Raw genomic sequence first — 114,552 nt, forward strand, 5'->3', positions numbered from 1 at the left:
GGGCCGGCGGTGTGGTCACCGCCGGCTCGGCATGCTGGGTCATGCTCATCACCGGGTGCCCTTCGCGGCGAACGAGGCGACCGCGTCGACGTTGGTCTTGTCCACGAAGGCGGGACCGGTCAGCACCGGCTGCTCGCCGCCGCCCATGTAGTTGCCGTTGTTCTTGTAGAGCCACAGCGAGTCGATCGCCAGGTAGCCCTGGAGGTAGGGCTGCTGGTCGACGGCGAACTCGATGGTGCCCTTGTCGATGGCGCTCGTCAGGTCCTTGTTCAGGTCGAAGGTCGCGATCTTGGCCTTGCTGCCCGCGTCGGACTTCGACTGCACCGCCGTCAGCGCGAACGGGGCGCCGAGGGTGACGACGTAGTCGATGGCCTTGTCCTGGCTCAGCTTGGCGGTGATCGTCGACTTCACGGACGGCATGTCGGTGCCGTTGACGTACAGGGTCTCCGTCGCGCCCTTGAACGTGTTCTTCACACCGGCACAGCGCTGGGTCAGGCCGATGTTGCCCTGTTCCTGGATGACGCAGACGGCCTTCTTGGCGCCTTCGGAGTTGAGGCGGTTGCCGAGGGCCTCGCCGGCCACGGTCTCGTCCTGGCCGAAGAACTCCATCAGGCCGAGGTTCTTCCACTCGCTGACACCGGAGTTGAGGCCGACCACGGGTATCTTCGCGGTCTTCGCCTTGGCGACGACGTCCTTGAGGGCGTCCGGCTTGGCGAGGGTGACCGCGATGCCGTCGACCTTCTGGTCGATGGCGTTCTGGATCAGGTTGGCCTGGTTTCCGGCGTTGGGGTCGGCGGAGTACACCAGCTTGACGTTGTCCTTGGCGGCGGCCGCCTCGGCGCCCTTGCGGACGATGTCCCAGAAGGTGTCGCCGGGCGACTGGTGGGTCACCAGGGCGACCGTCATCTGGGGGGTGCTCGCCTTGCCCGCGGAAGCGCCGTCCGCGCTCTCCTCGGACTTCTTGCCACCGGAACTGCTGGAACAGCCCGCCAGGGTCAGGGTCACCACCGCGGCCATGGCCACGACCGGGGCGATTCTGCGCGAGCGGAAGGGAGAAGAGCTGTCCATCTTTCCTGCACCTCACTGTGCGACGGAGAAACACGACGGGGAAATCGGGAAAAGGAGAGGCGATCGGAGGGTTCCGGGGCCCGTTTCTACTCAGATTGGGGCCGTGGGGCCGGGTCCGCGACTGTTCAGGTGTCTCGGACCCGGCCGTGCGCTGCTGGGACCGGATCCAATCCCTTGCCGGGCTCACTGTCAATACTTTGTTAAGACATCATTTCACGCTCAGGTCCGAATGTAAGTACAAACTCTTGACAGTGCGGGTCCCCTGGACCTACACCTGGGGGACGCCAGGCCCCCCACGATCACCGAGGAGCGTCGCACATGGCCGAGCCGGCCCCACCACCGGACCTGATCACCACGGGTTCGTCGGGGTCGATCTCTACCCTTTGCGCCCGGACCTACCCCTCGCACGCGCGCAGGGGCACGTCCGGGGGCCCGCATCAGGCCCCACCGACCCGAGGAGGTGCTCTCATGGCGAAGACCGGCGACCGTTCCCGTGCCGTGCCCGGCTCCGCGCTCGAACCGCTGCATTTCGCCCTGGACCGCACCAGCCCTGTGCCCCTCTACTACCAGCTCGCCCAGCAGTTGGAGGCGGCGATCGAGCAGGGCGCCCTCGCCCCGGGAAACCTTCTGGGCAACGAGATCGACCTGTCGACCCGCCTGGGCCTGTCCCGCCCGACGGTCCGTCAGGCGATCCAGTCCCTGGTCGACAAGGGCCTCCTGGTGCGACGGCGCGGAGTGGGCACGCAGGTCGTGCACAGCCAGGTGAAACGGCCGCTGGAACTGAGCAGCCTCTACGACGACCTGGAGGCGGCCGGACAGGGCCCCACCACGCAGGTCGTGCGCAACGCACACGTGCCGGCGACCGCCGACGTGGCCGCCGCGCTCGGCGTCGCGCAGGGCAGCCAGGTCACCGTCCTCGAGCGGCTGCGCGCCACCCACGGGGAGCCGGTGGCGTTCCTGTGCAACTACCTCCCGCCGGCCCTTCTGGAGCTCGACACGGAGCGTCTGGAGTCGACCGGCCTGTACCGGCTGCTCCGCTCGGCGGGCATCACCCTGCACAGCGCCCGCCAGACCATCGGCGCCCGCTCCGCCACCGGCGAGGAGGCCGCCCTCCTCGCCGAGACGGAGGGGGCGGCCCTGCTGACCATGCAGCGCACGGCGTACGACGACACCGGCCGGCCGGTCGAGTACGGGACGCACATCTACCGCGCGTCCCGGTACGCCTTCGACTTCCGGTTGCTGGTCAGGCCCTGAGGACCTGCCTACCTCGGGGCCATCCGCAGTGCGCCGTCCATGCGGATCGTCTCGCCGTTGAGGTAGTCGTGCTCGACGATCGACAGAGCCAGCTGCGCGTACTCCTCGGGCCGGGCCAGGCGGCGCGGGAAGGGCACGCCCTCGGCGAGCGAGGCACGGAACTCCTCCGACACGGTGGCCAGCATCGGTGTCTCCACGATGCCCGGGGCGATGGTGCACACCCGGATCCCGTACTGCGCGAGGTCGCGGGCGGCGGGCAGGGTCAGTCCGACGACCCCGCCCTTGGAGGACGCGTAGGCGGCCTGGCCGATCTGGCCGTCGTAGGCGGCGATGGAGGCGGTGTTGACGATGACGCCCCGCTGGCCGTTCCCGTCGGCCTCGGTGGCGGCGATGGCCTCCGAGGCGAGCGCGAGCACGTTGAAGGTGCCGATCAGGTTGATCTGGATCACCTTGGCGTACAGGCCGAGGTCGTGGACGCCCCGTTTGCCGAGGATCCGCGCGGACGGGCCGATCCCGGCGCAGTTGACGACCGTGCGCAACGGGACCCCGGAGCCGGCCGCGGCGGCGACGGCGTCGCCGACCTGCTCGGGGTCGGTGACGTCGGCGGGCACATAGGTCACCCCGGGCACCTCGGGCGCCTTGTCGATGCCGTCCTTGAGGTCGAGGGCGAAGACCCGGGCGCCGCGTCCGGCGAGGGCCTTCGCGGTGGCCGCGCCGAGGCCGGACGCACCGCCGGTGACAAGGGCGGCGGTGTTCTCGAGCTGCATCATCACTCCTTGCCGAGGACGGTGAGCACACCGCCCTCGTCGCGGTCCAGCGCACGGGAGATGATCATGCGCTGGATCTGGTTGGTTCCTTCGAAGATCTGCATGACCTTGGCCTCGCGCATGAAGCGCTCCACGGGGAAGTCGCGTGTGTACCCGTATCCCCCGAGGACCTGCACGGCGTCCGTGGTCACCTTCATGGCGTTGTCCGTCGCCACGAGTTTGGCGATCGACGCCTCCCGTGTGAAGGGCAGGCCGAGATCCTTCAACCGGGCGGCGGACAGCGCGGTGGCCCGCGCCGACTCGATCGCGGCGCCCATGTCGGCGAGGACGAAGGCCAGGCCCTGGTGCTCGATGATCGGCTTGCCGAAGGTCTCCCGCTCCCGCGCATAGCGCACCGCGTGGTCCAGGGCGCCCTGGGCGAGGCCGGTGGCGACGGCCGAGATGCCCAGGCGGCCGCAGTCGAGGGAGGCCAGCGCGATCTTCAGCCCCTGGCCTTCCTCCCCGATCCGGCGCTCCGCGGGCACCCGTACGTTCTCCAGCCGCATGGTGGCGGTCGCCGAGCCCGTCAGCCCCATCTTCCGCTCCGGGGGGTCGGCGCTGAGCCCCGGGGCGTCGGCGGGGACCAGGAAGCACGAGATGCCGTGCGCGCGGTCGTCCGAAGTACGGGCCATGACCGTGTAGAAATCGGCGTAACCGCCGTGCGTGGTCCAGGCCTTGGTGCCGTTCAGCACATAGTCCCCGTCGCTCTCGCGGACCGCGCGGGTGAGCATGGCCGCGGGGTCCGAGCCGGCGTGCGGCTCGGACAGGCAGTACGCGCCGAGCAGCTCACCGCCCAGCATGCCGGGCAGCCATCTGCGGCGCTGCTCCGCCGTCCCGAAACGGGCCAGCGGGAAACAGGAGAGAGCGTGCACGGAGATGCCCACGGCGACGCTCGACCAGACCGCGGCGACCTCCTCCAGGACCTGGAGGTAGACCCCGTACGGCTGGTCCGCCCCGCCGTCCTCCTCCGCGAAGGGCAGCCCGAGCAGGCCGCTGCGCCCGAGGGTGCGGAAGACGTCCCGGGGGAACGCCCCGTCCGCCTCCGCGTCGGCGACCCGGGGTGCGAGTTCCTTGGCGGCGAGGGTGCGCGTGAGCTGGATGAGCTCGACGGCTTCCTCGGTCGGCAGGGCGCGGGTGGCAGGCATGGTGACCTCCACGGACTAGTACTGAAAGTGATACTGGAGTGCGTACCAGCGTATCATTCACAGTACGGAAATGGGCAGTGCGGAGCCCCCGGGATCCGGACGCAAGAGCGGGACCCGGCTGGTGGGGAGCGGGTTCAGGACGAAACGGCGTGCACGATCAGCGAGGCGAGCTGCTCGTAGGCCTCCGCGTCGGTCAGTCCCGTGCGCGACTTGAGCTCGCCCTGCTGGATCTGGCGCATGGTCGCGGCGGCGACCTCACCGACGAAGGCGGTGTGCACCTCCCGGAAGGCGCCGTCCGAGACGCCCTCGGCGATCAGCCGGCGCACCCGCTCCGCCGCCATCCGCGTGTTGGCCTCGTAGACCTCGCGGGCGGGCGGGAAGTCCGCCACGTCGTCCAGGAACCGGCGCGAGAGCGGGCGCAGTTGCTCGGCCACGGCGGTCAGGTACACGCGGACGCGGTCCGAGGGGTCGACGGTCTGGGCCACCCGCTTCTCGACGGCCTCGGTCGCCCCGCGGAAGTAGTGCTTGACCGCCTCCACGACCAGGCCCTGCTTGCTGCGGGCGAGCTGGTACAGGGTGGTCTTGGAACAGCGCAGCCGCTCGGCGAGGTCGTCCAGCGTGAGGTCGGAGAACCCCTCCGCCGTCAGCAGCGAGACGAGGCGTTCCAGCAGGTCGGCCTGTCTGGCCGTGCGGCGGGGAGACGGCATGATCTCAGCGTAGCCCCCCGGGTTACTCCCCGGTCACCCCCTGGTCGTCCGAGCGCGGCGGCCGGGGGGATGCACCGGCCCGCTCGAAGTGCGCTCGCGGGCACGGGCTTTGCGAGCAGCGACGCGGGCCCGGGCGCCGGGCCCTCGGGGGCCGTCGATCCCTGAACGCACCGAAGCCGCCTTCCCGAGAACGAGAAAGCGGCTTCCGACCCGCTGTGAAGCTGGTCGGGACGACAGGATTTGAACCTGCGACCCCTTGACCCCCAGTCAAGTGCGCTACCAAGCTGCGCCACGTCCCGGTGCGCTTCGCACGGCATCCGCCATGTGATCGCGCGAACAGCACTTTACCCCACACCGGGGGGTGCGCCGAAGGGGGCGGGGCCCGGACGCGGGACAATCGGCGTATGGACCCTTTGGGCAGCACAGGAGGTACGGGCGGCGGCCGGACCGCGGGCCCCCGGGACCGGGACGGTGAGGGGCGGGCCCGCAACGCCCGGCCGAGGGACGGGCTGGGCCGGCCCCTGCCGTACGGCACGGCCGGTGTGGAACGGCAGCCCGAGGGCGTCGTCCGCACGCCGCGGGAGACCGTCGCCGAGGCACAGGTCCTGCTGGACGCCGGGAAGCCGTTCCACGCGCACGAGGTGTTCGAGGACGCCTGGAAGTCGGGCCCCGAGTCGGAGCGCACCCTGTGGCGCGGGCTCGCGCAGCTCGCGGTGGGTCTGACGCACTCGGCCCGGGGGAACCTCACGGGCGGGGCGCGGCTGCTGCGGCGCGGTGCCGGGGCGGTGCGGGAGTGGGCGGCCGGCGCGGGACAGGACCGGCCGTACGGGATGGATCTCGACGCGCTGGCCCGCTGGGCGGACGACCTGGCGGACACCGTGGAGTCGAGCGGCACCGCCGTGGACGCGCGGACCCGGGCGCCCCGGCTGCGCTGACCCGGCACGCTCACCGTCCGTGGCGTACGGCAGACTCGGGGCGTGCGAAGGATTCATGTCATCGGTATCGGCGCGGGCGACCCCGAGCAGCTCACCCTCCAGGCGGTCCGGGCGCTGCGGAGCACGGACGTGTTCTTCGTCCTGGACAAGGGCGAGGTCAAGAGCGACCTGACGCGGCTGCGCCACGACCTGCTCGACACACATCTGCCGCAGGGCGCCTACCGGGTGGTCGAGGCCCGGGATCCGGAGCGGGACCGCGGGGCCGGCGGTGCGGCCTACTCCCCCGCCGTCGGCGACTGGCGCAGCGCCCGCGCGGAGATCTACGAGCGGCTGATCGCCGGGGAACTCGGCCCGGACGAGACGGGTGCGTTCCTGGTCTGGGGCGACCCGGCGCTGTACGACAGCACGCTGGGCATCCTTCAGGAGGTGCTGGGCCGGGGCGCGGTGGCCTTCGAGTACGACGTCGTCCCCGGGATCAGCAGCGTCTCGGCACTCGTCGCCCGGCACCGCACGGGCCTGAACCGGGTGGCGCGTCCGGTGCAGATCACGACGGGCCGGCGGCTCGCCGAGGGGTTCCCGGAAGGGGTGGACGACGTGGTGGTCATGCTGGACGCCCACCAGGCCTTCCGGGAGTACGCCGACGAGGACGTCGACATCTACTGGGGCGCCTATATCGGGACCCCGGACGAGATCCTCGTGTCCGGTCCGATCGCCGAGGCCGGCCCGCGCATCGAGCGGCTGCGCGCCGAGGCCCGCGAGCGCAAGGGCTGGATCATGGACACCTACCTGCTGCGCCGCAACCCGGGCCGGGAATAGCCCCGGCCGCCCGGCGCCCCGACGGCGATGTGGGGGGGCGGTGGGGCCGGCTAGCGCAGCAGCAGCTGGAGTCCGCCCACCACGGTCGCCGCGATCACCAGCCGTTCGAACAGCCGCTGGTTGATGCGGTGCACCGCCCACTTGCCGAACAGCGCGCCGGGGACGACGAACGCGACGAGCGCGGCGTCCAGGAGCAGCGAGTCGCCGTCGATGAGTCCGAGACCGGCGCTGAACGGCACCTTCGAGACGTTGACGATCAGGAAGAAGAACGCGGAGGTGCCGAGGAAGCCGAGTTTGCGGAAGCCGGCCGAGAGCAGGTACAGCGACATCACCGGGCCGCCGGCGTTGGCGACCATGGTGGTGAAGCCTCCGAGGACGCCGTAGGAGCGGGCCTTGATCCGGCCGGACCGGGTGGCCACGGCGTCGGGTTGGTCGGCCGCGTCGGCCGTGCGCCGCCGCCACACCGTGACGCCCGCCATCAGCAGCAGGATCGCCCCGATCGAGGTGCGGACGATCCCGTCGTCGGCCCACACCAGGAACACCGTCCCGAACACCACACCGGCCGCGACCGCCGGGAACAGCCGCCACAGCGTGGGCCAGTGGGCGTGCCGCCGGTAGGTGAGGACGGCCAGGACGTCGCCGGCGATCAGGATCGGCAGCAGGACGCCCGTGGAGGCGCGGGCGGGCAGGACCGCCGCGAAGATCGCGAGGCTGACCGTGTTGGCCCCGCTGACGGCCGTCTTGGAGAAGCCGACGAGCAGGGCCGCGAGGGCGAGCGCCCCGAACTCCCAGCCGGTGATGTGCCACAGGTTCATCGTGTTCATCGGGGCCCTCTTTCGTGGATACCCCGGCCTTCAGGCCGGGGAGGAGACGAAGCTCCTGCGGAGCGGGGCAGGGGAAGTCGGTTCGCCGCCAGGGCGGACCGGCGTCCACCGCCCACCGGCCGACATCCGTCACTCACAGGGGAGCTGATGGAGTGTGAGATATGGCGGAGCAGGTCAAGCGGGCGTTCAGGTTCCGCTTCTACCCCACGGACGAGCAGGCGGCTGAGCTGTCGCGTACGTTCGGCTGCGTCCGCCTGGTGTACAACAAGGCGCTGGAAGAGCGCACCCGGGCCTGGTACGGCGAGCAGCGCCGCGTCTCCTACGTGCAGTCCTCCGCCGCGCTCACGCAGTGGAAGAAGACCGAGGAACTGGCCTTCCTGACCGAGGTGTCCTCGGTTCCGCTCCAGCAGGCGCTGCGCCATCTTCAGACGGCGTTCGCCAGCTTCTTCGCCAAACGCGCGAAGTATCCGCGCTACAAGTCGCGCAAGAAGTCCCGCGCGTCGGCCGAGTACACCCGCAGCGCCTTCACCTGGCGCGACGGACAGCTCACGCTCGCCAAGATGGCGGAGCCGCTGGACATCCGCTGGTCACGTCCACTGCCCGATAACAGTGAGCCGACCACTGCGACCGTGTCCCGCGACGCGGCGGGACGCTGGTTCGTGTCCCTGCTGTGCGAGGACAGCATCGCCCCGGCCCCCGCCACCACAGCGGCGGTCGGCCTGGACGCCGGGATCACCTCCCTGGTGACCCTGTCCACCGGGGAGAAGATCGCCAACCCCAAGCACGAGCGCCGTGACCGCGCCCGTCTCGCCCGTGTGCAGCGGGAGCTGTCGCGCAAGGCGAAGGGCTCGGCGAACCGGGAGAAAGCCCGGCGTCGCGTCGCCAAGGTCCACGCGCGGATCGCCGACCGGCGCCGCGACTTCCTGCACAAGCTGTCGACTCGTCTCGTCCGTGAGAACCAAACGGTCGTGATCGAGGACCTCACCGTCCGCAACCTGCTGAAGAACGGCAAGATCGCCCGCGCCATCTCCGATGCAGCCTGGACGGACCTGCGCTCCATGCTGGAGTACAAGTGCGCCTGGTACGGGCGCGAACTCGTCGTGATCGACCGCTTCTTCCCCAGCTCCAAGCTGTGCGGAACCTGCGGCACGGTCCGCGGGAAGCTGCCGCTGAACGTCCGCGAGTGGACATGCGACGGCTGCGGCACTGTGCATGACCGCGACGTGAACGCGGCGCGCAATATCCTGGCCGCCGGGCTGGCGGTGTCTGCCTGTGGAGACGGTGTAAGACCTCAACGGGAGTCCTCCCGGACGGGGCGGTCGTCGATGAAGCAGGAACCCCAGCGGGCGACCGCTGGAATCCCCCGCCTTTAGGCGGGGGAGGAAGTCAAGCGGAGACCGATGCTACGCACAGCTATCGCATGGCCAGAAGGGTGTCTCGCCTGATGGCCGTCCCGCCGGTGCACCCGGCGGATCCGGCATCCGGTCTCCCGGTCGGAGACCGGCCTGTGCGCGTGCCCGTGCCTGCCTCTGCCCCGTCCGCCGCGCCCGCAAGGCGGAACGCCTCCCTGGAGGTGACACCCTCCCGGAGGGTGCCGCTCGCCGCCCGGAACGGATCGCCGACACGGCTGTTTGCGGTGGTGCGGCCTGGGCACCCGCGCCCTCATGGAGTGGTTGCGCAGTGCCGCCTGCGTGGGCGAGGACCCTGAGCTGTTCTTCCCCGTGGGCACGACCGGACCCGCCTTGCGGGACGTCTCGGCCGCCAAGCGCGTCTGCGCCCGCTGCACGGTGAGCCCCGAATGCCTGTCCTACGCGCTGGCCATCGGGCAGACCTCGGGCGTGTGGGGCGGGACAGGCGAGGAGGAACGCGCCGAACTGCTCCGCACCACCAGACGCGAAGCGATGAGCACGACGTGACGACCACCGCGCGGCGCACACCGGGCGACACGCACCGGCGCACCGCGACCCCGCGCGGTGAACACGACGCGATGAGAAGGAGCACCGTATGACTGTCGTGAAGAGCCCGCTGCCCGAACCGGCCCGCCAGGTCACCTTCGAGGCGTTGCAGAGCACGCTCGTGGATCTGCTGGGCCTCTCCCTGATCGGGAAGCAGGCGCACTGGAACATCGTCGGTCCCCGGTTCCGCTCGATCCACCTCCAGCTCGACGAGGTGGTCTCGGCGGCCCGCACCTACGCCGACACCGTCGCGGAGCGCGCGGCGGCGCTGGGCCTGCCGCCCGACGGCCGTCCGGAGACCATCGCCTCGGCGTTCACCCTGCCGTCCCCGAAGGACGGCTGGCTGCGTGACGAGGACGTCGTCCAGCTGATCGCGGAGACCCTGGGGGACGCCATCGGACGGCTGCGGGAACGGATCACGGCTACCGAGGAAGCCGACCCGGTCACCCAGGACCTGCTGATCGCGATCACCGCCGACCTGGAGAAGCAGCGGTGGATGTTCGAGGCGGAGAACTGGCCGCGCGAGAGCTGACCGACGCCGGAGAACGACCCGCACGGAGAGAACCGGGAGAACCGGGAGAAAGGGGCCCCGCGATGGCCGACGCCCTCGAACTCGACGCGCTGTGGGAGGACTTCCACCGCGTGGTGAACATGACCTCGCAGGAGCTGGCCGCCTGGCTGCGGGTGCGTGACGCCGACGAGAACGCCGAACCCCTGCCCGAGGAGGCGGGGACGCCGACCGGGCAGCACGTGCTGGCGATACTCCAGAAGCGGCGCACCGACCTGACCGACGACGACGTCCGCGTGATGTACCGGGTCGTGGACACGGTCACCGCACAGGCGGACCTGGAGAACGAGCCAAAGGCCGAGGACACCCGCAGCCGCCACCGCCTGATGACGATCGGCCACGATCCGCTCAAGCCGTAGGCCCCCGCGCGGTCCGCCGACTCAGCCGGTGAGCCGGGAGAGCGCCGCCGACACCAGCGTGCGCACTCCCGGCACCAGCACCGACGGGTCCGGCGCGAACAGTGCGCTGTGGTTCCCCGGCACGGCCGCGAACTTCTCCCGCAGCTCCTCCCCCGGCGCCGCCTCCCACACGGGCGCCGGGGTCGAGGTCACGTACCAGTAGTCGTACGGCACGCCCTCCGGGGCGAGCAGGGAGAAGTCCTCGCTGCCCATCGCCTGGCCGAAGTCGAACACCGTGCCCGCGCCGAAGAGTTCACCGTGGACCGCGGCGATCTCCCCGTCGAGGGCCGCGTCGTTGACGGTGGTCGGGCAGCCCGGGCGGACCGTCACCCCGGGCGGGACCGGGCAGCCCGCCGCGGCGCACTCCCCCTCGACGACCCGCCGGATCGCGGTGAGGACGCGCTCGCGGACCCGGGCGTCCTGGGTACGCACGTTCAGCGCGAGCCGGGCCTCGGCGGGGATGATGTTGGAGTTCGTGCCGGCGTGGAAGCTCCCCACCGTCAGCACCGCCGAGTCGCTCGCCGCGACCTCGCGTGCGACGACGGTCTGAAGCCTGGTCACGATGTACGCGGCCGTCACGACCGGATCGACCGTCGACTCGGGCCGTGAACCGTGGCCTCCCACACCCTGCACGACGACGTCGACGTCGTCCGAGGCCGACAGGGTCAGGCCGGGCGTGTGCGGGTAGAACCCGGCGAGCCCGGGCGCCACGTGCTGGCCGAACAGCACGTCCGGGCGCGGGAACCGGGCGTGGATCCCGTCCGCGACCATCGCCGCCGCCCCGCCCCCTGCCTCCTCCGCGGGCTGCCCCACCACGACGAGCGTCCCGGACCACGTCCCGCGGGCCGCGGCCAGCGCCTCGGCCGCGGCCGCCAGCCAGGTGACGTGCAGATCGTGGCCGCAGGCGTGCATCACCCCGTCGACGGTCGAGGCGTACGGCAGCCCCGTCGCCTCCCGCACGGGCAGCGCGTCCATGTCACCGCGCAGCCACACCACCGGCCCGTCACCGTTGGCGAGCACCCCGACGACGCCGGTGCGGGCCACCCCCTCCGTCACCGCATACCCCGCCGCGCGCAGCCGCAGGGCGAGCTTCGCGGCGGTCCGGTGCTCCTGGAAGGACAGCTCGGGATGGCGGTGCAGGTCCTGGTAGAAACCCTCCAGATCGCCCGGGTCGATTCCCGAGGTGATCTCCCGGGTGAGGCGGGCGACGACGGCCGGTTCGGTCATACCGCGCAGCCTACGAGAGCGGTCCCGGCGGCCGCAGGCGGCGAGGCCGATCGGCCGAGCGGCCGAGGAACCGGCGTGTGGATCCCGGCCGTTCGGCCGAGGCGAGCGAGGGCCGGGGCGGGCGAGGGCCGGGGCCTGATGGCCCGGGCACCGGGCGGTGGTCGGGCGGTGATCGACACCGCCGTCACCGTCTCGCCCCGCTCCGGTGGACTTCCCCGCGGCCGGGGCCGTCCCTGCGGGCGCCCCCCCCGGGACCGTCCCCGGTCAGAGGTCCAGCAGGCGGGCGACGGTGCGCAGGACCCCGTTGTCGTTGTTGGAAGGCGCGAGGTGGCGGGCCCGGCGGAGGACCTCCGGGTGGGCGTTGGCCATGGCGAACGACCAGTCGGCGGCGTCCAGCATCTCCAGGTCGTTGAGGTAGTCGCCGAACACCATGGTCTGCGCGGGCGTGATGCCCAGTTCCCGCTGGAGCGCGCGCAGCGCGGCGCCCTTGTGGGCGGTGCGGTTCATGACGTCGACCCAGTGCTCACCGGAGACGACGACCTGGTGGGTGCGGGCGAAGGGGGCGAGCGCCGGGGCGGTGGTCCGCGCGACGGACCCGAAGTCGAAGAGGGCGACCTTGAGGATGTCGTCGCCGACGGCGGTGACGTCCTCGACGACCCGGTGCCGGACGTAGTACCTGCCCACCTCGGCCAGGAACGCCTCGTCGGCCCGCTCGACGTACGCGGACCGCTTCCCGCAGACGACGGCGCCCAGGTCGACGCCCTCGGAGGCGAGCCCCCGTACGGCCTCGATCACCTGCGCGACCACCGCGGGGTCCAGCGGGTCGGAGCTCAGTTCCTCACCGTCGCGCACCACGTACGTGCCGTTCTCCGCTATGAACGCCATTCCCTCGGCGACCTCGGCGAACTCCGCGGCCAGGGTGGCGTACTGGCGTCCGCTCGCGGGGGTGAACAGCACCCCGCGCTCCCGCAGCCGGGCCAGCGTCTCCCACAGGCCCTCCGGCACCTTCTTGTCGTCGTCGAGGAGCGTGCCGTCCATGTCGGTGACGATCAGCCGGATGTCGAGGGGACCCGCCGCCGGGTCGGACGCGGTCGGACGGGGGGCGTGCGAGTAGGGCATGTCCTGCTTCCTGGTACGGGGGTCACCGGAATTTCACCCTACCGGGGACAGCGGTGATCATCCGGCGGCACAATGGCGGACAGGGCAGGTCCGAGGTCCCGGAGACGGGCGGAACGTGAGAAGGGGCGGTCGCGTGAGCGGGTCCGCACGGCTGGACACCAGCGTGGCGCACAACGCGCGGGTGTGGAACTACTGGATCGGCGGCAAGGACAACTACGAGGTCGACCAGCGGGTCGGCGCGCACGTCGCCGGGATGTTCCCGCTCATCCGGGAGATCGCCCGCGCGGACCGCTGGTTCCTGGGGCAGGCGGTGCGGTTCCTCGCCGAGGAGCGCGGGGTGCGGCAGTTCCTCGACATCGGCACCGGACTGCCGACGGCCGACAACACCCACGAGATCGCGCAGCGCGTCGCGCCCGAGTCCCGGATCGTGTACGTCGACAACGACCCCATCGTGCTGGCGCACGCGCGCACGCTGCTGACCGGCACCGCCGAGGGCGTCACCGACTACATCGACGCCGATGTGCACGACCCGGCCGGGATCCTCGAGCGCGCGGCGGGCACCCTGGACCTCACCCGCCCGGTGGCGGTGATGATGCTGGGCATCCTGAACTTCGTGCTGGACCTCGACGCGGCCCGGGACGTCGTGCGCAAGGTCATGGCCGACGTCCCCGCCGGCAGCTTCCTGGTCCTGACGCACCCCACCCACGACAGCGCGGTGGGCGGCGAGGGCCAGATCCCGGCGATGAAGTTCTGGAACGAGAACGCCACCCCGCCGATCACCGCGCGCGGCGGCGAGGAGATCGCCTCGTTCTTCGAGGGCCTGGAACTGCTGGAGCCGGGCCTGGTGTCCTGTTCGCGCTGGCGCGGCGAGGCCGACTCCCTGGCGGTGGTGCCGCAGTACGGCGCGGTGGCCGTGAAACCCTGACGGACGTACGGCGCACACCGGACGTACCGACCGTGGAGGACGAATGACCACCCTTGCCGATCCCGTCCCCGGTGGGCGTCCCGGCGACGTCGAACGGGCCACCGCGCTCCGCGGCGAACTGTCGGCGACCTCGGTGCACGGGATCGTCCTGTCCTACGTCGACACGGCGGGCGTCGGCCGGGTGAAGGCGATCCCCACGGCCGCCCTGGCCTCGGCGGCGGCCTGGGGCGTCGGGATGTCACCGGTGTTCGACACCTTCCTGGCGAACGACCACATCGTGGCGACCGAGGTGCTCGGCTCCCCGGACGGCGACCTGCGCCTGTACCCGGACCTCGACCGGCTCGTCGTCCTGGCGGGACAGCCCGGCTGGGCCTGGGCCCCGGTCGACCGCGTCACCCAGGACGGCGAACGCCACCCCGGCTGCTCCCGCACCTTTCTGCGCCGTGTCGTCGCGGACGCGGCCCGCGAGCACGGTCTCGCCTTCAGGGCGGGCATCGAGATCGAGTGGTCGGTCGGCCTGGACTCGGCTCCCCGGGGGGAGTTCGTGCCGGCGGCCACGGGACCCGCGTACGGCGCGACCCGGCAGGTCGAGCTGAGCGACTACACCGCCGACCTGCTGGCCGCGTGCGCCGCGCAGGGCGTGGACGTCGACCAGATCCATCCCGAGTACGCGCCCGGCCAGTTCGAGATCTCGGTGGGCGCGCTCGACCCGGTGGCGGCGGCCGACCGCAGCGTCCTGGTCCGCCAGACCATCCGTGCGCTGGCCCGGCGGCACGGCCTGCGGGTGTCCTTCTCCCCCGCCGTCGGCGCGGAAGGCGTCGGCAACGGCGGGCACGTCCACCTCTCCGCCTGGCGGAACGGCACGAACCTGCACGCGGGCGGCGAGCGGCGGTACGGCATGACGGCCGACGCGGAGGCGTTCGCGGCCGGTGTGCTGGCCCGTCTCCCGGCCCTGACGGCGGTGACCGCGCCGAGCCCCGCGAGCTATCTGCGCCTCAAGCCCTCCCAGTGGGCCGGGGTGTTCACCGCCTGGGGCCTGGAGACCCGCGAGTGTGCGGTGCGGCTGGTGCGCGGGACGGCCGGGCGGCGCACGGAACAGGCGAACCTGGAGGTCAAGCCGGTCGACCTGGCCGCCAACCCGTACCTCGCCCTCGGCTGCCTGATCGCCGCCGGACTGCACGGGCTCGCGTCGGGCGCCGTGCTGCCCGAGGAGACGACCGGGGACCCGGCGCGGCTGGGCGCCGGGGAGGCGGGCGCCCGGGGCGTGCGCCGGCTGCCGACCTCGCTGGGCGGGGCCCTCGCCGAGTTCCGCGCGGACGAGGTGCTGCGGGCCGCGCTCGGTCCGGTGCTCGCCGACGCGGTGAGCGCCGTGCGGCAGGGCGAGATCGACGCCGTCGAAGGTCTCGACGACGAGCGGGTGGCCGCGGCCTACCGCTGGAAGTACTGAGATGGCCGGCGGACCGGTCCACGAGGCCCTCGCCGAGCTGGAGTTGGTCGACCACCACTGCCACGGCGTCGTCACCGAGCCACTGGACGGGCCGGGCTTCGAGGCGCTGCTCACCGAGGGCGACCGATGGCCCGGCTTCTCCGCGTTCGACACGCCCGCCGGGGTGGCCGTGCGCCGGCACTGCGCGCCGCTGCTCGACCTGGAGCGGCACGCCCCGCCCGACGTCTATCTGGCCCGGCGCGCCGAACTGGGCCCGCGGGAGGTGAACCGGCGTTTCCTCGGCGTCGCCCGGACCGGCGTCTTCTGCGTCGACACCGGGTTCGCCCCGCAGCGGCTCACCACGCCCGCCGAGCTGGCGGAGGCCGCCGGACCGGCGGTGGCCCACGAGGTCGTCCGGCTGGAGTCCGTCGCGGAGGACGTCGCCGTGCGGGGCGTCGAGGCCGACGGTTACGCCGACGCCTTCCGGGCGGCCGCTCTGGACGAGGTACGGCGGCCGGGAGTGGTGGCGGTCAAGTCGGTGGCCGCCTACCGGACGGGCTTCGGCCTCGACCCGGCCCGCCCCCAGGACGACGAGGTCACCCGGGCCGCCCGGCGCTGGCAGGCGCGCGGCGGACGGCTGGAGGACCCGGTGCTGGTCCGCCACCTGCTGTGGACCGCCGTCGACCTGGGGCTGCCCCTCCAGTTGCACACCGGCTTCGGCGACGACGACATCCGGCTGCACCGGGCGGATCCCAGCCTTCTCACGGACTGGCTGCACCTGACGGCGGGCACGATCCCGGTCCTGCTCCTGCACTGCTGGCCCTACCAGCGCCAGGCCGCCTACCTGGCCGCCGTGTTCGAGCGGGTGTACCTCGACGTAGGGCTCACCCTGCACCATGTGGGCCCCCCGAGAGCACGGGCGGTCCTGGAGGAAGCGCTGGAGATCACACCGTTCCGCAAACTGCTGTACAGCTCCGACGCCTATGGTGTTGCGGAGTTCTACCGGCTCGGTGCGCTGGCGTTCCGCCGGGGCCTGGGGGATCTGCTCCAGGACCGGGTGAACGCCGGCGAACTGGGCCTGCCCGACGCGCTGCGCCTGGCACGCTGGGCCGGAGCGGACAACGCCCGCCGGGTCTACCGGCTTCCCGACGGACACTGAAAGTATGATCAAGCAATGTCTGACTTGACCGAAACCACGCCGGGTTGGCTGAGCTCCGACGAGCTCGAGATGACGCGCGCCCGTATGCCGATCCTGTACGTCGAGGCGGTGCCGGTGCGCGTCGACGACAGCGGCGAAGTCACCAGCGTCGGCCTGCTGCTGCGGATGGGACCGGACGGCAACGTCAACCGGACGCTGGTCTCCGGCCGGGTCCTGCATCACGAGCGGGTCCGGGACGCGCTGCTGCGCCACCTGGAGAAGGACCTCGGCCCGGTGGCACTGCCCCGGGTGCCGACCTCGCTCCAGCCGTTCACGGTGGCCGAGTACTTCCCCACGCAGGGCGTCACCCCCTACCACGACCCCCGTCAGCACGCGGTGTCGCTGGCCTACATCGTGCCGGTGACCGGCGACTGCCGGCCCCGTCAGGACGCCCTGGACCTGGTGTGGTTCAGCCCGCAGGAGGCCGCGTCGCTCGCGGTGCAGAGCGAGATGCCGGGCGGGCACGGGTTCCTGCTGCGGCAGGCCCTCGCCCATGTCGGCCTGTCGGCCTCCTGAGCGTGATACCCGCACAGTCCGGACACCGGGCCCTGGTCGGCGCCGCGCGAGGTCGCCCCTGCACCCTCGTGGTGTGCAGGGGCTGCTGCTGCGGCGACGCCGGCAAACACCCCGGCTACGACCACGACTGGCAGCTGGCGCGGCTGCGGGCGGCCGCGGCCGACTCCGCAGGCGCCTTCGCGGTCCGTACGACGGACTGCCTCGGCCCGTGCGACCAGGCGAACGTGATCGTCGTCCAGCCGTCGGCCGGCGGACGCCGGGCCGGCGGCCGGGCCACCTGGGTCGGCTTCGCCATGGACGACGACTGCACGGACGAGATCCTGGCGTGGGCGGCGGCCGGCGGCCCGGGGGTCGCGCCGCCGCCGGTCACCCTGGAGCTCCAGTTCATCAGCCCGCCGCGGGCGGGACGGGTACGCGGCCGCCGGTGACCAACCACCCTGTTCCGAAAGCTCCTTGGGATCCGCCGATCTCGATGGCGTAGGTTGGCCCGATGGGGGCGACAGCGCAGCGGCAGGACGAGGTACACGAGGTCGGCAAGGGCGGGGCGGTCCGCTCCTCGGTGCTGATGGCGCTGGGCACCATCGTGTCCCGGGCGACCGGGCTGATCCGCCAGGTCCTCCAGGCCGCCGCTCTCGGCACCGGTCTGCTGGCCACCACGTACAACACCGCGAACACCGTCCCGACCAGCCTCTACACCCTGCTGATCGGCGGCGCGCTGAACGCCGTGCTGGTCCCGCAGCTGGTGCGGGCCCGGACCTCCCATCCGGACGGCGGGCGGGCCTACGAGCAGCGGCTCGTCACCCTCGTCGGGTCCGTCCTCGCCGTGGGGACGGCTCTGGCGGTGTGGGCGGCCCCGCAGATCGTCTCGGTGTACATACGCGACACCCCGGACAACCACGAGGCGTACCGGCTCACGGTGGTCTTCGCGCGGTTCCTGCTCCCGCAGATCTTCTTCTACGGCCTGTTCAACATCTACGGTCAGGTCCTCAACGCCCGCGAGCGGTTCGGCGCGATGATGTGGACGCCCGTCCTCAACAACCTGGTGCTGCTGGGCATGTTCGGCGCCTACCTGGGCCTGATGACCGTGCCGACGGAGGTGGCGGACATCACCGCCGCCCAGGTCCGGTTGCTGGGCCTCGGGACGACGGCGGGCATCGCGGTGCAGGCCCTCTCGCTGGTCCCGTTCGCGCGGGCCGCCGGGTTCCGCCTGCGGCCGCGCTTCGACTGGCGCGGCTCGGGCCTGGGCTCCGGTGTGCACGCCGCCAAGTGGACGCTGCTGCTCGTCCTGACGAACCTCGTCTCGCTGACGGTGGTGACCAACTACGCCAACACGGTCGACCAGAAGCTGCCGCAGGCCGGCGCGGGCTACACGGCGTACATGTACGCGCAGACCATCTGGATGCTGCCGCAGTCGGTGGTCACCGTCTCCCTGGTGACCGCGCTGCTGCCGCGCATGAGCCGCGCGGTGGCGGAGGGGCGCATCGCGGACGTGCGCGCGGACCTGTCGCGCGGGCTGCGGGTGAGCGGGGTCGTCATCGTGCCGGCCGCGTTCCTGTTCCTGGCCCTCGGTCCGCGGATCGCCACCGTGCTGTTCGCGCACGGCGCCGCCGACGCGGCCTCGGCGCAACCGCTCGGGCACATGCTCCAGGCGTTCGGCCTCGGCCTGATCCCGTTCTCCGCCCAGTACCTCCTCCTGCGCGGGTTCTACGCCTTCGAGGACACCCGCACGCCGTTTTTCATGGCGGTCTGGATCGCGGCGGTGAACATCGCCCTCGCGACGGCGTGCCACCTGCTGCTGCCCGACCGCTGGGAGGTGACCGGCATGGCCGGGGCGTACGCCCTGTCCTACCTGGCCGGACTGGCCCTCACCGCGCGCCGGCTGCGGGTGAGGACCGGGGGCCGTCTGGACGGCGGCGCGCTGCGGCGCACGTACACCAAGCTGCTGGTGGCGGCGTGCCTCGCCGCTGCCGCGGGACGTGCGGTGGACGCCGTGTGCGCGGCCCGGCTGGGCGGCGGCACCCTGCCGGCCGCGACGGCCCTCGCGGCCGGCTCCGTCACCCTCGTCCTGGTCTATCTCGGCCTGGCCCGGCTGACGAACGTCGACGAACTGCGCGGGCTGCGGGGGCCGCGGCGCCCGTAGGTGCCCCGCCCGCGGCCTCCGTAGGAGCCGCGGGCGCCTCGGCGAGCAGGCGGGCCAGAGCGGCGCGGGCGCGGGCCACGCGTGAGCGGACGGTGCCGACCGGGCAGTCGCTCACCTCGGCGGCCTCCGCGTAGGGCAGGCCCAGCAGCTGGGTCAGCACGAACGCCTCCCGCCGGTCCTCCGGCAGCGCGCCCAGCAGATCCAGCAGGACGACACCGTCGTCGAAGCCGGGCAGTCCGCGCGGCTGGGCCAGTTCGACGGCCCGCTGCCAGTCGTCCTCGTCCGACAGGCGCGGGCGGACGGCGGCGGACCGGAAGCTGTCCATGACCGCCCGGCGCGCGATGGACAACAGCCACGCCCGGGCGGAGGAACGCCCCTCGAACCGGTGCAGGGTGCCCAGGGCCCGCAGGAACGTGTCCTGGGCCAGATCGTCTGCCGCCTGCGGATCCGCGCTCAGATGGGTCACGTAGCGCACCACGTCCGGGCGCAGCGCGCGCACGAACCCCTCGACGGCGGCGGCGTCCCCGGCTTGCGCGGCCAGGGCCAGCTCGGTCGTCGACTCGTCGGCCGGTGCCGCCTTGCCGGCCCGCTTCGGGTGGTCCGCACCGCGCGGCGTCCGGTGCTTCCCGGCTTCGGCGCTCCCTCGGGTTGTGCGGTGCTTGCCGGTCTGGCCGTGCCCTGCGGTCATGACGCCGATCCTGGCAGTGGCACCGCGTCGCGTCATCCGGGACCGGGCATGTCCACAGGTTGTCCGGCCGACTCACAGCCCGGACACGGCAGCGCCCACCGCGCGCGGTCGCGTCGGAGACGCAGGAGGGCACGCTCGGGCAGCCGATCGGCCAGGCCCCGCACATCGGCGAGAAGGTCCGGCATCCGACGATGCGCAGCCGCGGCCGGGACATCGCTGAAACGCCTCTCAGGCGCCCTCAGCCATGTCCGCGCAGTCACATCCCCGATTCGCGACTCCAGGCCGCCGAATCGCGCCGACCGCAGGGTCTACTCACCGCCGGCTTGCTGGTGGGCCTGGGCCGGGGACGCCAGCTCCGCCCTGCTGGTCACCCCCAGTGTGCGGCCTGCTTGCTCGATGAGTCCGGTCACGTCGTGCGGGGTGAGGAGCAGGGCCTGGGCGATCTGGCGGTCGCTGTGGCCTGCGCGCAGGAGTTCGACCAGCCGGTGTTCGGTCAGGGAGAGGCTCGGGGCCGCCGGTGGGGCCGGCTTCGCGCGCACGCCTGCCGTGGCGAGCGCTCCGCGTACTTGGCCACCCAGCAGGACGCTGCCGCAGGTGTCCGCGAGGCGGAGCGCTTGGGTGAGGGCCTGGCGGGCCTCGTCGGTGTCACCGCCGCGCAGGAGGGCGGTGCCAAGGCTGTAGTGGGCGCGGGCCAGTTCCAGTCGGGCGGGGGACCGTTTCAGCACGGCCACGGCGTCGCGCAGGAGGGCCTGCCCGCTGTGTCCGCCACGGATGACGCCCAGACAGCGTGAGGCCATCCCGATCGCTCGCTCGGTGCCCCATCGGTGGGCCAGCTCCAGTTCCTCGGTGGCCAGTTGGAGCGCGTCCGTCCGCTGTCCGAGCGTGAGGTGCAGCAGGGCCGCCCGCGACCGCCAGGGCGCCCCGGCCAGGCTCATGACCTGTGCCCGGTTCTCCTGCGTGCCGTACTCGTGCAGGACGGCCAGGGCGGCGGCCGGGTTGCCCCGCGCCGCGTGCAGGCGGCTGCGGGCGAGGAGCGCCGGGCCCTGCCAGGTCCAGCCCACCCGGTCGAAGTCGGCGTCCGCGGTGAGCACCGCCGTCGCCGAGGTCAGATCGCACCGCTCGATCAGCGACTCCCCCACCTGGGTCGTCATCGACAGCCTGACGCGAGGCTCCAGGCCCTGGTCCGCCGTGGTGGCGGGGTGTCCGAAGTCGGCGGTGAGCGGGAGCTGCCGGCCGCGGCGGGCCTGGACGAGCAGTTGCCAGGTCAGCGCGGACGAGACCATCAGGAACGACCCCCACCGGCCACCCGTGTCGCCGATGCGGTCGAAGCGCGCGACCGCGTCGTCGAGCCGGTCGGTGGCCACGAAGGCCAGCCCGGCGAGGCTCACGAACATGTGGGACGCGTCCGCCGCGACCAGTCCGCCGCGCAGGGCCCGGTCGAGGAGGTCGTTGGCGACCTGGGCGCTGGCCTCCCCGGTGGTGGCCCAGGCGGACAGCGCGGCCAGGACCACGCACTCACCAGGGGTGTCCCCGGTCAGCTTGTGGTCCCGCAGCCGGCGCGCGTGCCGGCGTGCGGCGGGGAGCGTGGACAGCTGGTCGTAGCCGATCAGCAGCATCTGCGCCTGAAGGAACCATGACACCTCACGGGCAAGGCCGATGCCGTCGTCGGTCTGCTCCAGATCGTCCACCGCGCGGGCGAGGACGTCGACGGCGCGCTCGTGCTCATGGCTGAGGAACAGTGCGCTGGCGAGCAAAGAGGCCGCCTCGGCCAGCGCGTACGGGTCGGCCAACGCCGTCGATGCCTGCGTCAGGTGGTGCCTGGCCGCGCCGACGTCGATCTGCATCTCGTCCTTGCCCAGCTCCAGCAGCAGGGGACCGCGCTCTTCGACGGACAGCGGCTCGCGCAGAGCCCGGCGCAGATAGGCGGAGGTGACCTCCGGAGCCCCTCGGCCACGAGTCGCCCGCGCCGCCTCCCGCAGGACGTCCACCCACCAGCTCTCACCGCCCGGTTCGGCCAGCAGCAGATGGGCCGCCACCAGGTCGTCGGCCGCGCCGTCGCTCCGCAGCAGTCCGGCCGCCCGCGCGTGACCGGCGGCCAGTTCGACCGGCCCCAGGACGGCTTCGGCGACGGCGGTGCGGACCAGGGCGTGCCGGAACCGCACCGGCTCGCCCGGCGCCAGCACGCCGATCTGCCGCAGCCTGCCGTTGAGTTCCCGTGCCGTCGGCTCGCCCAGCCCCGCCAGCTCAGCCGCGACGTTCCAGGTGGCGTCGTCCCCCAGCACGACCAGGGCCCGGGCCAGGCGAAGGACCGGCTCCGGCTCGTCGGCCAGCCGTTTGACGACGGTTTCGGCCAGGATGCGGCCCCGGAACTCCGCCACCAGATGGGCCTGGTTGTCGGTGGCGCCGATCTGGTTGTCGGCCAGGGTCCGCAGCAGTTCGTGCAGCAGCAGCGGGTTGCTTCCGGTGGCCGAGGCGCACGCGGCGACGAACCGTGGTTCGCCGGGCCCCAGGCTCGCCCGCACCAGGCGGGTCACACTGTCGATGTCCAGCCCGGGCAGGTCGATCCGCCGACAGTAGGGCTGTGCGGCGATCCGTTCCAGCATCGGCCCGGCCCCGGCACCGTCGTCCGGCCGCCCCGCCAGCACCAGCAGCAGGGGCAGACCCCGCAGCCGCCGCGCCAGGTATTCGAGCCACCGCGCCGACGGTCGGTCCGCCCAGTGCACGTCGTCGACCACCAGGGCGAGCGGCCCCTCGTCGGCGGCATGCACCGTCAGCCAGTACAGGCTGTGCAGGAGGCCCAGCGACGCCTCGGGCGACAGCTCACCGGTCCCCTCCACACTCAGAGCGTGCGACGCCAGCTGCGCCGGACCCGACAGCAGCCGTGCCCGCCCCTCGTCACCGGCTCGGGCCAGCAGGGGCTCGACCAGTTGCCGCAGCACCGCGAAGGCGAAGCCCTGCTCCAGCTCCGCCCCACTCGCGGACACCACCCGGATCTCCCCCGGCTGCTGGACGCCCGCCCACGCGTCAAGCAGCGCGGTCTTCCCCGTCCCCGCGCCCGCCCGCATCAGCACCACGCCGCCCCGGCCCGCCCGTGCCTCGGCGGCCGCACGTTCCAGGACCATCAGCTGGTCCTGGCGGCCGAGCAGGCCGGGCGGCGTCGCGCTGCCGTCGGCGGGAGGGATCGCCTGCCTGCCGGGGCGGCCCGCCGCGAGCAGCGCGGCGGCGTCGGCCTCGCCCAGTCCCAGCGCCGACACCAGCAACTGTGCCGTGCGGCGCTGCGGACGTGCTCGCCGGCCGCGCTCCAGGTCCCGGATGGACCGGGCCGCCATCCCGGCGGCCTCGGCCAGCTCCTCCTGGGTCAGCCCCGCGGCCCGGCGGAAGACCAGCAGCATCTCACCGAACGTCGTCAACTCCCGTGCCCCCCGCACTACTTCGTCTGCCCGAAGCATCCGGGCGAGGACCCCGACGCCTCGCCGTTCAGCGGATGGTACTCACCGGCGATCACCACATACCGGCCGCCCTCCCTTTGACCGTGTACTGGCGAGCAGGAGCACCAGGAAGAACAACCGGACGGATCACCGGAAGAACCGCGCGGGAACCTTCCGGTGCCAAAGCCGGTCCCGTCATCCGCGTCGGCCGGACCGGCAGCGGCGGCACGCCCGGGGACAGGGACTGGGCCGCTCTCGTTGTGCGAAGAGGGAACTTCACCGCGCCGGGAACGACGGCCCTGCCCGTGTTGCCGCCCAGGGCCCTGCCCAACTCTCGTCCCGACAACGGCCTCCGGCGGGCCGGACAGCCTCGTTTCCCGCGGTCGTTGCGGTCGCACAATCGTGAAGGACGCGTCGGCCCGTTTTCCCGTGGCGACCGCCGCCTCCAGTGCTGCCGCTTTGGATCAACTGCGCGTTTCGCACGGCTACTTGCCCACTACGGTGACGCTCGCTGAACCGGCCGGGACACTTTTCGGCTGGCAGCCGGACTCTGGGGGGAACCGTGTCGCAAGGGACAGCCGTCGTATGTCCGACCCCGACGGCGGAAGACCGGTGAGCGTCGGCGGACCGCTGGTCGTGCCGGTTCACCTCGACGCGCTGTGCCTGGCCGGCGATCTCGATGTGCGGGGACCGGACAACGACTTCAGCCGGCTCCCGTACCGCGACCCGGCGACCGGTCTGGACCAGAACGAGGATCTCCCGTACGTCAGCGAGATCATGGTGCGGACCCCCTTCCAGGACGAGGACTTCCGGCTCAGGGCCGGCATCCATCTCCACTGGGCGCTGCCCGACGGCCTGACCCGGATGGTCCAGCGCGAGGACGGCACCACCGCCGTCCCGGCGGTGCCGAACCGCTGGCTGGTGACCCGGAGCAGAGACGGGCGGGTGGAGGAGGAGTGGGTCGTCGAGAGCGACTACCTGTCCGACGACAATCCCGCCGCGGTCCGCTATCCGGTACCCGGCCCGGGCCGGCCGTACCGGCGGCTCGGCCGGAAGCTGCCGCTCGATGTCTGGAGCCGCTCCACCGACCGCTCGCGGTATCTCCCCGAGTTGACCGCGGTCGGCTACGGGGAGCCCACCTTCGCGGCGCAGTACGCCAACTGCCACAGCGTCTTCGGCTTCCACGACCCCGACTATCCGGGCGTCCCGCCGAAGGGCCTGCGCTACGAGGTGCTCGGCTGGTACGACGACCCCGGCCAGGATCCCGCCACCGCGCTGGGTGACGGCTCGGCGGCACCGGACGTGCGCGGCTGGCAGGAAGCGGCCCGGCTCCGGTTCGGCTGGACGGCGCCCTCGGCTGGTCCCGACGCTCCGGCACCGGGCCGGGTGGTCTGCTACGCACGGCTGACCTTCGCGGCCACCGGCATCGAGCCGAGTCCCCTGCTGTCCGACGCGGACGACGAGACCGGCGTCTGCGTCGGGAACACCGCCACCGAGGCGCTCGCCGCGCACCTGGGAAGCGTTCTGCCCACCGAGTCCGCCGACCGGGTGGAGGAACTCCTGGAGGCGCTGGCCTTCGCCGACGAGCTGGAGTCGAAGCCGCTGGACCTCGGCTTCGGCCTGAACGAGTCCCGGCACTCCGCCACCTTCCACGACGTGCCCTCCGGCATCCAGTGGTCCCTGCGGCGGCAGGACGACACCGACGGCGTCACCGCCGAGCACAAGCAGGCACGCGAACAGCTCACCGTGCCCCACGCGTTGAGCGACCTGCTGAACCTCCTGAACACCGCCCAGGCCGACCTGGACCGGGCACGCCATCAACTGACCTCGGTGCGAGAGCAGTTGTTCGCGGACTGGTACAAGTACCAGCTCTGCGCCTATCCGTACGACGCCCTGGTGGACTCGTATCCGGACCAGGACCAGGTGGCGTTCTTCCTCGGGCGCACGATGGGTCTGCTCGACCAGGACTCCGGGAGGGCCGAACTCCTGGCCCAGCGGCTGAGCGACGCGCGCACGGCCGTCGACAGCTCGCTGAAAAATTTCAACGCCGTCGCCGTGGGCGCTCGCAGCACCTTCGTCCTGCACGAGATTCCCGCTCCGTCGTACCAGCTCCCCAATGATCCCGTGGTGCTGCTCACCGGGCAGGCGGCCACTCCCGGTGACCGCCACGGCCAGGACGGGACGCTGCATCCGCAGGGGCTGCTGGAGTGCGCCCTGTCCGCCGAGGGCCAATCGGACCTGGCCACGCCGAAAGCCGTGCGGGCCCTGCGGGCGAGTGCCGTCGCCGCCGTGGCGAAGCTGCCGGTGCCGAACTTCGCGGTCACCGAGTGGACCGGCCCGTCCTGGCATCCCACGGTGCTGGAGTGGGAGGTGGAGTTCTTCCCCGCGACGATCGGCAACAACAACGATCCGCGCGACCGCGCTTACAGCGAGGACTTCGTCACCGGCAACTATGTCCTGCCGCCCCGTGACGTGGAGCTGCAGCCGATCCGGCAGATACCGGACAAGGGCGCCAACGTCTACACCGGTACGACGATCCTGTCGCCGGGCGCCCGGCCGGTGCTGTCCTCCCGGGTGCTGCGCTACCTACAGGGCGCTGTGCTGCCGCTCCACAACGCGTCGGGGCGGCCCGAGGTGACCCGCGAGGCGTTCCTGGCGGACCCCGCCGGCGTGCTCGACTGGTTCGACTCCCACGGGAATGACCAGCGGCTGGCTCTGCTGGTCCGGATCTACCGGCATCTCGCGGAGCACGAGGACAGCAACCTGTCCGCCGCCTTGAACGGGTTCAACGACGCCCTGCTCATGCGCAAGCTCACCCGTCAGCTCCCGATAGCCGATCCGCTTGGCTTCCCCGACCACCAGCGGTTCGCCGCCGACGTGGCGCAGGCGGTGGGCGGGCAGACCCGGCACGCGCCGCAGCCGCTCAGCGGCTTCAACCCGATCCGCGCGGGTGCGCTGCGGGTGCTGCGGCTGCGGATCCTCGACAACTTCGGCACCGCCCAGGACGTGAACGCCGACCGGATCCGGACCACGGCACAGTTGCGGATGCACGAGCAGCCGGACTGGGTGGCGATGCCGCCCCGGCTGGCCCAGCCCGCACGGCTGTCGTTCGAGTGGCTCGACGCGGAGGACGACATCAGGCAGACCAACGGTCTGCCGGACACCTCCCCGATCTGCGGCTGGCTGATCCCCGACCACCTCGACGCCGGTCTCGCCGTGTACGCCGCCGACGGTTCGGCGATCGGCGCACTGCACGCCCTGCCGGACGCCGCCCAGCCGCAGTCCGCCCAGTGGCGGGAGCTGCCCGGGGGCGCTTTCGGCCCGATCGGGGCGATCGCCAACCCTCATCTGCGGGCGGTCGTGCAGCGTCTGCACGACACCGGGCCGGCTGCTCTGGGCACGTTCCTGGAGGATCTGGACGCCACCCTTCAGTACATCGAGCCGGAGGACTACGCCCAGCACCGGGGCCGGGCCGTGCTGATGGGCCGGCCGCTGGCGGTGGTCCGCGCGCGGGTGTCGCTGGAGCTGATGGGCCGGCCGGCCAATCACCAGGACTGGAACGTCTTCCGGCAGGACATGGGCCGCGCCTGCCGGGAGACCGACGACTTCCCGTCGGTCCGCTTCCCGGTCAGGATCGGCGAGCACCAAGTCCTCGACGACGGGGTCCTCGGGTTCTGGCTGGAGGACTCGGCGCAGCGCCTCGGCCCCCTCTGGCACGACGTCCGCTCCCCCGAGGACCCGCTGGTCCAAGCGCTCGACGCGCCGCCGCAGTACCTGACCATGCTGATCGACCCACGGGGCACGGTGCACGCGACGGCGGGGATCCTGCCGACCCGTTCGCTGCGGATCCCGGCCGGGATGTTCCGGGACGCCCTGGAGGGCATGGCCGTCAGTTTCCGCACCGCGCCGGTCCTCACCGACGCGGACCATCTCGCCGTACCCCTGCCGGACGAGCCCGGTTACGCCTGGTCGTGGCAGGAACAGCGGCGGACCGGCCGGTTCGAGCAGGCCGATCCGCCACGGCCCGACGCCCGGTTCCCCGCTCGGGCGACCCTGCGCGAGGGCTGGCTGACGCTGCGTCCGGTGCGCGAACCGCAGAACGACCAAGGAGCACGATGATCACCCTGGAGCTGACGCTCGCCGAGACCAACCTCCTGCTGGAGGCCCTCGGTACCCAGCCGTACGCGCAGGTGTACGAACTGATAGGCAAGATCCACCAGCAGGCGGAGAAGTCCGCCGCGGCCCAGGACGGAGCCGCGGAATGACGGCCAACCTGGTGCTGCACTGGCACCTGGACGCCCTGACCTCGAACAACCAGGTCACGGACAGCTCCGACAACCATCTGGCCGGCACCGTCGCCGGGAAGCCGGGGACACGCCCTGACGACCGGTTCGGCAGCGTACTGGCGTTCGACGGCACCACCGTCCAGGTGACCGGTGCCGAGACACCACTACTGAAACTCGGCGCGTACACGGTCGAGGCATGGGTCAACCCGTCGGCCAAGAGGGCCGCACGGGTGGGCCTCGTGGCGAAGGCGCAGGGCGACTTCGCCGTCGTACTCGACGCGGACGGCACGCTCAGGCACCGGTTCGCCACCACAGGGAAGCCCGGCGACGGGCACGCCACCGCGCCCGGGGCCGTAGCGACGGACTCATGGCACCACGTGGCCTGCGTCAACGACGGGCACACCGCCCGTATCTATGTCGACGGGGTCAAGGCGAGCGAGTACGCGTTCACCGGTGACCGGGCCACCGCCCAGAGCCCGCTGCTGGCCGGCACGGACGGGACGGGCCGGTACACCGGGCTGCTGTCCCACGTACGGATCTACGACAACGCGCTCAGCCAGGCCGAGATCCAGCGGGACATGGCCGACGACGAGGCGTCGCTGGCCGCGTTCGTACGGGCGCATCCGCTGGACTTCGCCCTGCTCGACGTGGACCAGCAGCCGGTGCTGTTCATCGACGACAACCCCGCAGGGCAGCCGATGATCCTGCGGCTGACCAACACCTCCCGGCAGGACATCGAGCTGCGGACCCTGGCGGGCCCGGTGTCGGCCACCGAGCACCACGTCGCGCTGCGGCTGCGCCCGGGCACCATCACGGCCCCGCCCGAACCGGCCGTCGCCGCGTCCGAGTGGACGCTGCTGCGGGCCCCGGACCCGGCGACCGGCGGAACGGTGCTGTATCTGGGGGCGCCCAAGGCCATGGTCATCGGACGGGGCACGTCCTTCGACGTGGCGCTGAAGGGGCTGGCGGCCGACGGGGGCCGCGGGACCCGTGGCACCCGGGTGGAGCTGACGCACCAGCGGATGCGGTACGCGGGTGAGCAGAGCGAACTGACCGGGCAGCGCACCGCGTTCCTCGACATCGTCAACCGGCGGGGCCGCCGTGACATCCCGCTCGCGATCGGGTTCGTCGGCGGAAACCGGGTGCTCAGCGACGGCGTCACACCGAACACCCTGAGTTTCCGCATCGCCAACCGGTCGAGGGACACCTCACTCTCCCTGGCCGGCGCCTCGTTCACGCTCTCGTACGACCTTCAGGAGGCCGGCGAGACCCACGAGTGGGCGCTGACGAGCGCGGGTACGGCGGCCGGCACGACGCTGGACGGCCTGAAGGCCAGCGGGGTCGGTTCCGACTGGACGATCGCCTCGGAGAGACTCGGGCAGCGCGTCGAATGGACGCTGACCCCCCAGTCGGCCACCGCGTTCGGGCCCGACGGGACGCTGGTGGTCAAGCTGTCCCAGGTGATCGCGGTTCCGTCGCTCGGCCTGGCGCCGATCGTCGTCGGCTACCGCAACGTGCCGGGGTACCAGGACGGCTCGGTGACCCTGTTCGCCGAGAAGTCGCCGCTGCTGTACAGCCAGCAGAACACCGGTGTCGGCACCGTCACGCCCGAGGCGAGGCTGCACATCGTCAACGCCAACCAGGACGCGAACGGAAACACCCTCGTCCTCGGTCCCACCAACCAGTCGAACCTGCGGCTCGGTTACCACCAGAACTACAGCTGGGCGCAGTCGCACGGCTCGAAGCCGCTGGCCCTCAACCCGTTCGGCAACAACGTCGGCATCGGCACCACGGCACCGGGCTCCAGGCTCACGGTCAGTGCCGACGCCGAACACCTGCAACTGCGCCGGGAGTCGAACGCGGGCGGCGGCAAGCGGCTCTACCTCGAACTGTTCCAGGAGGGCGGCCCCAGCACGGTCTACCCCTCGCTGCGTTTCCATCACGGCGGCAGTTTCTGGCACCGCGTCGAGGGCAGGCCCGAGGGGCTCATGTTCAAGACCGGCGACCTCAACAGCGACGATTTCTCCGACGTGTTCGTCCAGACCGCCGTGGTGAAGGGCCTGCGCAGCGGGCTGCCCGCGAACACGCCGCTCGTCGCTGACACCGGCAGCGGGCACCTCCAGGTGCGCCGGCAGAACGCGACGGCCGACACCGTCGACGGGAAGGCGCTGTACCTGGAGCTGTTCCAGGACAGCACGAGTCCCATGACCTTCCCGGTGCTGCGTTTCCACCAGCACCAACGCTTCTGGCACCGCATCGAGGCCAGGCAGGAAGGGTTCACGTTCAAGACCGGCGACCTCAACAGCGACGACTTCTCCAACGTGTACGCCAACACCGCGGTCGTGAACAGCCTCCAGATCGGTGGCGTCACCATCGGCGCCGGCGAACTCCAGATCCTGAAGAAACTGGCGGACGGGCACCTGGAGTTCGACCTGCGGAACGTGGTGCACGACGAATACGCCTTCGCCGGCTTCAACTTCATCGGCGACAACCGGCGCGCCATGGCCACCTGGGCCACCAAGGGCGAGCGGGTGACCCAAGGACGCTGGCAGATCTCCTTCCCGGGATGAGGTGACGGATGCCCCCGAGCAAAAAGAAGCGCAAGAGATCCGAGGAACCCGCAGAGGAGGAAATACAGCCGCGAAAGCCTCGCACGAGGCGCGACACGAAGCCCCAACGGGACCAGGACCTGGCGTTGGAGGCGGCGCGGAAAAAAGCGGCGGCCGACGAGTTGGAAGCGAAGCGTCTGAAAGACCTGCGTGATCGTCCTCCCGCCCCGCCCGGCAACCGGGGCGACGGCAGTCTGCACGTCGCCTTCATCAGGGTCGGCCAGGGTGACTGTGCCGTGATGTCGACGCCCAGAGGCACAGTCATCATGTTCGACTGCGGCTCGGACAGCATGGAGGACGAAGCGAAATTCAGATTCCAAAGCAGGGTGAGAAAGGTCCTGACCGGCCCGAAGTTCCTCGGCACGTCGAACAAGGTCGACATCCTGATCCTCACCCATCCCGACACCGACCACTACAACAAGCTCCAGTCGGTGCTGCCGCCGAGTTGCGAAATCGAGAAGTGCTATCACAGCGCTCCTCGGAGCATGTACAGCGCGGATCAGACCAGTGCCTTCCTGGCCAGGACAACGGCCGACAGCGCGGTCCTGGAAGTAGTGGTCAACGACGACCGGAACCCGAAGCGTCCTGTGCCCGGTGAGATCAGCCTCAACGGGATCCCTGTCGCGGCCGCGGTCGAGGATTCGGATCCGGAGAAGAGAATCACCGTCGACCGGCTGGACGGGAAGGGCGGCATCCTCATCGTGGACGAGGAGAACTGCAAGGTGTCGATCGTGGCCGCCGGTGTCCAGCACAACTACCGCAACGACTCCAGTAACGAGACGAACCGGGGCAGCATCGTGACGCTCGTCAAAGCCAACGGCGTGAAGCTGCTGATGTGCGGCGACGCGACGACCAACACCGAACAGTTCCTCATCAACACGGCCGAGGACAGGCTGACGGACTTGACCCTCGTCCAGGCCGGTCACCACGGCAGCATCAACACATCGTCCTCCCAGGATTTCATCGACATGGTGAACCCGATCGCCGTCGTCGCGAGCGCCGGAAAGTTGATTCCCATGCACCATCTGCCGAGCAAGGAAGTGATCACGCGCTACGACGACAAGCTCTCGGCCGAAAAGCGCGCCACGACCGGCAACCATGAGACGTTCTGCTGGGCACCCGCCGCACTCAAGAGCTACGTCGACGACAGCGTCTGGACCGAGCAACAGGTGTACACCACCGGCTCCTACGACACCGTTTACCAGACCTTCCCGGCCGCCACATGACCCCCGACGAGATCAGGAACGCGGTGCAAGAGACCGGCACCGGGATCGATATCGCGGTAGCCGCGCTGACCCACGTCGGCGACCTCTTCACGTCGTTCTTCCCCGAGGGTCATCTCACCCTGTCCCCGGTGACGGCCCGCACGGAAACCGCCGACGGGGTGAGGGTGACGGGCACCGGTGCCTCCGGACCCTTCACCGGCATGGCCCTGGATGTGACCTTCACCGCCGCGCCGGACTCCGTGCGCGTCGTGGTGCGCGCCACCGGTGCCCCCGACTGGACGTTCTCGCAGGCGTTCCCGCCTCTGCGCCACTCGATCTTCGACACCCTGCGGTTCAAGTCGCCGGTACTGGTCCTGGACTCGGCCGCCACCGCCATGACCTTCGGCGGCCTCCTGCTCATCACCACACCGATGGCGCCGCTGGACCTGCTGATGCCGGGAGTCACCCACACCCTCACCGGGGAGATCACCATGGTGGGCGGGCCGGCGGAACTCCCCTTCCCGACGACCGCCGTGCCGAACATCCTGCTGTACGGGCCGGAGGGACGGACGCTCGACCTGGGCCTGTTCGCCCTCTCCCAACTGCGCTACGAGATCACCTCGGACCCCGTCTTCGACTACGACGGCATCGACTGGTCGGCACGGAGTTCGATCACCGTGACCGCGGCCGTACCGGTCACCGTGGCCGGAAAGCGGCATGACGTGCTCATCTTCACGGAGATCGTCGGCTGGGGCGACAGCATGCTGTTCTCGGGGGATTTCCGCGAACTCGGCGGCCTCACCCTCGCGGACGTGGCCGGATTCACCGGCCAGGCCGCCCTGCCGGTCCCCTTCGGCCTCTCCGTCATCAAGCCGGTGCTGCTCACCGACGTCCGGGTGCGGGTCACCCCGGCCACCCTGTCGGTCGACTACGTCAGCCTGAAGCTGGAGATCGAGGAGGAGTGGACGGTCGTCCCGGACCTGATGGATCTTCAGGCGATCGACCTGACCTTCCGGGTCGACCGGCCGTTCTCGTCCCCGCGGGTGTCCGGAGTCCTCTCCGGTCTGTTCGGCATCGGCGAGAACGGCACCCTGGAGATCAGCGCCGATTTCGGTGTCGGCACGCTGGGCGGCGCGCTGCGCGCGGGCGACGGCCCGCTGAGCATGCGTGAGGTCTACACCGACCTCACCGGCGTCGATCCGGCCCCGGTGCCGGACCTGTCCGTGGTCAAGTTCGACCTGGGTCTGACCCTGCCGGACAAGAGTCCCACGGCACCCCGCGAAGCCGCCTACCACGCCTTCCTGGAACTGACCGGTGAATGGCGGCTGGCGGACTCGCTCTCGCTGACCGACGTGATGTTCGCCGTCCAGCACGCGGAGGACAACACCGCCTTCAAAGCGCTGGCGATATTCAGGATCGGCGGGGTCGTCCTCAAGACCTCCGCAGCATACGACCCCGTCCGCCAATGGCAGTTCACCGGCGAGACCGACCCCGGCCAGCAGATCCAGATCGGGAGGCTGTTCCAGGACATCGCCGACCGATTCGGCGCGATCGCCCTGCCCGCGCCGATCGCCCAGCTCGTCATCGAGAACCTCGGCATGGAGGTGTCCACCGGTACCGGACGCCTCTTCCTCACCGGCGAGGCGCTGTTCCCCCTCGACACCGCCGAGGTGGACGTGACGCTCGCGATCGACACCGGGCAGCGGAGCCTCACCGCCGCGCTGGCCGCGACGGTACCGACGGCTCGCGGGCCCTTCAGGCCCCGGTTCGACCTGAGGTTCGCGCAACAGCCGACGGCGAGCTTGTTCACCGCCGCCTACAGCCATGCGGCCGGTGACCCGGTTCCCGCGCTGAAGGACCTGGTCGCAGCCCTGCTGCCGTCCGCCGCCGCCTTCGTCCCGGACGGGCTGACCGTGGACCTGAAGGACGCCTTCCTCGCCGTCGACGGACCGAAGTACCTGTTCGGCGCCGATCTGGCGCTCACGGTCGACCTGTCGCACCTGCCGGTCGTCGGCGACCATCTCGGCGCGGGCGAGATGGGCTTCGATCCGCTCCGGCTGGTCGCGGCCTCCGCCGCCCTGGCCGCGGCCGAGGTCGCCGCCGTCAACGCGATGCTGCCGGACCAGGTGGCCAAGCTCCCCGACGGGGACCTGGCCGCCGGTTTCCTGATCAGCGGCCTGCTGAAGCTCGGCGCCCTGGAAAAGCCCCTGGCTCTGCCGGTGGCGGGGGCGGGCACCCAGCCCACGACACCCACCACACCCGTACCCGACAAGTCGACGCAGAGCGCCGACAGCGCCCTCTGGTACAAGGTGCAGCGGTCCTTCGGGCCGATCCACATCCAGCGGGTGGGCGTGCGGTACGACCATCCGCCCGGCCAGAGCGCCGAACTCGCCGTACTGCTGGACGCCTCGATCTCGGCGGCCGGGCTGACCCTCACCCTGACCGGCCTGGAGGCGGGCGTCGCGCTGTCCGACCCGGCCGCGATGCCGTCCTTCGGGCTGGCGGGACTCGATCTCGCGTACGCCTCGGGGCCGGTGGAGATCGGCGGCTCGTTCCTGAAGAACACCGTCGAGTTCGAGGGCGCGACCTACCCGGCGTACGGCGGGGCGGCGACCATCCGTACCGCCGACTTCTCCATCGGCGCGATCGGGTCCTACCTCCAGCTCCCGCAGGGCCCCTCCCTGTTCGTGTACGCCTTCCTCGACAAGCCGATCGGCGGGCCGGCGTTCTTCTTCGTGCGTGGGCTGGCCGCGGGCTTCGGCTACAACCGCAGGCTGATCCCGCCCGCTGTGGACCGGCTCGCCGAGTTCCCGCTGATCGCCGACGTGGTCGGGGGCAGCTCGCCCGCCACCGACGTGGGCGGGCAGTTGCAGCGGCTGAACGATTCGCTGCCGCCGTCGCCCGGTGACGTATTCCTGATGTTCGGGATCCGGTTCACCTCGTTCGAGATGGTCGACTCCTTCCTGCTCCTGTCGGCCGGCTTCGGTCACCGGTTCGAGCTGAACATGATGGGGTTGTCGACGCTGGTCCTGCCGGCGTCGGACGCGGGCGCGGCGGGCGTCACACCGGTCGCCGAGGTGCAACTGGCGCTGCGCGGCACCTTCGTACCCGACGACGGGTTCTTCTCGATCGCCGCCCAGCTCACCCCGAACTCCTATCTGCTGTCCCGGGACTGCAAGCTGACCGGCGGCTTCGCGTTCAGCACCTGGTTCGCGGGGCCGAACAGCGGTGACTTCGTCCTGAGCGTCGGCGGCTACCACCCGCACTTCACCGTGCCCGCGCACTACCCGGTGGCACCGCGGCTCGGCTTCAACTGGCAGGTGAACTCGCACCTGCAGCTCACCGGCAGCGCCTACTTCGCGCTGACCCCCGCGGCACTGATGGCGGGCGGCAGCCTCAGCGCGACCTGGCACGACGGCTCGCTGCAGGCATGGTTCGACGCGTCGATGGACTTCCTCATCGCGTGGCAGCCGTACCACTACGAGGCGTCCGCGCACATCTCGGTCGGCGCCTCGTACACGTTCTCGTTCTTCGGCAGCCACACCATCAGCGCCCACGTGGGCGCGGACGTGGAGTTCTGGGGCCCGGACTTCGGCGGTCGCGCCCATATCGACCTGAGCATCATCTCGTTCACCATCTCCTTCGGCGCCTCGGGCTCCGCCGCGCCCGCCCCCATGCCGTGGGACAGGTTCCGGGCGACTCTGCTCCCGCCCGCCGAGGAGATCACCACCGTCGCGCTGGGCGGCGGAGCGCTGGCCCCGGGCGGCGGCACCGACCTCGGTGTGGTCGACCCGCACGGCCTGGTGCTGGTCACCGACTCGGTCGTCCCCAGCACGCGCGCGGTGCACGGCCCGGACGGTCAGGACCGGACGCTGCCGACAGGCACCGCCGGTACGGCCTTCGGGGTCAGCCCGATGGGCGTGGCGTCCACGACCGCGACACACCGGATCGAGATCACCAAAGACGGCAAGCCGATGGACGACCTGTTCGCCTTCGAACCCGTCGCCAAGCAACTCCCGTCGGCGCTCTGGGGAAGCGAGTTCGGTGCCTCCCTCAACCGGCCGCAGCTCGTGGGAGAGCTGCTCACCGGCTATACGGTACGACCGCTGCCGCCGACGGAGCCGTCCGTCTCGCCCACCCTCCCCAGCGCCGCGCTGCAGAGCGCGACCCCCCTGTTCACCGAACCGGACGCGATCCGCTGGGCGTCCGCGGAACCGGACCGCGTCCTCGTGCAGGACGCCGCCGCGATCACCGGCGCGCTGCACGACCCCGCCGTGGCGACGGCCCGCGCGTCCCTGATCGACGCGGTGCTCGGCGGCGCTTCGATCGACCTCGCCGGATTCGGCGCCGACCAGTTCCTGGAGGTCCCGCAGGTGGTCACCCATGGCTGACACCATCACGTTCGTCGATCACTCCAAGCCGGTCCTGCCGCCCGGACAGTACGAGATCACCACCACCCAGACGATCACCGAGAGCCCGCAGCCGTTCGCGGCGACCCGCCAGTTCACCGTCAGCGCGGACAGGTTCTCGCTTCCGGCGGCCCGGGTGACGGCGCTCTTCCCGCCGGACGGCAGCCTCGGCGACCATCACAACGTCCTGCCGCACGTCATGCTGGACCGCCCGACACTGCCCTGGGAACGCTCGTCCGGCGTCGAGGGCCCCTGGCTCGCGCTGCTCCTGTTCAGCCAGTCCCAGCGGCCCGAACCGAAGTCCGTCCGGCTCGCCGACCTCGCCGCCGGGCCAGCGTACTTCCCCTCCGGCCCGCTGGAGGCACACCAGTCACCCGAGGACCAGGCAACCGTCATCGACGTCCCCAGAGCCGTGCTGGAGGAGATCCTCCCCTCGGCCGCGGAACTGCCTTACCTGGCACACCTCCGGCGGACCGAGGGGGCCCCGGACGTCGCGGTGGTCCTGGGGAACAGGCTGCCCCCGGCGAACGAGTCGAGCACCGTACACCTGGTGTCGTTGGAAGACCGGTACACCGCCGACGGGTTCGACCTGGGCCCCGCCGAACCCGGCTCGCCCGTACGCCTGGTCAGCCTCGCGTCCTGGCGGTTCGCCTGCGTGGCCGAGAGCCAGAACTTCGCCACCCTCGTCCGCGACCTGGCCCAGCACGGCAGCCCCCTGCGGCTGCCCGACAGCGGTGACGCCGCCGCGGACGACCTGCTGCGCCAAGGCCAGATCCCCGTACGGCACACCCTGCGGCAGGGCGGAACGACAGTGTCGTGGTACCGAGGCCCTCTGACGACGGGCCCGGTGACAGCGGCTCCCCTCCAGGCGACCCGCACCGCGGACCGTCTGCTGCGCTTCCACCCGGACATCGGCATGTTCGAGACCGGTTACGCCGCCGCCTGGGAGCTGGGCAGGCTGCTGGCACTTCAGAGCACCGACTACGCCACCGCTCTGTACGACTGGAAACGCCGCCGCAGCCAGAAACGGCTCCGGACGACCCTGGAACCCACCACGGGCTACCCGCTCGACGTCCCCGACATCGACGACGCGCTCCCCGGCACCGTACGCACCTGGCTGACGGGCCTGGCGGGCCTGTCCGGCGTCCCTCTGATGTACCTCGTCCCCGACGAGCGGCTGCTGCCGGTGGAAAGCATCCGTTTCGTCAGCCTCGACCCGCAATGGGTACGCCATCTCCTGGACGGCGCCTTCAGCATCGGCCGCCTCACCTCGGCGGACGCCGAACTGGACCGGTCGGGCCCGCCGATAGGCATGGCGAAGACGGTGACCGGAGCCCTGATCAGATCCGGCGTCGTGTCGGGCTACCCCGGCCTGGCCGTCGAGGCGTTCGGCGAGGATCAGGAGCTTCCACTGGAGCAGATCAGCATGACCCGCCTGACCCCCGACATCATGCTCTGCCTCTTCGCCGGCACGCTGACCCGCCTCGACGTCCGGCAACGGCCCGAGGCAGTGCACTTCGCGGTGGAACTCCCAGGCGAAGGCCGGTTCGGCAAGTCCCTGCGTGCCTCCGACGGGACCAGTGGCCCGACCCTGGCCCCCCTCCCCCTCGGGCCGGGCGGCCGACTGCCCATCGGCGACCTCGCCGACAGCATCGCCTCGACAATGAAGCGCGGCAGCATCGGCTCCGGCGATTTCGCCCACCAGATGATCGAGACAGCCGAGCGAGTGAGCTTTCTCAGCTCCTGACCGCCCGCGCGCTTCCTCACCCCGCCCCGAGAACGGAACTCCAGCATGGCCACCTTCCACGTCACGGTCGACCACCCGGACCCCGACACCCAGGACATCACCACCACCTATCTGGGCACCGTCGACCAGGCCCACATCGACCGGGTACGCGCCATCGCCGCCCTCCCCGGCTCCGCGCGCCACGTCAAGGAACACCCCCGGCACGAGGGCGCCTTCATGGTCCTGCGCGACGACGGCGACCTGGACGTCTACGAGCCCACCGAACCGGCCACCGGCCCGCTGCCGAAGATCCGCCCCACCCTGATCGACGCGGCGCACCCCACCTCGGGCCCGGCGTACATCGACGGCGTGACCCGGTTCGGCGACCAGCGCATCGGAGGGCCGATGGACACCCCGCTGGAGCCGCCGCGTGCCGTGTGGCACACCACCGAGTCCCCGGCCGGCGGCGACTACTTCACGTCCATCGCCGCCTACCTGATGCGCGCCGGGGTGGAACCGCAGGTGATCTACTGCCCTGTCACGGACCGGCTGGGCCAGTTCGGGCCCTTGAACCTGTCGGCCAGGGCGCTGAAGAACGACGGCACGAAGCGCACGAACCGAATCGGCAAGGTCTGCATCCAGATCGAGGTGCTGGGACGTGCGCAAGCTCCGTGGACGAAGGGGTTCGACCCGAAGGCCAAGCCGAACTTCCAGCGGCTGCTCACCGCAATACGCGCGCACGGCATCCCGGACGTGTGGCCCGTCGGTGCCCCGCCGGCCACCGCGGCCCTCGCGACGGAGCGTCCCAGAACCACCTGGGAGAACAAGGGCGGCCACTACGGGCACTCCCAGATCCCCGGCCAGGACCACTGGGACCCCGGGGCCATAGACACCGGGATCGTGCCGGGCAGCCCCCGCTCCGCCGACGGGGGAGCCTCCCCGGACACCGGATCCGGTACCTACACCGTGCGGGCGGGCGACACCCTGACCTCCATCGCGGCCGCACACCGGACCACCGTGGCTGCTCTGCTGTCCCTCAACGGCATCAAGAACGCCGACGACATCACCGTGGGCCAGAGACTGAGACTGCCGACGACGGGCCCGGCGAATCCGACGGCACCGCTGTACGAGCCGTTTCCCGGGACGGCGTTCTTCCATCCCGGCCGCCGCAGCCCCCTCGTCACCGCCCTCGGCAGACGCCTGGTGGAACTCGGCTTCGGCAAGCACTACACCTCCGGTCCCGGCCCTGCATGGACGGAAGCGGACAGGCTCAACACCGCCGACTTCCAGCGCTCCCGGCCCGGACTCGCGGGCGACGCGGACGGGATCCCGGGCCCCAGGACGTGGGCCGCGCTGAAGATCCCGAAACTCTGAAGCGTGCTCAGCCCGACGCACCGACAGCCGAGAGCTGCGTCACGAGTTGGACCCGGTGCCGCTGTTCCCGGTCGCGACCGCGCAGGCCGCTGCCGAGCGCGGTGCCGTCGAGGAGGATCGTGCCACCGGTAGCCGCTTGCAGTCCGACGATCGCGCGGACCAAGGTGGTCTTGCCGGAGCCCGAAACGCCTACATGCGGGTCTGTACGGTGAGTGGCGCAACTCTCGAGCTGTAAGCGACAAATGAGCGTTTGCGCCTTACTGCCCGCTCCATGGCGCATCTTGACCGGGTCAAAGTGCGCTACAACCCCCGCCGAGCATCCTGGTCCCCAAGTGGTCCCCAGAAATGATCAAGGGCCGGTTTCGGACACCTCCGAAACCGGCCCTGACCTGCGACTCATACGAGTCGGGACGACAGGATTTGAACCTGCGACCCCTTGACCCCCAGTCAAGTGCGCTACCAAGCTGCGCCACGTCCCGTTGCCCGTCTGACCTGGGCTTTCCCCTGGCCGAACACGCATGGAAACCATACCGCACTCGGGTCGATGGTCGCGCACCCCTTTCCCTCGTCCCGGCCGCCGGACAGCGTCAGTCCCCGTGGGTCGACCCCAGCCCCGGGTACGCGTCCAGCAGACGCGGCGGGGCCGCCTGACGCCATGAGTCGGTGAGGATGTCCCGCAGCTCGTCCTCGTCCTCCAGGGCGGCGAGGCGGGCCCGCACCCAGGCGAACTGGGCCTCGTGGTCGGCGATCCAGAACTTCCCCGGCTCGGCGAGCACCAGCTCGTCGCGCTCCTCCTTGGGGCAGCGCACCGCGAGGGAGGTCTCCTCCTCGGGCAGCGTGGCGAACATCTTCCCCGCGACCCGGAAGGTGGGCATGCTCCAGGAGATCTTCTCCGTGGTGTCCGGCAGGGACAGGGCGATACGGCGTACGTCTTCGGCGTCCGGCATGCTCCGCACCGTAGCCCCTGCCACTGACACTCACCCGACGGCGAGCTGCTTGTAGTACAGCGTGGTGGGGCGCAGGACGCCGGCCGGGTCTGCCGCGTAGTCGGGGATGACCCCGGCCCTGGTCCACCCCGCGGAGCGGTAGAGGTGTTCGGCGGAGCTGCCGGTCTCGGTGTCCAGGTGGAGCAGGCTGACGCCGGTCGCGGCGGCGCCCTGCTCCGCGGCGGTCAGCAGGGAGCGGCCGAGGCCCTCGCCGCGGGCGTCCCGGTGGACCAGCAGCTTGACGAGCTCGGCGCGGTGGCGGCTGTTGGGCTTGTCGGGGAAGGCCAGGCCGACGGTGCCGACGACACGGTCCCCGTCCTGGGCCGCCCACACCGCGCGCCGCCCGGCCGCCATCTCGTGCGCCCGCTCCCGCCACCAGGCGACGGCCTGCGCCCGACGCAGCGGGGCGAGGAAGCCGAGCGAGGCGCCGCCGTCCACGGCGTCGATCAGCAGGTCGGCGAAGTGCGCCGCGCGCAGCAGCAGTTGGGGAGCGTCGAGCCGGATCACGGTCACGGCAGCACCACCGCCAGCACGTAACGCACCTCTTCGTCGCCCGCACACCGGAACCGGGTCGGCCCCCACACCCGCAGACGCAGACAGTCCCCGGCCGCGAGATGGTGCCGGGCGCCCTCGGCGGTCACGTCGAGGGCGCCGCAGAGCACCCAGATGTGCTGTTCCAGGCCCGCCACGGGCGGCCGGTCGTAGGCGATGTCGGCGCCCGCCGCGAGCCGCCCCTCGACCAGTTCGCCGCGCAGTGCGGGGTGCGGCGGCGACACCGAGCGCCGGACGAATCCCGAGGCCCGGTCCTCCCAGACGGACTGCTCGTCGGCACGCACCAGCGGAGCGGGGTCCGACTCGACCTCGCTGAGCAGCCGGGACATGGTCCGTCCGTAGACGTGACACAGCCGGTTGAGCAGCGCGGCGGTAGGACTGGTCTCCGCCCGCTCGGCGCGCGAGAGGGTGGACCGGCTCACCCCGCTGCGCTCCGCCAGCTCGCCCAGGGACCAGCCGCGTTCGGCCCGCAGCGCGGCCAGCCGTCCGGCGATCCGTACGTCGACGGGGTCCGGTGCCCCGCCCGACTCCACTCCGCGCTCAGCCTGTCTCATATCCGGGAATCTATCCCGGATATGAGACAGCCCGGTTACGGACGGCTCACACCGGCTCCAGGCCCCGGGACGCCTCAGCCTCGGGCGGCCTCGCCGAGCGCCTCCAGTACGGGCCGGATCAGCGGATGCTCCTCGGCTCCCCGGCGGACGGCCGCGAAGACCCTCCGGGTCGGCGCCACCCCGTCGACGGGCCGTACGACGACGCCCGTGAGATCCATGCCGCGCAGGGCCGAACGCGGGACGAGCGCCACGCCCGCGTCGGCCGAGGCCAGGGCCACGACCGCGCGGAAGTCGTCGGAGGAGTGCTCCAGGCGCGGCTGGAAGCCGGCCGACTCGCAGGCCAGGACGACCACGTCATGGCAGGGGTTGCCCGGATAGGGCCCGATCCACGGGTCCTTGGCCAGCTCGGCGAGAGGGACCTCGGGGGCGTCGGCGAGGCGGTGGGTGACCGGGACGACCGCGTCGAAGGGCTCCGCGTACAGGGGGACGTGCGCGAGTCTCGGGTCGTCGGCGGCCGGGGCCCCGCGGTACTCGACGGCCACGGCGACATCGACCTGCCGGTCGAGCACCATCGGCAGACTCGCGTCGCCCTCGGCGTCCTGGACCCGGATCCGGATCCCGGGGGCGGTGCCGGCGAGCCGGGCCACCGCGGGCGCCACGACCAGCGCGATGCCCGTCGCGAAGGCGGCCACCGTGACCGTACCGGCCGCCCCGGAGCTGTAGGCGGCCAGTTCCGCCTCGGCCCGCTCCAGCTGGGCGAGGACGGCGTTGGTGTGACCGAGCAGGATCTCGCCGGCCGGGGTGAGCCGTACGCCCCTGGCGCTCCGCTCCACCAGCCGGTGGCCCGTCTCCTGCTCCAGGGCCGTCAGCTGCTGGGACACGGCGGACGGCGTGAGGTACAGCGCGGCGGCAGCCGCGGTCACCGTACGGTGGTCGGCCACCGCACGAAGGATGTGGAGCCGCCGCGCTTCGATCATGGATCGATTATCGCAATATGTCCGGGCCGCTCGACCACCGCTTCCCCCGGGGCCACTCGTCGTTCAGGCCGCTTCCAGTTCGGCGCGGGCCGCGATGAAGGCGTCGACGGCGCGGTCGACGTCGGCCGTGGAGTGCGCGGCGGACAGCTGGACGCGGATGCGGGCCCGGTCCTGCGGGACGACCGGGTAGGAGAAGCCGATCACGTACACCCCGCGCTCCAGCAGCAGTTCGGCCATCCGGCCCGCCTTCGCCGCGTCGCCGATCATCACCGGTGCGATGGCGTGGTCGCCGGGCAGGATGTCGAAGCCCTCGTCCGTCATCCGGCGGCGGAACAGGGCGGTGTTCTCGGCGAGCCGCACCCGCAGGTCGTCGGCGGCCTCCAGCAGGTCGAGGACCTTGAGCGAAGCGGCGGCGATGACCGGGGCGAGGGTGTTGGAGAAGAGGTAGGGGCGCGAGCGCTGGCGGAGCAGGGCGACGATCTCCGCGCGGGCGGCCACGTAGCCGCCGGACGCGCCGCCCAGCGCCTTGCCCAGGGTGCCGGTGATGATGTCGACGCGGTCCATCACCCCGTGCAGCTCGGGGGTTCCGCGGCCGCCGGGGCCGACGAAGCCGACGGCGTGCGAGTCGTCGACCATGACCATGGCGTCGTAACGCTCGGCGAGGTCGCAGATCTCGGCGAGGGGCGCCACATAACCGTCCATGGAGAAGACGCCGTCGGTGACGACCAGCCGGCGACGCGCGTCGGAGGCGTCCTTCAACTGCCTTTCCAGATCGGCCAGATCACGGTTGGCGTAGCGGAAGCGGCGGGCCTTGGACAGCCGGATGCCGTCGATGATCGAGGCATGGTTGAGTGCGTCGGAGATCACCGCGTCCTCGGGGCCGAGGAGCGTCTCGAAGACACCTCCGTTGGCGTCGAAGCAGGAGGAGTACAGGATCGTGTCCTCCTGGCCGAGGAAGGCCGACAGACGCGCCTCCAGCTCCTTGTGCACCTCCTGCGTGCCGCAGATGAAGCGCACCGACGCCATGCCGTAGCCCCAGCGGTCGAGGGCCTCGTGGGCGGCGGCCACGACCTCGGGGTGGTCGGCGAGACCGAGGTAGTTGTTGGCGCAGAAGTTGAGGACCTCGCCGGGCCGGCCGCCCGCGGTGACGGAGACCGTCGCGGACTGCGGACTGCCGATGACGCGCTCGGGCTTGTGCAGACCGGCGGCGCGGATCTCGTCGAGGGTGGCGCGCACGTCGTCGCGCACGGAGTCGAACATGGGGAAGCTCCTAAGGAATGCGGTGACTTACGCGGTCCAGTCGAGGATGACCTTGCCGCCGCGGCCGCTCGCCGCGTCGGCGAAGGCCGCCTCGAAGTCGCGGTGACCGTACCGGCCGGTGATCACGGGTGCGAGGTCGAGGCCGCCCTCGAGCAGCACCGACATGGCGTACCAGGTCTCGAACATCTCGCGGCCGTAGATGCCCTTGATCGTGATCATCGAGGTGACGATCCGGGACCAGTCGACGGGGAACTCCTCGGCGGGCAGCCCCAGCATCGCGATCCGGCCGCCGTGCGTCATGTTGGCGATCATGTCGCGCATCGCCTCGGGCCGGCCGGACATCTCCAGACCGATGTCGAAGCCCTCGCGCAGTCCCAGCTCCCGCTGTCCGTCGGCGATGGACGCCTGCGACACGTTCAGCGCGAGGCTCGCACCGATCTTGCGGGCCAGTTCCAGCCGCTCCTCGCTGACGTCGGTGACGACGACGTTGCGGGCTCCGGCGTGCCGGGCGACGGCGGCGGCCATCAGCCCGATCGGTCCGGCGCCGGTGATCAGGACGTCCTCGCCGACGAGCGGGAAGGACAGCGCGGTGTGGACGGCGTTGCCGAACGGGTCGAAGATCGCCGCCACGTCGAGGTCCACCGGCACCCGGTGCACCCACACGTTGGACGCGGGCAGGGCGACGTACTCCGCGAAGGCCCCGTCGCGGCCGACACCGAGCCCGACGGTCGCCCGGCACAGATGACGGCGCCCGGCGAGACAGTTGCGGCACCTGCCGCAGACGAGATGCCCCTCGCCGCTGACCCGGTCCCCGATCCGGATGTCGACGACGTCACGGCCGGTCCCGACGACCTCGCCGACGAACTCGTGCCCGAGCACCAGCGGGGTGCTGATCGTCTGCTGCGCCCAGCCGTCCCAGGCCCGGATGTGCAGATCGGTACCGCAGATCCCGGTGCGCAGCACCTTGATCAGCACGTCGCCGGGCCCGACGGCCGGCTCGGGGACGTCCGCGAGCCACAGCCCGGGCTCCGCCTTCTCCTTGACCAGCGCCTTCACGCTACGGCTCCTGTGGTGAGGGCCCGACCGCGAGCAGCCCGAAGGGCCCCGCGTCCGGGGAGACATGTGGATTCGCCCAGCAATCTGCCGCACTTCACCGGCCGGGTCCATCGAGCTTTTCTTAAGCGCCGCCACAGCTCCGCTTCACACGGGTGGCCCCGCTCGTCCGCACCGGCTTCCCGCACACCACGGTGGGGCGTGTCACCCTGGACCGCAACCCTCGTAAGGCCGGCCGACTGACGTGGAGCCCCTGATGACCACAGCTCGGGACCTGATGCTCGTCGCGATGGACGTGACGCCCGTGCGCCCCCTCGGGCAGGGCGATCTGTCGCTCGCCCTCGCGGGCGCCGAGGTGATCGACCTGGTCGGGTCCGGGGCGGTCGCCCTCGACGGCGATCTCCTCGTGCCCGGTCCGCCGTCGGCGCCGGAGGATCGTCTGCTGGCCGAGGCCGCCTCGTCGCTCGTCCTGACGGCGCCGTACGAGTCGGTCGAGGACTGGCTGTGGCGCCGCGGTCAGGGCCTGGCGGCGGCCTACTCCGCCCGGCTGGAGGCGGACGGGCTGGTCGGCCGCCCGCGCCACCGCCGGCTCCCCTTCCGGTCCGCGGGGATGGAGCCGCTCGACTCACCGGCCCGTCGCGGGGCCACCGAGCGCTGGGAGGCGGACGAGCCGGTCCTCGCCGTGCTGGCCGCCGCCGTCGGTCTGCGCGAGGAGCCGGCCGACGGCTTCCCCGATCTCCCCGGCGACGCGGCCGGGACGGTGCTCGCGGCGGTCGGCGACGCGGTGGCGGAACTCGAGGCCGTACGGCAGCGGCGGTCCATCGAGGACGCGGCCTTCGACAACATCTGGCGGGCTCCCTGACAGGCTGCGCCGGCCCTCATGGCGCGGGGAACCCGTCGGCCTCGCGCCGCTGGAGCCGGCCGGCGAGTTCGGCGGCCGTCGACTTGATGGTCTCCAGGCCGGCCCTGCCCCAGGACCGGGGCATGAGATCGGCGACGCACACCGTGCCCAGCACCATGCCGCCCGTGTCGATCAGCGGGGCGCCCAGGTAGGAGCGGATGCCGTACTCGTCGACGACCGGGTTGCCCGCGAAACGCGGGTAGTCGCTCACGTCCTCCAGCACCAGCGCCTTGCGCCGTACGACGACGTGCGGACAGTAGCCGTAGTCGCGGGGCAGCCGGCGCCCCACCTCGGGCTTGCCGCCGCGGGCGGCCCGGCCGCCCGCCGGTGTGTGCAGCCCGGCGAAGAACTGCCGTTCCTCGTCGAGGAAGTTGACCATGGCGTACGGCGTTCCGGCCACCTCGGCGAGGCGGTCCGCGAAGGCGTCCAGCGCCGGCTCCGGCTGCTCCCCGAGGCCGAGCCGGCGCAGCCGCCGGGCGCGGGCGGGAGCTTCCCGGTCCTCCGGGGTCAGCAGCAGACGTCCGGCCGGGCGCGGCGGCTCGTAGCTCATGGCCGGGCTCCGTCGCTGTGGACGTACGGCATATGCGGCTCCGGGGCGTTGGGTGTGGGGATCACATGTGGGCGCCGCGGCTCGGCTGGGGTGCGGCCGGCGCGTGGGCGATGAGGTGCTTCACGAGGGTCAGCAGGGTCTGGACCCCGGAGGCGGAGATCCGGGCGTCGCAGCGCACGACGGGGACGTCCGGGGAGAGGTCGATGGCGGCGCGCACCTCCTCGGGGTTGTAGCGGTGGGACCCGTCGAACTCGTTGATGGCGATGATGAAGGCCAGTCCGCGTTCCTCGAAGAAGTCGACGGCCGCGAAGCACTCCTCCAGACGGCGGGTGTCGGCGAGGATGACCGCGCCGAGGGCGCCCTCGGAGAGTTCGTCCCACATGAACCAGAACCGCTCCTGGCCGGGCGTGCCGAACAGGTAGAGGACGTGGCTCGGGTCGAGGGTGATACGGCCGAAGTCCATGGCGACCGTCGTCTCGACCTTGTTCTCGATGCCGTCGAGGTTGTCGGTCGCCGCGCTGACCGTGGTGAGCAGCTCCTCCGTGCTGAGCGGCGCGATCTCGCTCACGGCGCCGACGAAGGTCGTCTTGCCGACCCCGAAACCGCCGGCGACCAGGATCTTCAGAGCTGTGGGAAAGGGATCCGAGCCGCCGCCGTCGTAGGCGCCGTGCTCGCCGTGCTCGTCGTACCTGCCGTACTCAGAGCTGTCGTCGTAGTCCATCGAGCACTGCCTCCAGAAGGGCCCGGTCGGTGGGGATGTGGTGGTACTCGGGGGGCTTGGTGGTCAGCGCCCCGCAGTCGAGGAGGTCGGAGAGCAGCACCTTGGTGACCGCTGCCGGCAGCTTCAGATGGGCCGCGATCTCGGCCACCGACACGGGTGCGCGAGTCAGGTGGAGCGCGGTCGCGTGTTCGGGACCGAGGTAGCCGAGGGGGGTCGCCCCGGTGGCCATCACCTGCGACATGAGGTCGAGGGCGACGCTGGGCCTCGTCCGGCCGCCGCTGACCGTGAACGGGCGCACCAGCCGCCCGGCCGCGTCGTCGAGCCAGGGCCCGTCGCCGGCCGCCGCCACGCTCAAGGCCCCATCACCGACGGATCGACGGCGTGCTGCCGGGGCGCGGTCATGAGATACGGCCGGACGCTCTTGACGAGCATCGACATCTCGTAACCCAGCACGGCGGCGTCGGCCTCACGCCCGGCGAGCACCGCGAGACACGCGCCGGAGCCGGCGGTGGTGACGAACAGGAGCGTCGAGTCCAGTTCGACGACGACCTGCCGCACGTCCCCGCCGTCGCCGAACCGGACGCCGGCGCTGCGGCCGAGGGAGTACAGGCCGGAGGCCAGGGCGGCCATGTGGTCGGCGCTGTCGGGGTCGAGGCCGTGGACGGACTTCACGAGGCCGTCGCAGGAGAGCAGCACCGCACTCATGGTGTGCGGTACGCGCTGCACGAGGCCGCTCATCAGCCAGTCGAGATCGGAAACATGGACGGTCGGCGCATCGCTCGCCATGGTGGATCGACTCCTTGGGGTACGAAGGTCTGCGGGAGCGCCGGAGGTGGGGGCGGCAGTGCTCATCCGGCCGGTGCGCTCCCGTCGTGGCGGGGGGTGGATCGGTCGGGACCGGGCAGGTCCAGCCCGTCACGCGTGCCGTACGCGTCGGGCGGCGCGGCGGCGTGCGCGGGGCGTGCCTGCGGTATGCGGGACGGATGCGACGTTCGTACGTCGGTGGGGAGCGGTGTCGGTGGCACGGGCCCGGCCCCGTCCGGACGCTCGACCGAGGCGCCGCCGACGGCACCGTCGCCGTCCGGTGCCCGGTCCCGGTCCGACTCCGGGCGGGCGACCGGGTCCCCGAGCCGGACGCCGAGGGGGGCGTCCGGCGGGAATGCGGCCGGGTCCATGGCGTCGGACTCCAGGTTCTGCTGGGCCTCGGCCAACCCGATGCCCCGCTGGAAGGCGGCCATCAGGTTGGGGTCGTGGCCCGCCGGCTGCTCGGCGTCCTGGCGGGGAGCCGGGCCGCCGCGCAGCTGCGGCACGAGGTGCTCCTGTGCGCGGCGACGAGGCAGTTGGGGCTTGCCCATGGTGCCGCGCACAGCGCCTTGCGTGCCGACGCGCGGGGCGGGTGCGATGCCCGCGTTCCCTTCGACGACGGGCCGGTCGCCGCGCCGGATCCCGGGCACGGCCTCGGCCGGATTGGGCCGTTCCGTACGGGCCCCGCGGACGGGCAGCGGCACCGGCGCACCGGCCCGCGGCGGGATCGGCCCGCCGGGTCCCGCAGGCTCCACGGGGGCGGCGGAGCCGAGGCGCGAGGGCGCGGGTGCGGGTGCGCCCGGCCTCGGCACCTCGGCAGGTCCCGTCAGCGCCCCGCCGGTGTCGGGCCCGGGGTGCGGGGACGCGCCCACGAAGGAGGCCGCGGAGCTGTGCGGGACGCCCTGCGGATGGGGAAGACCCCGGTGCTCCGGGCCGGGCGTGTCCGGGGCCGGGGTGCGGGCCGGGGTCCGGTCCGCACCGGAGACGTCCCACTCTTCCGGCAAGCCGGTCGACGGACCCCGATGCCTGGTGTCCTCCACCAGCCCCGGCACGAACGACTGCCCTGCCCCGTCGGTGCCGTCGGTGCCGTCGGTGCCGTCGGTGCCGTCGACCGGAGAGAACGACCGGCCCGCCCCGTCGGTGCCCCCGAGCGGAGTGAACGGCCGCCCGGCCCCGTCGGTGCCGCCCAGCGCGCGGAACGACCGCCCCGCCCCGTCGCTGCCCCCCACCGGGGACGGGATCGGCGGCCCAGCCGGATGCGCCGGGGCCGGCGGGTGCGTGTGACCCGGTTGCCGGCCCGCGCCCGTGGTGTCCTGCGGGTCGGGCGGCTGTGCGGGACCGGGTGACCGGGTGGTCCCGGACCGCGGAGCGGGTGGCAGGGGTGGCCGTCCCTGCCGGGTGGGGGCGGGGGGCGTGGCGGGTACGAGGGGCAGGCCGCCGCCGTCGGTCTCAGGGCCCCGCGGCGCCGCCCCGAGAACGCCCGGCGCGCAGCCCAGCAGCGCCTGCGGCACGACCAGGACGGCCTGGACACCGCCGTAGATGTTGCCCTGGAGCCGGACCCGGATGCCGTGCCGGCGGGCGAGCTGGGAGACGACGAACAGTCCGATGCGGCCGTCGGCGAGGAGCCGGCCGACGTTGACCTGGTCGGGGTCGGCGAGCAGGGCGTTCATCCTGCTCTGCTCCTCGACGGGCATACCGAGACCACGGTCCTCCACCTCGACGGCCAGCCCGGAGGTGACGAGGTTGGCGCGCAGCAGCACCTGGGTGTGCGGGGCGGAGAACACGGTGGCGTTCTCGACGAGTTCGGCGAGCAGATGGATGACGTCGGCGACGGCGTGCCCGCGCAGTTCGCCGTCGATCGGCGGGACGAGTTTGACCCGCGAGTACTGCTCCACCTCGGCGATGGCGGAGCGGAGCACCTCCGTCATGGAGACCGGGTTGCTCCACTGCCGCCGCGAGACGGCCCCGCCGAGTACGGCGAGGTTCTCGGCGTGGCGGCGGATGCGGGTGGCGAGGTGGTCGACGTGGAAGAGGCCCTTGAGCAGGTCGGGGTCCTCGATCGCGTTCTCCAGCTCGTCGAGGATCGAGATCTCGCGGTGCACCAGGGACTGAAGGCGTCGCGCCAGGTTGACGAAGACCTCCAGTTTCTGTTCGCTGCCCGCCTGGCTGGACAGCTGCGCTGCCTGCATCACGGAGGTGACGGCCCCGTCGTGGGCCCGCGCCAGCTCGGCGGCGAGCAGCTCGAAGTCGTCGGCGTCGGCGGGCGGGCCGCCGCGCGGCGTGCGCGGGGGCGGGGCCTCGCCGCGGCGCAGCGCCTCGATGACGGCGCGCAGCTCGGCCTCGCCGCGCGCGCTGCCGCGGCGCAGGGCGGTGACGCGGTCGCCGACGGTGCGGGCGGCGCGGTCCGCGGCCACGGCGGCGATCACGATGCCGACGCCGGTCACCGCGACACCGCCGGCGAGGACCGCCCACAGGGTGGCGCCCGGCCGGACGCCGGTGGAGCGCACGGTGAAGAGGACGACGGCGCAGGCGCTGAGGGCGACCGCGGTCGGCGGGAGCACGGCGAGCCTCAGCAGCTGGGGCCGTATGTGTGTCTCGGCCGGCGCCGGTGCGGGGCGGGTGACCGGCCGCCCGTGCCGCCCGCCCTCACGGCGGTCTGCGCGTGCGGCGGGTGCGCGGAGGTGAGACATCGGTGTCCTCGTACTGGTCCGTCGAGCCTGGTCGTCGGTCGGGAGAGCCGAGGAGTTCGGCCCGCTGCCGTCCGACGGCCACTCACAGTAGTCGGCAACGCATCATGTGCGGTGGGCAGTTGACAAAGTCCCCCGGCGAGCGTCCCGCTCTGGTATGACGCTTCGCACGGCAGAGCGAAATACCCGCACCACTCGACTGACAACGCGGAAAGAAGTCGATCAGACCTGTTCAGAGGTGGTCCGGAAATGACGATGCGGGCCGGGGAGTTCTCCACTCCCCGACCCGCACGGTCGAACACATCCGCCCACGGTCAGCCCGCCGGGACCGCCTCCGGCGCTTCGCCGCCCTCGACGGCACCCTGCGCATTATCACTCTCGGTATCGGCTTTGGCCTTGGTTACCGTCTCGCTCAGCGGACGCCATCCCGCGGCGGGGGCGAGTGCCACCTCGCGCCACCACGGCTCACCCGGGAAGGTCTCGGCGGTCGGCTCGAAGGGCTCGCCCGGGCGGGGCAGGGCGGCGCGCGCTCCGGCCGCCCGCGCGGCGGCCAGCGTGCCCTCCCCCGGGTCCGTCCACGCGTGCGTGGCGAGGTTGAAGGTGGCCCAGTGGATCGGCAGCATCACTCCGCCGGGACCGCCCTGGAGGTCCAGGTGGGCGCGCATGCCCTCCTCGGGAGTCATGTGGATGTCGGGCCAGAAGTCCGAGTACGCCCCGATCTGGATCATGGTCGCGTCGAACGGGCCGTGCTCGGCTCCGATGTCCTTGAAGCCGTCGAAGTAGCCGGTGTCGCCGCTGTGGTAGATCCGGTGCTCCTCGCCCGCGACCACCCAGGAGGCCCAGAGGGTGTGCTGGGTGTTGCGCAGGCCGCGGCCGCAGAAGTGGCGGGCCGGGGTGGCCGTCAGGGTGAGTCCGCCGACCTTCGTCTCCTCGTGCCAGTCCAGCTCGCGCAGCCGGTCGGCGGAGACGCCCCAGTGCTCGAGGTGGGAACCGACGCCGAGCGGTACGGCGAACAGGGTGTCCGTGTCCGCCAGCGCCTTGATCGTGGGCAGGTCGAGGTGGTCGTAGTGGTCGTGGGAGATGACGACCACGTCGACCGGGCCCAGGGCGGCCAGCGGCAGCGGCACCGGGTGCAGCCGCTTGGGTCCGGCGAAGGCGAACGGGGAGCAGCGCTCGCCCCAGACGGGGTCGAACAGGACACGCCGCCCGTCGATCTCGGCGAGCACGCTGGAGTGCCCCATCCAGGTCAGCCGCAGCCCCGTAGCCGGCGGCTTGGCGAGGTCGGCGAGCGTGGTCGGGTGCACCGGTACGGTGCCCACGGGGGCGCGGCGGGGCCGCTGGTCCCTGTCGAAGAAGACCTTGGCGAACTCGAGCATCGAACCCGAGGGGCGGGTACTCGCCACGCCACCGGGATTCTGGAAGACCCCGTCCTTGAAGTGCGGCGATCTGCGGATACGCGCCAGGCGCTCACCGCTCGGATCCGCGCCGAAGGCCGCGGGCTGTAGAGCGCGGAGCCCGGAGCTCAGGGAACGGAAACCGGACACGGTACCTCCAGGGGGAGTCGCTGAGGCATTCCATTATGGTCGCCCGCTCCGACAACGCCGGGGTCGCCCCGGTCATTCCGCCGCGCGCTCCACTCGCTCCCCGGGCGCCCCGGTCGTTCCGCCGCGCGCCTGCTTTGACACGACGCCCGCGCCCTTCCGATACTGACCCACTGTTCAGTACCAGCCTTGTCGCCTCTCGTGTCCGCCGTTCAGGAGCCCGTATGACCGCCCCCTTTCTGTCGCTCACCTGGACCGACGACGTCACGGGGCGGCAGGGCCATCTGGTCGTCGACCGGCTCGTGCGCGGTGTGTGCAGCGGCGGTCTGCGGATGCGGGCGGGCTGCACGCTCGAGGAGGTGACCGGACTCGCCCGTGGAATGAGCCTGAAGGAGGCGCTGCACTACGACCCCGAGGCGCGCTACGTCCCCCTGGGCGGGGCCAAGGGCGGCATCGACTGCGACCCCCGCGACCCGGAGGCGTACGGCGTGCTGGTGCGGTACCTGCGGGCGGTGCGGCCGTACGTGGAGAGCTGCTGGACCACCGGCGAGGATCTGGGGCTGACCCAGGAGCTGGTGGACCGGGCCGCCGCCGAAGCCGGGCTCGTGTCGTCCGTGCAGGCGGTCTACCCGCTCCTGGAGGACGAGTCCGCCGCCCGCGAGCGGCTCGCGGCCGCCTTCGCCGTCGAGGTGGACGGCATCGGCCTGGACGAGCTGGTCGGCGGCTGCGGGGTCGCGGAGTCCGTCCTGACCGCCCTGGACCGGGCCGACGTGCCGCACGCCGGGACACGGGTCGCGCTCCAGGGCCTCGGCACCATGGGCGGGGCCACCGCGCGTTTCCTCACGCGCGCGGGGCTGACCGTCGTGGCCGTCGCCGACGTCAAGGGCACGATCGCCTGCCCGGCCGGTCTCGACGTGGAGGCGCTGCTGGCCGCGCGGGACGCCCACGGCACGGTGGACCGGAACGTGCTGAGGCCCGGGGATCTCGAACTTCCGGGTGACGCCTGGCTGTCGGTGGAGGCGGAGGTGCTGGTGCCGGCCGCCGTCTCGTACGCCATCGGGATCGAGGAGCAGGAGAGGATCGGCGCCCGGTGGATCGCCGAGGCGGCCAACATGCCGGTACTGCCGGAGGCGGAGGAGCTGCTGCACGCGCGCGGGGTGAGCGTGCTGCCGGACGTCGTCGTCAACTCCGGGACCAACGCCTGGTGGTGGTGGACCCTGTTCGGGGACATCGGCGCGGACGCGGAGGAGGCCTTCGCACACACGCGCCGCTCGATGCGCGCCCTGGTGGAACTGGTGCTGGCCCGCGCCGAGACGGACGGCACGACACCGCGGGCCGCCGCGCACACGATCGCCGCGGGGCGGCTGCCGGTGATCGCGGAACGCTTCGGCCGGCACCGGCCCGCCCGGTGAGCGTCCGCCCCTGCGGGCCGGTCCGGCGGCGCTCGTGCCCACCGATTAGGGTGACGGAGTGGCGAGGGTCCGGTTGAGTGTGGCCGAGCGGCGCGAGGAGCTGCTGCGGGCGGCCATCGAGCAGATCGAGGCGCGGGGCGTGGCGGCGGTCAGGATCGCCGACGTCGCCGCGGCCCTCGGTGTGAGCAACGCGCTGGTGCTCTACCACTTCTCGACGAAGGAGAAGCTCGTCGCCGAGGCGTTCGCCTACGCGGCCGAGGGCGACCTGGCGCGGCTGCGCAAGCTGACCGGCCGTCGCACCACGGCACTGCGCCGGCTGCGCTCCGCGGTGCGCTGGTACGCCCCCACGGGCCAGGCCAAGGGCTGGCGGCTGTGGATCGAGGGCTGGGCGGTGTCGCTGCGTGAGCCCGCGCTGCGGGAGGTCGCGCGGGATCTCGACAAGGAGTGGAAGGCGGCGCTCACCGAGGTGCTGGCGGAGGGCGTGGCGGCGGGCGAGTTCTCCTGCCCCGACCCGGCCGGCACGGCTCTGCGTCTGACGGCCCTGCTCGACGGACTCGCGGTACAGCTGACGTCCTACGCGGGTGCGGTGTCCCGGGCCCGCGCCCAGGAGTGGGTCGACCAGGCGCTGGCCCGCGAACTCGGCCTGGAAGCGGAGATGTTGGGCGCCCAGAAGCGCTGAGGCGCCGCCTGTCCGCGAGCCCGGGCGGAGCGGGCCGTCGTCCGGCCGGCCCTTGTGCCGGTACGGCGCTCGGCCCGGCCCCCCGACCGCACCTGTCCTGAGGCTGCCGGATGCGCGGCTGCGGGGTTGGTGCCGGCGGGCGGGGCCGGGTGCGGGTGCGGTCGTCCCGGCACCCGCACCCGGCCCCGCCCGGGCATCACTCCCGTGCGATCACCTCGCCGGCGGAGCGGCCTGTCGTACGTCGTTCACGGCCCGCCGCCGGTGCGAGCGGCCGACGGCTCAGGCCACGGCCGCGATCCGCATCCTGATGTCGTCCGGCGACAGCGTGCCCTTGGCGGTCACGTGGTCGCCCGAGGACTCTCCGCGCAGCCGGCGTCCGATCCACGGCACCAGGTACTCGCGCGCCCAGTGGACGTCGTCGCGCCGCACCTCGAGCGTGCCGCGCGGCGGGAGCGGCGGCCAGGGCTGCTCCGGGTCGGCCGGCACCTCGAGGCCGAGGACCTGTCCGGCACGCAGCGCCACGCGCGTGTGCCCCTCCGGGGAGAGGTGCAGCCGGTCGCCGTCCCAGGCCCTGCGGTCCTGGACGGACTTCAGGGACCACAGGTCGAGCACCGGGCAGCCGTACCGGTCGGCGACGGCGCGGACATGTCCGTTGTACGTGGCGATCTTGCCCCGCAGATGCTTGAGCACGGGGATGCCACGGGTGTCGAAGCCGGTCGTCACCATGACGGTGCCGGCCACGGCGGTCAGGGCCGAGATCGCGCGCTCGAAACGCTCGGCGACCTCGTCCGGGTCGGTTCCGGGACGGAGGATGTCGTTGCCGCCCGCACAGAAGGAGACCAGGTCCGGGGCGAGTTCAACCGCCCGGGTGAGCTGGTCCTCCATGATCTGGTCGAGCAGCTTTCCGCGGACCGCGAGGTTGGTGTAGTTGAAGTCGCCCTCGGGCCGCCGGTCCGCGAGGAGTACCGCGAACCGGTCCGCCCAGCCGACCAACGCCCCATCGGGGCCGGGGTCGCCGACGCCCTCGGTGAAGCTGTCCCCCACCGCCACGTACGACCCGATCACTGATCTGATGTCACTCTTCGAATCGTCTGCCACAGCGGTTCATCATTCACCTTCGAATGTGACCTACGCGATCGTAGGAAGGAGTTGACGGGCGGTGAGATAAGACACCCTTAAAGGATTTGCCAATCAGGGAATAAGGGACCATGCGCGGAAGTCGTTGATCCGGAAATGGCTCCAGGTGGTGCGGAAGGCGAAGTGCCCGCCCGTGTACGGCTCCGGGTCGGTGTAGTCGAAGACGAGCCGGCCGTTGTTCCACCAGCGGACGACCGGGCCGTCGGAGACGATCCGGACGTGGTTCGGCTCGTTCGCGACGAGCAGCGGCTCGGTGTAGTCGTAGATCAGCGGTCGGATCCCCGCCTCGCCGACGTAGCGGCGCAGCCGGGTCGTGGTGTTGGTGTTGGCGCCGTAGCCGGCGTAGTACGTCCTGAGGTGGTCGTACTCGGCGAGGGCTCCGCCGCGCGGGGTGGCGAAGAGATCCTCCGGGGAGCGGACGTCGACGGCGTTCCAGAAGTTGTTGAGGTCGGAGACGCGGTCGTTGGCCCCGCCGGCGGAGACCGGCGTGGCGACGTACTCGATGACGTACGGTCCGCGCAGCGGCTGCTTGAACCAGATGGTCGCCCCTGCGGGCACGTCGACCTCCAGGGCGCCCCGGGAGGCGGTGACCGTCCCGCCCCTCTCCAGTTCGACGGCCCACTGGCGCAGGCCGTGCCGGAAGTCGTCGTGGGCGATCGGGCGACGGTGGCGGGACGGACGGGGCCAGGCGCTCGCGGCGGCGGCGCTCGCGGCGCCCGCGGGCGCGACGGCGGCCAGGGTGGATCCGGCTGCGAGGGTCACGAATGCCCTCCGGGTGGTCGTCATGCCGGTCGGCTCCTTTGATGGAAAGCGCTTGCTCCTCGACGGAGACCACTGTGTCCCCACCCCGCCCGCCTGTCGATGGGGCGAAAAGGACCGCCACGAGAACGCAACAGAACGATCAGCGTCGCGCAGACCCGTCATCGACCGCCGCGTCGGGCGGTGCCTCATCCCGACCCGCCGGACCCAGACCCGGATCCGAGCCGCCGGACCCAGACCCGGATCTGGATCTGGTCCCGGACACGCCGAAGGCCGGACCCGGGAACGGCGTGTTCCACGGGTCCGGCCTTCGGCCGCGCGTCAGGCGGTGGGTCGTCGCGGGGGTCAGCCGACGGAGACCCCGTGCGAACGGAGGTAGGCGAGCGGGTCCACGTCGGAGCCGTAGTCCGGCCCGGTCCGGATCTCGAAGTGCAGGTGCGGGCCGGTCACGTTGCCGGTCGCACCGGAGAGGCCGACCTGCTGGCCCGGGGTCACGGTCTGGCCGGCGGAGACGGAGAGCTGCGACAGGTGGGCGTACTGGGCGTAGTAGCCGTCGGCGAGCCTGATGACGACCTGGTTGCCGTACGCGCCGCCCCAGCCCGCGGAGACGACGGTGCCCGCGCCCACGGCCTTGAGGGAGGTACCGGTCGGCACGACGAAGTCGGTGCCGGTGTGGTAGCCGCTGGACCACATGCTGCCGGCGGTGTGGTACGCGGTGCCGACGGTGGCGCCCGCCACCGGCAGGACGTAACCGCTGGAATCGGCGCTGTTGCCGCCGCTGCTGCTCTCGACGGCCCGGGTGACCGCCTTCGAGGAGGACGAGCCGGACGACGAGGAGGGCGACGCCTTGCTGCCGGACGTCTTCGACGAGGAGGACGACTTCGAGGACGAGCCGGACGACGAGCCGGAGCCGCCGGTCGTGGCGGCCTTCCTGCCGATCGAGAGCTTCAGTCCGGGGTGGATCAGCGACGGGTCGCTGCCGACGGCCTGCCGGTTGTCCTGGTACAGCTTCTGCCAGCCGCCGCTGACGTTCTGCTCGTCGGCGATCTTCGAGAGATAGTCGCCGGACCGCACGGTGTAGGTCTTGGCGCTGGTGGCGTTGGCCGCCTTCTGCGCCACCGGCACGGACTGCACGGCCTTCTCCGGAACGGCCTGGGAAGCCGACTGCGCGACGGACTGCGTGGGCGCCGCATGGGCACCACTGGCGCCCATGAGCGGAAGGGCGAGCGCGGCGCCGCCAGTTCCGGCGACGGCTATGGAGCGGGTGAGGCGCTGAGCCTTGGGACGGCGGTGCTTACCCTTCGCGGGCATGGCGAATTCCTCTCCGGCGCCTGCGAGGTGAGCTGTCGGGTGCGGACTGGAGATGCCCGGCCGCGCCGAGGCGCGGCTTTACCCCAAAGCCTGTTCCGGAGACCGGAACAGGCAGTACTGCCTGTGGGTCCCCCGCTCCTGCCATGCACGGGTGAGTGTGCGGGATCCGGGCGGTGGCAGGATTCGGCGTCCGTCCGGATTGGTGTGGAACGTAAGCGACTCGGACGCACAGGGACAAGCAGAGGTTGCACGGTTCACGCGTTTCGCTTGATCCTCGGTGGGAATCCCCGGTCACACTCCGTTGAAGAAGACACTCGCGTACCACCAACCACCCATGAATGCCCGCGCATTACGTGAACATGACCGACGACGCACGGTCACGAATATGACGCTGCTCACGTGACGGTTCTCCAGGTTCCGTCATTTCAGAGCGAGTTGTAACGAAGGAACTAATTCGGGCAGATGCCTCAGATGCGACGCAGACGGATAACCGTCGCATCGAGGTCGCTCCGCAGTCCCACCCGCAGCCCGTGATGCAGCAGGACCGCACCCCGGTGGACTTCACCCGTTTCACGGCATTCATACGACGCTGCCGGGTCGAGTCCGCGCAGCCTCAGCGCCGGCACCGGTTCGCCGAACCGCTGCGCCTGGAGCCAGGCGAGGACGACGCACTCGTCGCCGCGCACGTACTGGACGGCGCTCAGGCCGCCCGCCGGGGGCCGCAGCCGGTAGAGGTCGCCATGCTGCACGAGGGGCCGGATCTCCTTGTAGAGCTCCACCCACCCGCGCGCCTCGGCGAGCTCCTCCTCACTCCACTCGGAGAGATCTCCGCCGACGCCGAGCACCCCGGCCATGGCACTGACGAACCGGAAGCGCAGCGAGCTGACCCTGCCGTTGAGCTGCGTGTTGGGGCTGTCGGTGACCCAGGCCGCCATGACCCGGGCGGGGTGGATCTGGCTGAAGCCGTGCTGGATGTCGAGCCGGTCGAGCGGATCGGTGTTGTCGGAGGTCCACACCTGGTCGGTGCGGCTCATGATCCCCAGGTCGATGCGGCCGCCGCCGCCCGAGCAGGACTCGAAGGCCACCCCGGGATGCGCGGCCCGCAGCCGGTCCAGAAGGCCGTACAGGGCACGCACGTGGTCGACCCACAGACGCTGCGGGTAGGGGTCGTCCGGCCAGCCCGCGTCGGTGAAGCAGCGGTTGAAGTCCCACTTCACATAGTCGACGGGCGCGCTGGAGAGGAGCCCGTGAAGCTGCTCCCAGAGATACTCCTGGACGTCCTCACGCGCAAGATTCAGTACGAGCTGATTGCGGAACTCCGTACGCTTTCGTCCGGATTGGAACTGCACCCAGTCGGGGTGGGCCCGGTACAGCTCGCTGTCCGGGTTGACCATCTCCGGCTCGACCCAGATGCCGAACTGCATGCCGAGGGCGTGCACCTGGTCGGCCAGGGGCTTCAGCCCGTTCGGGAAACGGTCCGGGTTGGGCCGCCAGTCGCCGAGCCCGGCATGGTCACCGGTGCGCGCCCCGAACCAGCCGTCGTCGACGACGAAGAGCTCCACGCCCATCGCGGCGGCCCGCCGGGCGAGCATGCCCTGCTGCTCCTCGGAGATGTCGAAGTAGGTCGCCTCCCACGAGTTGAACAGCACCGGCCGGTCCTGTCCGGCGTCCGGGACGATGTGGGCGCGCTGGTAGGCGTGCCAGGTGCGGCTCGCGCCGCCGAAGCCGGCGTCGCTCCACAGGCCGGCGAAGACCGGCGTGGTGAAGGACTCCCCCGCCGCCAGCCGCAGCAGGCCCGAGTCGTCGTACCCCACGCCTCCGGTGATCTGCACGCGCGCGTCCGGGAGTTGGGCGACGGCGATCCGCCAGGAACCCGACCAGCCGAGGGCGCAGCCGTAGACCTCGCCGCGCTCCTCCGTCGCGTCCGTGTCCAGGGCGACCCACGGCAGGTGCTGGTGCCCGGTGTGCCCGCGGCGGCTGCCGATGACCTTCTCACCGTAGGTGAGGGGAGATCGCGTGAGCCGGGACTCCGCGGCCCAGCGGCCGTGCAGCTGGGAGAGCCGCCAGTCGTCACGCTCGGGCAGGGTCCAGGTGGCGGAGTCGGCGCGCAGCAGCTCCAACGCCCCCTCCCCCTCGTTGCGCAGGGTCGTCCAGCGCTCGACGACGTCGCCCCGCATCCGGTAGTGCAGCGTGAGGGCGAGACCGGCGTCGCGGAACCGCAGGCGCAGCTCCTCGGCGTCGGCCTCGAAGCCCTCGTAGGACCACTCGGTGCCGCGCCGCTCGTCGGTGCGCACGGACAGGGCCGGCCGGACGAAGCGGGGGCCGCCCTCGACGGGATACTCCTCGCGGCCGTCGAGCGGGGCCTCGAAGGACGCCCCGCGCTGCGACGGCGGGAGGGCGGCCAGCGCCTCGGCGTCCGCGAGCGCGATGCCCGGGCCCCAGTGCAGGTGGACCAGCTCGTCGGCCTCGGTGAGGTGGAGGGCGTAGCTGCTCGTCGGCCCCGAAAGGAGCCAGGTGCGGCCATTGTCGGCGATCTCGGGCATCAAACCCCCACTAATTCGAACAGGTGCGATCAAGCACCAACATCATCGAATGCGGTCGGCCCCCTGGGCAACTTTCCCCGGTCGACTCTTCACCTGGTCAGACGTGCGGGGCACCGGCCCGTGGGCAACTCGTTGCCCCGGGAATCCATGTCGTATGGTCGAGGAGGTGTCCCGTCGGCCACGGAGCCGCGCCGACGCGGACCCGACAGGGAGGGAGCTTTCGTGACGCAGCAGGTCCCGTCGACCGAGCCCGAGCTGGCCGGGGTGCGCAACTTCCGGGATGTGGGCGGCCTGCCGACCGTCGACGGCCTGCGGGTGCGGCACGGCGTGCTGTTCCGCAGCGGCCATCTCGCGCACGCGACCGACGAGGACGCCGCGTTCCTCGCGGGTCTGGGCCTGCACACGATCTTCGACTTCCGCAACGCCGCCGACCACAAGCTGGAGGGCCCGGACGTCGAGCTGCCGGGCGTGCGCAATGTGAACCTGCCCCTGTCGGACCCGGCGGACGGCGCCGAGTTCTGGAAGATGGTGCGGGACGGCGAGCTCGACCAGCTGCGCGCGATCCTCGGCGACGGCAAGGCGGCCGGCCGGATGATCGCCTCCTACCGCTCGATCATCAGGAAGCGCACGGCCGAGCACGCGCGTGTGCTGCGCTCGCTCGCCGAGGACAGCGTCCCGGCGCTGATGCACTGCGCGGCGGGCAAGGACCGCGCGGGCCTGTCCGTCGCGGTGACGCTGCTGGCCGTGGGCGTGGAGCGCGAGGCGATCCTCGCCGACTACCTGGAGTCCAACGCCAAGCACCGCCGCTATGTGGTGCGCCGCAGCGGGACCTCCTCCGCCGCCTACTCCCCCGAGGTCATGGAGCTGCTCGGCCCCCTCTTCGACGCGCGCGCCGAGTACCTCGACGCGGCCTTCGAGACCATCGAGGCGACCTGGGGAGGCGTCGACGCCTATCTGGAGCAGGGCCTCGGGATCACTCCGGCGACCCGCGAGCGGCTGCGGGACCGGCTGCTCGACTGACGCCGTGGTCCGGCGCCCTGGCCCGAAGACACCCGCGCGGCACCCGGACCACACCCCGGGACCCGACGGGTCGGCCGGGCCGTACCGGGTCGATGTCCCCGACCGGGCCCCACCGGCCCGCACCGCGCCCCACCCGGCCCTCGGGCTCTACTGGTTGGCGCCCACCTCGAACAGCAGCCAGAGGAACCCCGCGAAGAGGTGCCCGACGGCGATGTAGATGATCAGCCGGATCCAGAGGGTGCGGGGGAACTTCTCCTCGATGTCGCTCATGGTGTCTCTCCGATGTCCGAAGGGGTCGGGCCCAGGCACAGGGTGGCCGTGGGGCTCTGCAACAGGGTGTGGACGAACAGCAGCTCGACGCCGTCGTCGTCCTGGGCGGCGATGCGGTGGGGGGTCAGCGAGTCGAAGTGCGCGCTGTCACCGGGCCCGAGCAGGTCCGTGGTGTCCCCGAGGCGCAGCCGCAGCCGCCCCTGAAGGACGTGCAGCCACTCCTCCCCGGGGTGTACGCGCACGACGTCCGGCTGGGAGCCGTACGGCACGAGGACCCGCAGGGCCTGCATCCCGCGGCCAAAGGCGCCGGCCTGCCAGTACGTCCAGCCGCCCGCACGGGTCGGTTCCATGTCGGCGGCGCGGACGACGGCGTCCCGGTCGGCGACCGTCTCGCCGAGCAGGTCCGAGACGGTCGTACCGTAGATGCGGGCGAGTGCGAGCAGCATCGGCAGCGAGGGCTGGCGCTGCCCGGTCTCCAGGCGGGAGAGATGGGCGGGCGAGAGCCCGGCGGCGCGGGCCGCGGCCTCCAGGGTGAGGGCGGCCCGGCGGCGCAGGGCACGCAGCTGGGGGGCGACGGCGGGGAGAGCCTCGGCGTGTTCCGCCGGGGGCTCGGACTGGGGCGGGCTCATGCACCCATTTCACCCCCCGGATTGCCTCTGCGGCAAATCTGTTGCCCCAGAGGCAAAAGCCGGCCGGAGGCGCGTGCGCACCGGCCCGCCGGCCCGTCGACGCCGCGTCCCGCAGCGACAGGGACGGCCGCTCGCGCGGTCGTCCGCTCAGCGGTTGGCCACCGCCTGCTTCACCAGCGTCCTGCCGAAGTCCCACATCAGCCCGCCGCCGCCGTGCGCGTCGTCCATCACGGCGGTGAAGGCGTCGACGAACCGGTCGACCTCCGGCTCACCGATGATCAACGGCGGGATCAGTTTGATCACCTCCAGATGGTCACCGGAGACCTGGGTGAGGATCCGGTGCCGCTGCAACAACGGTACGACCACCATCTGGGCGAACAGTCCCTTGCGCGCCGCCTGGAGCATGGCCCACCGGCTGCGCAGCTTCAGCGATCGGGGTTTGCCGAACTCGATGCCGATCATCAGACCCCGGCCGCGGACGTCGGCCAGCAGCTCGTACTTGTCGACCAGTGCCGCCAGTCTGGACCTGAGCAGGTCGCCCGTGACCCGCGCGTTGGCCACGACCTGCTCGTTCTCCAGTACGGACAGCACCGCGAGCCCGGCCGCCATGGCCTGCGCGTTGGACCCGAAGCTCGCCGAGTGCACGAGCACCCGGTCCATCGACGAGTAGACCTTCTTGAAGATCCAGTCCCTGCCCAACGTGGCGCCGACCGGCACGTACCCCCCGGACAGCGCCTTGGCCACGCACACCAGGTCGGGTTCGACGCCGTCCTCGTGCTGGTACGCGTAGAAGTCACCGGTCCGGCCGAGCCCGGTCTGCACCTCGTCCGCGATCAGCAGCGCCTTGTGCCGGTGCAGCAGCTCCTGGGCGGCGCGCAGATAGCCGGGCGGAGCCTCGTGCACGCCCTTTCCCTGGATCGGTTCGACGATCAGGGCGGCGACGTCCCCCTTGCGCAGCTCACCGGCCAGGGCGTCCAGGTCGCCCAGCGGGACCGCCGTGTCGGGCAGCAGGGGCGCGAACCCGTCCCGGAACCCCGACTCGCCGTTCACGGAGAGCGAGCCCGTGGTGAGGCCGTGGAAGGCATGGTCGCAGTACAGGACCCTCGGCCTGCCGGTGGCGTACCGCGCGAACTTCAGCGCCGTCTCCACCGCCTCCGTGCCACTGTTGCCGAAGAACACCCGGTCCAGGTGCGGGCTGTGCGTGAGGAGCTTCTCGGCGAGCAGCCCGGGAAGCGGCTGGCAGTCGAAGCGGGTCAGGTCGGCGAGCCGGGCATCGAGGACGTCGTGCAGCGCCTTGCGGACGACGGGGTGGTGCCGGCCGAGCCCCATCACCCCGAACCCGGCGAGCATGTCCAGGTAGTCGTTGCCGTCCGCGTCCCAGAAATACGCGCCCTCGCCGCGCTCGTAGACCTTGTCGAAGCCGATCGTGCGCAGCATGCGCGGCAGCTGGTGGTTGAGGTGCTTGCCGTGCAGCTCGTAACGCTCGGCTCCGCGCGCGGCCAGCAGTGCGCCGAGGTCGAACTCCGTCGTCATTCCGCTTTCTCCTTGACTTCGCCGGCCGCCGGAGCGCCGACGGACCCGACGTCCTTGACGGCCAGGCTCGCGCTGATCCGGCCGGCCACCTCGACGGGCGTGAGGCCGATGTCGGCGAGCAGCTCGCCGCGCTTGGCGTGCGCGAGGAACTGCTCCGGGATCCCGAACCGCCGTACGGGTACGTCGACCTCGGCGTCGCCAAGGGCCAGCGCCACCGCCGATCCGACGCCGGCGGCGCGGCTGTTGTCCTCGACGACGGCCACCAGCCGGTGCTCGGCGGCAAGGCCGGGCAGCGCGGGGTCGACGGGTTTGACCCAGCGGGGGTCCACGACCGTGCAGGCGATGCCCCTGGCCTCCAGCAGCTCGGCGGCCTGGAGACAGACCGGCGCCATGACACCGACGGCCACCAGGAGGACCTGCGCGCGGTCGCCCCTGTGCAGGACGTCCATACCGCCGACCCGGCCGACGGCCGGGACCTCCGGTCCGACCGACTCCTTCGGGAAGCGGACCAGCGTCGGCGCGTCGTCCACCGCGACCGCCTCCCGCAGCTGCGCGCGCAGCTGCTCGGCGTCGCGCGGCGCGGCGATCCGCAGACCGGGGACGACCTGGAGCACCGACATGTCCCACATGCCGTTGTGGGAAGCGCCGTCGACACCGGTGACCCCGGCCCGGTCCAGCACGAACGTGACACCGCAGCGGTGCAGGGCGACGTCCATCAGCAGCTGGTCGAAGGCCCGGTTGAGGAAGGTGGCGTAGACGGCGACGACGGGGTGCAGGCCACCGGTCGCCAGGCCGGCCGCACTCACGGCCGCGTGCTGCTCGGCTATGCCGACGTCCCACACGCGGTCCGGGAAGCGGGCGGCGAACCTCCCCAGCCCGACCGGGTGCAGCATCGCCGCGGTGATCGCCACGACATCGTCGCGCTCCTCTCCGATCGCCACGATCTCGTCGCCGAAGACGGACGTCCAGGAGGGTCCTCCGGCAGGCGTGAGGGGCTCACAGGTGAGGGGGTCCATCGCGCCGACCGTGTGGAAGTGGTCCTCCTCGTGCGCGAGGGCGGGCTCGTACCCGCGGCCCTTCTCGGTCAGGCAGTGCACCAGCACGGGCCCGTGGAATCGCTTGGCCCGCCGCAGCGCGGACTCGACGGCCTTGAGGTCGTGGCCGTCGATCGGGCCGACGTACTTCAGGCCGAGGTCCTCGAACATGCCCTGCGGCGCGAACGCGTCCTTGAAGCCCTTCTTCGCCCCGTGCAGCGACTCGTAGACCGTGTGGCCGACGACCGGCGTGCGCAGCAGTACGTCCTTCCCCCAGGCCAGCACCTTCTCGTAGCCGTCGGTGGTGCGCAGGGTCGCCAGGTGGTTGGCGAGTCCGCCGATGGTCGGCGCGTACGAGCGCTCGTTGTCGTTGACGACGATGATCAGCGGCCGGTCCCTGGCCGCCGCGATGTTGTTCAGCGCCTCCCAGGCCATGCCGCCGGTGAGCGCGCCGTCGCCGATGACCGCGACCACATGGCCTTTCCCGCCCTGCACCTGGCGGGCCTTGGCGAGGCCGTCCGCCCAGCCCAGCGCGGTGGAGGCATGGCTGTTCTCGATGACGTCGTGCTCGGACTCCTCGCGCGACGGATAGCCGGACAGCCCGCCCTTGCCGCGCAGCTTGGAGAAGTCCTGACGGCCGGTCAGGAGCTTGTGCACATAGCTCTGGTGGCCGGTGTCCCACAGGATGCGGTCGACCGGCGACTCGAAGACCCGGTGGAGCGCGACGGTCAGTTCGACGACACCCAGATTGGGCCCCAGGTGGCCGCCTGTCCTGGCGACCGCCTGCACCAGGAACTCCCTGATCTCTTCGGACAGTTCACCGAGTTCCGCCTCGGACAGCGCCTTCAGGTCGCGTGGTTGCCGGATCTTCTCCAGGATCGTCACGTCGGGCCCCCTCCAGGTCCGTGCCTTGCTTCAACTCACCGTCACTGCCGGTTTCCCCGTGCCGCCGGGGGTGCCGGAAGCGGCGCCGTCGTGTTCCATCTGTTCGGCCAGCTTCATGGCCTCCTCGATGAGGGTCTCCACGATCTTCGACTCGGGGACGGTCTTGATGACCTCGCCCTTGACGAAGATCTGCCCCTTGCCGTTGCCGGAGGCGACGCCCAGGTCGGCCTCCCGGGCCTCGCCGGGCCCGTTGACGACACAGCCCATCACCGCGACACGAAGAGGAACCTCCATCCCCGTCAGACCCGCCGTGACCTCCTCGGCCAGCTTGTACACATCGACCTGCGCCCGCCCGCAGGACGGACACGACACGATCTCCAGACCCCGCTGCCTCAGGTTCAGGGACTCCAGGATCTGGTTGCCGACCTTGACCTCCTCCACCGGCGGAGCCGACAGGGAGACCCGGATCGTGTCACCGATGCCCTGCGACAGCAGCGCACCGAAAGCCACCGCCGACTTGATCGTCCCCTGGAACGCCGGACCCGCCTCGGTCACCCCCAGGTGCAGCGGATAGTCGCTCTGCGCGGCAAGCTGACGGTACGCCTCGATCATGATCACCGGGTCGTTGTGCTTGACCGAGATCTTGATGTCACGGAAACCGTGCTCCTCGAACAGCGACGCCTCCCACAGAGCACTCTCGACGAGCGCCTCCGGAGTCGCCCTGCCGTACTTCTGAAGCAGACGGCGGTCCAGCGACCCGGCATTCACCCCGATCCGGATCGGCGTGCCGTGCGCCTTCGCCGCCTCCGCGATCTCCTTGACCTTGTCGTCGAACTGCTTGATGTTCCCCGGGTTCACCCGCACCGCCGCGCAACCCGCCTCGATCGCCGCGAACACGTACTTCGGCTGGAAATGAATGTCCGCGATCACCGGGATCTGCGACTTCCGCGCAATCGTCGCCAGCGCGTCCGCGTCGTCCTGCGTGGGACAGGCGACCCGCACGATCTGACAACCGGACGCCGTGAGCTCGGCGATCTGCTGCAACGTCGCACCCACGTCGGAGGTACGGGTCGTCGTCATCGACTGCACCGACACCGGAGCGTCCCCACCCACCGCCACGGACCCGACCTGGATCCGCCGGCTCTTGCGGCGCGACGCCACCGGCCGGACCGGCATCCCGGGGACGCCCAGCGAGACGGCGCTCACGCCGTCACTCCCGGTTCCCGCTGACGGTCTCCCGCATGGCGCGCAGGGACTCCTTCAGGGAGCCCATGGTGGCGAGGACGGCCGTGGGCTCGTAGCCGCAGTGCGCCATGCAGTTGGCGCAGCGCGGGTCCTTGCCGCGGCCGTACTTGTCCCAGTCCGTCTCCTCGATCAGCTCGCGGTACGTCGGCACATACCCGTCGCTCATCAGGTAGCAGGGCCTCTGCCAGCCGAAAAGCGAGTAGTTGGGGATCGCCCACGCCGTGCACGGGAAGTCGACCTTGCCCTCGAGGAAGTCGAGGAAGAGGGGCGAGTGGTTGAGGCGCCAGCGCCGCCGGTTGCCGCCCGAGAACGCCTTCTTGAACAGCTCGCGGGTCTGCTCCACACCGAGGAAGTGCTCCTGGTCGGGAGCCTTCTCGTAGGCGTAGGCGGGCGAGATCATCATCTCGTCGACCTTGAGGTCGTCGTTGAGGAAGTTGAGCACCTCGATGATGGTCTGCGGGGTGTCGGTGTTGAAGAACGTCGAGTTGGTGGTCACCCGGAAGCCCCGTCGCTTGGCTTCCTTGATGGCCGCCACGGCCTCGTCGAACACGCCCTCCTTGGCCACCGACTCGTCGTGCCGCTCCCGCAGCCCGTCGATGTGCACGGCGAAGGCGAAGTAGGGCGAGGGCGTGAACTTGTCCATCTTCTTCCGCAGCAGCATGGCGTTGGTGCAGAGGAACACGTACTTCCTCTTGGCCACCAGCTGCCGCACGATCTCGTCCATCTGAGGGTGCATCAGGGGCTCACCGCCCGCGATCGACACCATCGGCGCGCCGGACTCCAGCACCGCGCCCACGGCCTGGGCGACCGGCATGCGCTGTTTGAGCACTCCCGCCGGATGCTGGATCTTGCCGCAGCCCTCGCACTTGAGGTTGCAGGCGAAGAGGGGTTCCAGCTCGACGATGAGCGGGAACTTGTCCCGCTTGCGGAGCTTCTGTTCAGCCAGATATGTAGCGACCTTGATTGACTGGCGCAGCGGCATGGCCATGTGGCTCACCTCCGGGGGAGCAGAACATTACGGTGCCATTCGAAAAAAGCAGGCAGGACGGAGCGAAGGACACGGAAAGCCGATATTCCACCGCGCACCGTGCCGATCCGGACCAGTTCATGTTCAGGAGCGTCCACGACCACTCGGACGGCCGCAACCGGGCGCAGGTCCCCGCGCACGGCGCTCAGGAGCGTGGCCGCCGACTCCATGTCGACGGCGATCGCACCGGTCGCGAGCAGGTCGGCCCGCTCGTGACCGCGAACCACGTGGTCGGAGCCGGTGAGGGGCCCCGTGTGGACGGTGCGCCCCGGCAGGGTACGCACCAGTTCCTTGACGAGCAGTTCGGTGCCGACGCAGGGGACACCGCCGCGCGGGTCGCGGGTCTCCTCCGCGACGACCAGGTCGCCGGGGTGCATGCCGGGCGCGAGGCCGGCACAGAAGCCCGTGGCCAGCACGGCCGCCCCGGCGAACACCGGATCCGCCAGGACACGGGTGACGGCACGCTCCGCCGCCTTCGGTCCCATGCCCGTCCGCAGCACGGTGACCGGCCCGTCGGCTCCGCCGCGGTCGCCCATGCGCAGGGCGAGGTGCTCGATGCCGAGGGCGCAGGCGATCAGCAGCGGAGCCGGGACGGGCGGTGTGCTCATCAGCTCCCCTTGACCTCGGTGGAAGCCGCGAGCGTGGCGGGCTTCTTGCTGAACGGCTCTCCGTGGACGTACCGGCCGAGCGCGGTCAGCGGGAAGACCTGCCGGTAGAGGTGGTAGTTGATCGAGAAGTCCCACGGGAAGCCGGTGCCGGTGAAGTAGGGCTCGTCCCAGGAGCCGTCCTCCCGCTGGGTCCGGGCCAGCCAGGCGACACCCCGCTCGACGGCCCCGGAGTCCTTCTCCCCGGCCGCCAGCAGCGCCATCAGGGCCCACGCGGTCTGCGAGGGCGTCGAGGCGCCCCGGCCGCTCCAGCGGACCGCGTCCTGGTAGGAGCGCAGGTCCTCGCCCCAGCCGCCGTCGTCGTTCTGCACCCGCTCCAGCCAGCCGACCGCCCGCCGGATCGCGGGGTGCTGGGCGGGCAATCCCGCGGCGGTGAGTGCGGGCACCACCGACCCGGTGCCGTAGATGTAGTTGACGCCCCAGCGCCCGAACCACGAACCGTCCGGCTCCTGTTCGGCGAGCAGCCACTCGATGCCGCGCCGGGTGCGCGGGTCGTGCGAGAGCCCCTCGACCGCCAGCATCTCGACGACGTGCGCGGTGACATCGGCCGACGGCGGGTCGATGACCTCGCCGAAGTCGCAGAACGGCAATCGGTTGGGGAACGGACTGGTGTTGTCGACGTCGAAGGCGCCCCAGGCCCCGTTCCTCGACTGCATCCCGAGGTTCCAGCGCACCCCTCGCGCGACGGCCCGGTCCATCCGCTCCTGGTCGTGGTGCTTGACCCGGCGCAGCGCGAGGACGACCTCGGCGGTGTCGTCGATGTCGGGGTAGTTGTCGTTGTGGAACTCGAACGCCCAGCCACCGGGCGGGAGTTGCGGTCTGCGCACCGACCAGTCGCCGGGCCGCACGACCTGCTCGCCGAGCATCCAGTCGGCGGCCTTGACCAGTTGCGGGTGGTCGGCGGGGAGTCCGGCGTCGGCGAGCGCGATGGTCGCCAGGCAGGTGTCCCAGACCGGCGACTGACATGCTTCGATCATCCGTGCGCCGTCCTCGCGCCACACGGTGTAGCGGTCCAGCGACTCCAGCCCCGCCCGCATCACCGGGTGCTGGAGGTCGTAGCCGAGCAGGTGCAGGGCGATCACGGAGTACACGGCGGGCGGCTGGATCCCGCCCCAGCAGCCGTCGTTCTCCTGCCGCTCGATGATCCAGCGGGCCGCCGAGTTCAGCGCGGCCCTGCGCAGCCTGCGCACCGCGACCGACCGGTAGCCGCGGACCACCTTGTCGAGCCGCTGGAAGAGTCCGTCCCAACTGTTGACCGGTGCAAGGGGCTTGGGCGGGTGGGGGTTCGAGGGGTCGGTGTGCAGCTCGTCCAGCGGAAAAGGCGCCGGACGCACCGGACGCTTGGCCGACACGACGGTCAGCGGCACGATCGTCTGCCTCGCCCAGCAGCCGAAGTTGTAGATGCTCAAGGGAAACCATTTAGGGAAGAACAAGAGCTCCGGCGGCAGTTCGGGCAGGTCCTCCCACTTCCACCAGCCGAACAGGGCCAGCCAGATCCGGGTGAAGACCCGCGCGGAGGCGATGCCCCCCTGCTCACGGACCCACTCGGAGGCCTTTCGCATGTGGGGCGCCCCGGGCTCGTCGCCCGCCAGCCGCAGGGCGACATACGCCTCGACGGTGGCGGAGAGGTCGGGCGGGCCGCCGTAGAACGTGGCCCATGTCCCGTCCTCGCGCTGCTCGCCGCGGACGAACAGCGCGGCGGCCCGGGTGGTGGCCTCGTCGCGGATGCCCAGGAACTGACGGAGCAGCAGGTCCTCGGCGTCCATCGTGACGTTCGTCTCGAGGTCGCCCTTCCACCAGCCCTCGGCGTCCTGCCCGGCGAGCAGGAAGTCGGTGGCGCGTTGCATGGCGCGTGCGGCGGCTTCTTGTACCCCGGCCGCCACGGGGATGGTGATGTCGGTTTCGCTGGCCGAGGCAGCGCGGGGCGGCAGGGCCCCGGTGCTTCCGTCGGTCGTCGCTGTCATGGCTTCCCCTTCGTGCAGTGTGCATGGCGTTGCGTCTGCTGTGGGTCCGCCGTCGGCCGGTGCTTCTCCCCGCACACCGGCCGGCGACTACGCGAGGGCTATTCGACCGATAGGGATCATCTCTTTCGTACGACGACGAAGTCGGCGAGCGCCGTGAACCGGTCCCGCACCTGCTCGGGCATGTCGACGGCGTCCAGGGCGTCCAGGGCGACGGTGTGCTGGCGGCGCGCCTCCTCGGCGGTCCAGTCACGGCCGCCCGCCTCCTCGATCAGAGCGGCACGGGCCGCGAACTCCCCCTCGGAGAAGGTCTCGAAGTCGCTGCTCTTCGCGTCGGCGGCGAGGATGTCCCCGAGCCGTTCCGAGGCGGAACCGCCCGCCGCGAGCGCGGCCACCACCGGCAGGGACTTCTTGCGCTGGCGCAGGTCGCTCCAGGTCTGCTTGCCGGTGGCCTCCGGATCGCCCCAGATGCCGAGGAGGTCGTCGACGGCCTGGAAGGCCAGGCCGAGGTGGTACCCGTACTTCTCCAGGGCGTCGGCGGTGCGCGCGTCCGCGCCGCCGAGCACGGCGCCGATGGAGCTGGCGCAGGCCAGCAGGGCGCCGGTCTTGTTGCCCTCCATCTCCAGGCACTCCTCGACGCTGACCCGGTCGCGGTGCTCGTAGGAGATGTCCTGGGCCTGGCCGTCGATGAGGGCACGGGTGGCGACGGTCAGCCGGTGGGTCGCGCGGGCCGCTTCCGCTGTGCCGAGTTCGAGGAGGATCTCGCCGGCCAGGGCGAACAGGGCGTCGCCGACCAGGATGGCCTGGGCGGGGCCGTGCACCTTCCAGACGGTGTCGCGGTGCCTGCGCTGCTCGTCGCCGTCCATCAGGTCGTCGTGCAGCAGCGAGAAGTTGTGGACCAGTTCGACGGCGACCGCCCCGGGGACGCCGGTCTCGGGGGCGGCCCCGGTGACCTCGGCGGAGAGCACCGCGAGGGCCGGACGCACGGCCTTCCCGCCGTCCCCGGCGGTCGGGTTGCCCTGGGCGTCGATCCAGCCGAAGTGGTAGGCGGCGACCGTGTCCATGGGTGGCGCCAGACGGTCGACGGCCGCCCGCAGCACCGGTGTGGCCAGGGTGCGGCCACGCTCCAGGAGCGCGGTGACGTCCACCGCGGTCCTGCGAGCGGCCGGCGTGGCCGGGGGCACAGTGGGCACAGTTTCTCCTCTTGTTGCGGTGCCGGAGAGGGTGCGGGGGTGTGCCGAGCCGTGCTGATCGAGCATCAGGCCGCCTCCTCGAACTCGAAGAGATGGCGGGGGCGGGGCCGGCCCAGGGCGCTCAGCGCGGCGTCCGCCGCACTCACACCGCTGCGGACCGCACTCTCCATGGTCGCGGGCCACCCTGTGGCGGTCCACGCTCCGGCCAGGTACAGGCCGGGGGCTCTGGTGCGGGCGCCGGGCCGAAGGCGCCCGACGCCGGGGGCGGGGGCGAACGTCGCCGTGCGCTCCCGGGTCACGAAGAAGTCCCTCACCTCGGCGCCGCGCGCGCGGGGCAGCAGCCGCTGAAGTTCGGGCAGAAAGCGTGCGCGCAGCGCGGCGACGGGTTCGTCGATCTCGTCCTGCGCGGCGGACTGGGAGAGGGCGAGGTACTGGCCCTCGCGCAGACCGGAGGCGCCGGTGCGGTCGAAGACCCACTGCACGGGTGTGCCGAGCGCCGCGAAGAAGGGCTTGTCGAGGACCTTGCGGTCGTAGACGACGTGCACGTTGAGGATGGGGGCGGCGCCGATCGCGAGCAGCCGCTCGGGTTCGTCGAGCGCCCCGTCGGGCAGCAGGTCGTACGCCTCGCGCTGCGGTACGGCGAGGACGACCGAGTCGGCGCGGAGCGTCTCGCCCGGAACCTGAACGCTCCACGTCCCGTTTCCGTCAGGAGAGAGGGAGGTGACGCGTGTACGGACCTCGGTACGCACGCCCGCGGAGTCGAGCGCCTTGCGCGCGAGCCGGTCGTGCAGGTCGCCCAGCGGGACGTGCGCCCAGCCGATGTCGGCGGCGCCCGGGTCGGACAGCAGGCCGGTCTTGAACACCATCGCGGCGAGCCCCAGCGAGGAGTCGCCCGCGACCGCGTTGAGGGTGGCGACCCCGACCAGGTCCCAGAGGGCCTCGACGGCACGCGCCGACTGACCGTGGGCGGTCAGCCAGCTGCCGAAGTCCTGCGCGTCCAGCGCCGGATCGGCGAGGTCGAGTCCCTTGAGCGCGAGAGCGGCACGGCCCACCCTGGCGCGTTCGGCGAGCGAGAGATGCGGATACGTGGCGAGGCTGCGCCCCAGATGCAGGGGTACGGGCAGCGCGTCGCGCCGCAGCCTGCCGAGCCGCCTTCCCTCGGGCCGGGCGAGGTCGACGACGGGCACGTCGAGGCGGTCCTGCAACGGTGCCAGCGCACTGCCCTCGATGCGGTCGAGGAACCAGCGGTAGGCGGTGCAGCAGCGCAGGTAGACGTGTTGTCCGTTGTCCACGGTCAGTTCGCCGCGCCGGAAGGAGAAGGCGAGACCGCCGAGCCGGGGCCGGCCTTCGAGCAGGGTGACGCGCACGCCCGCGTCGGCGAGCGCGAGCGCGGCGGTCACACCGGCGAGGCCGCCCCCGACGACGACGGCGGTACGGCCTGAGAAGCCGGACGCCTGCGAGGCGTCCGCGAGCTGCTCGTCGTTCATCCTGCACCCTCCCGTGCGGGCCGACCGTGGTGCTTGAATGCTGCACCGCTGGCCGTCGCAGTCAGGGACGCCGCGCCGCACCGGAGGGTTGCGTGCCGCTTTTCGCCGCCGGAATCGCATCGGCCCGCTTCGTCACCGGTGGCGGCCATCAGATGTGCCTCCTGGCGGCCTGCCGCGACACGTGCCGGGCGTCCAGGCCCGAGAGCCCCCGTACGGCCACGTAGGCCTTCTCCCGTCCGGGCAGCGAGACCCGGCCGCGCAGCACGGCCTCGGGGTCGCGCTCGATGCGGTCGAGGAGACGACGGTAGATGCCTGCCATGGCGGCGACACAGGCGCCGCTGCGCCGGTCGAGCATCGGGAGCAGACGGTAGCCCTCGGCGAACAGGGCGCGGGCCCGCCGTACCTCGAAGTGCACGAGGCCCGCGAAATCGGAGCCCTCCGGCGGCTCGGGCCCGTCGAACCCGGCCGAGCAGCCGAATTTCGCGAGGTCGTCGGCGGGCAGATAGGTGCGGCCGCCCTCGGCGTCCTCGCGGACGTCCCTGAGGATGTTCGTGAGCTGGAGCGCGAGCCCGAGCGTGTCCGCGTACTCCGGCGCGCGTTCGGCGCCGCGCGCCCCCGGTTCGGTGCCGAACACCCCGAGTGAGAGCCTCCCGATGGCGCCCGCCACACAGCGGCAGTACGCCTTCAGGTCGTCCCAGGTCTCGTAGGTCTCGCCGCGCACGTCCATGAGCACGCCGTCGATCAGCTCGTCCAGACCGCGCAGCGGAACCGGGAAGGTACGGGCCGTGTGCGCGAGGGCGACCGCGACGGGGTCGGTGTCGTCCTCCTCGACCTCGCCCGCGCGGACCCGGGAGAGCAGCACCCGGGTCTCCTCGAGCCTCGCGCTCTTGACCTCGCCGTCCAGTGCGCCGTCGCCGATGTCGTCGACGCGGCGCGAGAAGGCGTACAGCGCCGACATCGCGCGGCGCTTGGGGGTGGGCAGCAGCCGGATGCCGTAGGCGAAGTTACGGGCCTGCTGGCCGGTGACGGTCTCGCAGTAGCCGTAGGCGGCGAGTACCGGTGCGGACACGTGCGGTGACGACTCCACGCCCCGGATCACCCCTCTCCTCGCAGGGTCACGCCCACCTCGCGCAGCAGCTGGATCCTGCCGGGCTTGGGCGGGCCGGGAAGCACGTCGTACCCGGCGGCGGCGATCGCCTTGATCGCCGCCCTTCCCCCCGCCACGAAACCCGCCAGCAGCAGCCTCAGCCTGCCGTGAACGCTACCCACCAGGGGGGCGCCTTCATTCAGGAGATCGCGGGCGCGTTCCGCTTCGTACGCGATCAGGGCGCGCACCGACGCACTCGCGGTCCCCGCGGCCAGATCCGCCTCCCGGACGTGGAAGCGCCTCATGTCCGCGGCGGGCAGGTAGACGCGGTCACGGCCGAGGTCCTCGGTGACGTCCTGAAGGTGCTCGACGATCTGGAGGGCGGTGCAGATCGCGTCGGAACGGCGGATCCGCTCGGGGGTGGCGGCGCCGGTGACGGCGAGGACCAGGCGGCCGACGGGGTTGGCGGACAGTTCGCAGTAGGCCAGGAGGTCGTCGTACGTCTCGTAGCGGCTGACGAGCTGGTCCTGCCGGTTGGCGGCGATCAGACCGAGGAAGGGCTCGGGGCCGAGCGAGCGGCTTCGGACGGTCGGCCGGAGGCGGCGCAGCAGGGGGTGACGGGGCGCGCCGTCGAAAACGCGATGCAGATCGGCCTCGAAGGCGTCCAGCAGGACGAGGCGGTCCCCGGCCTCGGAGTCCGGCACCCCGAGCAGGCGGGCGTCGGCGCCGCCGGGTGCCAGGTCGCCGTCGCCGATGTCGTCGACGAGCCGGGCGAAGCCGTAGACGGCCATCAGGTCGTCGCGCCAGGCCCGGGGCAGGAAGAAGGGGGCCACGGGGAAGTTCTCGTCCGCGGCCTTGGCGAGCGTGCCGCGCTCCGGGTCGCCGACGCGCGGCACGGCGGGTGCCGTCATCGCCGACCGCCCAAGGCGGGGACGGCACGGCCTGCGTCGAGCTGGGGAGTTTCCGTAGCCATCGCCGTCACATCTCCCGTTCTACACTGCCGACCTAATACGCACTATTTCGGACACGCCGCCCGGCCGCTCGCGCGGTGACCCCTACGGTGGGCGCTGCGCGTTTTCGCCCCACTTGCCGCGTTTCGGGGGCCGGTCCAGCTTACGTTGTACAACGTGGCGAGGTTCCCGGGGGTGTTCTGGACATCACAAGAACACACCGATTGGCGTCAAGATTCCTGGGCAGGCCCGGAGTTGACGTTTCCTTTGCAGACGCAGGGCCCCACCGGACAGTTCCGGTGGGGCCCTGGCCGACTCGCGCTACCTGCCCGAGAACTTCTCGTATTCCTTCATGACCTCTTCGGTCGGGCCGTCCAGGCGCAGTTCGCCCCGTTCCAGCCACAGCACCCGGTCGCAGGTGTCGCGGATGGACTGGTTGCTGTGGCTGACCAGGAACACGGTGCCGGCGTGCTCGCGCAGCTCCCGCACCCGCGCCTCGGAGCGTCTGCGGAACTTCGCGTCCCCGGTGGCCAGTGCCTCGTCGATCATCAGGACGTCGTGGTCCTTGGCGGCGGCGATGGAGAAGCGCAGCCGCGCCTGCATGCCGGACGAGTAGGTACGCATCGGCAGGGTGATGAAGTCGCCCTTCTCGTTGATGCCGGAGAAGTCGACGATCTCCTGGAAGCGCTGCTTGATCTGCTCCCGGGACATGCCCATCGCCAGCCCGCCGAGCGTCACGTTGCGCTCGCCCGTGAGGTCGTTCATCAGGGCCGCGTTGACCCCGAGGAGCGAGGGCTGGCCGTCGGTGTAGACCTTGCCGCTCTCCGGCGGCAGCAGCCCCGCGATGGCGCGCAGCAGCGTCGACTTGCCCGAGCCGTTGGAGCCGATCAGACCGATGGCCTCGCCGCGGTGGGCGACGAAGGAGACACCGCGCACCGCGTGCACCTTGCGCACCCCGCGTGCCGTGTCGTCGGAACCCCGCCTGACGATACGGCTGAGGGCGGCGGTGGCACTGCCCTTGCCGGCCTTGGCGCCGTTGACCCGGTAGACGATGTGGACCTCGTCGGCGATGACGGTGGGGATGCGGTGCTGCCCCGCGAGCGGCTCAACCACGGCCGTACCTCTCCTCCGCCTGCCAGAAGTACACGAAGCCGCCGATGGCGAAGACCACGGCCCAGCCGCCCGCGACCGCCCAGACGTGCGCGGGAAGGTTCTCGGCCCCGTACTCCTCGATGAGCGCGAAGCGCATCAGGTCCATGTAGATGGCGGCCGGGTTCCACTGGAGGATGTTGGCCACCCACTGCGGCTTGTCCGCGAGGAAGACCGGGATGGAGAACATCACGCCGGACGCGTACATCCACGTCCGCATCACGAACGGCATCAGCTGCGCCAGGTCCGGGGTCTTCGCGCCGGCCCGGGCGAAGATCAGCGCCAGACCGGAGTTGAAGCAGAACTGCAGGATCAGCACCGGGACGACCAGCGCCCAGGAGGCGTCCGGATAGCTGCCGGAGCCGATCACCACGAGGAACAGCACCAGCATCGAGTAGAGCAGCTGCTGGAGTTGCTGGAGGGCGAACGAGATGGGCAGCGAGGCACGCGGGAAGTGCAGGGCGCGGACCAGGCCGAGGTTGCCCGAGATCGCCCGGACGCCGCTCATCACCGAACTCTGCGTGAACATGAACACGAAGACGCCCGTGACGAGGAACGGGATGTACACGTCCTTCTCCAACCCCCGGCCGGCGTCGAGGAGCAGGCCGAAGATCGCGAAGTACACGGCGGCGTTCAGCAGCGGGGTGGCCACCTGCCACAGCTGGCCGAGCTTGGCCTGGCTGTACTGGGAGGCCAGTTTCGCCCGGGAGAACGCCATGATGAAGTGCCGACGCCCCCAGAGCTGCCGGACGTACTCCCCCAGCGGAGGCCGGGCGCCGCTCACGGCCAGCCCGTACCTGGCGGCCAGCTGCGCCGCCGTGAGGCCCTCCTCAGGCGACGGAGGCGCGGTCACCACAACTCCGACGTCGTGCGTTGTCTCACTCACAAGTAGGAACTTTCGTCTTCGGGATGCGCGGCCTTGACGAGGCCGGCATGAGCCGGGGGGCCCGCGGTACGGCCCGGGGTGCCCTCAGGGACGAGCTTGTCAGATCACCGGAGGCCGGCCCAGTCGTGTCAGCCGCCACACCGTACGCCACTTCATGGGCCTGCGAGGTCCGCACGAAGTGCTCCAGCCTTCCCGGAAACCGCCGAACCAGGCCTTCAGCGCCGGCCCCGACGGGCGCCGCGCCAGCGTGAGCAGCAGCCAGACCCCGAGGTAGACCGGGACCAGCGGCGCGGGCAGGTTGCGGCGGGCCAGCCAGACGCGGTTGCGGGCGACCATGCGGTGGTACACCGCGTGCCGCGAGGGCGCGGTCGTCGGGTGGTACAGCACCATGTCGGGCCGGTAGTCGATCATCCAGCCCGCGTCGAGCGCCCGCCATGCCAGGTCGGTCTCCTCATGGGCGTAGAAGAACTCGTCCGGGAGTCCGCCCACTTCGGCGAAGACCTTCGTGCGCACCGCGTTGGCGCCCCCGAGGAACGTGGTGACCCGGGAGGAGCGCATCGGGTCGGAGGCACGCAGCCGGGGTACGTGGCGGCGCTGGGTGACACCGGTGTCCGGGTCGGCGATCCGGAAGCTGACGATGCCGAGCCCCGGATCGGCGTCGAAGGCCCGCCGGCACAGTTCGGCCGTGTCGTGCTGGGCCAGGAGGCCGTCGTCGTCCAGGAACATCAGGACGTCGACGTCGCGGCCGCTGGGACCGAAGGCCTCGATGCCGACGTTGCGGCCGCCGGGTATGCCGAGGTTCTCGGGCAGCTCGATCGTCCTGACGCCCTCGGGGACGTCCGGGACGGGCGAGCCGTTGCCGACCACGACCACCTCGACCTTCTCGCCCTCCTGCTTGGCGACCGAGTCGAGCAGCGCCCTCAGCTCGTCGGGGCGGTTGCCCATGGTGATGACGACCGCGCCGACCTTGACGGGCGCGCTCACTTCAGCCTGCTCGACGCGAGGATGGACACCAGGTGCAACAGGGTCTGGAGCAGCGCGATGCCGGCCAGTACCGCGACGCCGAGCCGGGTGAAGAACAGGTCGCCGCGCACCTGGTCGATGACGGCCAGGAGCAGGATCAGCAGGGACGCCTCGATGCCGAGGACCAGCCGGTGGAACTGGAGCGCCGAGGCTGCCCGGCGGGCCAGCGCCATCCCGGAGGAACGCGGTTCGGACGCCGACTCCTTGACCGGTGGCAGACCACCCTGGTGCCGGGCGACGCCGACGAGGTCGGTCTCGGCCTTGATCAGGATCGCGCCGAGCGCGGCCAGCGTGCCGAGGAAGGCCCACAGCCAGTCGATCCGCCCGGTGCCCCACAGGTCGGCGGCGCGCAGGCCGAAGCCCACGAGGACCGCCGCGTCGGTGAGATACGCCCCGACCCGGTCCAGATAGACCCCGCCGAGCGAGTACTGCTTCTTCCAGCGCGCGATCTCGCCGTCGACGCAGTCCAGCAGCAGATACATCTGGACGCACACCACGCCGAGCACGGCGCCCGTGATCCCCGGCACCAGCAGGGCCGGGGCCGCGAGCACTCCGAAGACGGTCATCAGGTACGTGAGCTGGTTGGGCGTGACCCTGGTGTTGACCAGGTAGCGGTCGACCCGCAGGGACACCTCACGCATGTAGAGGCGCCCCATCCAGTGCTCACCGCTGCGCCGGTCCTTCACCCCCGGGGGGTGGACGACCGGTCTGAGTTCAGCTACCGATGGCCTTGACATAGTCGGCGTAGATGTCCTTGATCTGTTCGGTCTTGAGGTCGAGGTGTTCGAGGATCGTGTACCGGCCGGGCCGGGTCTCGGGCGCGAACTGCACCGCACGGACGAACTCGTCCACGGTGAAGCCGATGTCGCCCGGCAGGACCGGCAGTCCGTGCCGCCGCAGCACCTGCGCCATGTAGGCGGACTCCTCGTGGGCTCCGCGCAGGTACATCGCGAAGGCCGCGCCCAGTCCGCACTGCTCTCCGTGGGCGGCCGCCCGCTTGGGGAAGAGCAGGTCGAAGGCGTGGTTGATCTCGTGGCACGCGCCGGAGGAGGGGCGGGAGTCGCCCGACACCGACATGGCGATGCCGCTGAGCACCAGTGCCTCGGCCAGCACCTGGAGGAAGTCGGTGTCGCCGACGCCGCCCGGGTGGCGCAGCACCGCTTCCCCGGCCTGCCGGGCGATCGCGGCGGCGAGGCCGTCGATCTTCTCGCCCTTGATCCGGTTGGCGAGTTCCCAGTCCGCGATGGCGGAGATGTTGGAGACGGCGTCGCCGATGCCGGCCCGTACGTACCGGACCGGTGCCTCGCGGATGACGTCCAGGTCGATCACGACGGCGATCGGGTTCGGCACACCGTAGGAGCCGCGGCCCGCGTCGTTGTCGAGGGTGGCCACCGGCGAGCACAGGCCGTCGTGCGCGAGGTTCGTCGGCACGGCGACCAGCGGGAGGCCCACCCGTGCCGCGGCGAACTTGGCGCAGTCGATGATCTTTCCGCCGCCGAGGCCGACGACCGCGTCGAAGTGGCCGGCCTTTATGTCGGTGGCCAGCTGTACGGCGTCGTCGAGGGTTCCGCCGCCGACCTCGTACCAGGTGGCGCCTGGCAGGGCGGGAGTCAGGCGCTCGCGCAGCCGGGCGCCCGAGCCGCCGCTGACGGCGATCGCGAGCTTGCCCGAGTGCGAGATGCGCTCGTCGGCGAGGACCCCGACCAGGTCGTCCAGGGCACCCGGGCGGATGTCCACGACGACCGGTGAAGGGATCAGCCGGGTCAGTACTGGCACGCGATCTCCCGTCCACGGGCGAGATCGTCGTGGTTGTCGATCTCGACCCACTTGACGTCGCCGATCGGCGCCACGTCGATCCGGAAGCCGCGGTTCACCAGTTCCTGGTACCCGTGCTCGTAGAACTGCTGCGGGTCGGTCTCCCACACGGCCTTGAGGGCGTCGGCCAGTTCGGGGGCCGCGTCGCCCTCGATGAGGGTGACGCCGATGTACTCGCCGGTGGCCTCGGACGGGTCCATCAGCTTGGTGATCTTCGTCATGCCCCGCTCGGGGTCGACGACGACCTTCATCTCCTCGTCCGCGAGGGACTTCACGGTGTCCAGGGCCAGGATGATCCGCCTGCCCTCGCCGCGGGCGGCGAGCAGCGTCCGCTCGACGGAGACCGGGTGCACTGTGTCGCCGTTGGCGAGGATCACGCCGTCCTTGAGGGCGTCACGGCCGCACCACAGGGAGTAGGCGTTGTTCCACTCCTCGGCCTTGTCGTTGTCGATGAGGGTGAGCTTGAGCCCGTACTTCGCCTCCAGCGCGGCCTTGCGCTCGTACACGGCCTCCTTGCGGTAGCCGACGATGACCGCGACCTCGGTCAGACCGATCTCGGCGAAGTTGCCGAGCGTCAGGTCCAGCACCGTGGGCTCGCCCTCTATACCCGCGGGCCCCACCGGCACCAGCGCCTTGGGCAGGCTGTCGGTGTAGGGGCGCAGACGCCTTCCGGCGCCGGCCGCCAGCACGAGGCCGATCATGCGGGTTCTCCTTCATCGTGTACGGACGGGGCGCCTGCCCGGTGGGCGGCGACCCAGAAGCGGATGCTCTCGACGAGCGCCACGAGGGCGACGACCACGGCGAGGACCGTGAGCGCGACCGTGAACTGCGAAGCGGAGAGCAGCACGGCCAGCACGACCACGAGCAGCGTGCGCCCGTCCTGCCCCCCGATGACGCGCACCAGCCAGGCCGGCGGCGCTCCGGCGTTGCCGCGGATGCGGTACACCGTGTCGTAGTGATGGTAGGCGACGGCGGCGACCAGCCCGAAAGCCGCGGGAAGCGCTCCGTTCGCATCGGCCTTGGCCGCGAGAATGAGGACCGTGCAGTATTCGCCGGCCCGGAAGATCGGCGGGACCAGCCAGTCCAGGGCGCCCTTGAGGGGTCGGGCTACGGCGTCGGCGGACAGCAGCACATAGAGGACGGCGGCGAGGAGCAGCGAGAAGCCGGATCCGTCGAGCCAGGCCGCGCACACCAGCAGCGCGACGCCGGCGAGCGCGCTGACCGGCGCCGGAACCCGGATGCCGGCGGGCAGTGTGCGGGCCAGCAGCTCCGTGAGGGGTCCGCTGTCCGCGAGGTCCGCGAGCGCCTGCGCCGCCCGGTCCGTCCGCCTGGCCTTGCGGGTCAGCGAGCGCAGCACCCGGCCCGCCGTGGTGTAGACCGCCGCGAAGGAGCAGCCGACGAGGAGCGCGTAGAAGGTGATGCGGGGGGTGGTGACAGCGGTGAGAACGGCGATCATGGCCCATCGTTCGCCGATGGGCAGGACTATCATCCGCCGCACCCAGACCGTCCAGCCGACGCTGTCGAGCTTGTCGGAGAGGGCGGCGGTGGGGCTGGTGTTGGCGGTGGCGTCGTGGTTGGCCTCGTTGAAGGAGAAGTCCACGACGTGCCGGCAGGTCTGGAGGACCATCGCGCCCAGCGCGAGGGCCCAGACGTCGTCGCTGCCGCCGCCCCGGGTCGCTCCGAGCGCGAGGCCGGCGTAGTAGGCGTACTCCTTGGCGCGGTCGAAGGTGGCGTCGAGCCAGGCGCCGAGGGTGGAGTACTGGAGGGAGTAGCGGGCGAGCTGGCCGTCGGTGCAGTCCAGGACGAACGACGCGATCAGCAGGACGCCGGCCGCGACGAACCCGCCCCGGGTGCCGGTGGCGGCGCAGGCCGCCGCGATCAGCGCGGTGATCAGCGAGGCGGTGGTGACCTGGTTCGGGGTGAGCCCGCGGCGGGCGCACCAGCGGGCGAGGTAACGCGAGTACGGGCTGATGCAGTAGGTGGTGAAGAAGCCGTCGCGGGCCTTCACGGCCGACTTCAGGCGGACGGCCTCGTCGTCGACGGCGCTGACGGCCTGCCGTGCCTCGTTGCGGGCCTGCGGGTCGGCGGGGACCTCGGCGACCAGGCTGCCGAGTTCGGGGCGGTGCACGTCGACGCCGTCGGCGTCGAGGGCGGTGACGACCCGGTCGGCGAGGCTGTCGACGTCCTCGGCGCTCGACTTCGCCCGCACGGGGGCGCCCCCGCGGACGGTGCCGCCGCTCGCCGAGTTCTCCCGGGCCATGGCGCGGGTCAGGGCCTGGCGGCCGGCGGGCTGTGCGGTCACCGCGCCCGGGATCGCGGCGAGCGGGAAGCGGGGGTCGGTGAGGCCGAGGCGCAGCGCGTGCTCGTGGCCCACGAAGCGGGCGTCCACGACGGCGACGCGTTCGTCACCGGGGACGGCGGCGAGGAGGGCTTCGGCGTCACCGGCGTCGGAGGCGGTCCGCACGTCGAAGCCGAGGGACCGCAGATCGCCCTCGATCGACGATCCGGGGACCGGCGAGCCGGTGAGGATGGCGGTCGACAACCGAACTCACTCCCTGGGTCCGGCGCGTTGACGCCGGTCATGTACACGGTGGAGGCGCCCCTGGGCTGCACCGGCGACTTCACCAGTGGCTGCACCAGGCGGGCGGCATGTCGGCTGAGGCTATCGGATGCCGGGAAGGCCGTGTTCACCGCCCGTTCGGGCGCGATCCCCACGATCCGGCAGCACGGCTTGAACTCGGCTTGAACCGCCCTTTGCCGAGATCATCATCGGTGATCGGCGGCCCGGGCGACAAACCGCGGCGCCCAGAGCCGACATCCGGGACATTGACCGCAGGGCCGGGACGCCGCCCCGGTCGGCATAGGGTCTACAGCCATGACGTGGCTGATTACCGGCGGAGCCGGATACATTGGGGCGCATGTGGCACGGGCGATGACCGGGGCCGGGGAGCACGTCGTCGTGCTGGACGATCTCTCCACCGGCACGGCCGCGCGACTGGGGGCGGACGTACCGCTCGTGACGGGTTCGGCGCTCGACGCCCGCCTGCTTGAGCGCGTCCTCGCCGAACACGCCGTGACGGGCGTGGTGCACCTGGCCGCACACAAGCAGGTCGCCGAGTCCGTGGCGCAGCCCACCCGCTACTACCGGGAGAACGTGGGCGGTCTGGCCACCCTCCTCGACGCGGTCGCGGGGGCCGGGATCCGGCGGTTCCTGTTCTCCTCCTCCGCCGCCGTCTACGGCAACCCGGACGTGGACCTGATCACGGAGGACACCCCGTGCTCGCCGGTGAACCCGTACGGCGAGACCAAGCTCGCCGGGGAGTGGCTGGTCAGGGCGGCGGGCCGGGCGCACGGCATCGCCACGACCTGTCTGCGCTACTTCAACGTGGCCGGAGCGGCGGCGCCCGAGCTGGCCGACACCGGTGTCTTCAACATCGTCCCGATGGTCTTCGACCGGCTCACCCGGGACGAGGCCCCGCGGATCTTCGGCGACGGCTATCCGACGCCCGACGGCACCACCGTCCGCGACTACATCCACGTCGCCGACCTGGCCGAGGCGCATCTCGCGGCGGTCCGGCGGCTGACCGCGACGGACGCGGCGGGAGATCTGACGGTGAACGTCGGCCGGGGCGTGGGCGTCTCGGTGCGCGAGCTGGTGTCCCTCATCGGCGAGGTCACGGGCGACACCAGGCCGCCGGTCGTGGAGGGACCCAGGCCGGGCGATGCCCCGCGCGCGGTGGCCGCGGCGGACCTGGCGGCCCGGGAGCTGGGCTGGACGGCCCGGCGCGATGTGCGCGAGATGATCGGGTCGGCGTGGCAGGGCTGGCGGCTGCACCATTCCTGAGACGGGATGAGGGTGCCCTGACCTGCACTTCGTTTGCGCAGGTCAGGGCACATGACAACGGTGTTCAGTGCCGCGTTGCCCGGTACCCCCCACCCGTAGTTGACTGTGATCCCGGGGCAGAACGCGACGGCCCGTGAAGGACCACAGGAGGGCTGCTTCCATGGGGGCTGGGCACGACCACAGTCATGCGCACACCCACGCGCCGACCACCGGAACGGCCGCGGCGGCGTACCGGGGCAGGCTGCGCGTGGCTCTGGGGATCACGCTCGGCGTCATGGTGGTCGAGATCGTCGGCGGGGTGCTCGCCGACTCCCTCGCGCTGATCGCGGACGCGGCGCACATGGCGACGGACGCGCTCGGCCTGGGCATGGCGCTGCTCGCCATTCACTTCGCCAACCGCCCGCCGAGCGAGAACCGCACCTTCGGGCTGGCCCGCGCCGAGATCCTGGCCGCCCTCGCCAACTGCCTGCTGCTGCTCGGGGTGGGCGGCTACGTCCTCTACGAGGCGGTCCAGCGGTTCTTCACGCCGGCCGCCACCGAGGGCGGGCTGATGATCTGGTTCGGCGCGATCGGTCTGGTCGCGAACATGGTCTCCCTGTCGCTGTTGATGCGCGGCCAGGCGGAGAGCCTGAACGTGCGCGGGGCGTTCCTGGAGGTGGCGGCGGACGCGCTGGGGTCGGTGGCGGTGCTGATCTCCGCGGTGGTGATCCTGACCACCGGCTGGCAGCCCGCCGACCCGATCGCCTCGCTCGTGATCGGCCTGATGATCGTGCCGCGGACCGTGAAGCTGCTGCGCGAGACCCTGGACGTGCTGCTGGAGTCGGCGCCCAAGGACGTCGACATGGCGGACGTGCGCTCCCACATCCTCGCCCTGGACGGGGTGGAGGACGTCCACGACCTGCACGCGTGGACGATCACCTCCGGGATGCCGGTGCTGTCGGCGCACGTGGTGGTGCGCTCGGACGTGCTGAACGCGATCGGCCACGAGAAGATGCTGCACGAGCTCCAGGGCTGCCTGGGCCACCACTTCGACGTGGAGCACTGCACCTTCCAGCTGGAGCCGAGCGGGCACGCCGAGCACGAGGCGCGGCTCTGTCACTGAGCGCGTACGGAGCACTCGGCGCGACTTCGTCACGGAGTGCGTACGGGCCGTCCGTCCCGGGTGATCCGCACAGGCGTTCCGGACGGTTCCCGGCGCCCGGCCCCGGGCAAGATCACCTACCGGGTCCCCTGCCCCGCTGAACATGGCCGCTTTCGTGTGAAGTGCCGGGAGTGCCGGACGCGTACGGCAGACTGGGGGCGCGAGGACCGATGCTAAGGATGGGTATGCCGATCACACCTGCCACCGCGACACACCACTCGACGAACGGCACCGCGGAGGCGATCTTGCTGGAGCTGGTCGACGAGAACGGCGTCACGATCGGCACCGCGGAGAAGCTCGCCGCCCATCAGCCGCCGGGGCAGCTGCACCGCGCGTTCTCCGTGTTCCTCTTCGACGAGCGGGGCAGGCTGCTGCTCCAGCAGCGGGCGCTCGGGAAGTACCACTCCCCCGGTGTGTGGTCCAACACCTGCTGTGGCCACCCCTACCCCGGTGAGGCGCCGTTCGCGGCGGCCGCGCGGCGCACGTTCGAGGAGCTGGGCGTCTCCCCCTCGCTGCTCGCGGAGGCGGGCACGGTCCGTTACAACCACCCGGACCCCGACTCGGGTCTGGTGGAGCAGGAGTACAACCACCTGTTCGTCGGGCTGGTGCAGTCGTCGCTGCGGCCGGACGCGGAAGAGGTCGGCGACACGGCCTTCGTGACGCCCGCCGAGCTGGCGGAGCTGCACGCGAAGGGCACGTTCTCGGCCTGGTTCATGACCGTGCTGGACGCGGCGCGTCCGGCGGTCAGGGAGTTGACGGGGCCCTCGGCCGGCTGGTGACCCTCAGGGCACCCGGACGGGCTTGAGCGGCAGGGCGGCCCAGACCACCTTGCCGCCGCCCGAGGTGTGCTCGATGTCGCAGACCCCGCCCGCCTCCCTGGTGATCTCCCGCACCAGAAGCAGTCCGCGGCCGCCCGTCCGGCCGTGGTCGGCCTCCAGGGCGGTCGGGCGGTAGGGGTGGTTGTCCTCCACCGCGACCCGTACCCACTCGGCTCCGACGGCGACCTCCACGGCGAGCACCGGGGACAGCACCGCCGCGTGCCGGACGGCGTTGGTCACCAGCTCGGAGACGATCAGCAGGAGCGCCTGGGCCAGGTCGTCGGAGACCGGCACTCCCTGGCGGTACAGCAGGTCCCGCACGGCGTGTCGGGCCTGCGGGACCGAGGCGTCCACGGCGGAGGCGGTGAACCGCCAGACGCCTTCGTAGGGCAGCGGTCGCGGTACGGTTTCCGCGACGGATTCGGGAGGTTCGCCCGGAGCGCCCTCTGGGCGTGGGTCGGGCCCGCGCCCTTGATCGTCCATTCTCCGGTCGCCACCCTCGCGCTCGATTGTCACCACACGTGAAGTGTTGGGAACGACACACCCCCCGCCGGATGACTGAACAGAAGTCAGCAGTTATCGAGCACTTTTGACCGGTCGAAGAAGAAGGAGTCGACCGCGGGACCGTTTCTGTCGTATCCGCGCCGCCTTCGCGCACTCTTCGGGTTGTACGGGTTCGGCAGCGCCGCTCCTCCCCTTTGCGGTGCTTCGGTGCCCCTTCGCCGCCGGTGCCGCCCGGTGTCGCCCCTCTCACACCGGCCGCCGTGATCATGCGGGCGAGCCGGTGGCTAGTGCCGCGGCGGGCAACGTTTGCCCGTCAAGGAGCGGCGTCCGGTGCGTGCTCTCGGCGTGCCGGCCGGAAGTCCTCGTACTGGACGTACCTGGGCTTTCGGCCGGTGCGGCGAGAGTGCGTGCCGGGCGTCGCGACGGGGCGAACGTTGCCTGTCGCGGCACTAGCATCCGGGGCATGGAGCCCGAACTGCTGCACGGCGTCACCGACGCGGTCGCCACCGTCGTCCTGCACCACCCGGCGAAGCGCAACGCCATGACGGCCGCGATGTGGGCGGCGCTGCCCCCGTTGCTCGACACCCTGGCCGCCGACCCGGCGGTGCGGGCGCTGGTGCTCACCGGCGCGGGCGGCACCTTCTGCGCGGGGGCCGACATCTCCACCCTCCAGGGGTCTCCGGACGAGGCGCAGGGGCTGGCGGTACGGGCCGAGGAGGCCCTCGCGGCGTTCCCGAAGCCGACCCTGGCCGCGGTCCGGGGGCACTGCGTCGGCGGTGGCGCCCAGCTCGCCGCCGCCTGTGACCTGCGGTTCGCCGAGGAGGGCGCGCTGTTCGGGGTGACTCCGGCGAAGCTCGGGATCGTCTACCCGTCCACCGCCACCCGGCGACTGGTGCACCTGGTGGGCCCGGCCACCGCCAAGTACCTCCTGTTCTCCGGTGAGTTGATCGGCACGGAGCGGGCGCTGCGCACGGGCCTGGTCGACGAGGTGCTGCCCGCCGACGGACTCGACGAGCGCGTTGCGGAGTTCACCCGCGTGCTGGTCTCCCGCTCCCAGCTCACGCAGGCCGCCGCGAAGGAGTTCGCCAACGGGCGCGAGGACCGGGACGCCCACTGGAGCGCGCAGGCCCGCGGCAGCGGCGACACCGCGGAGGGCGTCGCCGCGTTCCTGGAACGCAGGGAGCCGCGCTTCACCTGGACCACGTCGGGCTGAACCGGCCGCGGGCCCGCAGCCGCTCGACGGGGTGCGCCGACGCGCCCGGGCCGTCCGTCCGGCCGGCCACCGGGTACGAGCCGCGGCCGCCGCGCGGGGAATCCGTCGCTGTCGCCCTGCGCCGGCCGGCGCGGGACAGGGGACGGACATGTTCCGCGGCGGTCGCAGCTGTGCCGAGGCGGCCCGGCCCCCGTGGCGACGCCACCCCCCACGGGGGCCGGGCCGCCTCATCGGCGGGTCCCCGGGCCCACCGGGAGTCGCGGGGCCCGGCCGGCCGCGCCCCGGTCCGCGCGCCCCGCACCCCGCGCCCTGATCCCCGAGTGTCGGTGTCACCTGCCACAATTGCCGCGCAACCTCAGTGGAGAAGGCGGTACGGGATCGTGACGACACCCGGGTCCATCGAAGTAGGGTCCATCGAAAGCAGGATCGCCGAGGAGCTCGGCGTACGGCAGCGGCAGGTGAAGGCCGCCGTGGAGCTGCTCGACGGCGGCTCGACGGTGCCTTTCATCGCCCGCTACCGCAAGGAAGCGACCGAGATGCTCGACGACGCGCAGCTGCGCACGCTCGAGGAGCGGCTGCGCTACCTGCGGGAGCTGGAGGAGCGGCGGACGGCGATCCTGGAGTCGGTGCGTGAGCAGGGCAAGCTCACCGACGAGCTGCGCGCGCAGATCCTCGGCGCCGAGACCAAGGCGCGGCTGGAGGACATCTACCTGCCGTACAAGCCCAAGCGGCGCACCAAGGCGCAGATCGCCCGCGAGGCGGGCCTCGAACCGCTCGCCGAGGGGCTGCTCGGCGACCCGACGGTCGATCCGCTCGCGGCGGCCGCCGCGTTCGTCGACGCCGGCAAGGGCGTCGCCGATCCGCAGGCCGCGCTGGACGGCGCACGGGCGATCCTCACCGAGCGGTTCTCGGAGGACGCCGACCTGATCGGAGAGCTGCGCGAGCGCATGTGGCGGCGTGGGCGCCTCGCGGCCAAGGTGCGGGACGGCAAGGAGGAGGCGGGCGCGAAGTTCGCCGACTACTTCGACTTCGCCGAGCCGTTCACCGCGCTGCCCTCGCACCGTGTCCTGGCGATGCTGCGCGGCGAGAAGGAGGAGGTCCTCGATCTCGTCCTGGAGCCCGAGGAGCCCTCCGAGCAGCCCGGCCCGTCGTCCTACGAGGGCATCGTGGCCGCCCGGTTCGGCATCGCCGACCGGGGCCGCCCGGGTGACAAGTGGCTGACGGACACGGTCCGCTGGGCCTGGCGCACCCGCCTCCTCGTCCACCTCGGCATCGACCTGCGGCTGCGGCTGCGCACCGCCGCGGAGGACGAGGCCGTCGACGTGTTCGCCGCCAACCTCCGCGACCTGCTGCTCGCCGCCCCCGCCGGCACCCGCGCGACGCTGGGCCTGGACCCCGGCTTCCGTACGGGCGTGAAGGTCGCCGTCGTCGACGCCACCGGCAAGGTCGTCGCCACGGACGTGATCTACCCGCACGTCCCGGCCAACAAGTGGGACGAGGCGATCGCCAAGCTCGCGCGGCTCGCCAAGGAGCACGCGGTCGACCTGATCGCCATCGGCAACGGCACCGCGTCCCGCGAGACCGACAAGCTCGCCGGTGAACTCATCACCAAGCACCCGGAGTTGCAGCTCACCAAGGTCATGGTGTCCGAGGCGGGGGCCTCCGTGTACTCGGCCTCGGCCTTCGCCTCCCAGGAGCTGCCCGACATGGACGTGTCGCTGCGCGGCGCCGTGTCGATCGCTCGCCGGCTCCAGGATCCGCTCGCCGAGCTGGTGAAGATCGACCCGAAGTCGATCGGCGTCGGCCAGTACCAGCACGACCTGTCCGAGGTGAAGCTGTCGCGTTCGCTGGACGCGGTGGTGGAGGACTGTGTGAACGGCGTGGGCGTGGACGTCAACACGGCCTCGGCGCCGCTCCTGTCGCGGGTGTCCGGCATCTCCTCCGGTCTCGCCGAGAACATCGTGGCCCACCGGGACGCCAACGGCCCCTTCGGCTCCCGCTCCGAGCTGAAGAAGGTGGCCCGGCTCGGCCCGAAGGCGTACGAGCAGTGCGCCGGCTTCCTGCGCATCCGCGGCGGCAGCGACCCCCTGGACGCCTCCAGCGTGCACCCGGAGGCCTACCCGGTGGTGCGGCGCATGGTGAAGACCTCCGGCCAGGAGGTGGCGTCCCTGATCGGCAACACGGGGGTCCTGCGCTCGCTGCGGCCGACGGAGTTCGTCGACGAGACGTTCGGTCTGCCGACCGTCACCGACATCCTCAAGGAGCTGGAGAAGCCGGGGCGCGACCCCCGGCCCGCCTTCAGGACGGCCACCTTCAAGGACGGGGTGGAGAAGATCTCCGACCTGTCCCCCGGGATGGTGCTGGAAGGGGTCGTGACCAACGTGGCGGCCTTCGGGGCGTTCATCGACGTGGGTGTCCACCAGGACGGTCTCGCGCACGTCTCCGCGCTGTCGAAGACGTTCGTCAAGGACCCCAGGGACGTCGTCAAGCCCGGCGACATCGTCAAGGTGAAGGTCCTCGACATCGACATCCCGCGCAAGCGGATCTCGCTGACGCTGCGGCTGGACGACGAGGCGGCCCCGCAGGGCGGCCAGGCCCAGTCCGGCGGGGGCCGTCCGCAGCGCGGCGGCGGGCGTCCGCCGCAGCAGCGGCAGCAGGGCGGACAGCGCGGCGGTGGCGGTGGTGGCGGCGGTGGTTCACGCCAGGCCGCCGCACCGGCCAACAGCGCCATGGCGGACGCACTGCGCCGGGCAGGCCTCGCCGACCCGAAGAAGGGCAGGCGCTGACCGGGTACGACCCGCGCCGGGGGCCGGCTGGACGAGAGCCGCACGAGGGCGTCCCGGTCCGGGCCGGACCGGCGCTCCCCGGCACCTGAGCGGCGAACGGCCCGCCCCGCATCGCGCGGGGCGGGCCGTCGCGTACGGCGTCGGGAGGCGAGCGGGACTTCGCCCGGCGGCCTCCGTCGCAGGACTACCGCTCCGTCACCTTGCCGTCGGCGATCTCCAGCCGGCGCGTGACATGCACGGCGTCCAGCATCCGCCGGTCGTGGGTGACCAGGAGCAGGGTGCCCTCGTAGGCGCCGAGGGCCGACTCCAGCTGTTCGATGGCCGGGAGGTCGAGGTGGTTCGTCGGCTCGTCGAGGACGAGGAGGTTGACTCCCCGGCCCTGGAGCAGTGCGAGCGCGGCGCGGGTGCGTTCGCCCGGTGACAGGGTCGCCGCCGGGCGCATGACGTGGTCCGACTTCAGGCCGAACTTGGCGAGCAGGGTGCGCACCTCGGCCGGTTCGGTGTCGGGCACGGCCGCGCGGAACGCGTCGGCCAGGGCCTCCGGGCCGTGGAACAGCTGCCGTGCCTGGTCGACCTCGCCGACCAGGACGCCCGAGCCGAGGGTGGCCTGTCCGGCGTCCAGCGGGACCCGGCCGAGGAGCGCGCCCAGGAGGGTCGACTTGCCCGCGCCGTTCGCGCCGGTCACCGCGACCCGGTCGGCCCAGTCGATCTGGAGGGAGACGGGCCCGAAGGTGAAGCCGCCGCGCCGCACCTCGGCTTCGCGCAGGGTCGCCACCACCGCGCCCGAACGCGGGGCGGTCGCGATCTCCATGCGCAGCTCCCACTCCTTGCGCGGCTCCTCGACGGTCTCGAGGCGTTCGATCATGCGCTGGGTCTGCCGTGCTTTCGCGGCCTGCTTCTCGCTCGCCTCGCTGCGGAACTTGCGGCCGATCTTGTCGTTGTCGTTGCCGGCCTTGCGGCGCGCGTTCTTCACGCCCTTGTCCATCCAGGAGCGCTGGGTCTGCGCGCGGTCCTGAAGGGCCGCCTTCTTGTCGGCGTACTCCTCGAAGTCCTCGCGGGCATGCCGGCGGGCCACGTCCCGCTCCTCCAGGTAGGCGTCGTAACCGCCACCGTAGAGGTTGATCTGCTGCTGCGCGAGATCGAGTTCGAGGACCTTGGTGACCGTGCGGGTGAGGAACTCGCGGTCGTGGCTGACGACGACCGTGCCGGCCCGCAGACCCTTCACGAAGCGTTCCAGCCGCTCCAGGCCGTCGAGGTCGAGGTCGTTGGTCGGCTCGTCGAGGAGGAAGACGTCGTAGCGGGAGAGGAGGAGCGAGGCGAGGCCCGCCCGGGCCGCCTGGCCACCGGACAGGGAGGTCATCGGCTGGTCGAGGCCGACGCCGAGGCCGAGGGAGTCGGCCACCTCCTCTGCGCGCTCGTCGAGGTCGGCGCCCCCGAGGTCGAGCCAGCGCTCCAGACTCGTCGCGTAGGCGTCGTCGGCTCCGGGCGCGCCGTCCACCAGGGCCTGGGTGGCCTCGTCCATCGTGCGCTGTGCCTCGGCGACGCCGGTGCGGCGGGCGAGGAAGTCCCGCACGCTCTCGCCGGGGCGGCGCTCGGGTTCCTGGGGCAGGTGGCCGACGGTCGCGGTCGGCGGCGAGAGCCTGAGCTCGCCCTGCTCGGGCGCGGTGAGCCCGGCGAGCAGCTTCAGCAGGGTGGACTTGCCCGCGCCGTTGGCGCCGACCAGCCCGATCACGTCCCCGGGGGCGACGACGAGGTCGAGCCCGGAGAAGAGGGAGCGGTCGCCGTGGCCGGCGGCGAGGTTCTTGGCGACGAGGGTGGCAGTCATCAGGTCGTAGATCCTAGTGGTCGTCCCGGGGTGCGGTCGCGCCGGATGCCCGGTGACCTCGCTGTCCGGCGGCGCGGTCGGTTACCGTCCGGGGCGTGAGGACTCGGTGGAGCAGCGATGTCATCGTGGTCGGCGGCGGGGTCATCGGGCTGGCGACGGCCGTCGTCCTCGCCGAACGCGGCCTGCGGGTCCGGGTCTGGACGCGCGAGCCGGCCGAGCGGACCACCTCGGCCGTGGCCGGTGCGCTGTGGTGGCCCTACCACATCGAACCGCTGGGGTCGGCGCGGGCGTGGGCGCTGCGCTCGCTGGAGGTCTACGAGGAACTCGCCGGGCGGCCCGGGGAGACCGGTGTGCGGCTGGTCGACGGGATCTTCGGCGGGCCGGACCTGGCCGGGGTCGAGAGCTGGGCGGCGGGCCGGCTGGCCGGGCTGCGCCGGACGACTGCACACGAGTACGCCCTGGGGCCGGGCATCCGGGCACGGCTTCCACTGATCGACATGTCGATGTATCTGCCCTGGCTCCGGGGGCGGCTGCTGCGGTCGGGCGGCACGGTCGAGGAGCGAACGGTGAGCGGTCTGGCGGAGGCCGAGGCGCCGGTGGTGGTCAACTGCACGGGGCTGGGAGCCCGGGAACTGGCGGCGGACCCCTCGGTGCGGCCCGTGCGGGGGCAACTGGTCGTCGTGCAGAACCCCGGCGTCGACACCTGGCTCGTCTCCACCGGTCCGGACGGAGAGCTGGCGTACCTGTTCCCGCACGCCGGGAGGTTGCTGCTGGGCGGCACCGCGGAGGACGACGTGTGGTCGCCCGAGCCCGATCCGAAGGTGGCCGAGTCGATCGTCCGCCGCTGCGCGGCCCTGCGGCCGGAGGTCGCCGGGGCCAGGATCCTGGAGCACCGGGTGGGACTGCGGCCGGTGCGGGGCACGGTGCGGCTGGAGCGGGCCGAGCTGCCGGACGGGCGGGTGCTGGTGCATCACTACGGGCACGGCGGGGCGGGTGTCACGGTCGCGTGGGGATGCGCGGAGGAGGCGGCCGGGCTGGTGCTCCCGGCCGCCTCCTCCTGACCCCGCTCCTGTGCCACCGGGATCCGGTGTCAGCGGGATCCGGGCGTGGTCACGGGATGCGGTACGTGTGGTGCGGTGGCCGTACGCCGTCCAGCGGGCGGGCGCCGGGGGTGACCGCGACCGATCCCGAGGTGGCGCGGGCGAAGGCGTCGGCGCCGCCGACGAGCGGGACCCGGGCCGAGGTGCGGGACAGGTCCAGGGTGAGGGTCGGGGTGTCGGCGGGCGGGTCGATGAGGTCCTTGTCGGTGCCCGCGACGATCAGCGCGAGACGGTGACCGGCCGGGACGACATGGTCGGTGGCCGCCAGGTCGATGGTGAGGGTGTACGCCCTGCCCGGGGTGAGCGGGACGCCCCGGCCCGGGTCCGCGTAGGTGCCGAGGTCGGCCCAGCCGCGGCTGACGACCGTCTGAGTGACGTCGGCTGTCCTGGCGGCGGTCTCCTTGAAGCACCCGCTGTCGCCCGTGGTGCTCGCGCCCCAGCAGGTGCGTCCGGTGAGCGTGCTGATGCCCTCGCCGCTCGCCGCGTAGTCGCGGATGGTGTCGGGTCCGAGGTCGACGAGGACGGCGCTCAGGTGGGCCGTCGCGGTGGTGGGGGTGGCGGTGACGGTGACCCGGGAGGAGCCGGACAGGCGCAGGTCGCGGGTGAGGGCTCCGGTGACGAAGGCGGCCTTCTCGGGGGTCGGGGTGTCGGTCCGCGCGGCCCACTCGCTCTCGCCGAGCCGCGGGTCGTCGGTGAAGGAGGCGGCGCCCTTGCCCTCGTGCGGGCCGAGGGTGCCCACGCCGGGCCGGCTGCCGGTGGCGGGGCGCAGGGTGGCGGTCCGGGTGCCGTGCGGCGGCCAGACGGCGGAGGTGACCCACCGGTCGGGGTGGCGTTCGATGTCGGCCATGGGCTCGCGGTCGATGCCGTTGTCGTAGCCGAGGAGTTCATGGTCGAACCAGCGGTGCAGGGTGTCCACCCAATCGGCCCGGCGGAAGTCGAAGGGGTCGACGTGGCCGGTCTGGGAGAGCCAGATCTTGCGCTCGACACCGTGCTTCGCGAGGGCGTCCCACCACTGGCCGAGGTGCTTGGTGCGGACGTTGAGGTCCTGGAGGCCGTGGACGAGGAAGACGCTCGCCTTCACCTTGCGCGCGTCCTTGACGTAGTCGCGCTCGGTCCACAGCGGCGTCCGGTCGCCGGTGCGCGGGGCCTCGTCGACGAGTCTGCGCTGGACGGTGGCGCACTTCGTGCGGGCCTCGGGGCTGTCCACGTAGTCGGAGAGCCAGTCGGGTCCGGAGTCGTACAGGGGGGCGCCCTGGGCGAAGTAGTAGTCGTACCAGGAGGAGATGGCGGCGATCGGGACGATGGTCTTCAGGCCCCGCACACCGGTGGCGGCCACACCGTTGGCTATCGTGCCGTCCCAGCTCTTGCCGATCATGCCGGTTCTGCCGTTGGTCCACCCGGCCGTGGCGGTCGTGCCGCCGGTGCGGGTGGTGTACGCCCTGGCGCGGCCGTTCAGCCAGTCGACGACGGCCTTCGCGGACTGGATGTCGGAGCGTCCTCCGACGTCGACACAGCCGTCGGAGCGGTTGGTTCCGGCGAGATCGACCATGACGAAGGCGTAGCCGCGCGGCACGAAGTAGTTGTCGTAGAACAGCGGGGCCTGGACGACGTTCCCGGCCGCGTCGTACGTCTTGCGCTGGCTCTCGTTGCCTCGCCCGCAGCAGGAGTAGTACGGGCTGGCGTCCATGATGACGGGCACCTTGCGGCCCTGGGCGGCGGGTTCGCGGGGGCGGACGATGTCCACGGCGACGCGGTCCGTCCGCCCGTCGCCGTCGCCGTCGAGCCCCGTGTCCACCCAGACGGCCTCGCGGACGGCGTTGTCGTAGGAGTAGACGGGCCGGCTCTCACGTGGGGTGCCGTGGGCCGTGGCCGGGGTGAGGAAGGCGGCCACCAGGAGGGTGATGGCGGCGGTCGCGAGCGGTCTCCAGGTCGTGAAGCGCATGCGTGTCGGCATGCGCGGGACGCTACCTCGCGTCAACTCCCGTACAGAAGAGGGCGACTGTGGTTCCGCTGTGGCCGAAACGCGCCCCTGGGGCGGTCGGCCCGTGACGGCCGAATGGCGATCGTGTGACGGGGGTGGCGGTGGGCAGGCCCTGGGACACAGGGAGTCAATAGGCTCCGAACAGACCTCGTGACCCTACGACTTGGAGCTCTCGTGCACCGCAGAATCATCACGCCGGGCGCACTCGCCGCCGCGTCCGTCCTGCTGGCGATCCCGGCATCGGCCGCGAGCGCCTCCCCCGGCGCCCCGGGCATCGGCGACCCCTACTACCCGGCGTACGGCAACGGCGGATACGACGTCTCCCACTACGATCTGCGGCTGAAGTACCAGCCGGCCACGGACGAGCTGGAGGGCACGGCGACGATCCTGGCGAAGACCACGCAGGAGCTGTCCCGGTTCGACCTGGACTTCCTGCTCGACGTGAGCGAGGTGCGGGTCAACGGCGTCAGGGCGGCCTTCACGACCTCGGGCGAGCACGAGCTGGAGATCACGCCGAGGACGCCCCTGGCCGAGGGCGCGACGGTCACGGTCGTGGTGCGGTACAGCGGGATCCCGTCGTCGAAACAGGCGTACGGCTTCACCAGTTGGCACCGCACGCCGGACGGCGGGGTGGGTGCCAACGAGCCCGAGGCGGCCTGGTGGTGGTTCCCCGGCAACGACCACCCGCTCGACAAGGCCACCTACGACGTGTCGGTGCTGGTGCCCGACGGCTCACAGGCCATCTCCAACGGCACGCTCCAGTCGACGAGTTCACGCCTCGGCTGGACCCGCTACAACTGGCGTTCCGACAAGCCCCAGGCCAGCTATCTGGCCACCCTCGCCGTCGGGAAGTTCGACCTCTCGACCGGGACGAGCGAGAGCGGCATCCCGGTCGTCAACGCCTACAGCAAGGACCTGGGCGCCAATACCGGGGCGGCGCGGGCGAGCGTCGAGCGGACCGGGGAGATCGCCGACTGGCTGAGCGGGTACTTCGGGCCGTACCCCTTCGACGCGCTCGGCGGCTACGTGCCCAACACCACCACCGGGTACGCGCTGGAGACGCAGACCCGGCCCTTCTACAGCCCCCGGCAGTTCGCGAACGGCTCCAACGTCTCCGTGGTGGTGCACGAGCTGGCCCACCAGTGGTACGGCGACTACGTGTCCGTGGCCGGGTGGAAGGACATCTGGCTCAACGAGGGCTTCGCCCGGTACGCGCAGTGGCTGTGGTCCGAGCACGAGAACGAGGGCACGGCGAGGGAACTCGCGGACTACGTGTACGCCTCGCACCCGGCCGACGACCCGTTCTGGACGGTGAAGCCCGGTGACCCGGGCGCGGCGAACCAGTTCGACATCGCCGTCTACGACCGGGGCGCACTGGCGGTCCAGGCACTGCGGGGCGAGATCGGCGACGACGCCTTCTTCGCCGTACTGAAGGGCTGGCCGCAGAAGCACGCGTACGGCAACGCGAGCGTCGCCGACTTCCAGAAGTACGCCGAGCAGGTCTCCGGCAGGCAGCTGGACGGCCTGTTCGACACCTGGCTGTTCCGGCCGGAGAAGCCGGCGGCTCCCGCGGCGCGGACGGCGTCCGTCGCGAAGGCGCTGGCCGCTCCCGCGCAGCCGAAGTCCTGGAAGAAGATCGCCGCGACGGACGACGTGCACGAGCACTGAGCCCGATACGCCGGCCGCCCCGCTCCGCTTTCCGAACGCCTGTCTGACACGAGGCGACTTTGGGTAGCAAGCAGTGCAGACATCGTGAAGAGAGCGGGGAGACGGCCGTGGCGGGTACGCAGAACAGCAATGAGGGCTTGGGACTGTGGAGGGTGCTGCCGCTGATCGGAGCAGTGGTGCTGGCCGTCGGCCTGATCGGCCAGGTGCCGCTGTTGACCCTGTTGGGCGCGGTCGTCGCCCTCGTCGGGGTGATCGGACTCAGCGCTGCGAGACGCAGACAGAGATGACCGCTCCGGCCCCGGCCGCGGCTACCGCAGGGTCGTCGCCGCCCGGGCCAGGAGTACCTCGCGCGGCAGGGCCGCGCTGTCCGTGGACGGCACCGTGCACGCGTACGCCCCGGCCAGCGCGCCGAACTCGGCACACCGGTGCGGGTGCTCGCCGTTGAGGCGGCCGAAGAGGAACGCGGACGCGAAGGCGTCACCCGCGCCGTTGGAGTCGACCACCGGTCCGGGCGGGGCCGCGGCCGGGACGTGGGTCAGCTCGCCGTCGGCGAGCAGGTACGCGCCCTTCGCACCGGCCGTGGCCACGACCACCTCGGCGCGGCCCCGCCCGGCGATGCGCCGCATGGTCGCCTCCGGGTCCGTCAGCGCGGTCACGGAGACGAAGACGACGTCAGCCTCGTGGGCGAAGGCCTCGTGGTACGGGTTCTCCCCGTCCCAGTTGTGCAGGTCCGTGGAGATGCCGACGCCCGCCTCGCGCAGTACCGGCAGAGCCTCGGCACAGGGGTGGGTGATGGACACGTGCGCGTGGCGGCTCGCGGCGGCCAGGGTCCGCAGGGTGTCCTGCGGGAAGCGGTCGCCGGGTCGCCCCCGGCTGTTGTCGTACAGCGACAGCCGCCGCCCGTCCGGCCCGACCAGGTTGACCGCGCGCTTGGTACCGGCGGGCTGCGGGATCGCGGTCAACGCGATGCCCTTCTCCCGGTGCAGGGCGCGCACCAGGTCTCCCTCGGGGTCGTCGCCCAGGAAGTCGAGGTGGTGGACGCGCAGGCCGAGGGCGACCAGGCCGAGGGCGACGAAGTCACCGGTCTGTCCGGCGCGGGCGCGGATCCCGCCGTCGATCATGTAGCTGTCGGCGTACGGGAGCGGCAGCTCCGGCACGTACACGATCGTGTCCACGCCGGCCCCGCCCAGCACCAGGACGTCGACGTCGCCGGTGTTCTCGGACGGTCCGGCGTTCGCGGCGTTCCGTGCGCTGTCGGCACGGTCCGCGGCGCCGGCACCTTCCGCGCTGTCGGCGTTGCCCGCGTTCCCCTTGTCGGCGCGCATGGGCGCTACCCCTCCCCGTGGTCGTACACCGTCACCGCGACCCCCCGCTCGACCAGCCGCCCGAGGACGAGCGGTTCGACGCGGGACCACTTGCCGCCGGCCAGACCGCAGCCTATCCGGGGCATGTGCACGGACGCGCCGAGGCCGATCGCACGGTCGGCGAGACGGGCCAGTGCCGTGTCGACGGCCGGGTAGCGCACGGGAACGCCCTTGCTGCCCGTCCTGGTGCCACGCTGGCCGATCATGTTGGCGACCCAGACGTCGGGCTTCACCTGGACGAGCTGGAGCGCGCCCAGGGCGAAGTCGTTCGAGGCGCGCTCCCGGTGCCAGGCACGGTAGGCCGCCTCGGGCTCCGGCCAGCGGCGGGACAGTGCCAGGACGAAGCCCTTCCCCCATCCCCCGATGTCGTTGCAGACGTGGGCGATCACCTTGACGCCTTTCACCGACGGCACGGTGGCGTCACCCCGGACATAAGTGATCTCCGACATGACGCCACCGTAGGCGATGCCACTGACAGCGGCCCCGGCCTGCGGCCCGAGCGGTTTCACAGCAGTGGTGTGACAGCGATACTGCTGCACATGACGATCGAGACCGAGGATCCGGCCCTCACGGTCGACGAGCTGGCCGCCCGCGCGGGCGTCACGGTGCGGACGGTGCGCTTCTACGGCACCAAGGGCCTCCTGCCGCCGCCGGTCATCGGACCGCGCCGGGTGGGGCGCTACGGCGCCGGGCATCTCGCGCGTCTGGCGCTCATCGAGGAGCTTCGGGGGCAGGGCCTGACGCTGGCGGCGATCGAACGCTATCTGGACCGGCTGCCGCCCGGTCTCGACGCCCGCGACCTCGCCGTGCACCGGGCCGTGGTGGCCTCCTGGGCGCCGGACGCCGTGGAGACGGTGGAGCGCGAGGAACTCCGGCGGCGGGCGGGGCGGGAGCTCAGCGAGGAGGACGTGGACCGGCTCGCCGCGATGGGCGTGCTGGAGGCCGGCGCCGCGGACCCGGCCGGCGGGGAGACGTACCGCGTCGACGCGGGGCTGCTGCGGCTGGGTGTGCGGCTCCTCGACGTACCACTGTCCCCCGAGGTGATCCGGGCGGCCCGCAACGTCCTGCTCGACCATGCGCGCGCCACGGCCCACGAGCTGTCGCGGCTGCTGCGCGAGGAGGTACCGGAAGGCGACGCGCGGGCGGTGAGATCGCTGTCGGCGCACATGCAGCCCTTGGTCGTCCAGGCGTTGCTGACGGCTTTTCAGCGGTCGCTGACGCAGGAGTTGCGGGAGTGGCCCGGGGAGCCGCGGGCGGGCGGCTCCCCCTGACGGGCCGGCGGCTCAGCGGCCGTCCGTGAAGGTCTCCCCCTTCTCGGCCTTCTCCACCAGCAGCGCCGGCGGGGTGAAGCGGTCGCCGTAGCGTTCGGCGAGCTGACGTGCGCGGGCCACGAACCCGGTGAGCCCGTCACCCACCTCGGCGTCGCCCTCGTAGCCGTTGACGTACTGAAGGACACCGCCGGTCCAGCCGGGGAAGCCGATGCCGAGGAGGGAGCCGATGTTGGCGTCCGCGACGGACGTCAGAACGCCCTCTTCGAGGAGCTTGACGGTGTCGAGGGCCTCGGCGAAGAGCATGCGCTCCTGCATGTCCCTGAAGGGGATCTCGGCCCCCGCGCGCGTGAAGTGCTCACGCAGGCCCGGCCACAGACGGGTCCGCCCGCCGTCCTCGCCGTACTCGTAGAAGCCGGCGCCCCCACTGCGGCCGGTGCGGCCGAACTCGTCGACCATGCGGTCGATGACGGCCTCTGCGGGGTGCCCCGGCCAGGTGCCGCCCGCCTCCTCCACGGCCCGCTTGGACTCGCCCCGGATCTTGCGCGGGAGGGTGAGCGTCAGCTCGTCCACGAGGGACAGGACCTTGGCCGGGTAGCCCGCCTGGGCCGCCGCCTGTTCCACGGACGCGGGCTCGATGCCCTCGCCGACCATGGCGACGCCCTCGTTGATGAAGTGGCCGATCACCCGTGAGGTGAAGAAGCCGCGCGAGTCGTTGACGACGATCGGCGTCTTCTTGATCTGCCGGACCAGGTCGAAGGCGCGCGCGAGCGCTTCGTCGCCGGTGCGCTCGCCCTTGATGATCTCGACGAGCGGCATCTTGTCCACGGGCGAGAAGAAGTGCAGTCCGATGAAGTCGTCCTGCCGCTCGACGCCCTCGGCGAGCGCCGTGATCGGCAGGGTGGAGGTGTTGGAGCACAGCAGGGCGTCGGGGGCGACGACCTGCTCGATCTCCTGGAACACCTTGTGCTTGAGGGCGGTGTCCTCGAAGACGGCCTCGATCACGGCGTCGCAGCCGGCCAGATCCTGGGGGTCGGCGGTGGGCGTGATGCGGGCGAGCAGCGCGTCGGCCTTCTCCTGCGTCGTACGGCCGCGGGAGACGGCCTTGGCGCACAGGTTCTCGGAGTAGGCCCTGCCCTTGAGGGCGGCTTCCAGGGAGACGTCCTTCAGAACGACGTCGATGCCCGCGCGGGCGCACGAGTAGGCGATGCCCGCGCCCATCATCCCGGCGCCGAGGACGGCCACCCTGCGGACCTGGCGGGGTGTGACGCCCCGGGGGCGGCTGACGCCGGAGTTGACGGCCTGGAGGTCGAAGAAGAACGCCTGGATCATGTTCTTCGACGTCTGTCCGGCGGCCAGCTCTACGAAGTAGCGGGCCTCGATGACCTGCGCGGTCTCGAAGTCGACCTGGGCGCCCTCGACGGCCGCGGCGAGGATGCTGCGCGGAGCCGGGTACGGGGCGCCGGCGGTCTCCTTGCGCAGGCTGGCCGGGAAGGCGGGCAGGTTGGCGGCGAACCTGGGGTTCGACGGGGTGCCGCCCGGGATGCGGTAGCCGGGCCTGTCCCAGGGCTGCTGCGACTCGGGGTTCGCGTCGATGAAGGCGCGGGCCTTGGCGAGCAGGTCCTCGGGGGTGTCGGCGACCTCGTCGACCAGGCCGTTCTCGAGGGCTCGCCGCGGGCTGTACTGGGTGCCCTTGAGGAGGACCTTGAGGAGGGCGTCGGTGATGCCCAGCAGCCGGACGGTGCGCACGACGCCGCCACCGCCGGGGAGCAGGCCGAGGGTGACTTCGGGGCAGCCGATCTTCGAGCCGGGCGCGTCCAGGGCGACGCGGTGGTGGCAGGCGAGGGCGAGCTCGTAGCCGCCGCCGAGGGCCGCGCCGTTCAGGGCGGCGACGACCGGCTTGCCGAGGGTCTCGATGCGGCGGAGGTTGCGCTTGATCTCCAGCCCGCCGTCCAGCAGTTCCTGGGCCGTCGCGGGGGTGACCCGGATGAGGTCGCGCAGATCCCCGCCGGCGAAGAACGTCTTCTTTGCGGAGGTGAGGATGATGCCCCGGACGGAGTCCTTCTCGGCCTCCAGACGGTCGGCGACCGCGGCGAGCGAGGCGCGGAACGCCGCGTTCATGGTGTTCGCGGACTGGTCGGGGTCGTCCAGGACGAGGGTGACGAGGCCGGTGCGGTCCTGTTCCCAGCGGATGGTGGTGCTCTGTGTCATGACGGGGTCTCCGTTGAAGTGTGTGGGTTCCGCTGGGTGGTCAGACACGCTCGACGATGGTGGCGATGCCCATGCCGCCGCCGACGCAGAGGGTGGCGAGGCCGTAGCGCTTGTCCTGGCGCTCCAGTTCGTCGACGAGCGAGCCGAGGATCATCGCGCCGGTGGCGCCGAGCGGGTGACCGAGGGCGATGGCGCCGCCGTTGACGTTGACCTTGTCCAGGGACAGGCCCATGTCCCTGGCGAAACGCAGGACGACCGCCGCGAACGCCTCGTTGATCTCGACGAGATCGATGTCGTCGATGGTCAGACCGGCCTTGGCGAGGGCCTTGCGGGTGGCCGGAGCGGGGCCGGTGAGCATGATCGTCGGCTCGGAGCCGGAGACCGCGGCGGAGACGATCCGCGCACGGGGGGTGAGTCCGTACCGCTCGCCGACCTCCTGGGAGCCGATCGCGACGAGGGAGGCGCCGTCGACGATGCCGGAGGAGTTGCCCGCGTGGTGGACGTGATCGATCTTCTCCACCCAGTGGTACTTCTGGAGGGCCACCGCGTCGAAGCCGCCCAGCTCGCCGATGTCGGCGAAGGACGGCTTCAGCTTGCCGAGCGAGTCGGCGGTGGTGCCGGGGCGCGGGTGCTCGTCGTGGTCGAGGACCACGAGGCCGCTGCGGTCCTTCACCGGCACCACGGAGCGGTCGAAGCGGCCCTCCTTCCAGGCCGTCGCCGCCCGCTCCTGCGACAGGGCCGCGTACTCGTCGACATCGCGCCGCGAGAAGCCCTCGATGGTGGCGATGAGGTCGGCGCCGATGCCCTGCGGCACGAAGTTGACGGCCAGGTTGGTCATCGGGTCGTTGAACCAGGCGCCGCCGTCCGAGGCCATGGGCACCCGGGACATCGACTCCACCCCGCCCGCCAGGACGAGGTCCTCCCAGCCCGAGCGGACCTTCATGGCGGCCAGGTTGACGGCCTCCAGGCCCGAGGCGCAGAAGCGGTTCTCCTGCACGCCCGCCACGGTGTCCGGCAGGCCGGCCGCGATCGCGGCGATGCGTGCGATGTCGGAGCCCTGGTCGCCGACAGGGCCGACCACGCCGAGCACGATGTCGTCGATCGCGGCCGGGTCGAGGCCGGGGAAGCGGCTGCGCAGTTCGTGGATGAGGCCGACGACGAGATCGATGGGCTTCGTGCCGTGCAGGGCGCCGTTCGCCTTGCCGCGCCCGCGCGGGGTGCGGATCGCGTCGTACACGTACGCTTCGGTGCTCACTGGTAAGCCTTTCGGGAGGGTGGGCCGTGCCGGGCGCGGTCAGTCGCCCTGATGCGGGAAGTCCCCGACGGGGAACTTCGCGGTGGTTCCGACAGGTGTGGTCGCAGGGGCCTTCGGAGCGGTCCCGGGAAGGTCCTCGCCGGTCGGCGCGAGGGGCTCCGCGGAGCTCTCCGCGGTCGCGCCGGAAGGCTCCGCGGCGGCCTTCGCGCGGAGGCCGGCGGGCGGCTCGGCACCGGCCGTCCCGGGACTCCTCACCGGTGGCTCCGCACCCTCGGTCGCCAGGTCCGCGAGGAGCCCGGGTACGTCCCAGTCGCGGGCCACCTCACGGGTGTCGGCGCCGGGTCGCGCGGGCCCGGTGCGGACGGCCGTCGGCGTCGCCGAGAAACGGGGTGCGGGGGCCGGCTGGGTGATGCCGCCGTGGTCGGTGAAGGTGCCGCGGGCCACGAGATGAGGGTGGTGCGGGGCCTCGCGCAGCGACAGCACCGGCGCCACACACGCGTCGGAGCCCTCGAACACGGCGGTCCACTCGTCCCTGGTGCGGGACCTGAAGCGGGCGGCGACGGCCTCGCGCAGTTCGCCCCAGCGCGTCCAGTCCGTGCGGGCCCCGTGGACGTCCTCGAGGCCGAGGAGGTCCACGAACGTGTCGTAGAAGCGGGGCTCCAGGGCGCCGACGGCCATGTACCCGCCGTCGGCGGTCTCGTAGGTGCCGTAGTACGGGCAGCCCCCGTCCAGCAGGTTGGCGGCGCGCCGGTCCTGCCAGCCGCCGGCGGAGAGCATGCCGTGGATCATCGCGGACAGATGGGCGGTGCCGTCGACGATGGCCGCGTCGACGACCTGGCCGGTGCCGCTCACGCGCGCGTGGTGCAGCGCGGCGAGCACGCCGACGACGAGGTAGAGGGAGCCTCCCGCGAAGTCGCCCAGCAGGTTGGCGGGGACGGGCGGCGGCCGGTCCGGGGAGCCGATCATGCCGAGCGCGCCGGTGACGGCGATGTAGGACACGTCGTGACCGGCGCGGTCGGCGAGCGGACCGTCCTGGCCCCAGCCGGTCATCCGGCCGTAGACCAAACGGGGGTTGCGGGCGTGGCAGTCCTCGGGACCGATGCCCAGTCGCTCGGCGACACCCGGCCGGTTGCCCTCGATCAGTACGTCGGCCCGGGCGGCGAGGTCGAGCACGCGCGCGGGGCCGTCCGGCGCCTTCAGGTCGACGACGACCGAGCGCTTGTTGCGGTTGGTGACGTCGTGGGCGGCGTCGATGGCGAGGACGGCGCCGCCGGGGCGGTCCACGCGGACGACGTCCGCGCCGAGGTCGGCCAGCAGCATGCCCGCGAAGGGGCCGGGGCCGATCCCGGCGAGTTCCACCACGCGCACGCCCGTGAGCGGGCCGTGCCCGGCCGTCCGTCCCGTTGTCATCCAGCCCCCTTGCTGTGACACAACCGATGTAACACCAGTGATGCTAAGAACGTGTTCCAGCGGGCACAAGAGGTGAGCGAGCAAGCGCTTAGACACTTTAGGGGCACCTGCCGTCGGCCTCCGTACCGCTCACGCTAGCCTCAGCCACCGACAGCGGCGCGGGCTGCACGACGAAGGGGTGTCATGAGCAGGCTGAAAAGGTCGGACCGTCCGTACGACATCGTGCTCTTCGGGGCCACCGGCTTCGTGGGGGCACTCACCGCCGAGTACCTCGCGGCCCACGCGCCCGCGGAGCTGCGCTGGGCGATCGCCGGCCGGAGCCAGGAGAAGCTGGAGCGGCTGCGGGAGCGGCTCGGCGTGGACGTCGGGGTGCTGCGGGCCGACGTCGGCGACCCGGCGTCCCTGCGCGCCCTGGCGGAGCACGCGCGCGTGGTGGCCACGACGGTGGGCCCCTACGTGTCGTACGGCGAGGAACTCGTGGCGGCCTGCGCGGACACCGGCGCCGACTACCTCGACCTCACCGGCGAGCCGGAGTTCGTGGACCTGGTGTACGTCCGGCACGACGCACGCGCGCGAGAGACCGGCGCCCGGCTGATCCACGCCTGCGGCTTCGACTCCGTCCCGCACGACCTGGGCGTGTACTTCACCGTCCGCCAGCTTCCCGAGGGCGTACCGCTCAGCGTGGACGGCTTCGTGACCGCCGACGCGGCCTTCTCCGGCGGAACCTTCGCCTCCGCCCTGGGCCAGTTCGCCCGCGGCCGGCAGATGATGTCCGCCGCGCGGGAGCGCGGACGGCACGAACCCCGCCTGATCGGCCGTCGGGCCGCCGCTCCGGTGGGAGCGCCCCGGTTCGCCCCCGAGGTCGGCGCCTGGGCGCTGCCGCTGCCGACCATCGACCCGCAGATCGTGCTGCGGTCGGCCAGGGCGCTGCCGCGCTACGGCCCCGACTTCCGCTACCGGCACTACGCGGCCGTACGGCGGCTGCCCGTCGCCGTGGGCGGTGTCGCGGCGGTCGGGGCGCTCGTCGCCGCGGCCCAGCTTCCGCCCGCGCGGCGCTGGCTGTCGGACCGGCTCGGCCCCGGGGAGGGGCCGAGTGCCGAGAAGCGGGCGCGGAGCTGGTTCTCGGTGCGCTTCGTCGGCGAGGGCGGCGGCCGGCGGGTGTGCACGGAGGTCGCGGGCGGCGACCCCGGCTACGACGAGACGGCGAAGATGTTCGCGGAGGCGGCGCTGGCCCTGGCCTGCGACGATCTCCCGCCGACCGCGGGACAGGTGACGACGGCGGTGGCGATGGGCGAGGCGCTCACCGGGCGGTTGACCCGGGCGGGTGTCCGCTTCCGCGTCGCGGCCCGCCGCTGATCCTCCCCCTGCCGGGCGCGCGGCTCAGAGCGGCCACTGCACGAGCGTGTAGATCATCCCGACGATCCAGCCGAGACCGGACAGGACGGCGAGGATCAGCGCGGCGTTCACGGCACGCTCGACGGGGCGGCCGGGGTCGGCGAGGGGCTTCGGAGCACGGTGCGTCGTCATGGGCCCCAGCCTGCCGAGCAGGCTCGGGTCGCACATCCGTACGCGTACTCAGACGGCGTACTCAAACAGCGCGTTGAGACAGCGCATGCGGACGGCAGACGTCGCTTCTCGAGCTCGCGCGAGGCACTCGACGGCCGCTCGGACCGCGGTGGTGCAGAGCGCGTTCAGCGGCCGGGAAGCTCATACCCGTGCCGGCCGGCGCTTCGACGACGGCCGGTCAGTGACGGACGGCCGCCTCCCGGAGGGCGCGTCGGCACAGTGCGTCGGCTCTCCGGGTCGTCTCCGGGAGACGGAACCGCGGGGTGAGCGCGAGGGTGTGGGCGCAGGCGTCGTCCAGGGTGACGCGATGGCCGACGGACACGAAGACCGGCTTCACGCCGTCCCTCGTGCGCAGCGCACGCCCCACCTCGTCGCCGCCCGCCAGCAGCGGGGACGTCGATCCGCGTGGGGTGTCCGGGTCGTCGTGGACGAAGGTGAACGGGTTCTTGGCGACGCCGATCGTGGGCAGGCCGGTGAGGACCCCCAGGTGGCTGGCCAGGCCGAAGCGGCGCGGGTGGGCCAGACCGTAGCCGTCGCAGACGACCAGGCCGGGCGGGCCGGGCAGGGCTTCCAGGGCGGCGAGCACGGTGGGTATCTCGCGGAAGGCGAGCAACCCGGGCACGTACGGGAAGGAGATCCGCCCGACGGCGGTGGCCTCCGCGACGACTTCGAGGCTCGCCGCGTCCAGTACGACGGCCGCCGCCGCGACGACGTCACGCTCGTCGTCGTAGGCGACGTCGACCCCCGTCACGTGTCCGGTCCCGGGCGGCGGACCCGGTTCGTCCAGCACCACCCGGGCCCGCAGTTCGTCCTGGACGGCGCGGGCCGCCTGCTCGGTCGCGGGCCAGCCCGCGGGAATGTCTACGGTCGTCATCGTGCGGACGAGCGTACGGCTCCCGGTGGCCGGCCCGCGATCGGGTTCCGGAGCGGCCGGGTCAGCCCTTGCCGCCGAGCGCGCGCTGCAACTGGCTCTTGTTCATGTCCGAGCGGCCCTTCACGCCCTTGCGCCTGGCCTCCTCGTAGAGCTGGTCGTAGGTGGGCCCCTGCGAGCCCTTCCCGGACCGCTGGCCGCCCCGCTTGCCGGACGACATGTCCTGCGTGGACGTGCGGCCGGCGGTCTTCGACTCGCCGGACCGGGCGCGCTCCTTGTTGACCGTCCGGGCCGCGATCTCCTTCGCGCGGCCGGCGCTCTCTCCCCGGTCCTGCGCGCTTTCCTTGATGTGCTCGTACTGACGCTCCCGCTTGGGGCTGGAACCGCGTGGCATGTGGACTCTCCTTCCGTGTCCGCGCCCACCCGGGTACCCCGTAAACGGCTCAGCTCTCCAGGCGGGCCACCCGACCCTGTTCGCCGGCGGCCCAGCAGCCGAGGTCGGGCGTGCAGTCCACGGTGTCGTACGAGCCCGTGTCGAGGGTGCGCCAGGTGCGGCCGGCGTCGGAGGTGAGGTCCGTGCCGGTGGGACCGACCGCGAGGGCTGCGGAGCGGCTGTGCGGCAGCCAGGCGACGCCGGAGCGGTAGGCGGACGGGGGTGCGGCGGACGGCCGCCAGGTGCGGCCCGCGTCGCCGGTCGCGGCAGCGGCCCGCGGGGAGGGCTGGTCGGCGCGGTAGTCGCCGCCGACGGCGAGGCCGTGGGCGCGGTCGCGGAAGGCGAGGGCGAAGACGCCGCGCGCGGGATCCCCGGCGGGGACCGGGGTGTCGGTGGCCTTCCAGGTCAGTCCCCGGTCGGACGAGTGCAGCACACGCGCGTGCGCGCCGCCGCCGGTGGCCAGCCAGACGTCCTTCGCCCCGGCGGAGACCAGGCACTGGCCACTGGCCGCGAAGCCCGCCTCACCGGCCAGGGCGGCCGGCATGCCGTCGTCCGGCAGCACCTTCCAGGAACGGCCGCCGTCGCCGGTCGACAGGATGCGGAACTTCCCGTCCACCGGGTCGCTCATGGCGAGGCCGTGGCGGCTGTCGAAGAACGTCAGGCAGTCGTAGAAGGCGCGCGCGTCGGTGTTGCGGAAGGACTCCGTCCAGGACCTGCCGCCGTCCTCGGTGCGGTACACGCGCGACGCCTCCCCCTCGCCGATGGCGAGCACCACGGCGCGGCGCGCGTCGAACGCCTCGATGTCCCGGAACTGGAGGTCGGCGGCGCCGGGCGGTGAGACGTTCCGCCAGGTCCCACCGCCGTCGGTGGTGCGCAGGACGGTGCCCTGGGTGCCGGCCACCCACGCCGTGTCCCGGTCGACCGCCGCGAGGCCCCGGAACCGTACGCCGGTCGTGCCGGTGTCCTTGAGGTCCCAGTGCGGTGGCGCGGAGCCCGGTGTCCGCGCCTGCGCGGGCAGGGCGGTCAGGAGCGCGAGCGCCGCCCCGCAGACCGCCGCCGCCACCCGGCCACCCGTACGTGCTGTGAGAACCGTGCGTCGCGTCTTCCCCAAGCGCCTCATGGCGGGCGAAGCTAGTCCACGGCTTCGGTGCCGTCCAGATGCCCTCGTCCGCCTCGGCGGTCCCGAGGGGTGCGGGAGGAGAAGTGAGTGACTCCCGTGCATGAAGGCGGTGACCGAGGTCACTAGGAACGGGTGTGCACGGATCGGCCGGTTCCGGCGTCTCTTCCAGTGTCCGGACGCACCGCCCGGAAGATCGTCCCGCCGTCGCGAGGGAGCAAGGCGTTGTCCACCGTCATCGAGCAGCCCGTAGAGGCACGTCTGGTCGCCGCCGCGCCTCGGATGCAGACCATCCCCGCCATCCTGTGCTACGACCGCCAGGACCCCTTCGCCGTCCGTATGACCTTCCCCGCTCCGGCCACCCTGGAGGGCGTCGAGGTCTGCTGGACCTTCGCCCGTGACCTGCTCGCCGCGGGCCTGCACGACGCCGAGGGCCACGGCGACGTCCGGGTACGTCCCTACGGGTACGGCCGTACGGTGCTCGAGTTCCACGCGCCCGAGGGCACCGCCGTCGTGCACGTCCACTCGGCGGACATCCACAGCTTCCTGCTGGCCACGAACGAGTTGGTGCCCACGGGCACGGAGGGACGGCAGCTCGACCTCGACCACGACCTGGCGGAGCTGATGCGGGACGCCGCTTAATCCGTTGACAGCCGTTCCGGACCCTCCTACGGTGTAGAACGCTTCTGCTGCCGTCGATCGGAGAAGGACGTTGCTCGTCTGAGGTCATGAGACACCGCGCCACACCCCTGGAGTGTGTGCGTCGCGTGCGACCTCGGCCTTCGAGCCGTCCTTGCGGAGCAGGACCTTTCCCATGCCTTCGCGCTCCCCCGCCGCTCACGGTGGTCGCCGCTTTCCGGTGTCTCGACATGTGTCGTCCCTGACCGCACACGCACCCACGAGGCCCGTTTTGACTCAGTCCATCACCTGTACCTCCCTCGCGTTCTCCTGGCCGGACGGCACCCCCGTCTTCGACGGGCTCGACGTCGCGTTCGGCCCCGGCCGGACCGGACTCGTCGGGGTCAACGGCTCCGGCAAATCGACCCTGCTGAAGCTGATCGCCGGGGAACTCGCCCCCGCCGACGGCACGGTGCGCATCTCCGGCGAGGTCGGACACCTCCCGCAGAGCGTCACCCTCGACACGGCCCTGAAAGTCGACGCGGCGCTCGGCATCGCCGCACAGCGGGCCGCTCTGCACGCCATCGAGGCCGGTGACGTGTCCGAGCGGCATTTCGAGGCAGTCGGCGACGACTGGGACGTCGAGGAACGCGCCCTGGCCACCCTCGGCGAACTCGGGCTCGGCCACATCGACCTCGACCGCACCATCGGCGAAGTCTCCGGCGGCGAGTCGGTCCTGCTGCGGCTGGCCGCGCTGCTGCTGCGCCGGCCGGACGTCCTGCTGCTGGACGAACCGACCAACAACCTGGACCTGTACGCCCGGCGGCGGCTGTACGCGGCTGTCGCCTCCTGGCCCGGCGTGCTCGTCGTGGTCAGCCACGACCGGGAACTCCTCGACCTCGTCGACCAGATCGCCGACCTGCGCTCCGGCGAGGTGACCTGGTACGGCGGCAACTTCTCCGCCTACGAGGAGGCCCTGGCCACCGAGCAGGAGGCAGCGGAGCGCATGGTGCGCGTCGCGGAGGCCGACCTGCGGAAACAGAAACGCGAACTGGTCGACGCCCAGGTCAAGCTGGCCCGCCGCAAGCGGTACGGACAGAAGATGTACGAACAGAAACGAGAACCGAAGATCGTCATGGGGGCCCGCAAGCGCGCGGCACAGGAGTCGGCGGGCAAACACCGGATCATGCACGAGGAGAGGCTCGCCGAGGCCAGGGAGCGGCTCGACGACGCGGCGGAGGCCGTCCGCGACGACGACGAGATCCGCGTCGACCTGCCGTACACGGCCGTACCGCCCGGCCGGGACGTCCTCACCCTCATGGATCTGCGGCTGGCCCACGGCGCGCGCGTGGAGGGCGGTCTCGACCTGCGCGGTCCCGAGCGGGTGGCGCTGGTCGGGCGCAACGGCGCGGGCAAGACGACGCTGCTGCGGACCATCGCCGGGGAACTGGCGCCGGAGGCGGGCGAGGCGCACGCGCACGTGCCGCTGCGGTTCCTCCCCCAGCGCCTCGACATCCTCGACGGCGACCTCACGGTCGCCGAGAACGTGGCCCGGTTCGCGCCGGGTGCCACCAACAACCGGGTCCGGGCCCGGCTGGCCCGCTTCCTGTTCCGGGGCGCCCGCGCCGATCAGAAGGCGGCCACCCTGTCCGGCGGGGAGCGCTTCCGGGCAAGCCTCGCGGCGCTGATGCTGGCCGAGCCCGCGCCCCAGTTGCTCCTGCTGGACGAGCCGACCAACAACCTCGACATGGCGAGCGTGCGCCAGCTCACGACCGCCCTGGAGTCCTACGAGGGCGCCCTCGTCGTGGCCAGCCACGACGTGCCGTTCCTGGAGTCCATCGGCATCACCCGGTGGCTGCTGCTGGACGGCGAACTGCGGGAGACGACGGCGGAGGAGGTGGCGGATCCGGCCTAGGGCGTGTCGGCGGTCGCCCAGTGACAGCCGGCGGCCGGCGACCGGCGGTTGCTCAGTGACGGTCGGCTGTCGGCTGTCGGCTGTCGGCTGTCGGCTGTCGGCTGTCGGCTGTCGGCTGTCGGCGCATGGTCTCAGGAGGGGCACATTGTTACTGGGGGGTTTTGTCCTGGTGGTCCCGCCCTGCATGATGGCTGACCGGCGCCGCATCCGAGGCGCCGGTCTGTGCCACCCGATTCGGAGACCAGGACGTGCCCAGCAAGAAGGCCCTCATCCGCCGCCCCAGTCCACGCCTCGCCGAAGGCCTGGTGACGCACGTCGAACGCGAGAAGGTCGACGTGGAGCTCGCCGTGGAGCAGTGGGAGGCGTACGCCGAGGCCCTGCGGACGCACGGCTGGGAGACCGTCGACGTCGACCCGGCCGACGACTGCCCGGACTCGGTCTTCGTCGAGGACACGGTGGTGATGTACAAGAACGTGGCCCTGATCGCCCGCTCCGGCGCCGAGTCCCGGCGGGACGAGACCCTCGGGGTCGAGGAGGCCGTGGCGCGCCTGGGCTGCTCGGTCAACTGGATCTGGGAGCCGGGCACGCTGGACGGCGGCGACGTCCTCAAGATCGGCGACACGGTCTACGTCGGCCGGGGCGGGCGGACCAACGCGGCCGGCGTCCAGCAGGTGCGCGCCGCGTTCGAACCGCTGGGCGCGCGGGTCGTGGCCGTACCGGTGAGCAAGGTGCTGCACCTGAAATCGGCGGTCACGGCGCTGCCCGACGGAACGGTGATCGGCCACATCCCCAAGGTGGACAGGCCCTCGCTGTTCCCGCGCTTCCTGTCGGTGCCTGAGGAGGCCGGCTCGCACGTGGTGCTGCTCGGCGGTCCGCAGGTGCTCATCTCGGCCGCGGCGCCCAAGACGGCCGATCTGCTCGCGGACCTCGGTCTCGAACCCGTCGTGGTCGACATCGGCGAGTTCGAGAAGCTCGAAGGATGTGTGACATGCCTCTCGGTGCGTCTGCGTGAGTTGTACGCCTGACCGGGTGATCGCCTCGCCATTTCAGCCCCGGGACCTGCGGTTCCCGGGGCTGTTCGGCGTGTCCCGGATTGCCCGGCGCACCACGGCTGATCAGCGATCTTTACATCGCGCTTAACCTCAGGCTTCGTAACCTACGGATACGTAGCCTACGATCCCGTAAGTTCTGGCCCAGCTGCCGGACTGTTCCACTCCGCTTCACGTCCCCTGGAGTTCTCGTGACGATCACTTCCCCTCACCTCGGCAGCCCCGCCGTCTGGACCGACGCCAAGCTGTTGCATGCGCTGGAGGAAGTGGTCGAGACGGAACTCAACCGGCACCTGAAGGTCACCAAGGACTGGATGCCGCACGAGTACGTGCCGTGGAGCGACGGCCGCAACTTCCCCGGCTTCTTCGAGGACGGCGAGGCCTGGGGCAAGGAGCAGTCCAAGGTCACCGAGATCGGCCGGATCGCGCTGGTCGTGAACCTGCTCACCGAGGACAACCTGCCCAGCTACCACCACGAGATCGCCTCGCTCTTCGGCCGGGACGGCGCCTGGGGCACCTGGGTGCACCGCTGGACGGCCGAGGAGGGCCGGCACGGCATCGTGATGCGCGACTACCTGCTCGCCTCGCGCGCGGTGGACCCGGACAAGCTGGAGCAGTTCCGCATGTCCCACATGAGCGAGGGCTTCGAGTCCGACAACCGGCACTCGATGCTGCACTCGGTCGCCTACGTGGCCTTCCAGGAGCTGGCGACCCGCGTCTCGCACCGCAACACCGGCCACCAGTCCGGGGACCCGGTCTGCGACCGCATGCTGGCGCGCATCGCCACCGACGAGAACCTGCACATGGTCTTCTACCGCAACCTGCTGAAGGCCGCCTTCGAACTGGCCCCCGACCTGACCATGCAGGCCGTGCGCGACGTGCTGGTCAACTTCCGGATGCCCGGGCACGGCATGCCCGGCTTCGAGCGCTTCGCCGCGCAGATGGCGATCGGCGAGGTGTACAACCTGCGCATCCACCACGACGACGTCATCCAGCCCGTACTGCGCTTCCTGAAGGTCATGGAGATCGACGGTCTCGGCCCGGAGGGGCAGAAGGCGCAGGAGGAGATCGGCCTGTACATGGGCGGTCTCGACTCGGAGGCGTCCAAGTTCGACGAGAAGCTGGCGGCGCGTAAGGCACGCATGGCGGCCCGCGCCGCGGGCTGACCGGACGACTGCCCTCCCGAGGGCTCGTCCGAGGCGCCGGCCGTCCGGGGCCGGCCGTCCGGGGCGCCGGTCGTCCCGAAGAGGGGCGGGGCGGCTGGATTCGAACCAGCGTGATCCAGTTTTGGAGACCGGTGCGACTGCCTCTGCGCTATGGCCCCGCCTTGCCCCAGAGCCTAAAGCCCCGGCCCGTCCGCCCGGTACCCGCTACGCGCGGGTGGCGGCCCGCTCCCCCGCGCGTCCGGCCGGCGGGTGGGACGGAGCCGAGGGCCTGCGGCGGACGGGTCCGAGGGCATCCGGCGGGCTGAGTGGGCGTCAGCCCTCCGCGGGCGCCTCCGGCACCGCCGTGCGGTGCACGCTGCGTACGGCCGCCACGTCGTCGGGAACGGACGGAGCCGGAACGCCTGCGCTGAGGGCCGCCAGCCGCCGTTTCACACTGGTGGCCACGCCCTGGCCCAGCACGAAGCGGGTGGCCGTGGCCGCACGGGGCGCGTGGTCGAGGATGCGGTGGGCCTCGCGGCTGCGCAGGCCCGTGTGACGCAGGACGAGGTGGGCGAGACGGTGCTCGCCGGCCGCCAGGGTCCGCCCGACGGTCTCGGCGGCCGCCGCGTCCAGCCGGTTGTCCCTCGCGCCGAGGACACCGGCCGCCCGGACCCGGCCGAGGTCCAGCAGGGTGACGCCGGCGACGGTTGCCCCGCCGACCAGACGGGCAGCGGCCGTCGGTCCGATGCCGTTGCTCGCCACCGACAGCCGGGTGAGCCGTCCGTACGGCGCCCGCTCCAGTGCCTCGGCGAGACGGAGCGCGCCCGCGTCGCCCAACCGGGCGGCGGACACGTACAGTTCGTCGATCGCTCCGGCCGCGATCACCGCCGCCAGCGCCTCCGCGCCCGCCTCCCCCAGCGGGTTGCCGCCGACGAACAGCCGCTCGACACGGCGTCCGTTGCCGGCGGCGGCCACCAGGGCGTCGGCGAGCACGGTGACGCCCGCCGCGTCGAAGCCGGTCTGCACCAGGTCGAGCGTGCGCAGACTCCGGACGGACTCGATGAGTTCGGCCGCCGCCCGGCCTGCGCCACGGCCCAGCGGGTTGCGTTTGAGCCACACCCCCGTGACCACCTGTGGTGAAGCGCGCAACTGGTCCGCGATACGGCAGGCGCCGCCGGCGGTGATGCCGTTGCACCCGAGGTAGAGCGTCTCGACCGGCGCGTCCGCACCTGCCACGGTGACGGCGCCGTCGTCCCCCAGGGCGTCGGTGCCGAGCAGCAGATGCCGCACGGGCGAGGGACCGTCGGCCAGAGCCTCGGCCACCAGGGCCGCGCCCTCGGCCCCGAGCCCCTGTTTGCACAGGTCGAGCCGCCCGTCGGGCAGCGCGGTGCCCGCGGCGAAGTCCAGCCGCTCACCGGCCGGCCGTCCGGCCCGCAACCAGTCGAGCAGCGGGGCGAGTTCGGCCGGCGGGCGGGGCACGACGTGGGGTACCCCGGCGAATCCGGCCGGCCCCGGGCCGGCCGCGGTCTCCTCACTCACCACTGCGCCTCCCGGTAGTCCTTGAGGAACACTCCCGAGACCGGGTGTCCGGCCTCGCCGCGCACGATCGGGTCGTACACGCGGGCCGCGCCGTCCACGATGTCCAGCGGGGTACGGAACCCCGCGCCCGCCATCCGGGCTTTCTTCGGCGCCGGGTTCTCGTCGGTGATCCAGCCGGTGTCGACCGCGCACATGTGCACGCCCTGCTCGGCGAGTGCCGCCGCGCTGGTGCGGGTGAGCATGTTGAGAGCGGCCTTGGCCATGTTGGTGTGCGGGTGCCCGGGCATCTTGTTGCGCACCGCGAACCGGCCCTCCACGGCCGTCACGTTGACCACGTACCGGCGCGGATGCGGGGAGGCCAGCAGCAGCGGCAGCAGCCGGTCGCAGAGCAGCGCGGGCGCGAGCGCGTTGACGAGCTGGGTCTCCAGGACCTCGGCGGGGTCGAGCGCGCCGAGCCGGGCCGACCAGGAGTTCTCCGGGGAAGGATCGGGCAGCAGTCCGGCCTCGTCGGCCTCGCGCAGGGCGGCGGGCAGCGCGGAGACGGAACCGCCGAGCCCCTCCAGCATCCGCATCGGGGTGAAGCCGGGCGCCCGGCGCGCCCCCTCGGGCAGCGCGTCGTACTCACCGGCGGCCAGCAAGGCGTACGCCTGGGGCGGGCGGCGCACGGTCTGCGCCGCGTTGTTGACGAGGATGTCGAGCGGTGTGCCCTCCCGGCGCAGTTCCTCGCACAGGCCCAGCACCTGGCGCGGGTCGCGCAGATCGACGGCGACGACGGTGAGCCGGTCCAGCCACTCGGCGCTGCCCGGCTCGGCCCGGAAGCGACGGACGGTGTCGTGCGGGAAGCGGGAGGTGACGACGGTCTCCGCGCCGTCC

At 71.9% G+C, this 114,552-nt stretch carries 99 protein-coding genes, 3 tRNA genes and 1 riboswitch (2 of these 103 running past the window's edge); of the genes, 38 read left to right on the plus strand and 64 right to left on the minus strand.

Annotation, left to right across the window (positions count from 1 at the left end; translation table 11 throughout):
* Both OHS71_RS06325 and OHS71_RS06330 read right to left on the minus strand, forming a co-directional pair.
* On the minus strand, positions 1-49 hold the 5' portion of the coding sequence (locus tag OHS71_RS06325) for an ABC transporter permease (RefSeq protein ID WP_328477649.1). The gene continues 1,028 nt to the left of window position 1, outside the view; only the first 49 of its 1,077 coding nucleotides appear in the window; it begins with the start codon at positions 47-49; the stop codon falls past the left edge of the window.
* Positions 49-1,068, minus strand: coding sequence for a sugar ABC transporter substrate-binding protein (locus OHS71_RS06330; RefSeq protein WP_328477651.1), 1,020 nt, complete (start codon positions 1,066-1,068; stop codon positions 49-51). Before OHS71_RS06330 ends, OHS71_RS06325 begins: the two co-directional genes overlap by 1 nt.
* Before the next feature lie 468 nt (positions 1,069-1,536).
* On the opposite strand from OHS71_RS06330, the gene OHS71_RS06335 reads away from it, so the two are divergent.
* Positions 1,537-2,322 carry a GntR family transcriptional regulator gene (locus OHS71_RS06335; RefSeq protein ID WP_328477653.1) on the plus strand — a complete coding sequence of 262 codons (786 nt, stop codon included), beginning with the start codon at positions 1,537-1,539 and terminating at the stop codon, positions 2,320-2,322.
* 8 nt (positions 2,323-2,330) lie between these two features.
* On the opposite strand, the gene OHS71_RS06340 is transcribed toward OHS71_RS06335, so the two are convergent.
* The 4 genes from OHS71_RS06340 to OHS71_RS06355 all read right to left on the minus strand — a co-directional run bounded on the left by OHS71_RS06340 (position 2,331) and on the right by OHS71_RS06355 (position 5,279).
* Positions 2,331-3,089 (minus strand): SDR family NAD(P)-dependent oxidoreductase, encoded by a 759-nt coding sequence (locus OHS71_RS06340; RefSeq protein WP_328484415.1) that lies wholly within the window; start codon positions 3,087-3,089, stop codon positions 2,331-2,333.
* A gap of 2 nt (positions 3,090-3,091) precedes the next feature.
* Entirely contained in the window at positions 3,092-4,273 is a 1,182-nt protein-coding gene (locus OHS71_RS06345) for an acyl-CoA dehydrogenase family protein (RefSeq protein WP_328477655.1), read from the minus strand.
* A 134-nt stretch (positions 4,274-4,407) separates the two neighbouring features.
* The gene (locus OHS71_RS06350; protein ID WP_328477657.1) at positions 4,408-4,980 is read right to left on the minus strand and encodes a TetR/AcrR family transcriptional regulator; all 573 of its coding nucleotides are present in this window, start codon (positions 4,978-4,980) and stop codon (positions 4,408-4,410) included.
* Positions 4,981-5,202: 222 nt separating this feature from the next.
* Positions 5,203-5,279, minus strand: a tRNA-Pro gene (locus OHS71_RS06355).
* Between the two features lie 105 nt (positions 5,280-5,384).
* On the opposite strand from OHS71_RS06355, the gene OHS71_RS06360 reads away from it, so the two are divergent.
* Both OHS71_RS06360 and cobF read left to right on the plus strand, forming a co-directional pair.
* Positions 5,385-5,915 carry a DUF309 domain-containing protein gene (locus OHS71_RS06360; RefSeq protein ID WP_328477659.1) on the plus strand — a complete coding sequence of 177 codons (531 nt, stop codon included), beginning with the start codon at positions 5,385-5,387 and terminating at the stop codon, positions 5,913-5,915.
* A gap of 42 nt (positions 5,916-5,957) precedes the next feature.
* Positions 5,958-6,731: a precorrin-6A synthase (deacetylating) gene (gene cobF / locus OHS71_RS06365; RefSeq protein WP_328477661.1), complete on the plus strand. Its 774-nt coding sequence runs from the start codon at positions 5,958-5,960 to the stop codon at positions 6,729-6,731.
* Between the two features lie 50 nt (positions 6,732-6,781).
* On the opposite strand, the gene OHS71_RS06370 is transcribed toward cobF, so the two are convergent.
* Positions 6,782-7,555, minus strand: coding sequence for a sulfite exporter TauE/SafE family protein (locus tag OHS71_RS06370; RefSeq protein ID WP_328477663.1), 774 nt, complete (start codon positions 7,553-7,555; stop codon positions 6,782-6,784).
* Positions 7,556-7,716: 161 nt separating this feature from the next.
* Here OHS71_RS06370 and OHS71_RS06375 point away from each other — a divergent pair, with 161 nt between their 5' ends.
* From OHS71_RS06375 to OHS71_RS06390, 4 genes are all read left to right on the plus strand, one after another.
* A complete protein-coding gene (locus OHS71_RS06375) occupies positions 7,717-8,928 on the plus strand; it encodes an RNA-guided endonuclease InsQ/TnpB family protein (RefSeq protein ID WP_328477665.1) in 1,212 nt (403 codons plus the stop codon).
* Between the two features lie 291 nt (positions 8,929-9,219).
* On the plus strand, positions 9,220-9,471 hold the full coding sequence (locus OHS71_RS06380) for a WhiB family transcriptional regulator (protein ID WP_328477667.1): 252 nt from the start codon (positions 9,220-9,222) through the stop codon (positions 9,469-9,471).
* A gap of 88 nt (positions 9,472-9,559) precedes the next feature.
* Positions 9,560-10,042 (plus strand): Dps family protein, encoded by a 483-nt coding sequence (locus OHS71_RS06385; RefSeq protein ID WP_328477669.1) that lies wholly within the window; start codon positions 9,560-9,562, stop codon positions 10,040-10,042.
* 62 nt (positions 10,043-10,104) lie between these two features.
* Complete coding sequence (locus OHS71_RS06390; protein ID WP_328477671.1) at positions 10,105-10,437, plus strand: DUF3140 domain-containing protein; 333 nt, start codon at positions 10,105-10,107, stop codon at positions 10,435-10,437.
* Positions 10,438-10,458: 21 nt separating this feature from the next.
* On the opposite strand, the gene OHS71_RS06395 is transcribed toward OHS71_RS06390, so the two are convergent.
* On the minus strand, positions 10,459-11,703 hold the full coding sequence (locus OHS71_RS06395) for an amidohydrolase (protein WP_328477673.1): 1,245 nt from the start codon (positions 11,701-11,703) through the stop codon (positions 10,459-10,461).
* 264 nt (positions 11,704-11,967) lie between these two features.
* On the minus strand, positions 11,968-12,822 hold the full coding sequence (locus OHS71_RS06400; protein ID WP_328477675.1) for a Cof-type HAD-IIB family hydrolase: 855 nt from the start codon (positions 12,820-12,822) through the stop codon (positions 11,968-11,970).
* 133 nt (positions 12,823-12,955) lie between these two features.
* Between OHS71_RS06400 and OHS71_RS06405 the strand changes: the two genes are divergently transcribed.
* The 6 genes from OHS71_RS06405 to murJ all read left to right on the plus strand — a co-directional run bounded on the left by OHS71_RS06405 (position 12,956) and on the right by murJ (position 19,027).
* A complete protein-coding gene (locus tag OHS71_RS06405; protein ID WP_328477677.1) occupies positions 12,956-13,747 on the plus strand; it encodes an SAM-dependent methyltransferase in 792 nt (263 codons plus the stop codon).
* Positions 13,748-13,790: 43 nt separating this feature from the next.
* Complete coding sequence (locus OHS71_RS06410) at positions 13,791-15,194, plus strand: glutamine synthetase family protein (RefSeq protein ID WP_328477679.1); 1,404 nt, start codon at positions 13,791-13,793, stop codon at positions 15,192-15,194.
* 1 nt (position 15,195) lies between these two features.
* On the plus strand, positions 15,196-16,332 hold the full coding sequence (locus OHS71_RS06415; protein ID WP_328477681.1) for an amidohydrolase family protein: 1,137 nt from the start codon (positions 15,196-15,198) through the stop codon (positions 16,330-16,332).
* A gap of 15 nt (positions 16,333-16,347) precedes the next feature.
* Positions 16,348-16,887 (plus strand): NUDIX hydrolase family protein, encoded by a 540-nt coding sequence (locus OHS71_RS06420; protein ID WP_328477683.1) that lies wholly within the window; start codon positions 16,348-16,350, stop codon positions 16,885-16,887.
* Positions 16,888-16,889: 2 nt separating this feature from the next.
* Complete coding sequence (locus OHS71_RS06425; protein ID WP_328477685.1) at positions 16,890-17,315, plus strand: (2Fe-2S) ferredoxin domain-containing protein; 426 nt, start codon at positions 16,890-16,892, stop codon at positions 17,313-17,315.
* A gap of 137 nt (positions 17,316-17,452) precedes the next feature.
* A complete protein-coding gene (gene murJ, locus OHS71_RS06430; protein WP_328484416.1) occupies positions 17,453-19,027 on the plus strand; it encodes a murein biosynthesis integral membrane protein MurJ in 1,575 nt (524 codons plus the stop codon).
* Here the strand turns inward: murJ and OHS71_RS06435 are convergent.
* Together OHS71_RS06435 and OHS71_RS06440 are read right to left on the minus strand one after the other, a co-directional pair.
* Positions 18,942-19,715 (minus strand): sigma-70 family RNA polymerase sigma factor, encoded by a 774-nt coding sequence (locus tag OHS71_RS06435; RefSeq protein ID WP_328477687.1) that lies wholly within the window; start codon positions 19,713-19,715, stop codon positions 18,942-18,944. The genes murJ and OHS71_RS06435 overlap by 86 nt on opposite strands.
* Before the next feature lie 308 nt (positions 19,716-20,023).
* Positions 20,024-23,125 (minus strand): AAA family ATPase, encoded by a 3,102-nt coding sequence (locus OHS71_RS06440; RefSeq protein WP_328477689.1) that lies wholly within the window; start codon positions 23,123-23,125, stop codon positions 20,024-20,026.
* A 603-nt stretch (positions 23,126-23,728) separates the two neighbouring features.
* On the opposite strand from OHS71_RS06440, the gene OHS71_RS06445 reads away from it, so the two are divergent.
* The 7 genes from OHS71_RS06445 (at position 23,729) to OHS71_RS06475 (ending at position 38,752) form a co-directional block, all read left to right on the plus strand.
* Complete coding sequence (locus OHS71_RS06445) at positions 23,729-27,262, plus strand: hypothetical protein (protein WP_328477691.1); 3,534 nt, start codon at positions 23,729-23,731, stop codon at positions 27,260-27,262.
* Positions 27,259-27,408: a hypothetical protein gene (locus OHS71_RS06450; RefSeq protein WP_328477694.1), complete on the plus strand. Its 150-nt coding sequence runs from the start codon at positions 27,259-27,261 to the stop codon at positions 27,406-27,408. Before OHS71_RS06445 ends, OHS71_RS06450 begins: the two co-directional genes overlap by 4 nt.
* On the plus strand, positions 27,405-29,999 hold the full coding sequence (locus OHS71_RS06455) for a LamG domain-containing protein (RefSeq protein WP_328477696.1): 2,595 nt from the start codon (positions 27,405-27,407) through the stop codon (positions 29,997-29,999). The genes OHS71_RS06450 and OHS71_RS06455 overlap by 4 nt, the downstream gene beginning before the upstream one ends.
* 125 nt (positions 30,000-30,124) lie before the next feature.
* Complete coding sequence (locus OHS71_RS06460; protein WP_328477698.1) at positions 30,125-31,264, plus strand: ComEC/Rec2 family competence protein; 1,140 nt, start codon at positions 30,125-30,127, stop codon at positions 31,262-31,264.
* Complete coding sequence (locus OHS71_RS06465) at positions 31,261-35,634, plus strand: DUF6603 domain-containing protein (RefSeq protein WP_328477700.1); 4,374 nt, start codon at positions 31,261-31,263, stop codon at positions 35,632-35,634. The genes OHS71_RS06460 and OHS71_RS06465 overlap by 4 nt, the downstream gene beginning before the upstream one ends.
* On the plus strand, positions 35,627-37,399 hold the full coding sequence (locus tag OHS71_RS06470; protein WP_328477702.1) for a hypothetical protein: 1,773 nt from the start codon (positions 35,627-35,629) through the stop codon (positions 37,397-37,399). Before OHS71_RS06465 ends, OHS71_RS06470 begins: the two co-directional genes overlap by 8 nt.
* Positions 37,400-37,444: 45 nt before the next feature.
* Positions 37,445-38,752, plus strand: a complete 1,308-nt coding sequence (locus tag OHS71_RS06475; protein ID WP_328477704.1) for a LysM peptidoglycan-binding domain-containing protein — start codon at positions 37,445-37,447, stop codon at positions 38,750-38,752.
* A gap of 7 nt (positions 38,753-38,759) precedes the next feature.
* Here the strand turns inward: OHS71_RS06475 and OHS71_RS06480 are convergent, their stop codons facing one another.
* The 8 genes from OHS71_RS06480 to tdh form a co-directional block, all read right to left on the minus strand.
* Positions 38,760-39,032: an ATP-binding cassette domain-containing protein gene (locus OHS71_RS06480; RefSeq protein WP_328477706.1), complete on the minus strand. Its 273-nt coding sequence runs from the start codon at positions 39,030-39,032 to the stop codon at positions 38,760-38,762.
* 125 nt (positions 39,033-39,157) lie between these two features.
* Positions 39,158-39,231 (minus strand) — tRNA-Pro (locus OHS71_RS06485).
* Between the two features lie 108 nt (positions 39,232-39,339).
* Positions 39,340-39,699: an MmcQ/YjbR family DNA-binding protein gene (locus tag OHS71_RS06490; RefSeq protein ID WP_328477708.1), complete on the minus strand. Its 360-nt coding sequence runs from the start codon at positions 39,697-39,699 to the stop codon at positions 39,340-39,342.
* Between the two features lie 30 nt (positions 39,700-39,729).
* A complete protein-coding gene (locus tag OHS71_RS06495) occupies positions 39,730-40,251 on the minus strand; it encodes a GNAT family N-acetyltransferase (RefSeq protein WP_328477710.1) in 522 nt (173 codons plus the stop codon).
* Entirely contained in the window at positions 40,248-40,844 is a 597-nt protein-coding gene (locus OHS71_RS06500) for a helix-turn-helix domain-containing protein (protein ID WP_328477712.1), read from the minus strand. Before OHS71_RS06500 ends, OHS71_RS06495 begins: the two co-directional genes overlap by 4 nt.
* 74 nt (positions 40,845-40,918) lie before the next feature.
* Complete coding sequence (locus OHS71_RS06505; RefSeq protein ID WP_328477714.1) at positions 40,919-41,821, minus strand: LysR family transcriptional regulator; 903 nt, start codon at positions 41,819-41,821, stop codon at positions 40,919-40,921.
* A gap of 63 nt (positions 41,822-41,884) precedes the next feature.
* Positions 41,885-43,081, minus strand: a complete 1,197-nt coding sequence (locus OHS71_RS06510; protein WP_328477716.1) for a glycine C-acetyltransferase — start codon at positions 43,079-43,081, stop codon at positions 41,885-41,887.
* A gap of 27 nt (positions 43,082-43,108) precedes the next feature.
* Positions 43,109-44,137, minus strand: a complete 1,029-nt coding sequence (tdh, locus tag OHS71_RS06515) for an L-threonine 3-dehydrogenase (protein ID WP_328477718.1) — start codon at positions 44,135-44,137, stop codon at positions 43,109-43,111.
* 253 nt (positions 44,138-44,390) lie between these two features.
* Here tdh and OHS71_RS06520 point away from each other — a divergent pair, with 253 nt between their 5' ends.
* Entirely contained in the window at positions 44,391-44,996 is a 606-nt protein-coding gene (locus OHS71_RS06520; protein ID WP_328477720.1) for a GOLPH3/VPS74 family protein, read from the plus strand.
* 16 nt (positions 44,997-45,012) lie between these two features.
* On the opposite strand, the gene OHS71_RS06525 is transcribed toward OHS71_RS06520, so the two are convergent.
* The 6 genes from OHS71_RS06525 to OHS71_RS06550 all read right to left on the minus strand — a co-directional run bounded on the left by OHS71_RS06525 (position 45,013) and on the right by OHS71_RS06550 (position 51,341).
* Positions 45,013-45,585 (minus strand): GAF domain-containing protein, encoded by a 573-nt coding sequence (locus OHS71_RS06525; RefSeq protein ID WP_328477722.1) that lies wholly within the window; start codon positions 45,583-45,585, stop codon positions 45,013-45,015.
* Positions 45,586-45,646: 61 nt separating this feature from the next.
* The gene (locus tag OHS71_RS06530; RefSeq protein WP_328477724.1) at positions 45,647-46,306 is read right to left on the minus strand and encodes a GTP-binding protein; all 660 of its coding nucleotides are present in this window, start codon (positions 46,304-46,306) and stop codon (positions 45,647-45,649) included.
* Complete coding sequence (locus OHS71_RS06535; RefSeq protein WP_081553392.1) at positions 46,284-46,655, minus strand: DUF742 domain-containing protein; 372 nt, start codon at positions 46,653-46,655, stop codon at positions 46,284-46,286. The genes OHS71_RS06530 and OHS71_RS06535 overlap by 23 nt, the downstream gene beginning before the upstream one ends.
* Positions 46,656-46,657: 2 nt before the next feature.
* Positions 46,658-47,092, minus strand: coding sequence for a roadblock/LC7 domain-containing protein (locus OHS71_RS06540; RefSeq protein WP_328477728.1), 435 nt, complete (start codon positions 47,090-47,092; stop codon positions 46,658-46,660).
* 62 nt (positions 47,093-47,154) lie between these two features.
* Positions 47,155-49,800, minus strand: coding sequence for a sensor histidine kinase (locus OHS71_RS06545; RefSeq protein WP_328477730.1), 2,646 nt, complete (start codon positions 49,798-49,800; stop codon positions 47,155-47,157).
* Between the two features lie 311 nt (positions 49,801-50,111).
* Positions 50,112-51,341 (minus strand): MBL fold metallo-hydrolase, encoded by a 1,230-nt coding sequence (locus OHS71_RS06550; RefSeq protein ID WP_328477732.1) that lies wholly within the window; start codon positions 51,339-51,341, stop codon positions 50,112-50,114.
* Between the two features lie 221 nt (positions 51,342-51,562).
* Here OHS71_RS06550 and OHS71_RS06555 point away from each other — a divergent pair, with 221 nt between their 5' ends.
* Both OHS71_RS06555 and OHS71_RS06560 read left to right on the plus strand, forming a co-directional pair.
* Positions 51,563-52,750: a glutamate dehydrogenase gene (locus tag OHS71_RS06555; RefSeq protein ID WP_328477733.1), complete on the plus strand. Its 1,188-nt coding sequence runs from the start codon at positions 51,563-51,565 to the stop codon at positions 52,748-52,750.
* Between the two features lie 58 nt (positions 52,751-52,808).
* Entirely contained in the window at positions 52,809-53,429 is a 621-nt protein-coding gene (locus tag OHS71_RS06560; RefSeq protein ID WP_328477735.1) for a TetR/AcrR family transcriptional regulator, read from the plus strand.
* A gap of 279 nt (positions 53,430-53,708) precedes the next feature.
* Here the strand turns inward: OHS71_RS06560 and OHS71_RS06565 are convergent, their stop codons facing one another.
* From OHS71_RS06565 to OHS71_RS06580, 4 genes are all read right to left on the minus strand, one after another.
* On the minus strand, positions 53,709-54,494 hold the full coding sequence (locus tag OHS71_RS06565) for an SGNH/GDSL hydrolase family protein (protein ID WP_328484417.1): 786 nt from the start codon (positions 54,492-54,494) through the stop codon (positions 53,709-53,711).
* Between the two features lie 126 nt (positions 54,495-54,620).
* Positions 54,621-55,352, minus strand: a complete 732-nt coding sequence (locus OHS71_RS06570; protein WP_328477737.1) for a DUF6250 domain-containing protein — start codon at positions 55,350-55,352, stop codon at positions 54,621-54,623.
* A gap of 318 nt (positions 55,353-55,670) precedes the next feature.
* Complete coding sequence (locus OHS71_RS06575) at positions 55,671-56,636, minus strand: M23 family metallopeptidase (RefSeq protein ID WP_328477739.1); 966 nt, start codon at positions 56,634-56,636, stop codon at positions 55,671-55,673.
* Between the two features lie 4 nt (positions 56,637-56,640).
* A riboswitch (cyclic di-AMP (ydaO/yuaA leader) is annotated at positions 56,641-56,819 on the minus strand.
* A gap of 284 nt (positions 56,820-57,103) precedes the next feature.
* Positions 57,104-59,179, minus strand: a complete 2,076-nt coding sequence (locus OHS71_RS06580) for an alpha-galactosidase (RefSeq protein ID WP_328477741.1) — start codon at positions 59,177-59,179, stop codon at positions 57,104-57,106.
* A gap of 222 nt (positions 59,180-59,401) precedes the next feature.
* Here OHS71_RS06580 and OHS71_RS06585 point away from each other — a divergent pair, with 222 nt between their 5' ends.
* Entirely contained in the window at positions 59,402-60,199 is a 798-nt protein-coding gene (locus OHS71_RS06585) for a tyrosine-protein phosphatase (RefSeq protein WP_328477743.1), read from the plus strand.
* 147 nt (positions 60,200-60,346) lie between these two features.
* Here OHS71_RS06585 and OHS71_RS06590 read toward each other — a convergent pair whose 3' ends face one another.
* The 20 genes from OHS71_RS06590 to OHS71_RS06680 all read right to left on the minus strand — a co-directional run bounded on the left by OHS71_RS06590 (position 60,347) and on the right by OHS71_RS06680 (position 81,580).
* Entirely contained in the window at positions 60,347-60,469 is a 123-nt protein-coding gene (locus OHS71_RS06590) for a DUF6126 family protein (RefSeq protein WP_328477745.1), read from the minus strand.
* Positions 60,466-61,098, minus strand: a complete 633-nt coding sequence (locus OHS71_RS06595) for a helix-turn-helix domain-containing protein (protein ID WP_328477747.1) — start codon at positions 61,096-61,098, stop codon at positions 60,466-60,468. Before OHS71_RS06595 ends, OHS71_RS06590 begins: the two co-directional genes overlap by 4 nt.
* A 147-nt stretch (positions 61,099-61,245) precedes the next feature.
* Complete coding sequence (locus tag OHS71_RS06600) at positions 61,246-62,631, minus strand: aspartate aminotransferase family protein (RefSeq protein WP_328477749.1); 1,386 nt, start codon at positions 62,629-62,631, stop codon at positions 61,246-61,248.
* Positions 62,628-64,550 (minus strand): 1-deoxy-D-xylulose-5-phosphate synthase, encoded by a 1,923-nt coding sequence (gene dxs, locus OHS71_RS06605; RefSeq protein WP_328477751.1) that lies wholly within the window; start codon positions 64,548-64,550, stop codon positions 62,628-62,630. The genes OHS71_RS06600 and dxs overlap by 4 nt, the downstream gene beginning before the upstream one ends.
* Before the next feature lie 30 nt (positions 64,551-64,580).
* Complete coding sequence (ispG, locus tag OHS71_RS06610; RefSeq protein WP_328477753.1) at positions 64,581-65,756, minus strand: flavodoxin-dependent (E)-4-hydroxy-3-methylbut-2-enyl-diphosphate synthase; 1,176 nt, start codon at positions 65,754-65,756, stop codon at positions 64,581-64,583.
* Between the two features lie 4 nt (positions 65,757-65,760).
* Positions 65,761-66,783: an adenosyl-hopene transferase HpnH gene (hpnH, locus tag OHS71_RS06615; protein ID WP_328477755.1), complete on the minus strand. Its 1,023-nt coding sequence runs from the start codon at positions 66,781-66,783 to the stop codon at positions 65,761-65,763.
* A gap of 5 nt (positions 66,784-66,788) precedes the next feature.
* The gene (locus OHS71_RS06620; protein ID WP_328477757.1) at positions 66,789-67,430 is read right to left on the minus strand and encodes a phosphorylase family protein; all 642 of its coding nucleotides are present in this window, start codon (positions 67,428-67,430) and stop codon (positions 66,789-66,791) included.
* Entirely contained in the window at positions 67,430-69,451 is a 2,022-nt protein-coding gene (gene shc, locus OHS71_RS06625; RefSeq protein WP_328477759.1) for a squalene--hopene cyclase, read from the minus strand. Before shc ends, OHS71_RS06620 begins: the two co-directional genes overlap by 1 nt.
* A 116-nt stretch (positions 69,452-69,567) precedes the next feature.
* Positions 69,568-70,596 (minus strand): polyprenyl synthetase family protein, encoded by a 1,029-nt coding sequence (locus OHS71_RS06630; RefSeq protein ID WP_328484418.1) that lies wholly within the window; start codon positions 70,594-70,596, stop codon positions 69,568-69,570.
* Positions 70,597-70,706: 110 nt separating this feature from the next.
* The gene (gene hpnE, locus OHS71_RS06635) at positions 70,707-72,128 is read right to left on the minus strand and encodes a hydroxysqualene dehydroxylase HpnE (RefSeq protein ID WP_328477761.1); all 1,422 of its coding nucleotides are present in this window, start codon (positions 72,126-72,128) and stop codon (positions 70,707-70,709) included.
* Positions 72,125-72,277, minus strand: coding sequence for a DUF6380 family protein (locus OHS71_RS41295; protein ID WP_366885638.1), 153 nt, complete (start codon positions 72,275-72,277; stop codon positions 72,125-72,127). Before OHS71_RS41295 ends, hpnE begins: the two co-directional genes overlap by 4 nt.
* Positions 72,277-73,227, minus strand: coding sequence for a presqualene diphosphate synthase HpnD (hpnD, locus tag OHS71_RS06640; protein ID WP_328477763.1), 951 nt, complete (start codon positions 73,225-73,227; stop codon positions 72,277-72,279). The genes OHS71_RS41295 and hpnD overlap by 1 nt, the downstream gene beginning before the upstream one ends.
* On the minus strand, positions 73,224-74,126 hold the full coding sequence (hpnC, locus tag OHS71_RS06645) for a squalene synthase HpnC (protein ID WP_328477765.1): 903 nt from the start codon (positions 74,124-74,126) through the stop codon (positions 73,224-73,226). Before hpnC ends, hpnD begins: the two co-directional genes overlap by 4 nt.
* 360 nt (positions 74,127-74,486) lie before the next feature.
* Positions 74,487-75,278: an ABC transporter ATP-binding protein gene (locus OHS71_RS06650; protein ID WP_328477767.1), complete on the minus strand. Its 792-nt coding sequence runs from the start codon at positions 75,276-75,278 to the stop codon at positions 74,487-74,489.
* Entirely contained in the window at positions 75,271-76,200 is a 930-nt protein-coding gene (locus OHS71_RS06655; RefSeq protein WP_328477769.1) for an ABC transporter permease, read from the minus strand. The genes OHS71_RS06650 and OHS71_RS06655 overlap by 8 nt, the downstream gene beginning before the upstream one ends.
* Positions 76,201-76,299: 99 nt before the next feature.
* A complete protein-coding gene (locus tag OHS71_RS06660; RefSeq protein ID WP_443047157.1) occupies positions 76,300-77,145 on the minus strand; it encodes a glycosyltransferase family 2 protein in 846 nt (281 codons plus the stop codon).
* Between the two features lie 35 nt (positions 77,146-77,180).
* Positions 77,181-77,960 (minus strand): CDP-alcohol phosphatidyltransferase family protein, encoded by a 780-nt coding sequence (locus OHS71_RS06665; protein ID WP_328477773.1) that lies wholly within the window; start codon positions 77,958-77,960, stop codon positions 77,181-77,183.
* Positions 77,938-78,999, minus strand: coding sequence for an iron-containing alcohol dehydrogenase family protein (locus OHS71_RS06670; RefSeq protein WP_328477775.1), 1,062 nt, complete (start codon positions 78,997-78,999; stop codon positions 77,938-77,940). Before OHS71_RS06670 ends, OHS71_RS06665 begins: the two co-directional genes overlap by 23 nt.
* Complete coding sequence (locus OHS71_RS06675) at positions 78,987-79,739, minus strand: phosphocholine cytidylyltransferase family protein (protein WP_328477777.1); 753 nt, start codon at positions 79,737-79,739, stop codon at positions 78,987-78,989. The genes OHS71_RS06670 and OHS71_RS06675 overlap by 13 nt, the downstream gene beginning before the upstream one ends.
* Positions 79,736-81,580, minus strand: coding sequence for a DUF5941 domain-containing protein (locus OHS71_RS06680; RefSeq protein WP_328477779.1), 1,845 nt, complete (start codon positions 81,578-81,580; stop codon positions 79,736-79,738). Before OHS71_RS06680 ends, OHS71_RS06675 begins: the two co-directional genes overlap by 4 nt.
* A 333-nt stretch (positions 81,581-81,913) precedes the next feature.
* Here OHS71_RS06680 and galE point away from each other — a divergent pair, with 333 nt between their 5' ends.
* From galE to idi, 3 genes are all read left to right on the plus strand, one after another.
* Positions 81,914-82,882, plus strand: coding sequence for a UDP-glucose 4-epimerase GalE (gene galE / locus OHS71_RS06685; RefSeq protein ID WP_328477781.1), 969 nt, complete (start codon positions 81,914-81,916; stop codon positions 82,880-82,882).
* A gap of 160 nt (positions 82,883-83,042) precedes the next feature.
* Positions 83,043-83,984, plus strand: a complete 942-nt coding sequence (locus OHS71_RS06690; RefSeq protein WP_328477783.1) for a cation diffusion facilitator family transporter — start codon at positions 83,043-83,045, stop codon at positions 83,982-83,984.
* Between the two features lie 224 nt (positions 83,985-84,208).
* Positions 84,209-84,802 (plus strand): isopentenyl-diphosphate Delta-isomerase, encoded by a 594-nt coding sequence (gene idi, locus OHS71_RS06695; RefSeq protein WP_328477785.1) that lies wholly within the window; start codon positions 84,209-84,211, stop codon positions 84,800-84,802.
* A gap of 3 nt (positions 84,803-84,805) precedes the next feature.
* On the opposite strand, the gene OHS71_RS06700 is transcribed toward idi, so the two are convergent.
* Positions 84,806-85,324, minus strand: a complete 519-nt coding sequence (locus OHS71_RS06700) for an ATP-binding protein (RefSeq protein ID WP_328484419.1) — start codon at positions 85,322-85,324, stop codon at positions 84,806-84,808.
* Positions 85,325-85,808: 484 nt separating this feature from the next.
* On the opposite strand from OHS71_RS06700, the gene OHS71_RS06705 reads away from it, so the two are divergent.
* Both OHS71_RS06705 and OHS71_RS06710 read left to right on the plus strand, forming a co-directional pair.
* On the plus strand, positions 85,809-86,558 hold the full coding sequence (locus OHS71_RS06705; protein WP_328477787.1) for an enoyl-CoA hydratase/isomerase family protein: 750 nt from the start codon (positions 85,809-85,811) through the stop codon (positions 86,556-86,558).
* A gap of 380 nt (positions 86,559-86,938) precedes the next feature.
* Complete coding sequence (locus tag OHS71_RS06710) at positions 86,939-89,344, plus strand: Tex family protein (protein ID WP_328477789.1); 2,406 nt, start codon at positions 86,939-86,941, stop codon at positions 89,342-89,344.
* Positions 89,345-89,528: 184 nt separating this feature from the next.
* On the opposite strand, the gene OHS71_RS06715 is transcribed toward OHS71_RS06710, so the two are convergent.
* Positions 89,529-91,169, minus strand: a complete 1,641-nt coding sequence (locus OHS71_RS06715) for an ABC-F family ATP-binding cassette domain-containing protein (protein ID WP_328477791.1) — start codon at positions 91,167-91,169, stop codon at positions 89,529-89,531.
* 95 nt (positions 91,170-91,264) lie between these two features.
* Here OHS71_RS06715 and OHS71_RS06720 point away from each other — a divergent pair, with 95 nt between their 5' ends.
* Positions 91,265-92,230 (plus strand): FAD-dependent oxidoreductase, encoded by a 966-nt coding sequence (locus OHS71_RS06720; protein ID WP_328477793.1) that lies wholly within the window; start codon positions 91,265-91,267, stop codon positions 92,228-92,230.
* Positions 92,231-92,279: 49 nt separating this feature from the next.
* Here OHS71_RS06720 and OHS71_RS06725 read toward each other — a convergent pair whose 3' ends face one another.
* On the minus strand, positions 92,280-94,223 hold the full coding sequence (locus tag OHS71_RS06725) for a Xaa-Pro dipeptidyl-peptidase (RefSeq protein WP_328477795.1): 1,944 nt from the start codon (positions 94,221-94,223) through the stop codon (positions 92,280-92,282).
* A gap of 201 nt (positions 94,224-94,424) precedes the next feature.
* On the opposite strand from OHS71_RS06725, the gene OHS71_RS06730 reads away from it, so the two are divergent.
* Positions 94,425-95,918 (plus strand): M1 family metallopeptidase, encoded by a 1,494-nt coding sequence (locus OHS71_RS06730; RefSeq protein ID WP_328477797.1) that lies wholly within the window; start codon positions 94,425-94,427, stop codon positions 95,916-95,918.
* 107 nt (positions 95,919-96,025) lie between these two features.
* Complete coding sequence (locus OHS71_RS06735; RefSeq protein ID WP_328477799.1) at positions 96,026-96,205, plus strand: hypothetical protein; 180 nt, start codon at positions 96,026-96,028, stop codon at positions 96,203-96,205.
* 21 nt (positions 96,206-96,226) lie between these two features.
* Here OHS71_RS06735 and OHS71_RS06740 read toward each other — a convergent pair whose 3' ends face one another.
* Positions 96,227-97,243, minus strand: coding sequence for an adenosine kinase (locus OHS71_RS06740; protein ID WP_328477801.1), 1,017 nt, complete (start codon positions 97,241-97,243; stop codon positions 96,227-96,229).
* Positions 97,244-97,248: 5 nt separating this feature from the next.
* On the minus strand, positions 97,249-97,731 hold the full coding sequence (locus OHS71_RS06745) for a macro domain-containing protein (RefSeq protein ID WP_328477803.1): 483 nt from the start codon (positions 97,729-97,731) through the stop codon (positions 97,249-97,251).
* Between the two features lie 90 nt (positions 97,732-97,821).
* Between OHS71_RS06745 and OHS71_RS06750 the strand changes: the two genes are divergently transcribed.
* Positions 97,822-98,553 (plus strand): MerR family transcriptional regulator, encoded by a 732-nt coding sequence (locus OHS71_RS06750; RefSeq protein WP_328477805.1) that lies wholly within the window; start codon positions 97,822-97,824, stop codon positions 98,551-98,553.
* Positions 98,554-98,565: 12 nt separating this feature from the next.
* Here the strand turns inward: OHS71_RS06750 and OHS71_RS06755 are convergent, their stop codons facing one another.
* The 3 genes from OHS71_RS06755 to OHS71_RS06765 are packed head-to-tail and all read right to left on the minus strand — an operon-like array spanning position 98,566 to position 103,426.
* Entirely contained in the window at positions 98,566-100,761 is a 2,196-nt protein-coding gene (locus OHS71_RS06755; RefSeq protein ID WP_328477807.1) for a 3-hydroxyacyl-CoA dehydrogenase NAD-binding domain-containing protein, read from the minus strand.
* 40 nt (positions 100,762-100,801) lie between these two features.
* On the minus strand, positions 100,802-102,016 hold the full coding sequence (locus tag OHS71_RS06760) for an acetyl-CoA C-acetyltransferase (RefSeq protein ID WP_328477809.1): 1,215 nt from the start codon (positions 102,014-102,016) through the stop codon (positions 100,802-100,804).
* A gap of 39 nt (positions 102,017-102,055) precedes the next feature.
* Positions 102,056-103,426, minus strand: coding sequence for a CaiB/BaiF CoA transferase family protein (locus OHS71_RS06765; RefSeq protein WP_328477811.1), 1,371 nt, complete (start codon positions 103,424-103,426; stop codon positions 102,056-102,058).
* Positions 103,427-103,609: 183 nt separating this feature from the next.
* On the opposite strand from OHS71_RS06765, the gene OHS71_RS06770 reads away from it, so the two are divergent.
* Complete coding sequence (locus OHS71_RS06770) at positions 103,610-104,782, plus strand: saccharopine dehydrogenase family protein (RefSeq protein ID WP_328477813.1); 1,173 nt, start codon at positions 103,610-103,612, stop codon at positions 104,780-104,782.
* A gap of 24 nt (positions 104,783-104,806) precedes the next feature.
* Here OHS71_RS06770 and mmpA read toward each other — a convergent pair whose 3' ends face one another.
* The 4 genes from mmpA to OHS71_RS06790 all read right to left on the minus strand — a co-directional run bounded on the left by mmpA (position 104,807) and on the right by OHS71_RS06790 (position 107,416).
* Positions 104,807-104,953 carry a morphogenic membrane protein MmpA gene (gene mmpA, locus OHS71_RS06775; protein WP_328477815.1) on the minus strand — a complete coding sequence of 49 codons (147 nt, stop codon included), beginning with the start codon at positions 104,951-104,953 and terminating at the stop codon, positions 104,807-104,809.
* Between the two features lie 217 nt (positions 104,954-105,170).
* The gene (locus OHS71_RS06780) at positions 105,171-105,866 is read right to left on the minus strand and encodes an endonuclease V (RefSeq protein ID WP_328477817.1); all 696 of its coding nucleotides are present in this window, start codon (positions 105,864-105,866) and stop codon (positions 105,171-105,173) included.
* 61 nt (positions 105,867-105,927) lie between these two features.
* Positions 105,928-106,257 (minus strand): plasmid stabilization protein, encoded by a 330-nt coding sequence (locus OHS71_RS06785; RefSeq protein WP_328477819.1) that lies wholly within the window; start codon positions 106,255-106,257, stop codon positions 105,928-105,930.
* A gap of 49 nt (positions 106,258-106,306) precedes the next feature.
* Positions 106,307-107,416 (minus strand): WD40/YVTN/BNR-like repeat-containing protein, encoded by a 1,110-nt coding sequence (locus OHS71_RS06790; RefSeq protein WP_328477821.1) that lies wholly within the window; start codon positions 107,414-107,416, stop codon positions 106,307-106,309.
* A 222-nt stretch (positions 107,417-107,638) separates the two neighbouring features.
* On the opposite strand from OHS71_RS06790, the gene OHS71_RS06795 reads away from it, so the two are divergent.
* From OHS71_RS06795 to OHS71_RS06810, 4 genes are all read left to right on the plus strand, one after another.
* Positions 107,639-108,055 (plus strand): SsgA family sporulation/cell division regulator, encoded by a 417-nt coding sequence (locus OHS71_RS06795; RefSeq protein WP_328477823.1) that lies wholly within the window; start codon positions 107,639-107,641, stop codon positions 108,053-108,055.
* 268 nt (positions 108,056-108,323) lie between these two features.
* Complete coding sequence (locus tag OHS71_RS06800) at positions 108,324-109,946, plus strand: ABC-F family ATP-binding cassette domain-containing protein (RefSeq protein WP_328477825.1); 1,623 nt, start codon at positions 108,324-108,326, stop codon at positions 109,944-109,946.
* Positions 109,947-110,194: 248 nt separating this feature from the next.
* Positions 110,195-110,971 carry a dimethylargininase gene (ddaH, locus tag OHS71_RS06805; protein ID WP_328477827.1) on the plus strand — a complete coding sequence of 259 codons (777 nt, stop codon included), beginning with the start codon at positions 110,195-110,197 and terminating at the stop codon, positions 110,969-110,971.
* A 215-nt stretch (positions 110,972-111,186) separates the two neighbouring features.
* On the plus strand, positions 111,187-112,161 hold the full coding sequence (locus OHS71_RS06810; RefSeq protein WP_328477829.1) for an acyl-ACP desaturase: 975 nt from the start codon (positions 111,187-111,189) through the stop codon (positions 112,159-112,161).
* Positions 112,162-112,244: 83 nt separating this feature from the next.
* Here the strand turns inward: OHS71_RS06810 and OHS71_RS06815 are convergent.
* From OHS71_RS06815 to OHS71_RS06825, 3 genes are all read right to left on the minus strand, one after another.
* Positions 112,245-112,322 (minus strand) — tRNA-Trp (locus OHS71_RS06815).
* A 151-nt stretch (positions 112,323-112,473) separates the two neighbouring features.
* Positions 112,474-113,679 carry a ribonuclease inhibitor gene (locus tag OHS71_RS06820; protein ID WP_328477831.1) on the minus strand — a complete coding sequence of 402 codons (1,206 nt, stop codon included), beginning with the start codon at positions 113,677-113,679 and terminating at the stop codon, positions 112,474-112,476.
* A protein-coding gene (locus OHS71_RS06825; RefSeq protein ID WP_328477833.1) for an SDR family NAD(P)-dependent oxidoreductase crosses the window boundary here: on the minus strand, positions 113,676-114,552 show its 3' portion. The gene runs 506 nt beyond the window's last position; the window shows 877 of its 1,383 coding nt (coding positions 507-1,383); its start codon lies beyond the right edge, outside the window — the gene reads right to left on this strand; its stop codon occupies positions 113,676-113,678. The genes OHS71_RS06820 and OHS71_RS06825 overlap by 4 nt, the downstream gene beginning before the upstream one ends.

The sequence above is a fragment of the Streptomyces sp. NBC_00377 genome (assembly GCF_036075115.1).
In the GTDB taxonomy this organism is placed as follows: Bacteria; Actinomycetota; Actinomycetes; order Streptomycetales; family Streptomycetaceae; genus Streptomyces.

Bases quoted from the DNA above. Each gene is read 5' to 3' on its own strand.
- OHS71_RS06525 (WP_328477722.1), bottom strand. From the start codon at position 45,585: ATGAGCTACGAGCCGCCGCGCCCGGCCGGACGTCTGCTGCTGACCCCG.
- OHS71_RS06520 (WP_328477720.1), top strand. From the start codon at position 44,391: ATGACCACAGCTCGGGACCTGATGCTCGTCGCGATGGACGTGACGCCC.
- OHS71_RS06545 (WP_328477730.1), bottom strand. From the start codon at position 49,800: ATGTCTCACCTCCGCGCACCCGCCGCACGCGCAGACCGCCGTGAGGGC.
- OHS71_RS06715 (WP_328477791.1), bottom strand. From the start codon at position 91,169: ATGACTGCCACCCTCGTCGCCAAGAACCTCGCCGCCGGCCACGGCGAC.
- OHS71_RS06600 (WP_328477749.1), bottom strand. From the start codon at position 62,631: ATGACGACGGAGTTCGACCTCGGCGCACTGCTGGCCGCGCGCGGAGCC.
- OHS71_RS06555 (WP_328477733.1), top strand. From the start codon at position 51,563: ATGACCGCCCCCTTTCTGTCGCTCACCTGGACCGACGACGTCACGGGG.
- OHS71_RS06350 (WP_328477657.1), bottom strand. From the start codon at position 4,980: ATGCCGTCTCCCCGCCGCACGGCCAGACAGGCCGACCTGCTGGAACGC.
- OHS71_RS06450 (WP_328477694.1), top strand. From the start codon at position 27,259: ATGATCACCCTGGAGCTGACGCTCGCCGAGACCAACCTCCTGCTGGAG.
- OHS71_RS06490 (WP_328477708.1), bottom strand. From the start codon at position 39,699: ATGCCGGACGCCGAAGACGTACGCCGTATCGCCCTGTCCCTGCCGGAC.
- murJ (WP_328484416.1), top strand. From the start codon at position 17,453: ATGGCGCTGGGCACCATCGTGTCCCGGGCGACCGGGCTGATCCGCCAG.
- shc (WP_328477759.1), bottom strand. From the start codon at position 69,451: ATGACAGCGACGACCGACGGAAGCACCGGGGCCCTGCCGCCCCGCGCT.
- OHS71_RS06380 (WP_328477667.1), top strand. From the start codon at position 9,220: ATGGAGTGGTTGCGCAGTGCCGCCTGCGTGGGCGAGGACCCTGAGCTG.
- hpnH (WP_328477755.1), bottom strand. From the start codon at position 66,783: ATGGCCATGCCGCTGCGCCAGTCAATCAAGGTCGCTACATATCTGGCT.
- OHS71_RS06770 (WP_328477813.1), top strand. From the start codon at position 103,610: ATGAGCAGGCTGAAAAGGTCGGACCGTCCGTACGACATCGTGCTCTTC.
- mmpA (WP_328477815.1), bottom strand. From the start codon at position 104,953: ATGACGACGCACCGTGCTCCGAAGCCCCTCGCCGACCCCGGCCGCCCC.
- OHS71_RS06595 (WP_328477747.1), bottom strand. From the start codon at position 61,098: ATGAGCCCGCCCCAGTCCGAGCCCCCGGCGGAACACGCCGAGGCTCTC.
- OHS71_RS06575 (WP_328477739.1), bottom strand. From the start codon at position 56,636: ATGCCCGCGAAGGGTAAGCACCGCCGTCCCAAGGCTCAGCGCCTCACC.
- OHS71_RS06335 (WP_328477653.1), top strand. From the start codon at position 1,537: ATGGCGAAGACCGGCGACCGTTCCCGTGCCGTGCCCGGCTCCGCGCTC.
- OHS71_RS06740 (WP_328477801.1), bottom strand. From the start codon at position 97,243: ATGCGCGCCGACAAGGGGAACGCGGGCAACGCCGACAGCGCGGAAGGT.
- OHS71_RS06780 (WP_328477817.1), bottom strand. From the start codon at position 105,866: ATGACGACCGTAGACATTCCCGCGGGCTGGCCCGCGACCGAGCAGGCG.
- OHS71_RS06445 (WP_328477691.1), top strand. From the start codon at position 23,729: ATGTCCGACCCCGACGGCGGAAGACCGGTGAGCGTCGGCGGACCGCTG.
- OHS71_RS06330 (WP_328477651.1), bottom strand. From the start codon at position 1,068: ATGGACAGCTCTTCTCCCTTCCGCTCGCGCAGAATCGCCCCGGTCGTG.
- OHS71_RS06660 (WP_443047157.1), bottom strand. From the start codon at position 77,145: ATGGGCAACCGCCCCGACGAGCTGAGGGCGCTGCTCGACTCGGTCGCC.
- OHS71_RS06725 (WP_328477795.1), bottom strand. From the start codon at position 94,223: ATGCCGACACGCATGCGCTTCACGACCTGGAGACCGCTCGCGACCGCC.
- OHS71_RS06675 (WP_328477777.1), bottom strand. From the start codon at position 79,739: ATGATCGGCCTCGTGCTGGCGGCCGGCGCCGGAAGGCGTCTGCGCCCC.
- OHS71_RS06360 (WP_328477659.1), top strand. From the start codon at position 5,385: ATGGACCCTTTGGGCAGCACAGGAGGTACGGGCGGCGGCCGGACCGCG.
- OHS71_RS06480 (WP_328477706.1), bottom strand. From the start codon at position 39,032: ATGCGCCATGGAGCGGGCAGTAAGGCGCAAACGCTCATTTGTCGCTTA.
- OHS71_RS06540 (WP_328477728.1), bottom strand. From the start codon at position 47,092: ATGGCGAGCGATGCGCCGACCGTCCATGTTTCCGATCTCGACTGGCTG.
- OHS71_RS06500 (WP_328477712.1), bottom strand. From the start codon at position 40,844: ATGAGACAGGCTGAGCGCGGAGTGGAGTCGGGCGGGGCACCGGACCCC.
- OHS71_RS06455 (WP_328477696.1), top strand. From the start codon at position 27,405: ATGACGGCCAACCTGGTGCTGCACTGGCACCTGGACGCCCTGACCTCG.
- OHS71_RS06700 (WP_328484419.1), bottom strand. From the start codon at position 85,324: ATGGACGATCAAGGGCGCGGGCCCGACCCACGCCCAGAGGGCGCTCCG.
- OHS71_RS06470 (WP_328477702.1), top strand. From the start codon at position 35,627: ATGGCTGACACCATCACGTTCGTCGATCACTCCAAGCCGGTCCTGCCG.
- OHS71_RS06410 (WP_328477679.1), top strand. From the start codon at position 13,791: ATGACCACCCTTGCCGATCCCGTCCCCGGTGGGCGTCCCGGCGACGTC.
- OHS71_RS06665 (WP_328477773.1), bottom strand. From the start codon at position 77,960: ATGTCAAGGCCATCGGTAGCTGAACTCAGACCGGTCGTCCACCCCCCG.
- OHS71_RS06370 (WP_328477663.1), bottom strand. From the start codon at position 7,555: ATGAACACGATGAACCTGTGGCACATCACCGGCTGGGAGTTCGGGGCG.
- OHS71_RS06385 (WP_328477669.1), top strand. From the start codon at position 9,560: ATGACTGTCGTGAAGAGCCCGCTGCCCGAACCGGCCCGCCAGGTCACC.
- OHS71_RS06510 (WP_328477716.1), bottom strand. From the start codon at position 43,081: ATGTTCGACTCCGTGCGCGACGACGTGCGCGCCACCCTCGACGAGATC.
- OHS71_RS06590 (WP_328477745.1), bottom strand. From the start codon at position 60,469: ATGAGCGACATCGAGGAGAAGTTCCCCCGCACCCTCTGGATCCGGCTG.
- OHS71_RS06690 (WP_328477783.1), top strand. From the start codon at position 83,043: ATGGGGGCTGGGCACGACCACAGTCATGCGCACACCCACGCGCCGACC.
- OHS71_RS06580 (WP_328477741.1), bottom strand. From the start codon at position 59,179: ATGCCCGAGATCGCCGACAATGGCCGCACCTGGCTCCTTTCGGGGCCG.
- OHS71_RS06390 (WP_328477671.1), top strand. From the start codon at position 10,105: ATGGCCGACGCCCTCGAACTCGACGCGCTGTGGGAGGACTTCCACCGC.
- OHS71_RS06415 (WP_328477681.1), top strand. From the start codon at position 15,196: ATGGCCGGCGGACCGGTCCACGAGGCCCTCGCCGAGCTGGAGTTGGTC.
- OHS71_RS06420 (WP_328477683.1), top strand. From the start codon at position 16,348: ATGTCTGACTTGACCGAAACCACGCCGGGTTGGCTGAGCTCCGACGAG.
- OHS71_RS06750 (WP_328477805.1), top strand. From the start codon at position 97,822: ATGACGATCGAGACCGAGGATCCGGCCCTCACGGTCGACGAGCTGGCC.
- OHS71_RS06620 (WP_328477757.1), bottom strand. From the start codon at position 67,430: ATGAGCACACCGCCCGTCCCGGCTCCGCTGCTGATCGCCTGCGCCCTC.
- OHS71_RS06345 (WP_328477655.1), bottom strand. From the start codon at position 4,273: ATGCCTGCCACCCGCGCCCTGCCGACCGAGGAAGCCGTCGAGCTCATC.
- OHS71_RS06705 (WP_328477787.1), top strand. From the start codon at position 85,809: ATGGAGCCCGAACTGCTGCACGGCGTCACCGACGCGGTCGCCACCGTC.
- galE (WP_328477781.1), top strand. From the start codon at position 81,914: ATGACGTGGCTGATTACCGGCGGAGCCGGATACATTGGGGCGCATGTG.
- OHS71_RS06765 (WP_328477811.1), bottom strand. From the start codon at position 103,426: ATGACAACGGGACGGACGGCCGGGCACGGCCCGCTCACGGGCGTGCGC.
- OHS71_RS06530 (WP_328477724.1), bottom strand. From the start codon at position 46,306: ATGGACTACGACGACAGCTCTGAGTACGGCAGGTACGACGAGCACGGC.
- OHS71_RS06570 (WP_328477737.1), bottom strand. From the start codon at position 55,352: ATGACGACCACCCGGAGGGCATTCGTGACCCTCGCAGCCGGATCCACC.
- OHS71_RS06435 (WP_328477687.1), bottom strand. From the start codon at position 19,715: ATGACCGCAGGGCACGGCCAGACCGGCAAGCACCGCACAACCCGAGGG.
- OHS71_RS06465 (WP_328477700.1), top strand. From the start codon at position 31,261: ATGACCCCCGACGAGATCAGGAACGCGGTGCAAGAGACCGGCACCGGG.
- OHS71_RS06340 (WP_328484415.1), bottom strand. From the start codon at position 3,089: ATGCAGCTCGAGAACACCGCCGCCCTTGTCACCGGCGGTGCGTCCGGC.
- OHS71_RS06785 (WP_328477819.1), bottom strand. From the start codon at position 106,257: ATGCCACGCGGTTCCAGCCCCAAGCGGGAGCGTCAGTACGAGCACATC.
- OHS71_RS06505 (WP_328477714.1), bottom strand. From the start codon at position 41,821: ATGATCGAAGCGCGGCGGCTCCACATCCTTCGTGCGGTGGCCGACCAC.
- OHS71_RS06400 (WP_328477675.1), bottom strand. From the start codon at position 12,822: ATGCCCTACTCGCACGCCCCCCGTCCGACCGCGTCCGACCCGGCGGCG.
- OHS71_RS06395 (WP_328477673.1), bottom strand. From the start codon at position 11,703: ATGACCGAACCGGCCGTCGTCGCCCGCCTCACCCGGGAGATCACCTCG.
- OHS71_RS06790 (WP_328477821.1), bottom strand. From the start codon at position 107,416: ATGAGGCGCTTGGGGAAGACGCGACGCACGGTTCTCACAGCACGTACG.
- OHS71_RS41295 (WP_366885638.1), bottom strand. From the start codon at position 72,277: ATGGCCGCCACCGGTGACGAAGCGGGCCGATGCGATTCCGGCGGCGAA.
- OHS71_RS06745 (WP_328477803.1), bottom strand. From the start codon at position 97,731: ATGTCGGAGATCACTTATGTCCGGGGTGACGCCACCGTGCCGTCGGTG.
- hpnE (WP_328477761.1), bottom strand. From the start codon at position 72,128: ATGAACGACGAGCAGCTCGCGGACGCCTCGCAGGCGTCCGGCTTCTCA.
- OHS71_RS06375 (WP_328477665.1), top strand. From the start codon at position 7,717: ATGGCGGAGCAGGTCAAGCGGGCGTTCAGGTTCCGCTTCTACCCCACG.
- OHS71_RS06755 (WP_328477807.1), bottom strand. From the start codon at position 100,761: ATGACACAGAGCACCACCATCCGCTGGGAACAGGACCGCACCGGCCTC.
- idi (WP_328477785.1), top strand. From the start codon at position 84,209: ATGCCGATCACACCTGCCACCGCGACACACCACTCGACGAACGGCACC.
- OHS71_RS06475 (WP_328477704.1), top strand. From the start codon at position 37,445: ATGGCCACCTTCCACGTCACGGTCGACCACCCGGACCCCGACACCCAG.
- hpnC (WP_328477765.1), bottom strand. From the start codon at position 74,126: ATGACGGCACCCGCCGTGCCGCGCGTCGGCGACCCGGAGCGCGGCACG.